The sequence below is a fragment of the Mesorhizobium sp. B2-7-2 genome, from assembly GCF_006440775.1.
In the GTDB taxonomy this organism is placed as follows: domain Bacteria; phylum Pseudomonadota; class Alphaproteobacteria; order Rhizobiales; family Rhizobiaceae; genus Mesorhizobium.
The window spans coordinates 57,324-170,733 of record NZ_VFTZ01000008.1; the positions used below are offsets into that span (position 1 = coordinate 57,324).

General features: G+C 63.9%; 106 protein-coding genes and 1 tRNA gene (1 of these 107 running past the window's edge). 45 read left to right on the forward strand and 62 right to left on the reverse strand.

All coding sequences use genetic code 11. The annotated features are described in order from the left end of the window. Positions 1–708 carry the 5' portion of a LysR substrate-binding domain-containing protein gene (locus FJ425_RS13010; RefSeq protein WP_140634096.1) on the reverse strand. It extends 195 nt beyond the left edge of the window, so only the first 708 of its 903 coding nucleotides appear in the window; it begins with the start codon at positions 706–708; its stop codon lies off the left edge, out of view. Positions 709–797: 89 nt separating this feature from the next. Between FJ425_RS13010 and FJ425_RS13015 the strand changes: the two genes are divergently transcribed. The 4 genes from FJ425_RS13015 (at position 798) to FJ425_RS13030 (ending at position 5,241) form a co-directional block, all read left to right on the forward strand. Further along, positions 798–2,348 (forward strand): trimethylamine methyltransferase family protein, encoded by a 1,551-nt coding sequence (locus tag FJ425_RS13015; protein ID WP_140634094.1) that lies wholly within the window; start codon positions 798–800, stop codon positions 2,346–2,348. A 64-nt stretch (positions 2,349–2,412) separates the two neighbouring features. Next, positions 2,413–4,062, forward strand: coding sequence for an ABC transporter substrate-binding protein (locus tag FJ425_RS13020; protein WP_140634093.1), 1,650 nt, complete (start codon positions 2,413–2,415; stop codon positions 4,060–4,062). A 92-nt stretch (positions 4,063–4,154) separates the two neighbouring features. Next, positions 4,155–4,628, forward strand: a complete 474-nt coding sequence (locus FJ425_RS13025) for a DUF3828 domain-containing protein (protein WP_140542723.1) — start codon at positions 4,155–4,157, stop codon at positions 4,626–4,628. Positions 4,629–4,632: 4 nt separating this feature from the next. Further along, positions 4,633–5,241, forward strand: coding sequence for a hypothetical protein (locus FJ425_RS13030; RefSeq protein ID WP_246673485.1), 609 nt, complete (start codon positions 4,633–4,635; stop codon positions 5,239–5,241). Between the two features lie 68 nt (positions 5,242–5,309). On the opposite strand, the gene queF is transcribed toward FJ425_RS13030, so the two are convergent. After that, positions 5,310–5,771, reverse strand: coding sequence for a preQ(1) synthase (gene queF, locus FJ425_RS13035; RefSeq protein WP_095818451.1), 462 nt, complete (start codon positions 5,769–5,771; stop codon positions 5,310–5,312). Between the two features lie 78 nt (positions 5,772–5,849). Between queF and FJ425_RS13040 the strand changes: the two genes are divergently transcribed. Further along, positions 5,850–7,895, forward strand: a complete 2,046-nt coding sequence (locus FJ425_RS13040; RefSeq protein ID WP_140634091.1) for an NADH:flavin oxidoreductase — start codon at positions 5,850–5,852, stop codon at positions 7,893–7,895. Between the two features lie 95 nt (positions 7,896–7,990). On the opposite strand, the gene FJ425_RS13045 is transcribed toward FJ425_RS13040, so the two are convergent. After that, positions 7,991–8,398, reverse strand: a complete 408-nt coding sequence (locus tag FJ425_RS13045) for a hypothetical protein (RefSeq protein WP_140634089.1) — start codon at positions 8,396–8,398, stop codon at positions 7,991–7,993. Positions 8,399–8,537: 139 nt separating this feature from the next. Between FJ425_RS13045 and FJ425_RS13050 the strand changes: the two genes are divergently transcribed. Then, complete coding sequence (locus FJ425_RS13050; protein WP_140634087.1) at positions 8,538–8,975, forward strand: MarR family winged helix-turn-helix transcriptional regulator; 438 nt, start codon at positions 8,538–8,540, stop codon at positions 8,973–8,975. On the opposite strand, the gene FJ425_RS13055 is transcribed toward FJ425_RS13050, so the two are convergent. Together FJ425_RS13055 and FJ425_RS13060 are read right to left on the reverse strand one after the other, a co-directional pair. Beyond that, positions 8,966–9,700, reverse strand: coding sequence for a polysaccharide deacetylase family protein (locus FJ425_RS13055; RefSeq protein ID WP_140634085.1), 735 nt, complete (start codon positions 9,698–9,700; stop codon positions 8,966–8,968). The genes FJ425_RS13050 and FJ425_RS13055 overlap by 10 nt on opposite strands. Before the next feature lie 75 nt (positions 9,701–9,775). Beyond that, complete coding sequence (locus tag FJ425_RS13060) at positions 9,776–11,845, reverse strand: EAL domain-containing protein (RefSeq protein ID WP_140634083.1); 2,070 nt, start codon at positions 11,843–11,845, stop codon at positions 9,776–9,778. 298 nt (positions 11,846–12,143) lie between these two features. On the opposite strand from FJ425_RS13060, the gene FJ425_RS13065 reads away from it, so the two are divergent. Both FJ425_RS13065 and tdh read left to right on the forward strand, forming a co-directional pair. Then, positions 12,144–13,331: a glycine C-acetyltransferase gene (locus tag FJ425_RS13065; RefSeq protein ID WP_140634081.1), complete on the forward strand. Its 1,188-nt coding sequence runs from the start codon at positions 12,144–12,146 to the stop codon at positions 13,329–13,331. A 104-nt stretch (positions 13,332–13,435) separates the two neighbouring features. Next, entirely contained in the window at positions 13,436–14,470 is a 1,035-nt protein-coding gene (gene tdh, locus FJ425_RS13070; protein WP_140546807.1) for an L-threonine 3-dehydrogenase, read from the forward strand. A gap of 79 nt (positions 14,471–14,549) precedes the next feature. On the opposite strand, the gene FJ425_RS13075 is transcribed toward tdh, so the two are convergent. Then, a complete protein-coding gene (locus FJ425_RS13075; protein ID WP_140546806.1) occupies positions 14,550–14,987 on the reverse strand; it encodes a MarR family transcriptional regulator in 438 nt (145 codons plus the stop codon). Between the two features lie 127 nt (positions 14,988–15,114). Here FJ425_RS13075 and hmgA point away from each other — a divergent pair, with 127 nt between their 5' ends. The 5 genes from hmgA to FJ425_RS13100 all read left to right on the forward strand — a co-directional run bounded on the left by hmgA (position 15,115) and on the right by FJ425_RS13100 (position 19,289). Continuing rightward, entirely contained in the window at positions 15,115–16,428 is a 1,314-nt protein-coding gene (gene hmgA, locus FJ425_RS13080; RefSeq protein ID WP_140634079.1) for a homogentisate 1,2-dioxygenase, read from the forward strand. A 10-nt stretch (positions 16,429–16,438) separates the two neighbouring features. Next, positions 16,439–17,326 (forward strand): MBL fold metallo-hydrolase, encoded by an 888-nt coding sequence (locus tag FJ425_RS13085; protein ID WP_140634077.1) that lies wholly within the window; start codon positions 16,439–16,441, stop codon positions 17,324–17,326. Continuing rightward, positions 17,323–18,336, forward strand: coding sequence for a fumarylacetoacetate hydrolase family protein (locus FJ425_RS13090; protein WP_140634075.1), 1,014 nt, complete (start codon positions 17,323–17,325; stop codon positions 18,334–18,336). The genes FJ425_RS13085 and FJ425_RS13090 overlap by 4 nt, the downstream gene beginning before the upstream one ends. A 16-nt stretch (positions 18,337–18,352) precedes the next feature. Next, a complete protein-coding gene (locus FJ425_RS13095; protein ID WP_140634073.1) occupies positions 18,353–18,889 on the forward strand; it encodes a DinB family protein in 537 nt (178 codons plus the stop codon). 73 nt (positions 18,890–18,962) lie between these two features. Further along, positions 18,963–19,289 carry a BrnA antitoxin family protein gene (locus tag FJ425_RS13100; RefSeq protein ID WP_140634071.1) on the forward strand — a complete coding sequence of 109 codons (327 nt, stop codon included), beginning with the start codon at positions 18,963–18,965 and terminating at the stop codon, positions 19,287–19,289. Positions 19,290–19,304: 15 nt separating this feature from the next. Here FJ425_RS13100 and FJ425_RS13105 read toward each other — a convergent pair whose 3' ends face one another. From FJ425_RS13105 to hppD, 3 genes are all read right to left on the reverse strand, one after another. Next, entirely contained in the window at positions 19,305–19,682 is a 378-nt protein-coding gene (locus FJ425_RS13105; protein ID WP_140723938.1) for a type II toxin-antitoxin system VapC family toxin, read from the reverse strand. After that, entirely contained in the window at positions 19,679–19,903 is a 225-nt protein-coding gene (locus FJ425_RS13110; RefSeq protein ID WP_140634067.1) for a type II toxin-antitoxin system prevent-host-death family antitoxin, read from the reverse strand. Before FJ425_RS13110 ends, FJ425_RS13105 begins: the two co-directional genes overlap by 4 nt. A 69-nt stretch (positions 19,904–19,972) precedes the next feature. After that, entirely contained in the window at positions 19,973–21,088 is a 1,116-nt protein-coding gene (gene hppD, locus FJ425_RS13115) for a 4-hydroxyphenylpyruvate dioxygenase (protein ID WP_140634065.1), read from the reverse strand. 138 nt (positions 21,089–21,226) lie between these two features. On the opposite strand from hppD, the gene FJ425_RS13120 reads away from it, so the two are divergent. After that, on the forward strand, positions 21,227–21,694 hold the full coding sequence (locus tag FJ425_RS13120) for an Lrp/AsnC family transcriptional regulator (RefSeq protein WP_140546798.1): 468 nt from the start codon (positions 21,227–21,229) through the stop codon (positions 21,692–21,694). Positions 21,695–21,768: 74 nt separating this feature from the next. Here FJ425_RS13120 and FJ425_RS13125 read toward each other — a convergent pair whose 3' ends face one another. The 4 genes from FJ425_RS13125 to aztA all read right to left on the reverse strand — a co-directional run bounded on the left by FJ425_RS13125 (position 21,769) and on the right by aztA (position 24,985). Beyond that, positions 21,769–22,107, reverse strand: a complete 339-nt coding sequence (locus tag FJ425_RS13125; protein ID WP_140723942.1) for a TIGR01244 family sulfur transferase — start codon at positions 22,105–22,107, stop codon at positions 21,769–21,771. Between the two features lie 219 nt (positions 22,108–22,326). Further along, entirely contained in the window at positions 22,327–23,268 is a 942-nt protein-coding gene (aztC, locus tag FJ425_RS13130) for a zinc ABC transporter substrate-binding protein AztC (RefSeq protein ID WP_140723946.1), read from the reverse strand. A 29-nt stretch (positions 23,269–23,297) separates the two neighbouring features. Then, positions 23,298–24,173 carry a zinc ABC transporter permease AztB gene (gene aztB / locus FJ425_RS13135; protein ID WP_140634059.1) on the reverse strand — a complete coding sequence of 292 codons (876 nt, stop codon included), beginning with the start codon at positions 24,171–24,173 and terminating at the stop codon, positions 23,298–23,300. Further along, positions 24,173–24,985, reverse strand: a complete 813-nt coding sequence (gene aztA / locus FJ425_RS13140) for a zinc ABC transporter ATP-binding protein AztA (protein WP_140723949.1) — start codon at positions 24,983–24,985, stop codon at positions 24,173–24,175. The genes aztB and aztA overlap by 1 nt, the downstream gene beginning before the upstream one ends. 221 nt (positions 24,986–25,206) lie before the next feature. On the opposite strand from aztA, the gene FJ425_RS13145 reads away from it, so the two are divergent. After that, a complete protein-coding gene (locus FJ425_RS13145; RefSeq protein ID WP_140723952.1) occupies positions 25,207–25,551 on the forward strand; it encodes a RidA family protein in 345 nt (114 codons plus the stop codon). 164 nt (positions 25,552–25,715) lie between these two features. On the opposite strand, the gene hutC is transcribed toward FJ425_RS13145, so the two are convergent. Together hutC and FJ425_RS13155 are read right to left on the reverse strand one after the other, a co-directional pair. After that, the gene (gene hutC, locus FJ425_RS13150; protein WP_140723955.1) at positions 25,716–26,462 is read right to left on the reverse strand and encodes a histidine utilization repressor; all 747 of its coding nucleotides are present in this window, start codon (positions 26,460–26,462) and stop codon (positions 25,716–25,718) included. Between the two features lie 13 nt (positions 26,463–26,475). Continuing rightward, a complete protein-coding gene (locus tag FJ425_RS13155) occupies positions 26,476–27,831 on the reverse strand; it encodes a formimidoylglutamate deiminase (RefSeq protein ID WP_140723959.1) in 1,356 nt (451 codons plus the stop codon). A 94-nt stretch (positions 27,832–27,925) separates the two neighbouring features. Here FJ425_RS13155 and hutI point away from each other — a divergent pair, with 94 nt between their 5' ends. The 8 genes from hutI (at position 27,926) to FJ425_RS13200 (ending at position 46,183) form a co-directional block, all read left to right on the forward strand. Beyond that, entirely contained in the window at positions 27,926–29,158 is a 1,233-nt protein-coding gene (gene hutI / locus FJ425_RS13160; RefSeq protein ID WP_140723962.1) for an imidazolonepropionase, read from the forward strand. Beyond that, entirely contained in the window at positions 29,155–30,690 is a 1,536-nt protein-coding gene (gene hutH / locus FJ425_RS13165) for a histidine ammonia-lyase (protein ID WP_140723966.1), read from the forward strand. The genes hutI and hutH overlap by 4 nt, the downstream gene beginning before the upstream one ends. A gap of 220 nt (positions 30,691–30,910) precedes the next feature. Then, the gene (gene hutG / locus FJ425_RS13175; RefSeq protein WP_140723969.1) at positions 30,911–31,726 is read left to right on the forward strand and encodes an N-formylglutamate deformylase; all 816 of its coding nucleotides are present in this window, start codon (positions 30,911–30,913) and stop codon (positions 31,724–31,726) included. 31 nt (positions 31,727–31,757) lie between these two features. Continuing rightward, positions 31,758–33,431, forward strand: coding sequence for a urocanate hydratase (gene hutU, locus FJ425_RS13180; protein WP_181164973.1), 1,674 nt, complete (start codon positions 31,758–31,760; stop codon positions 33,429–33,431). Between the two features lie 115 nt (positions 33,432–33,546). Beyond that, a complete protein-coding gene (locus tag FJ425_RS13185) occupies positions 33,547–34,134 on the forward strand; it encodes a HutD family protein (protein ID WP_140634041.1) in 588 nt (195 codons plus the stop codon). 269 nt (positions 34,135–34,403) lie between these two features. Beyond that, entirely contained in the window at positions 34,404–42,983 is an 8,580-nt protein-coding gene (locus FJ425_RS13190) for a glucoamylase family protein (RefSeq protein WP_140723972.1), read from the forward strand. A 375-nt stretch (positions 42,984–43,358) separates the two neighbouring features. Beyond that, complete coding sequence (locus tag FJ425_RS13195; RefSeq protein WP_140723975.1) at positions 43,359–45,128, forward strand: glucan ABC transporter ATP-binding protein/ permease; 1,770 nt, start codon at positions 43,359–43,361, stop codon at positions 45,126–45,128. A gap of 251 nt (positions 45,129–45,379) precedes the next feature. Further along, positions 45,380–46,183: a heme ABC transporter permease gene (locus FJ425_RS13200; RefSeq protein WP_140634037.1), complete on the forward strand. Its 804-nt coding sequence runs from the start codon at positions 45,380–45,382 to the stop codon at positions 46,181–46,183. A gap of 109 nt (positions 46,184–46,292) precedes the next feature. On the opposite strand, the gene FJ425_RS13205 is transcribed toward FJ425_RS13200, so the two are convergent. Beyond that, positions 46,293–47,351, reverse strand: coding sequence for a D-TA family PLP-dependent enzyme (locus FJ425_RS13205; RefSeq protein ID WP_140634035.1), 1,059 nt, complete (start codon positions 47,349–47,351; stop codon positions 46,293–46,295). Between the two features lie 205 nt (positions 47,352–47,556). Between FJ425_RS13205 and FJ425_RS13210 the strand changes: the two genes are divergently transcribed. After that, positions 47,557–48,243: a D-lyxose/D-mannose family sugar isomerase gene (locus FJ425_RS13210; RefSeq protein WP_095767778.1), complete on the forward strand. Its 687-nt coding sequence runs from the start codon at positions 47,557–47,559 to the stop codon at positions 48,241–48,243. A gap of 15 nt (positions 48,244–48,258) precedes the next feature. On the opposite strand, the gene FJ425_RS13215 is transcribed toward FJ425_RS13210, so the two are convergent. The 6 genes from FJ425_RS13215 to FJ425_RS13240 are packed head-to-tail and all read right to left on the reverse strand — an operon-like array spanning position 48,259 to position 54,218. Continuing rightward, the gene (locus tag FJ425_RS13215; RefSeq protein WP_140634033.1) at positions 48,259–49,137 is read right to left on the reverse strand and encodes an RDD family protein; all 879 of its coding nucleotides are present in this window, start codon (positions 49,135–49,137) and stop codon (positions 48,259–48,261) included. Continuing rightward, positions 49,124–50,140, reverse strand: coding sequence for a stage II sporulation protein M (locus FJ425_RS13220; RefSeq protein WP_140723979.1), 1,017 nt, complete (start codon positions 50,138–50,140; stop codon positions 49,124–49,126). The genes FJ425_RS13215 and FJ425_RS13220 overlap by 14 nt, the downstream gene beginning before the upstream one ends. Next, positions 50,137–51,441, reverse strand: a complete 1,305-nt coding sequence (locus FJ425_RS13225; protein WP_140723982.1) for a DUF58 domain-containing protein — start codon at positions 51,439–51,441, stop codon at positions 50,137–50,139. Before FJ425_RS13225 ends, FJ425_RS13220 begins: the two co-directional genes overlap by 4 nt. Further along, the gene (locus FJ425_RS13230; RefSeq protein ID WP_140723985.1) at positions 51,438–52,394 is read right to left on the reverse strand and encodes a MoxR family ATPase; all 957 of its coding nucleotides are present in this window, start codon (positions 52,392–52,394) and stop codon (positions 51,438–51,440) included. The genes FJ425_RS13225 and FJ425_RS13230 overlap by 4 nt, the downstream gene beginning before the upstream one ends. Then, positions 52,381–53,595 carry a DUF4350 domain-containing protein gene (locus FJ425_RS13235; protein WP_140723987.1) on the reverse strand — a complete coding sequence of 405 codons (1,215 nt, stop codon included), beginning with the start codon at positions 53,593–53,595 and terminating at the stop codon, positions 52,381–52,383. Before FJ425_RS13235 ends, FJ425_RS13230 begins: the two co-directional genes overlap by 14 nt. Beyond that, positions 53,592–54,218 (reverse strand): DUF4129 domain-containing protein, encoded by a 627-nt coding sequence (locus FJ425_RS13240; RefSeq protein ID WP_140723990.1) that lies wholly within the window; start codon positions 54,216–54,218, stop codon positions 53,592–53,594. The genes FJ425_RS13235 and FJ425_RS13240 overlap by 4 nt, the downstream gene beginning before the upstream one ends. A 149-nt stretch (positions 54,219–54,367) precedes the next feature. Here FJ425_RS13240 and FJ425_RS13245 point away from each other — a divergent pair, with 149 nt between their 5' ends. Next, positions 54,368–55,150 (forward strand): hypothetical protein, encoded by a 783-nt coding sequence (locus FJ425_RS13245; protein ID WP_140723992.1) that lies wholly within the window; start codon positions 54,368–54,370, stop codon positions 55,148–55,150. 330 nt (positions 55,151–55,480) lie between these two features. Here FJ425_RS13245 and FJ425_RS13250 read toward each other — a convergent pair whose 3' ends face one another. The 6 genes from FJ425_RS13250 to FJ425_RS13275 form a co-directional block, all read right to left on the reverse strand. Then, the gene (locus tag FJ425_RS13250; protein WP_140723995.1) at positions 55,481–57,121 is read right to left on the reverse strand and encodes an ABC transporter substrate-binding protein; all 1,641 of its coding nucleotides are present in this window, start codon (positions 57,119–57,121) and stop codon (positions 55,481–55,483) included. 304 nt (positions 57,122–57,425) lie between these two features. Continuing rightward, a complete protein-coding gene (locus tag FJ425_RS13255; protein ID WP_140723998.1) occupies positions 57,426–58,400 on the reverse strand; it encodes an alpha/beta hydrolase in 975 nt (324 codons plus the stop codon). Beyond that, a complete protein-coding gene (locus tag FJ425_RS13260; RefSeq protein ID WP_140724001.1) occupies positions 58,400–59,077 on the reverse strand; it encodes an isochorismatase family protein in 678 nt (225 codons plus the stop codon). The genes FJ425_RS13255 and FJ425_RS13260 overlap by 1 nt, the downstream gene beginning before the upstream one ends. Positions 59,078–59,396: 319 nt before the next feature. After that, positions 59,397–60,692, reverse strand: coding sequence for a Xaa-Pro peptidase family protein (locus FJ425_RS13265; RefSeq protein WP_140724004.1), 1,296 nt, complete (start codon positions 60,690–60,692; stop codon positions 59,397–59,399). Positions 60,693–60,841: 149 nt separating this feature from the next. Further along, a complete protein-coding gene (locus tag FJ425_RS13270) occupies positions 60,842–61,819 on the reverse strand; it encodes a GlxA family transcriptional regulator (RefSeq protein ID WP_140724007.1) in 978 nt (325 codons plus the stop codon). Continuing rightward, entirely contained in the window at positions 61,816–62,244 is a 429-nt protein-coding gene (locus FJ425_RS13275; RefSeq protein ID WP_140724009.1) for an NUDIX domain-containing protein, read from the reverse strand. The genes FJ425_RS13270 and FJ425_RS13275 overlap by 4 nt, the downstream gene beginning before the upstream one ends. 178 nt (positions 62,245–62,422) lie before the next feature. Here FJ425_RS13275 and FJ425_RS13280 point away from each other — a divergent pair, with 178 nt between their 5' ends. Genes FJ425_RS13280 through FJ425_RS13290 form a run of 3 tightly spaced genes read left to right on the forward strand, consistent with a single transcriptional unit; the run spans position 62,423 to position 63,761 of the window. Next, positions 62,423–62,731, forward strand: coding sequence for a DUF1778 domain-containing protein (locus tag FJ425_RS13280; RefSeq protein WP_140697869.1), 309 nt, complete (start codon positions 62,423–62,425; stop codon positions 62,729–62,731). Next, positions 62,728–63,285, forward strand: a complete 558-nt coding sequence (locus FJ425_RS13285; RefSeq protein ID WP_140724012.1) for a GNAT family N-acetyltransferase — start codon at positions 62,728–62,730, stop codon at positions 63,283–63,285. The genes FJ425_RS13280 and FJ425_RS13285 overlap by 4 nt, the downstream gene beginning before the upstream one ends. 35 nt (positions 63,286–63,320) lie before the next feature. Further along, entirely contained in the window at positions 63,321–63,761 is a 441-nt protein-coding gene (locus FJ425_RS13290; RefSeq protein ID WP_140724015.1) for a GAF domain-containing protein, read from the forward strand. Between the two features lie 93 nt (positions 63,762–63,854). Here the strand turns inward: FJ425_RS13290 and FJ425_RS13295 are convergent, their stop codons facing one another. Beyond that, positions 63,855–64,880: a YeiH family protein gene (locus FJ425_RS13295; RefSeq protein ID WP_246677933.1), complete on the reverse strand. Its 1,026-nt coding sequence runs from the start codon at positions 64,878–64,880 to the stop codon at positions 63,855–63,857. Positions 64,881–65,137: 257 nt separating this feature from the next. On the opposite strand from FJ425_RS13295, the gene FJ425_RS13300 reads away from it, so the two are divergent. Beyond that, complete coding sequence (locus tag FJ425_RS13300) at positions 65,138–66,571, forward strand: aldehyde dehydrogenase family protein (RefSeq protein ID WP_140724018.1); 1,434 nt, start codon at positions 65,138–65,140, stop codon at positions 66,569–66,571. Positions 66,572–67,538: 967 nt separating this feature from the next. Here FJ425_RS13300 and FJ425_RS32000 read toward each other — a convergent pair. Then, the gene (locus FJ425_RS32000) at positions 67,539–67,865 is read right to left on the reverse strand and encodes a hypothetical protein (protein ID WP_246677928.1); all 327 of its coding nucleotides are present in this window, start codon (positions 67,863–67,865) and stop codon (positions 67,539–67,541) included. A gap of 159 nt (positions 67,866–68,024) precedes the next feature. On the opposite strand from FJ425_RS32000, the gene FJ425_RS31530 reads away from it, so the two are divergent. Next, positions 68,025–68,198, forward strand: a complete 174-nt coding sequence (locus FJ425_RS31530) for a hypothetical protein (protein ID WP_181175901.1) — start codon at positions 68,025–68,027, stop codon at positions 68,196–68,198. 131 nt (positions 68,199–68,329) lie between these two features. Here FJ425_RS31530 and FJ425_RS13315 read toward each other — a convergent pair whose 3' ends face one another. Next, positions 68,330–68,860 carry a hypothetical protein gene (locus FJ425_RS13315; RefSeq protein WP_140724021.1) on the reverse strand — a complete coding sequence of 177 codons (531 nt, stop codon included), beginning with the start codon at positions 68,858–68,860 and terminating at the stop codon, positions 68,330–68,332. Between the two features lie 104 nt (positions 68,861–68,964). Continuing rightward, positions 68,965–69,621 (reverse strand): hypothetical protein, encoded by a 657-nt coding sequence (locus FJ425_RS13320; RefSeq protein ID WP_246677929.1) that lies wholly within the window; start codon positions 69,619–69,621, stop codon positions 68,965–68,967. A gap of 111 nt (positions 69,622–69,732) precedes the next feature. Between FJ425_RS13320 and FJ425_RS13325 the strand changes: the two genes are divergently transcribed. Next, positions 69,733–70,389: a hypothetical protein gene (locus FJ425_RS13325; protein ID WP_181175903.1), complete on the forward strand. Its 657-nt coding sequence runs from the start codon at positions 69,733–69,735 to the stop codon at positions 70,387–70,389. Positions 70,390–70,502: 113 nt separating this feature from the next. Here FJ425_RS13325 and FJ425_RS13330 read toward each other — a convergent pair whose 3' ends face one another. Continuing rightward, positions 70,503–72,455, reverse strand: a complete 1,953-nt coding sequence (locus FJ425_RS13330; protein ID WP_140724024.1) for a hypothetical protein — start codon at positions 72,453–72,455, stop codon at positions 70,503–70,505. Positions 72,456–73,455: 1,000 nt separating this feature from the next. Here FJ425_RS13330 and FJ425_RS13335 point away from each other — a divergent pair. Continuing rightward, positions 73,456–73,656 carry a hypothetical protein gene (locus FJ425_RS13335; protein WP_140724027.1) on the forward strand — a complete coding sequence of 67 codons (201 nt, stop codon included), beginning with the start codon at positions 73,456–73,458 and terminating at the stop codon, positions 73,654–73,656. A gap of 1 nt (position 73,657) precedes the next feature. Here FJ425_RS13335 and FJ425_RS13340 read toward each other — a convergent pair whose 3' ends face one another. From FJ425_RS13340 to FJ425_RS13400, 13 genes are all read right to left on the reverse strand, one after another. Further along, positions 73,658–74,674, reverse strand: a complete 1,017-nt coding sequence (locus tag FJ425_RS13340; RefSeq protein WP_140724030.1) for a hypothetical protein — start codon at positions 74,672–74,674, stop codon at positions 73,658–73,660. 19 nt (positions 74,675–74,693) lie between these two features. Further along, the gene (locus tag FJ425_RS13345; protein ID WP_140724033.1) at positions 74,694–75,755 is read right to left on the reverse strand and encodes a phage portal protein; all 1,062 of its coding nucleotides are present in this window, start codon (positions 75,753–75,755) and stop codon (positions 74,694–74,696) included. Further along, positions 75,755–76,294 (reverse strand): hypothetical protein, encoded by a 540-nt coding sequence (locus FJ425_RS13350; protein WP_140724036.1) that lies wholly within the window; start codon positions 76,292–76,294, stop codon positions 75,755–75,757. Before FJ425_RS13350 ends, FJ425_RS13345 begins: the two co-directional genes overlap by 1 nt. Then, positions 76,294–76,845 (reverse strand): HK97 family phage prohead protease, encoded by a 552-nt coding sequence (locus FJ425_RS13355; RefSeq protein ID WP_140724039.1) that lies wholly within the window; start codon positions 76,843–76,845, stop codon positions 76,294–76,296. The genes FJ425_RS13350 and FJ425_RS13355 overlap by 1 nt, the downstream gene beginning before the upstream one ends. Position 76,846: 1 nt before the next feature. Next, positions 76,847–78,112 (reverse strand): phage major capsid protein, encoded by a 1,266-nt coding sequence (locus FJ425_RS13360; protein WP_140724042.1) that lies wholly within the window; start codon positions 78,110–78,112, stop codon positions 76,847–76,849. Further along, on the reverse strand, positions 78,096–78,407 hold the full coding sequence (locus FJ425_RS13365; protein WP_140724045.1) for an HNH endonuclease signature motif containing protein: 312 nt from the start codon (positions 78,405–78,407) through the stop codon (positions 78,096–78,098). Before FJ425_RS13365 ends, FJ425_RS13360 begins: the two co-directional genes overlap by 17 nt. Beyond that, positions 78,398–79,810, reverse strand: a complete 1,413-nt coding sequence (locus tag FJ425_RS13370; protein WP_246677930.1) for a terminase large subunit — start codon at positions 79,808–79,810, stop codon at positions 78,398–78,400. The genes FJ425_RS13365 and FJ425_RS13370 overlap by 10 nt, the downstream gene beginning before the upstream one ends. A 243-nt stretch (positions 79,811–80,053) precedes the next feature. Next, complete coding sequence (locus FJ425_RS13375) at positions 80,054–80,284, reverse strand: hypothetical protein (RefSeq protein ID WP_140724051.1); 231 nt, start codon at positions 80,282–80,284, stop codon at positions 80,054–80,056. Beyond that, complete coding sequence (locus FJ425_RS13380; protein WP_140724053.1) at positions 80,284–80,472, reverse strand: hypothetical protein; 189 nt, start codon at positions 80,470–80,472, stop codon at positions 80,284–80,286. The genes FJ425_RS13375 and FJ425_RS13380 overlap by 1 nt, the downstream gene beginning before the upstream one ends. Then, a complete protein-coding gene (locus FJ425_RS31535) occupies positions 80,469–80,777 on the reverse strand; it encodes a DUF6074 family protein (protein ID WP_181175906.1) in 309 nt (102 codons plus the stop codon). The genes FJ425_RS13380 and FJ425_RS31535 overlap by 4 nt, the downstream gene beginning before the upstream one ends. A 1-nt stretch (position 80,778) precedes the next feature. Further along, entirely contained in the window at positions 80,779–81,498 is a 720-nt protein-coding gene (locus tag FJ425_RS13390) for a hypothetical protein (protein WP_140724056.1), read from the reverse strand. 17 nt (positions 81,499–81,515) lie between these two features. Continuing rightward, entirely contained in the window at positions 81,516–81,806 is a 291-nt protein-coding gene (locus tag FJ425_RS13395; RefSeq protein WP_140724059.1) for a hypothetical protein, read from the reverse strand. Next, entirely contained in the window at positions 81,803–82,003 is a 201-nt protein-coding gene (locus tag FJ425_RS13400; RefSeq protein ID WP_140724062.1) for a helix-turn-helix domain-containing protein, read from the reverse strand. The genes FJ425_RS13395 and FJ425_RS13400 overlap by 4 nt, the downstream gene beginning before the upstream one ends. Positions 82,004–82,114: 111 nt before the next feature. Here FJ425_RS13400 and FJ425_RS13405 point away from each other — a divergent pair, with 111 nt between their 5' ends. Together FJ425_RS13405 and FJ425_RS13410 are read left to right on the forward strand one after the other, a co-directional pair. Further along, entirely contained in the window at positions 82,115–82,519 is a 405-nt protein-coding gene (locus FJ425_RS13405) for a hypothetical protein (RefSeq protein ID WP_140724065.1), read from the forward strand. Positions 82,520–82,626: 107 nt separating this feature from the next. Further along, positions 82,627–83,871, forward strand: a complete 1,245-nt coding sequence (locus tag FJ425_RS13410) for a site-specific integrase (RefSeq protein WP_140724068.1) — start codon at positions 82,627–82,629, stop codon at positions 83,869–83,871. Positions 83,872–83,966: 95 nt separating this feature from the next. Here FJ425_RS13410 and FJ425_RS13415 read toward each other — a convergent pair. Then, a tRNA-Gln gene (locus FJ425_RS13415) sits at positions 83,967–84,040 on the reverse strand. 199 nt (positions 84,041–84,239) lie between these two features. Further along, positions 84,240–85,172 carry a YbhN family protein gene (locus FJ425_RS13420; RefSeq protein WP_140724072.1) on the reverse strand — a complete coding sequence of 311 codons (933 nt, stop codon included), beginning with the start codon at positions 85,170–85,172 and terminating at the stop codon, positions 84,240–84,242. Positions 85,173–85,436: 264 nt separating this feature from the next. On the opposite strand from FJ425_RS13420, the gene FJ425_RS13425 reads away from it, so the two are divergent. Both FJ425_RS13425 and FJ425_RS13430 read left to right on the forward strand, forming a co-directional pair. Next, positions 85,437–86,786, forward strand: a complete 1,350-nt coding sequence (locus FJ425_RS13425) for a Ppx/GppA phosphatase family protein (protein WP_140724076.1) — start codon at positions 85,437–85,439, stop codon at positions 86,784–86,786. After that, positions 86,786–87,481, forward strand: a complete 696-nt coding sequence (locus FJ425_RS13430; RefSeq protein ID WP_140724079.1) for an RlmE family RNA methyltransferase — start codon at positions 86,786–86,788, stop codon at positions 87,479–87,481. The genes FJ425_RS13425 and FJ425_RS13430 overlap by 1 nt, the downstream gene beginning before the upstream one ends. 164 nt (positions 87,482–87,645) lie before the next feature. On the opposite strand, the gene FJ425_RS13435 is transcribed toward FJ425_RS13430, so the two are convergent. Continuing rightward, a complete protein-coding gene (locus FJ425_RS13435) occupies positions 87,646–89,067 on the reverse strand; it encodes an MFS transporter (protein WP_140724081.1) in 1,422 nt (473 codons plus the stop codon). Positions 89,068–89,274: 207 nt separating this feature from the next. On the opposite strand from FJ425_RS13435, the gene FJ425_RS13440 reads away from it, so the two are divergent. From FJ425_RS13440 to FJ425_RS13455, 4 genes are all read left to right on the forward strand, one after another. Then, entirely contained in the window at positions 89,275–89,511 is a 237-nt protein-coding gene (locus tag FJ425_RS13440) for a type II toxin-antitoxin system prevent-host-death family antitoxin (protein ID WP_140541246.1), read from the forward strand. Between the two features lie 165 nt (positions 89,512–89,676). Continuing rightward, positions 89,677–91,179 carry an IMP dehydrogenase gene (gene guaB, locus FJ425_RS13445; protein WP_140541247.1) on the forward strand — a complete coding sequence of 501 codons (1,503 nt, stop codon included), beginning with the start codon at positions 89,677–89,679 and terminating at the stop codon, positions 91,177–91,179. Positions 91,180–91,222: 43 nt separating this feature from the next. Then, positions 91,223–91,768, forward strand: coding sequence for a hypothetical protein (locus tag FJ425_RS13450; protein ID WP_246673476.1), 546 nt, complete (start codon positions 91,223–91,225; stop codon positions 91,766–91,768). A 10-nt stretch (positions 91,769–91,778) separates the two neighbouring features. Then, on the forward strand, positions 91,779–92,198 hold the full coding sequence (locus FJ425_RS13455; protein ID WP_140724084.1) for an MAPEG family protein: 420 nt from the start codon (positions 91,779–91,781) through the stop codon (positions 92,196–92,198). A 208-nt stretch (positions 92,199–92,406) separates the two neighbouring features. Here the strand turns inward: FJ425_RS13455 and rnd are convergent, their stop codons facing one another. Together rnd and FJ425_RS13465 are read right to left on the reverse strand one after the other, a co-directional pair. Then, positions 92,407–93,558, reverse strand: coding sequence for a ribonuclease D (rnd, locus tag FJ425_RS13460; RefSeq protein ID WP_140541249.1), 1,152 nt, complete (start codon positions 93,556–93,558; stop codon positions 92,407–92,409). Between the two features lie 129 nt (positions 93,559–93,687). Next, positions 93,688–94,896, reverse strand: a complete 1,209-nt coding sequence (locus FJ425_RS13465; protein WP_140724087.1) for an MFS transporter — start codon at positions 94,894–94,896, stop codon at positions 93,688–93,690. Between the two features lie 113 nt (positions 94,897–95,009). Between FJ425_RS13465 and FJ425_RS13470 the strand changes: the two genes are divergently transcribed. Further along, positions 95,010–95,768 carry a DeoR/GlpR family DNA-binding transcription regulator gene (locus FJ425_RS13470; protein WP_140633985.1) on the forward strand — a complete coding sequence of 253 codons (759 nt, stop codon included), beginning with the start codon at positions 95,010–95,012 and terminating at the stop codon, positions 95,766–95,768. A gap of 121 nt (positions 95,769–95,889) precedes the next feature. After that, a complete protein-coding gene (aspS, locus tag FJ425_RS13475; protein ID WP_181164979.1) occupies positions 95,890–97,680 on the forward strand; it encodes an aspartate--tRNA ligase in 1,791 nt (596 codons plus the stop codon). 97 nt (positions 97,681–97,777) lie between these two features. Here the strand turns inward: aspS and FJ425_RS13480 are convergent, their stop codons facing one another. Both FJ425_RS13480 and FJ425_RS13485 read right to left on the reverse strand, forming a co-directional pair. Further along, entirely contained in the window at positions 97,778–98,968 is a 1,191-nt protein-coding gene (locus tag FJ425_RS13480; protein ID WP_140633981.1) for a hypothetical protein, read from the reverse strand. Between the two features lie 24 nt (positions 98,969–98,992). After that, positions 98,993–99,313, reverse strand: a complete 321-nt coding sequence (locus tag FJ425_RS13485; protein WP_140724090.1) for a hypothetical protein — start codon at positions 99,311–99,313, stop codon at positions 98,993–98,995. A 73-nt stretch (positions 99,314–99,386) separates the two neighbouring features. On the opposite strand from FJ425_RS13485, the gene parC reads away from it, so the two are divergent. Beyond that, positions 99,387–101,642: a DNA topoisomerase IV subunit A gene (gene parC / locus FJ425_RS13490; RefSeq protein WP_140724093.1), complete on the forward strand. Its 2,256-nt coding sequence runs from the start codon at positions 99,387–99,389 to the stop codon at positions 101,640–101,642. Between the two features lie 284 nt (positions 101,643–101,926). Continuing rightward, positions 101,927–103,126 carry an AI-2E family transporter gene (locus FJ425_RS13495; protein WP_140633977.1) on the forward strand — a complete coding sequence of 400 codons (1,200 nt, stop codon included), beginning with the start codon at positions 101,927–101,929 and terminating at the stop codon, positions 103,124–103,126. Here FJ425_RS13495 and FJ425_RS13500 read toward each other — a convergent pair. From FJ425_RS13500 to FJ425_RS13515, 4 genes are all read right to left on the reverse strand, one after another. After that, positions 103,114–104,010 (reverse strand): DMT family transporter, encoded by an 897-nt coding sequence (locus FJ425_RS13500; protein ID WP_140633975.1) that lies wholly within the window; start codon positions 104,008–104,010, stop codon positions 103,114–103,116. The two genes, FJ425_RS13495 and FJ425_RS13500, sit on opposite strands and share 13 nt — an antisense overlap. Positions 104,011–104,134: 124 nt before the next feature. Continuing rightward, on the reverse strand, positions 104,135–104,899 hold the full coding sequence (locus FJ425_RS13505) for an arginyltransferase (protein ID WP_095767708.1): 765 nt from the start codon (positions 104,897–104,899) through the stop codon (positions 104,135–104,137). A 147-nt stretch (positions 104,900–105,046) separates the two neighbouring features. Next, on the reverse strand, positions 105,047–105,517 hold the full coding sequence (locus tag FJ425_RS13510) for an RDD family protein (RefSeq protein ID WP_073989170.1): 471 nt from the start codon (positions 105,515–105,517) through the stop codon (positions 105,047–105,049). A gap of 105 nt (positions 105,518–105,622) precedes the next feature. Beyond that, positions 105,623–106,306, reverse strand: a complete 684-nt coding sequence (locus tag FJ425_RS13515) for an isoprenylcysteine carboxylmethyltransferase family protein (protein WP_246673474.1) — start codon at positions 106,304–106,306, stop codon at positions 105,623–105,625. Between the two features lie 179 nt (positions 106,307–106,485). Here FJ425_RS13515 and sthA point away from each other — a divergent pair, with 179 nt between their 5' ends. Then, the gene (sthA, locus tag FJ425_RS13520) at positions 106,486–107,874 is read left to right on the forward strand and encodes a Si-specific NAD(P)(+) transhydrogenase (RefSeq protein ID WP_140541258.1); all 1,389 of its coding nucleotides are present in this window, start codon (positions 106,486–106,488) and stop codon (positions 107,872–107,874) included. Positions 107,875–107,911: 37 nt separating this feature from the next. On the opposite strand, the gene FJ425_RS13525 is transcribed toward sthA, so the two are convergent. The 5 genes from FJ425_RS13525 to FJ425_RS13545 all read right to left on the reverse strand — a co-directional run bounded on the left by FJ425_RS13525 (position 107,912) and on the right by FJ425_RS13545 (position 113,214). Continuing rightward, entirely contained in the window at positions 107,912–109,018 is a 1,107-nt protein-coding gene (locus tag FJ425_RS13525) for a hypothetical protein (RefSeq protein ID WP_140633973.1), read from the reverse strand. After that, complete coding sequence (locus FJ425_RS13530) at positions 109,018–109,635, reverse strand: 5-bromo-4-chloroindolyl phosphate hydrolysis family protein (RefSeq protein ID WP_140541260.1); 618 nt, start codon at positions 109,633–109,635, stop codon at positions 109,018–109,020. The genes FJ425_RS13525 and FJ425_RS13530 overlap by 1 nt, the downstream gene beginning before the upstream one ends. A gap of 8 nt (positions 109,636–109,643) precedes the next feature. Next, positions 109,644–111,215 (reverse strand): VWA domain-containing protein, encoded by a 1,572-nt coding sequence (locus FJ425_RS13535; protein ID WP_140633971.1) that lies wholly within the window; start codon positions 111,213–111,215, stop codon positions 109,644–109,646. Positions 111,216–111,333: 118 nt separating this feature from the next. Beyond that, positions 111,334–112,413: a toxic anion resistance protein gene (locus FJ425_RS13540; protein WP_140724095.1), complete on the reverse strand. Its 1,080-nt coding sequence runs from the start codon at positions 112,411–112,413 to the stop codon at positions 111,334–111,336. 135 nt (positions 112,414–112,548) lie between these two features. Continuing rightward, on the reverse strand, positions 112,549–113,214 hold the full coding sequence (locus FJ425_RS13545) for an alpha/beta hydrolase (protein ID WP_140724098.1): 666 nt from the start codon (positions 113,212–113,214) through the stop codon (positions 112,549–112,551). Between the last annotated feature and the right edge of the window lie 196 nt (positions 113,215–113,410).

Here is a 113,410-nt window from a genome sequence, read left to right on the forward strand (position 1 = left end):
TTGGATCACCAACGCATAATCGTTGATGCGCAGGCCGCGTTCGGCGTTGCGCAGGCTGGTTCCGGCCGAGGCGAACCATTCGTCCCAATTCGGCGCCTCGCGATAGGGTTCCTCGAGATGGATCAGCCGGTGCGTTGCCAATTCCTCGACCGTCTTCGGCTTGCCGAATTTGGCGAGATAGCTCGGGCCGGCGACCGGGAAGATCTCTTCGTCGGAGAGCGACAGCGAGTGATAGTCCGGCCAGTCGCGCGGGACGCCGCCGCGCACGCCGAGCGGAATCCCCTCGGCGATGATATCGAGGTCGCGGTCGGCGGTCTGGATACGCAGGTCGATACCCGGCAGTTCGTCGCGGAACTGCTGCAGGCGCGGCATCATCCAGAACGAGCCGAAAGCCGTCGAGGCGGCTAACGTCACGTGCCCGCCGGTCGCCTGCAGGCGCAGATCCTCCGCCGACTTGCGGATATGCGACAGGCCGAGCGAGACGTCGGCATGGAAGCGCTCGCCGGCTTCCGTCAGAAGCACCTGGCGGTGGCGCCGCTGGAAGAGCTTGGCGCCGAGCTGCTCCTCCAGCCCGCGCACGGCATAGGAAACGGCGGCCTGCGTCATGCCGAGCTCGCGCCCAGCGGCGGTGAAGCTCGACAGCCGCCCGGCGGCTTCGAAGACGATGAGGCTGCCGGCCGAGGGCAGGAGGTGGCGCAGGCTTCGCATAAGGTGAACTTATACAGAAGATCAGGATTTTCCAGCGTCACAGCCATATTTTGCCTCGCTAACGTGAGTGGCGGGAAGAAGGAGCCTCCATGAACGCACCGGCCGTTGAATTGACCGAACAGACCCACCGCCGCGGCGGTGGCCGTCTTGGCCGCAAGGCGCTGAGAAGCGCGCCGATCGCGTCCTTCCCGACCCTTGTGCGCAAGATCCCCGTCTATGAGATCGTGCCCGACGAGGCGGTGGAGCTGATCCACGAGGAATCGCTCAAGATCCTCGAGGAGGTGGGCTGCGAATTCCGCGACGACGGGGCGATAGAGCTCTGGAAAGCGGCCGGCGCCGATGTCAGGCAAACGCGCGTCCGCATCGACCGCGCGCTCTTGATGGAACTCGTCTCGAAAGTTCCGCCTGAGTTCACGCTCAACGCGCGCAATCCGGAGCGCACCGTGCGCGTCGGCGGCAAGAACTCGATCTTCGTGCCGATGTATGGCGCTCCCTATATCCGCGACGTCGACAACAAGCGCCGCTACGGCACGCTCGCCGACCTCAACAATTTCCACAAGATGGCCTACATGGCGCCGGCGCTGCATTCGTCGAGCTCGGTCATCTGCGAGCCGATGGAAATCGCGGTGCCGAAGCGGCATCTCCACATCATCCATTCGGCGCTGAAACATTCCGACAAGCCGTTTATGGGCATCGTGACGTCGAAGGAGCGCGCCGAGGACACGATGGCGATGGCTGGCATCGTCTTCGGCGAGGACTTCGTGCGCGACAACCCGGTGCTGGTGGCGATCACCAACTGCAATTCGCCGCTGGTCTGGGACGCCACCATGATCGACGCCATGCGGGTCTATGCGAGCCACAACCAGCCGCTGATCCTGGCGCCTTTCGCGCTGTGCGGCGCCTCGACCTCGGCCTCCGCCGTCGGCGCGGTGGCGCAGGTCAACGCCGAGGCGCTCGCCGGCGTGGCGCTCACTCAGCTCATCCGGCCCGGCTCGCCGCAGCTCTACGGCCAGTTCATGGTCACAGTCGACATGAAGACCGGCGCGCCGATGGGCGGCACGCCGGAAGCGGCGCAGATGATGTATCTGATGGGCGCCCTGGCCAGGAAATACAAGCTGCCGTGGCGCACCTCCGGCTTCCATGTCGGCTCCAAGCTCAACGACGCCCAGGCCGGCTATGAAGCGAACATGCTGATGCATGCCGCGATCCTTTCCGGCGCCAATTACATCTGGCATTCCGCCGGTTGGCTGGAGGCGGGCCTCACCTGTGGCTATTCGAAATTCGCCACCGACTGCGAGCAGCTCGTCGGCTGGTATAAATATGCCGGCGGCGTTCCCTTCGACGATTTCAAGGAAGCGATGGCGGCAATCCGCGAGGTCGGCCCGCAAGGGCATTTCCTCGGCACGCAGCACACGCTCGAGCATTTCGAGAGCGCCTTCTTCATGCCCAACATCATGGACTTCAATTCGTTCGAGCAGTGGAGCGCCGAAGGCGCCAAGGACCACGATACGCGCGGCCGCGAAAAGGCGCGCGCCATGCTGGCCGACTACCAGGAGCCGAAACTCGACGAGGGCATCGCCGAGGGTCTCGCGGATTTGATCGCGCGGCGTGAGGAAAAGCTGCCGGACAGCGTTAGTTGATGCAGATCAACGACAGTTGAAACCAACCGGGCGAAGACCTGAAGAAATCAATGGGAGAACGAGAATGACACTTTTCAGAAGCAATGGCGACCGGGTCCCGGCCGCTATCGAGGCGATGGCGAAGGAGGCGCGGGCGGGCCGCGTCGACCGGCGCGAATTCCTGGCCCTGGCAAGCGCCTTCGGCGCATCGACGGCTTTCGCCTATGGCATGCTCGGCCTTGCCGCGCCGACCAAGGCCCTAGCCGACGAGCCCAAGAAGGGCGGTACGCTGCATGTCGCGATGTCGGTCAAGGCGCAGAAGGATCCGCGCACCTATGATTGGACGGAGATGGCAAACGTCACCCGCACGTGGCTGGAACCGCTGGTGCGCTACACGCACCAGTTCACTTTCGAGCCGGTGCTGCTCGAAAGCTGGGACGTCAATGACGACGCCACCGAATACACGCTGCATCTGCGCAAGGGCGTGACCTGGAACAATGGCGATGCCTTCAACGCCGATGATGTGGTTTTCAATCTGAATCGCTGGTGCGAGAAGGGGGCGTCCGGCAATTCCATGGCGGCTCGTGTCGGCGCGCTGATCGATGCCAAGACCGGCAAGGCCAAGGACGGCGCGATCACCAAGGTCGATGACCATACGGTCAAGCTGAAGCTCAACGAAGCCGACATCGCGATCATTCCCGGCCTCACCGACTATCCCGCCTTGGTCGTGCACCGCGACTTCGACAAGGACGGCGCCGATCCGATCAAGAAGCCGATCGGCACCGGAGCTTTCGAGCTGGTGTCCTATTCGGTTGGTCAGAAGGCGGTGGTCAAGCGCCGCGAGAACGGCAAGTGGTGGGGCGGCGAAGCGCCGCTCGACGGGGTGGAATTCATCGACTACGGCACCGACTTCAACGCCACGCTCAACGCCTTCGATTCCGGCGAGATCGACCTCGACTTCGAAACGCCGGCCGATTTCATCGACCCGCTCGACAAGATGGACCTGGTGAAGTCGGAGGTCGCGACGGCGACCACGCTGGTCGCCCGCACCAACATCACGCACAAGCCCTATGACGACAAGCGGGTGCGCAACGCGCTGCAGATGGCGGTCGACAACAACCAGGTGATGCAGCTCGGCTACAATGGCCGCGGCACGGTCGGTGAGAACCATCATGTCGCCCCGATCCATCCCGAATACTACCCGCTGCCCAAGAAGGAGCGCGACGCCGCCGGCGCCAAGAAGCTGATGGCCGACGCTGGCCAGGCCGATTTCGAGCATGAGCTGATCACGGTCGAGGACGAATGGCAGAAGAACACCGGCGATGCGATTGCCGGCCAGCTGCGCGACGCCGGCATCAAGGTGAAGCGCACGGTGCTGCCCGGCTCGACCTTCTGGAACGACTGGACGAAATATCCCTATTCGATGACCATCTGGTACATGCGCCCGCTCGGCGTGCAGGTGCTGGCGCTCGGCTACCGCACCGGCGAGGCCTGGAACGAGACGGCCTATTCCAACCCCGAGTTCGACGCCAAGCTCAAGGAGGCGCTGTCGCAGATCGACGTCGCCAAGCGCAAGGAGGTGATGAAGGATGTCGAGCAGATCCTGCAGGATTCCGGCGTCATCATCCAGCCTTTCTGGCAGAAGCTCTACTGCCACATGAACAAGAAGGTGAAGAACTATTCGATGCACCAGACCTACGAAATGGACTTCCAGAACGTCTGGCTGGATGCCTGAGCGCGCCTGGACTTCATGAGCCGCAAAAAAGCCGGTATGCAGGATGCGTGGTGGCTATCTCGCCGCCACGCACCGAACCTCGGAGATCCTGCATGAAGCCGATAGTGCTTGCCGCTGCCATGTCGATTGCCTTGCCCGGCGCCGTGCTTGCCGGGCCGGCTTCCAACACTGTGAAGTTCTTCTATGTGCCGGAAGTGAGGTTCGAGGCGGACGCCAAATACCGCGACCGCTTCACCGAGCCGGTGACCAAGCTGTTCGAAGCCAACGACAAGGCGCAGAAGGAGAAGCCCGACGAGGTGTCCTGCATCGACTTCGACCCCGGCCTCGACGCCCAGGACTTCGATCAGAAGACCCTGTCGAAGACGCTGAAGCTCACCGAGGCCGTCAATGGCGACACCGCCGAGGTGACGGCAAGCTTCAATCTTTTTCCGGAAGGCGATGACTCCAAACGCGAAATGGTGTGGTCGCTGAAGAAAGTGGACGGCAAGTGGAAGATCGCCGATATCACCTCAAAGACCAGCGACTGGAAGCTCAGCGCGCTGGAATGCGGCGCCTCGACGGAGTGACGCCGTGCTTCGCTGGTTCGTCCTCGTGCTGTCGAGCTTGTCGATGCTGGCCGCGGGGCTGAATGGCGGAGCCTCGGCGCAGGCGCTCTTCGGCTCGCCGCCCCCGAACGCGTCTTCAGGCGACAAAGCGCCAGCGGATAATAGTTCGCCGCCAGCGGTCGACAAGTCGCCGCCTGCCGCGGCGCCGGAAAGCAAGCCGGCCGAACCGGCGCCCGTCGCACCTGTCCTGCCCGGATCGCCGACCGCGGTGGTGAAGCCGTTCTACGAACATGTCGGGCTGGAACTCGACCCTTCTCAGCGCAAGAACTTCATCGATCCGGCGAAAACCGTGCTCGACAAGAGCGATGCGCTACGCGTCTCGGGGCAGGGCGAGTGCCTCGACCCCAACATGGCGCTCGACAATGCAGATTACGACAAGCTCGCCATCGACCGGAGCCTGCGCACCATCGAAGCCGTCAATGGCGACGAGGCCAAGGTGGTCGTCGCCTTCGTCGTCGAAGGCCATCAGCATCGCTTGGAATGGAAGCTGAAGAAGGTCGGCGGCGCCTGGAAGGTCTCCGACCTTCTGTCGGTCACCGGCGAATGGGCGCTCAGCCAATATCAGTGCGAATGATAATGGTTATTGAAGATCAGGGCTGGCGTTCCTTCGCGCGCTGTCTCGCCAGCCTTTCGCAACAAATTTCAGCCCCTTCCGCGATAAGGCGCAACGCCGGTATCCGGCAGCCATACGTCCTTCGGCGGCGCGCCGGTCTGCCAGAAGACGTCGATCGGAATGCCGCCGCGCGGGAACCAATAGCCGCCGACGCGCAGCCAGAGCGGCTTGGTCGCCTCCACGATGCGGCGGCCGATCATCACCGTGCACTCCTCATGGAAGGCGCCGTGGTTGCGGAACGAGGTCATGAACAATTTCAGCGACTTCGATTCCACCAGTGTCCGGTCGGGCGCGTAGTCGATGACGATGTGGGCGAAGTCGGGCTGGCCGGTGACCGGGCACAGCGAGGTGAATTCGGGGCAGGTGAAGCGCACGATCGCCGGCGGGCCGTCGCCGCGCTGGAACGGCACGGTCTCCAGGACCGCCTGTTCGGGGCTCTGTGGCGTCTCGACGTGCTTGCCGAGCTGGGTGAGGTTCTTGGCGTCGGTCATGGTGGCTCCTTGCTGCCGCAAGCCAATCGGGCGCGGCTGTTGGCGGCTCCTTAACACAATTGAAATGGCAGGAAGAAGATGACCAGCAACGACCCGCTTCTCCAACCCTATCAGCTCAAGCACCTGACGCTGAAGAACCGGGTGATGTCGACCAGCCATGAGCCGGCCTATTCCGAGGACGGCATGCCGAAGGAGCGCTACCGGCTTTATCATGCCGAGAAAGCCAAGGGTGGCATGGCGCTGACCATGACGGCGGGCTCGGCGATCGTCTCGCGCGACAGCCCGGCCGCCTTCGGCAACCTGCATGTCTATGACGACAGGATCGTGCCGTGGTTGGCCGAACTCGCCGATGCCTGCCATGAACATGACTGCAAGGTGATGATCCAGATCACTCATCTCGGCCGTCGCACCGGCTGGAACAAGGCCGACTGGCTGCCGGTGCTGTCGGCCTCGCCGGTGCGCGAGCCGGCGCATCGCGCCTTCCCGAAGACCATCGAGGAGTGGGACATCGAGCGCATCGTCGCCGACTATGCCGCGGCCGCGCAGCGCTGCCAGGCAGCCGGGCTCGACGGCATCGAGTTCGAATCCTACGGACATCTGATGGACGGCTTCTGGTCGCCGCTCACCAACCATCGCGACGACGAGTTCGGCGGCTCGCTCGACAACCGGCTGCGCTTCACCGACATGGTGCTCGACGCCGTGCGCGCCGCGGTCGGTAAAGAATTCATCGTCGGCATCCGCATGGTCGCCGACGAGGACGTCGAAAAGGGCATTTCGAAGGAAGTTGGCGTCGAGATCGCCAGGCGCTTGGCCTCATCCGGCAAGGTCGATTTTCTCAACATCATCCGCGGCACGATCGAGACCGACGCGTCGCTGACCAAGGTCATCCCGGTGGCCGGCATGCGGTCCTCGCCGCATCTCGATTTCGCCGGCGAGGTGAGGGCAGCGACGAAGTTCCCGACCTTCCATGCGGCGCGCATTTCCGATGTCGCCACGGCCCGCCACGCCATCGCCACCGGCAAGCTCGACATGGTCGGCATGACCCGCGCCCATATCGCCGATCCGCATATCGTCCTGAAGGTGATGGAGGGTCGCGAGCACGAGATCCGGCCTTGCGTCGGCGCCACCTATTGCCTCGACCGCATCTATGAGGGCGGCGAGGCGCTTTGCGTCCACAATGCGGCGACCGGCCGCGAGGCGACCATTCCGCATATCATCGCGAAGAGCGAAGGACCGAAGAAGATTGTTGTGGTGGTGGGCGCTGGCGCCGGCGGTCTGGAGGCCGCCCGCGTCGCGGCCGAACGCGGTCATCAGGTGACGGTGCTCGAGGCCTCCAGCCAGGCAGGCGGCCAGGTGAGGCTCGCAACCCAGAATCCACGCCGCAAGGAACTGATCGGCATTATCGACTGGCGATTGGCCGAGCTCGACCGCCTTGGTGTCGAGATCCGCTACGACACCTGGGCCGAGAAGGACGATGTGCTGGCGCTGGCGCCGGATGTGGTGATCGTGGCGACCGGTGGGATGCCGCAGAACCCGCCGCTGACGGCCGGCGACAATCTGGTGACCTCGAGCTGGGACATCATGGCTGGGAGCGTCAAGCCGGCCGAGAATGTGCTGCTTTACGACGACAATGGCGGCCATCAGGGCATGGGCGCCGCCGAGCTCATCGCCAACAGCGGCTCGAAGCTGGAACTGGTTTCGCCCGAGCGCTTCTTCGCGCCGGAAATGGGCGGCATGAACCACGTGCCCTATATGCGCGCCTTCCACGAAAAAGGCGTCACCGTCACCATCAACACCCGCCTGCGCTCGGTGCGGCGCGAGGGCAATCAGCTCGTCGCCGAGCTGGCATCGGACTTCGCCGAAGGCTGGCGCGGCGAGCGGCGCGTCGACCAGGTGGTGGTCGAGCATGGCACCGTACCGCTCGATGATCTTTATCTGTCGCTCAAACCCCTGTCGAAGAATTGCGGTGCCGTCGATTATGAGCGGCTGGTGAGCGGCGGCGACATCTTCCCCGCTCGCAATGCCGAAGGCGGCTTCGTGCTGTTTCGCATCGGCGACGCTGTCGCCTCGCGCAACATCCACGCCGCCATCTATGACGGCATCCGGTTCGGGATCAGGATCTGAGGGTTGTGACGCGCAACGGACCTTTGCAAGGAGAGCCACCTGCCGCTTTGGTCCGTTGCGCGCCGCGCCCGGTCGGTTTTGCCGGCCGTGCGATTTCAAAACAGCTTGGCAGACGCCATGCAAAACACGGTGATGACCAGCAGCCCGCCGGCAATGCGTTCGCCTCTGGTCATCTTCGCCCGCAGCTGGGTTTGCGTCGCCTGATCGGCACCGGCCAGCTGTCTGCTGGCGGAGGCGACAAGCGCGCCCTGCACGCCGGCGGCGACCAGCGCCGTCAAAATGCCCAGCGCCAGCACCTTCTCCATCGAGCCGAAAGCCCCCTCGTGGAAGAAATACCAAAGCAGTATGCCGGTCAGGAACGCCAGGCCGGAGGCGCCGAGCTGCGGTCGGATGAAGCGCTCCGCCTTGATCTCCGGATCGCGCGCAACCGCAATGGTTGTGCCGGCCCAGAACACGCCGGCCATGACGTGCAGACCGATGGTGACGATATAGACATATTGCATGACCGCATTCCTCTCTGCCGCCCGCCGCGCGTCGCAGCATGTCGACGCCATCAATAAGACAAAGTTAGATATCTAACGGTTAGATGTCAATCATGAAGCCAGGTTTCATGTTCCAATCGCTTTGCTCTACTGTCAGGTCATGACACCGTTTGACCGTCCGCCCGTCGGCATGACTCTGGCTCGCACCTCGAAAGTGGTGGCGCAGGCTTTCGACGCCGCGATGGTCGAGGCCGGCGGAACGCTGCCGGTCTGGGTGACCTTGCTATCGGTCAAGTCGAAGGAACTGGCGAACCAGCGCGAGCTTGCCGGCATGATCGGTATCCAGGGCGCGACTCTCACCCACCACCTCAACGGCATGGAGGCGCAAGGGTTGCTGACGCGCCGTCGCGATCCGGAAAACCGCAGGGTCCATCAAGTGGCGCTGACGGAAGCCGGCGAAGCGCTGTTCGAGAAACTACGGCTTGCGGCGGTCGCCTTCGACAAGCGTCTGCGGGCTGGCATCCCCGATGACAAGCTCGCCGAATTCACTGAGGTGCTTGCGGCGCTTAGGCGCAACGCCGAGCTGCCTCAGTCGTAACCCGTGATCGCGCCGAAGGCGTAGTGGCGCAGCTTGAGCGCCGCGATCAGCGCCGTCAGTTTCGTCTTGCCGTCAAAAGCGTCCTGGAACATTTCGTCATGCATGAGCAGGATCAGCTTGTTCGGCTTGGCGAAATGGCCATAGCCGAACAGATGGTCGATCTCGCTGACCAGATGGTCGATGCTCTGCACCGGCTTGCCGCTGTCTTCATGCACCCATTCGTGGTCCCAGCCGTAGAGCCAGAAGCCGGAGGCCGCGACGAATTCGTAGTCCGGATCCTCGCGACCCGCCTCCGCCAGCCCGAGCGAATTGTCGTCCTTCGAGTAATTGGGCAGCCGGAACACGTCGCGTCCCGGCAGCCGCGCATGCACGGCCGGCTTGAGGCCGAGCACGGCATTGGCCCTGAGCATATCGGCGACAACACCTTCGGTATCGCCGTAAAAATGCCGGTAGTGATTGTAGGCATGGCTGTAGCTGTGATTGCCGATCGTCACCAGCGGCACCGATTTTGCTCGTTGCAGCAACGCCCGGTTGGTTGCGTTCGCCTCGGCGTGCATGCCGACCATGAACAGCGTCGCCGGCACCTGCTCGGCCTGCAGCACGTCGAGGATGTTGCTGGTGCCGTTCAGCGGACCGTCATCGAAGGTGAGATAAATGGTGCGATCGGCGGCCACTGCCGGCGATGCGATCGACAACAGCAGCGGCAGGATAAGACGAAGCGGCATCCGCGAGATCCGGTTGCGGTCTCTCAGGCCGCCATGGCTGAACCGACGTGTCAAGCTGGTTGAAGACTGGGCTAGTTAGGCCAAGCTGCCGTGCAGCACCTTCAGCTTCGCCTTCTTCGGGCTGCGCGCCAAAAGCCATTCGCGCGCTTTGTCCTGCGGCATCGGAAAGGCGATGGAATAACCTTGCACCTGGTCGCACCCGATCGCCATCAGCGAGTCGAGCTCGGCCTCGGTTTCGGCGCCCTCGGCGACGATCGAGATGCCCAGCCCCCGCGCAAGCTCGGTGATGGCGCGTACGATCTTGGAGTTGTCGCCGTTCTCGTTGATGTTCTGGACGAAGCGGCGGTCGATCTTGAGCCGGTCGATCTCGTTGGGGTTGACGTGGCTGAGCGAGGCATAGCCGGTGCCGAAGTCGTCAAGCTCGAGATGCACGCCGGCGGCGCGGATGTGGCGCAGCTTCGCGGCGATCCCGGTCTTCTCGTCATCGAGGATGACGGATTCCACGATCTCCAGCGCCAGCTTCTGTGGGGGCAGCCCGGCCCGCTCCAGCGTGCCGAACAGGAAGGCGTCGAAATCGGGCTCGCGCAGCTCCGTGCCCGAGACGTTGACGGCGAGGCGCCCGAAATCGATGCCGGCGCGGTTCCATTCGGCGGCTTCCTCGATCGCTTTGGCGATGACGATGCGGCCGATATCCGGCATGAAGCCGCATTTCTCGGCGACGGGGATGAATTCGCCGGGCGAGATCATGCCGCGCGTCGCGTGCTTCCAGCGCACCAGCGCCTCGATGCCGCTGATCTTGCCGCTGGTCAGCGATACCTGCGGTTGGAAATAGACCTCAAAACTCTTGTTGGCGATCGCCGTGCGGATGTCCTGTTCGAGCTGTTTGCGGTAGTCGAGCTCGCGGCGCAGTTCCTCGGAGAAGAAGGAGAAGTTGCCGCCGCCGAGCTTCTTGGCGGAATAAAGCGCGAGATCGGCATGGACGAGCAGGTCCTGCGCGTTGTCGGCGTCGACCGGATAGACGGCGATGCCGGCGCTGGCGCCGGGCATGATGGTCGTGCCCTGGAACGTGATCGGCTCGTTGATCTCGCCGAGAATGCGCTTGGCCAGCGCATGAATGTCCTCGGTGCTGCCGGCGCCGTTGAGGATCATGACGAACTCGTCGCCGCCGAGCCGCGCGCACAGATCCGACGCGCGGCAGGAATCGCGCATGCGCTGCGCGGTCACCACCAGCACGTAGTCGCCGGCGGCATGGCCAAGCGTGTCATTGATCTGCTTGAAGCGATCGAGATCGAGCTGGATCACCGCTAGCCGCTCGCGGCGGCGGTGCGCGCCCTTGATCAGCGTTTCGAAATGGTCGGTGAGGAAGGTGCGATTGTGCAGCCCGGTCAGGCCGTCATGCACGGCGATGAAAGCCATCGAGTTGCGCGCGTCGACCAGCTCGCGCGTCTTGCGCAGGATAGCGTTGGACATCGGCCGGAAGATGAACAGCGCGACCAGCACGATGACGCCGAGGGTGGCGAAGAACAGCGTGCGGTGCAGGTTGAGCAATTGACCGGAGCGTTCGTCGGCAAAGGCGCTGATGCGCTGGCCGAGCGCGGCATAGCCGGACAAGGTCGCATTGGCGACGGAGGCGTCGAGGCCGGCGCGCTCGGTGCCGCCCTTGTAGCCGTCGCTTTGCATGCCGAGTTGGGATCCGAAAGACGAGGCCAGTCGCTCGCCGTTGGCCACCAGGCCGACGGAGAAATAGTCGAGATGGAACGGCTTGCTGAACAGCACATATTCGATCGACTTGGGATCGTTGCGCGCCGGCGACAGCGGGTCGGCGCCGGTCTCGGTGAGCAGCCGGTCGTAGTTGGTCTCGAACTCGCCGGTCGCCTGCTTGAGCGCGGTCACCAGCGCCGGCTGCTTGTCGCGCGAGGCAGCACCCGTGGCGCTGGCCAGGAACACGATGCGCTGCGACAGCGCCTTCTGCGTCGAGACGATGTCGAGCAGTGCGTCGTTATGTTGCTGCTGCGCCATCAACTGCTGCAGAAGAATGAAGGACGCCACCACCATGGCGGCGATGATCGTCAGCGCCAGCCAGTAGCCGGTCTTGATGAGCAGGATCAGCGTGCGTGAAACGCTCTGCACTGGCTGCTGCGACATAACTGGGTGACCCCTCCGGTCGACGGATTCCTGCCAAGGATTCGTGGCGGGTAAATGCTTGCCTTGAAAGGGTTAACAGGTCGGCAAGGGGGAGCGGCGGCTGTCATGGCGGTTCGACAATGCTTGCAAGATGGTTATCACGTCCTTTCCCGCACCCCGTTTTTTTATCGTATTGCCGCCCCGCCATCGCAGGGATTGCGACCGGGCTTTCGCAGCGCCACCGAAGCGGTCGCTTTTGCGATGGATTTTTCGTGCCCGTAGCGCGACAGTCCGGCCTCGAACCGAACAGGGCCGGACTATGAGCAAAGCATTCCTTTCCTATATCGACAGCGAGCTTCAAGGCCTGAAATCGGCCGGACTCTACAAGTCCGAGCGGGTGATCTCCTCGATGCAATCCGCCGAGATCGAGGTCGGCGGCGAAAAGGTGCTGAATTTCTGCGCCAACAACTATCTCGGCCTCGCCGACAGCCCGGATTTGCGCGATGCGGCAAAGCACGCGCTCGACCGCTACGGCTACGGCATGGCCTCGGTGCGCTTCATTTGCGGCACGCAGGAGGAACACAAGCAACTCGAAGCGACGATCTCCTCCTTTCTCGGCATGGACGACACCATCCTCTATTCTTCCTGCTTCGACGCCAATGGCGGCCTGTTCGAAACGCTGCTCGGCGAGGAGGACGCCATCATCTCGGATGCGCTGAACCACGCCTCGATCATCGACGGTGTGCGGCTCTCGAAGGCCAAGCGTTTCCGCTACGCCAACAATGACATGGCCGATCTCGAGGCCCGGCTGAAGGAGGCCAAGGACTGCCGCTTCCGGCTGATCGCCACAGACGGCGTGTTCTCGATGGACGGCATCATCGCCAATCTCAAGGGCGTCTGCGACCTCGCCGAGAAATACGACGCCATGGTCATGGTCGACGACAGCCATGCGGTCGGCTTCGTTGGCAAGAACGGCCGTGGCTCGGCCGAGCATTGCGGCGTCGAGGGCAGGGTGGATATCATCACGGGCACGCTCGGCAAGGCGCTGGGCGGTGCCTCGGGCGGTTACACGTCGGGCAAAAGCCAGGTGGTCGACTGGCTGCGCCAGCGCTCGCGCCCCTATCTGTTCTCCAACACGCTGATGCCGGCGATCGCCGGCGCCTCGATCAAAGTCTTCGACCTGATCCGCCATGGCGACGCGTTGCGCGAGCGCCTATATGCCAATGCGGACCGGTTCCGCTCCAGGATGGGCAAACTCGGCTTCACGCTGGCTGGCGCCGATCATCCGATCATCCCGGTGATGCTGGGCGACGCGGCACTGGCGCAGGAGATGGCGCAGCGCATGCTGAAGCGCGGCATCTATGTCATCGGCTTCTCCTTCCCGGTGGTGCCGAAAGGCCAGGCGCGCATCCGCACGCAGATGTCTGCCGCCCATTCCAGCGCCGACATCGACCGCGCGGTCGAAGCGTTCGGGGCGATCGGCAAGGAACTGGGCATAATTGGATAATCGCGAATGTTTACGCTCTACGGCGCCCCTTTGTGGGGGAGATGTCCGGCGGGACAGAGGGGGGCGAGAAGGAACGCAAGCCTCCGCATTGTTTGGAGAGACGCATGTCGAACATGATGAAGGCGCTGGTGAAGGCCAAGGCCGAGCCGGGCATCTGGATGGAAGAGGTGCCGGTGCCGGAGATCGGCCCCAACGACGTGCTGATCAAGGTCAAGAAGACCGCGATCTGCGGCACCGACGTCCATATCTACAATTGGGACCAGTGGGCGCAGAAGACGGTGCCTGTGCCGATGGTGACCGGCCACGAATTCGTCGGCACGGTCGCTGATTTCGGCGCAGCGGTCACCGAATACAAGGTTGGCCAGCGCGTCTCGGGCGAGGGCCACATCGTCTGCGGCCATTGCCGCAACTGCCGCGCCGGGCGAGGACATCTCTGCCGCAACACGCTCGGCGTCGGCGTCAACCGTCCCGGCGCCTTCGGCGAGTATCTGGCGATCCCACAGCACAATGTCGTGCCGATCCCCGACGACGTGCCGGACGAGATCGCCGCCATCTTCGATCCCTTGGGCAATGCGGTCCACACCGCCTTGTCCTTCGATCTGGTCGGCGAGGACGTGCTGGTCACCGGCGCAGGCCCGATCGGCATCATGGGCGCGCTGGTGGCGCAATGCGTCGGCGCCAGAAAGGTCGTCATCACCGACATCAATCCGGTCCGGCTGGATCTGGCGCGAAAACTCGGCGTGCAGCACGTCGTCGACGCCTCGAAGGAAAAGCTGCGCGACGTGATGCCGTCGATTGGCATGAGCGAAGGTTTCGACGTCGGGCTGGAGATGTCGGGCGCGGCTCCCGCTTTCCGCGACATGATCGACACCATGAACAATGGCGGCAAGATCGCCATCCTCGGCATCGCGCCGACCGGCTTCGAGATCGACTGGAACAAGGTCATTTTCAAGATGCTGCATCTCAAAGGCATCTACGGCCGCGAGATGTTCGAGACCTGGTACAAGATGATCGCCCTGGTGCAAGGCCCGCTGGATGTCTCGGGGCTGATCACCCATCGCATCGGGATCGACGATTTCCAGGTGGGGTTCGATGCGATGAGGAGCGGAAATTCCGGCAAGGTGGTGATGGACTGGTGAGGGGCTGAAGAGACGTCGAGTTCCTTCGCCCCCTCTGTCCGGCAGGACAGAGGGGGGCGCTGTCCCGCCGGCCTCTCATCTACTTTCCCTCCAAAGCCCCTTCCAGCGCAGCCACCCCTCTCGCAATCGCCACCCGCTCGTCCACACTCAGCCTCCCCAGCAACTCCCTTTCAAACGCCTTCGCCAGCGGCACCATCTCGCGATAGGCCGCGAGCCCAGCCCTGGTCAGCGCCAGGCGCTCTACGCGGCGGTCGTTCTCATCCGGCGTGCGCGTCAACCACCGCCGCCGTTCCAACTCGGCTACCGCGCGCGACACCTTGGTCTTGTGCATGGCCGACTGTTCGCCGAGTTCGGTCGCCGTCATCGTGCCCCGCTCGCCAAGTCCCGACAGCGTGCGCCATTCCGGCCGCGTCAGACCGTGGCGCTCCTTGTAGATGCGCGAAAATTCGCGGCTGACGGTATCCGCCAACCGATAGAGTCGGTAGGGCAGGAAGCTTTCCAGCTCGAGGATTTCCATGGTCGCACCGCGAAAGCGTCAGCCGTTGATAGTTACATTTTCAATGGTTACAAATGAAACCAGTTTGGTCAACATCGCCGGCAGGCCAGGTTCTTGAAGCTTGCAAGTCGGGATCAGGGAGGATCGGATGGGCTTTTCCTACATGCCGGGTTTCGGCAATGATTTCGAGACCGAGACGCTGCCCGGGTCGCTGCCGCAGGGCCGCAACTCGCCGCAGCGGCCGGCCTACGGCCTCTATGCCGAGCAGCTTTCGGGCTCGCCCTTCACCGCGCCGCGCGGCACCAACGAGCGCTCCTGGCTCTACCGCATCCGTCCGAGCGTAAAGCACACCGGCCGATTCAAGGGCGCCAGCTACCCCTTGTGGAAGACCGGGCCCAATATCGGCGACCACGAGCTGGCGCTCGGCCAATACCGCTGGAACCCGACGCCGATGCCGACCGAGCCGACCGACTTCATATCCGGCATGCGTACCTTTACCACCGCCGGCGATGCGGTTGGCCAGTCGGGCATGGCCGCGCATGTCTATGTCGCCAACCGGTCGATGGTTGACGATCATTTCTTCAACGCCGACGGCGAGTTGCTGGTCGTGCCGCAGGTGGGCGCGCTGCGCTTCGTCACCGAAATGGGCGTGATCGAGCTTCGCCCCGGCGAGATCGCGGTGCTGCCGCGCGGTCTCGTCTTCAAGGTCGAGCTCGCCGACGAGGAGGCACGCGGCTATGTCTGCGAGAATTACGGCGCCAAGTTCACCATGCCCGACCGCGGCCCGATCGGCGCCAATTGCCTGGCCAATCCGCGCGACTTCAAGACGCCCTGCGCCTGGTTCGAGGAGAAGGAGACGCCCTGCCGGCTGATCGTCAAGTGGTGCGGCGCCTTCCACGTCACCGAACTCGGCCATTCGCCGCTCGACGTCGTCGCCTGGCATGGCAACTACGCGCCCTACAAATATGATCTGGCGACGTTTTCGCCCGTCGGCGCCATCCTGTTCGACCACCCCGATCCATCGATCTTCACCGTGCTGACGGCGCCGAGCGGCGAGGAGGGCACGGCTAATGTCGACTTCGTCATCTTCCCGCCGCGCTGGCTGGTGGCCGAAAATACGTTCCGTCCGCCCTGGTACCACCGCAACATCATGAGCGAGTTCATGGGCCTGATCCACGGCCAGTACGACGCCAAGGAGGAAGGTTTCGTGCCCGGCGGCATCAGCCTGCACAACCAGATGCTGGCGCATGGCCCGGACGCTTCCGGCTTCGAGAAGGCGACGCGCGCCGACCTGAAGCCGGTCAAGCTCGACAACACCATGGCCTTCATGTTCGAGACGCGCTTTCCGCAGATGCTGACGCGCTACGCCGCCGAGCTCGGCACCTTGCAGGAGAACTATATCGACTGCTGGGCCGACCTGAAGAAGCGTTTCAACGGCACCCCGGAAGGCGACTGGTCTTGAGGCACGCCCGATGAATGACCGGCTGGTGCTTCTGGGCTCCAAGGGCGGCCCGGCGTTGCGGCCGGGCGGTCCATGGCCGACCTCCTCGCTGCTGGAACTCGGTGGACGAACCATTGTTGTCGATTGCGGGCTGGGCGTCACGCGCGGCCTGGTCGATGCCGGCCTAAACCTGAAGGCGCTCGACCTGATCTTCGTCACGCACCTGCATTCGGACCACGTTCTGGAACTCGGGCCACTGATCCACACCGCCTGGACGGCGGGGCTGGCGACGCCGGTGACCGTTTTTGGCCCACCCGGCACGGGGCATTATTGGCAATGCTTCTGCCAGGCGATGGAGTTCGACATCGAGATCCGCATCATCGACGAAGGCAGGCCGGACATCCGCGACCTGATCACGGTCGGGGAGTTCGGCGAAGGGTCGGTTCTGGACGAGCGAGGTCTGACGGTGACTGCGTTGCGCGTCGACCATCCGCCGGTCACCGACTGTTTTGCGTTGCGTTTCGAGCAGGGCGGCAAGAGCGTGGTATTTTCCGCCGACACTGCCTTCTTTCCGCCACTGGCTGAGTTTGCCAAAGGAGCCGACATCCTTGTCCATGAGGCCATGCTGGAGGAGGGCGTGGAGCGACTGGTCGCCCGCACCGGCAACGGCGCGCGGCTGCGCGAGCATCTCCTAGCCAGCCACAGTTTTGCCGACGAAGCAGGCCGCATCGCCAGCGAGGCCGGGGTGAAGCGGCTGGTGCTCAACCATCTGATACCAGCCGATGATCCGGCAATCGGCGAGGCCGACTGGACCGCCGCCGTCAGGAAAACTTGGTCCGGCGACTTGACGATTGCCCGCGACGGCCTTGTTGTGGGGCTAAGCGGTCAGAAGGCCGCATCAGGAGAGGAAACCGCATGAAGCTTGCCACATTGAAGAACGGGACGCGCGACGGAAAACTGGTCGTGGTCTCGCGCGATCTGACGCGGTTCACCGACGCTTCCTTCCTGGTGCCGACGCTGCAGGCCGCGCTCGACGATTGGCGCCGCATTGCGCCGCATCTGGCGGCCATGGCCGAATCGCTTGAGACCAACGCAGTTCCCTCGGCGCGTTTCCACGAGCACGACGCGCATTCGCCGCTGCCGCGCGCCTATCAATGGGCGGACGGCTCGGCCTATGTGAACCATGTCGAGCTGGTGCGGAAGGCGCGCGGCGCCGAGATGCCGGCAAGCTTCTGGACCGACCCGCTGATCTACCAGGGCGGTTCGGACTCCTTCATTGCGCCGCGCGATCCGATCCGCATGGCGGACGAAACCTTCGGCATCGACATGGAGGCCGAGGTCGCCGTCGTCGTCGACGATGTGCCGATGGGCGCCAGTCTGGAACAAGCGAAGCAGGCAATCCGCCTCATTATGCTGGTCAACGACGTCACGCTGCGCGCCATCACCGGGCCGGAACTGGCCAAAGGCTTCGGTTTCTTCCAGTCGAAACCCTCGTCGGCCTTCTCTCCGGTCGCGGTCACGCCCGACGAGCTGGGCGATGCCTGGGACGGCGGCAAGGTCAATCTCTCGCTGTTGGTCGACGTTAACGGCAAGCCGTTCGGCCGCGCCAATGCCGGCGTCGACATGACCTTCGATTTCCCGACGCTGATCGCGCATGCCGCGAAAACCCGGCCGCTCGCCGCCGGCAGCATCATCGGCTCGGGCACCGTCTCCAACAAGCTCGACGGCGGCCCGGGCAAGCCGGTTTCGGCGGGCGGTGCCGGCTATTCCTGCATTGCGGAACTGCGCATGATCGAGACCATCGAAGGCGGCGAGCCGAAGACGCCCTTCCTGCGTTTCGGCGACACGGTGCGCATCGAGATGAAGGACAGAACCGGCCATTCGATCTTCGGCGCCATCGAGCAGAAGGTCGAGAAATACGAGGAGTGAGGGGAGCATTGACCCGGTGACCATGCTGGAGCACCTGCGCCGCATGGCGCGCAACAATCTCTGGTCGAACGACCGGCTCTATCGTGCCGTGCTGGCGCTTCAGCCCGGCGAGTTCGAGGCCGGGCGCACCAGCTTCTTTCCGTCGATCGGGGAGACGCTTAACCACATCCTGGCAGTCGACCTTCTCTATCTCGACTTCCTGACCAACGGTGGCCTCGGAGCCTCGGCTTATGATGATTTCGTGCCCTTCAACGACGCAGTCGGGCTGTCCGAGGCACAGGCCGATTTCGACCGCAAGCTGATCGCCTTTTGCGACGGTCTGTCCGAGGCCGATCTCGATCGTCGCGTCATCACCGACCGGCGCGAGGACGGCATGATCCCCGAGCGGATCGGCGACATCCTCGCGCATGTCTTCTTGCACGACATCCACCACCGCGGGCAGGTGCATGCCATGCTTTCCGGCACCTCGGTCGCGCCCCCGCAGCTCGACGAATTCCTGCTCGACTATGACCTGAAGCTCAGAAAGGATGAAGTCGAGCGACTGGGGTTGTGAACGAGACGACCTGAAGAGGGCATTTCGATAATTTCGATGCGGCCGGCCAACCAGGCGGAAAGGAGATTGTTCGATGGCAAAGTCTAAGCTGAACATCACGAAGCCAGACAAGGAATTCCAGCCAGGCAAGGGCTTCACGAAGGAAGACTGGGACACCGTTTCCGACAATCCCGAGTGGACTGAGGAGGACTTTCGAAACGCTCGTCCCTTCACCGAGGTCTTTCCCGACCTTGCCGAAAGCATTCGCCGATCGCGTGGCCGACCGGCGCTCGACAATCCGAAGAAGCAGGTGACGCTGCGGCTCGATAGCGACGTGATTGCCCGCTTTCGCGCCGGCGGACCCGGCTGGCAGAGCCGGATCAACGATATCCTGCGCAAAGCCGCCGGCCTCCAAAAGTAGCTCGATCGCATGGCGTCAGGCCAATGCGACCTCATAACGGGCGAAATGCGGGTCCGATGTCAGGATTGCAAGCTTCTCCATTTGCGCTTGTGCAATCAGCAGCCGGTCGAATGGATCGCCGTGGTGCAGAGGTAAGTCGCCGACTGCGTGCGCGTGCTGCAAGGTAACGGCCAGGGGCTGAAACCGCATCCTCGGCAGCAACACCGGCAGATCGTCTGACGCTTGAAGCTTTCCAATTGACCGTTTGATGGCGATCTCCCAAACGCTTGCCGCGCTGGCGAAGACCACTACCTCCGATGCGAGGATAGCGCGATGGTGGCCGCTGAGGCGTCGATCGTCCGAAATAGACCAGAGGATGATATGCGTATCGGCGAGAAACGCGCCGGTCGTCATTTGACGTACTCGTCCCATTCGGGACCGAGTTCGTCAAAGTCGTCCGCAATCCAGATCTTGCCCTTCAAGGCGCCGATACGCGGCAGCGGTTCCACGACTGCCGGGGGTACAATACGCGCGGCCACCTTGCCGTGGCGCGTCAGCACGATCTCCTCACCGGCTTCCGCGCGGCTTACGAGCTCCGACAATTTGGCCTTAGCTTCGGCGATGGACACATTCATGGACGCGATCCTTTATGACCATAATTTAGGTCATAATTGATCGCGCCGCAACAATCTGAATCGAGCGGCTTAGGCCGCCTTGCCGTCCAGCTTGATCACGCCGCGCTTGATCTGGTCCTGCTCGATCGATTCGAAGAGCGCGCGGAAATTGCCTTCGCCAAAACCTTCGTCGCCCTTGCGCTGGATGAACTCGAAGAAGATCGGGCCGATCACGGTTTTGGAAAAGATCTGCAGCAGGATCTTGGTCGTGCCGCCGTCAACGACGCCTTCGCCGTCGATCAGGATGCCGTGCTTCTTCATGCGCTCGATCGGCTCGTCGTGGCCGTGCACGCGCTCATGCGACATCTCGTAATAAGTGTCGGGCGGGCCGGGCATGAATTTCAGCCCGTTGGCGGCGAGCTTGTCGGTGGCCTCGTAGATCGCATCGGTGCCGACCGCGATATGCTGGATGCCCTCGCCATTGTACTTCTTCAGATACTCGGCGATCTGGCTGGTCTCGTCCTTGGACTCGTTCAGCGGAATGCGGATCTTGCCGCAGGGCGAGGTGATGGCGCGGCTGACAAGGCCGGTGATCTTGCCGTCGATGTCGAAGAAATGGATCTGCTTGAAGCCGAACAGGTCGCGATAAAAATCCCACCATTTGTCCATGTTGCCGCGATAGACATTGTGGGTGAGGTGGTCGAGATAATAGAAGCCGACGCCTTCGGGCTTCGGGTCGCGCTCGCCCAACCACTCGAACTCGGCGTCATAGGCCGAGCCTTTCTCGCCATGGGCTTCGATGAAATAAAGCAGCGAGCCGCCGATGCCGACGATGGCCGGCACGTCGAGCGCCTTGTCGGTTCCCTCATAGGGCGTGGCACCCTTCGACACGGCATGGTCGAAGGCATGTTTGGCATCGACCACGCGCCACGCCATCGAGGCGGCGCAGGGGCCGTGCTTTTCGACGAACTTCATCGCATGCGAGCCGGGCTCGGCATTGACGACATAATTGATGTCGCCCTGGCGCCAGACTGTGATGTCCTTGCTGCGGTGCCTTGCGACCGCGACATAGCCCATGCGGGTGAACAAATCCGCGAGCTTTTCGGGCTCCGAATGCGCGAACTCGACGAATTCGAAACCGTCGGTGCCGGCCGGGTTTTGCTTGTTGATCTTGGCTGGCGGGGCGTCGTGCGGGAAGGGGCCCATGGCAGTCCTCCGAAAGCTGTTGCGGCCGTGCTTGGCCGATTTTCGCGATGATAGCGCGCAGTATCCGCACGGTGCTTGCATTCAACCGCTTGAAATGCTCATCATGTGCGCAATTTGTGCATGAATGGAGAGAAATTCATGGATGATGCGCGTCTCGATCAATTTGATCGCAAGATAATGGCGCTTCTGCAGGATGATGCGCGATTCACCAACAGCGATCTGGCGGAGCGCGTGAACCTGTCGCCCTCGCAATGCTCGCGCCGCCGTCTGCGGCTGGAAGAGGACGGCTATATCAAGGGCTACCGCGCCGTGCTCGACCGCGACCGTCTGGGTTTTTCGCTGGTCAACGTCATCTCGGTGACTTTAGCCACCCACAACCGCGATAACGCCCGCCGCTTCGGCGAGTTGGTCGCCCGCCTGCCCGAAGTGCAGGAGGCGCACGCGCTGACCGGCGAGATGGACTACATACTGAAGGTGGTGACGCCCGATCTCAAATCGTTGTCCGAATTCGTCAACGGCGTGCTCCTGCCGCACGAATCCGTGCAGCACGTGAAGACGGCGATCGTGCTGGAGACGCTTAAGGAAACCGGTGCGCTGCCGATTTAAATTTTCGCAAATTTATCGGATACGACGGCGCGAAGGATCGCCAGCCTGCGGAGTTGGCCTATCGCGCTAAGCCGTCACCCCCGCTGCTGCTGGATCAGCCCATAAAGATTGGTGCAGCGCGCGCCTGAGCGGCAATAGGCGAACACCGGGCCTTCCAGCTCGTCGAGCGCAGCCGCTTGGTCCTCGACATTGTCCATGGTGATCTGGCCGCTGATGACCGGGATGTAGCGGAAGCCGAGGCCGGCCGCCTCGGCCGCCGCCTTGACGCTATCGGCCGAAGGCTGGCCCGGCTGTTCGTCGTCCGGCCGGTTGCAGATCACGCTTTTGAAGCCGGCGTCCTTGATGGCGGCGATGTCCTGCGGCTGGATCTGGCCGGAGACCGAATAGTCGTCGCTGATCTGGCGGTATTCCATGATGTGGTCCTCGCAATCTCTTTGGCGCAGTCATGCCACCCCGGGACATGAGCGGCAATCCGTACGAGCGGATTTCTCTGCCAAATAGAGAATGTGGGCCGGAAAATCCAACCGGGCTCCCGCAGCGCCGCGTACCTCTTGGACACGCAATGGACGCTGCGGCAACCCAAAATGCCGGCCCGGTTGGATGCCTCGCCGCTCAGCTGCCGAGGATGCCGCTCAGCTGCCGAGGATAGCGCCTTTGATCTGCGTGATGTTGTTGTGCATCATGTCGATATAGGTCGATGCCGGTCCATCGGACCCCGACAGCGCATCCGAATAGAGCGTGCCGCCGACCTTGATGCCGGTCTCGCCGGCGATCTGCTCGATCAGCCGCGGATTGGTGATGTTTTCCACGAAGATCGCCGCCGCCTTGTCCTGCTTGACTTGGCCAACCAGCTTGGCGACATCGGCGGCCGACGGTTCGGAATCGGTCGAGATGCCCTGCGGCGCCAGGAAGGTCAGGCCGTAGTCGTGCTCGAAATAGCCGAAGGCGTCATGCGAGGTGATGACGACGCGCTTGGCTTGGGGGATCGACTGGATCGCCGCCTTCACTTCGCCGTCCAGCGCATCGAGCTTGGCGGTGTAGGCGGCAGCATTGGCCTTGTAGCTGTCGCAGCCTGCGCTATCGGCCGTGCAGAACGCCTCGGCGATGTTCTTCACATAGATCCTGGCGTTGGCGATCGACTGGAAGGCGTGCGGATCGGTGACGGTCTTGCCGCCGCCAGTGCCAGCACCTTCGGCGGCGTCCGCATCGGCGAATTCCGGCTTGAAGTCGATCGGCGTTACGCCCTTGGTCAGCGTCACGATCGCGGCCTTGGTGGCGCTGGCGTCGACCAGGCGCTGGAGAAAACCTTCGAAATGCAGGCCGTTGACCAGCACCACGTCGGCTTTGGCCATCGCCACCGCGTCCGCCGGGCTCGGCTCATAGACATGGGCGTCGCCGTCCGGCCCGACGATGGTGGTGATGTCCACCCGGTCGCCGCCGACATTTTTCGCAAAGTCGGCAATCACGGTGAAGCTCGCTACGACCTTGAGCGGCGCCGCGAAGGCGGACGATGTTGCGAAAGCGCTTAATGTTATAACGCTCAGCGTCAGCGCGGCACGGAAGGATTTCAGCATTGGGTGGTCTCCTTGCTTGGGAATTGCGGTCAGGCGGTTCGGTGTCGGTGATGCACGATGCGGGCACGCAGCACGCCGCGCGTGCCGAACAGGATCGAGCAGAAATAGACGACGCCGGCCGAGAGGATGATCGCCGGGCCGGAAGGCAGCGAGGCGTGATAGGACAAGAGCAGCCCGGCGATGCAGGAGGCGAAGCCGATCAGCACCGCCAGCGCGCACATCGGCTCCACACGCGCCGTCCAGAAGCGGGCCGCGGCGGCCGGCAGCATCATCAGCCCGACCGACAGCAGCGTGCCCAACGCCTGGAAACCGCCGACGAGGTTGAGCACGACAAGGCCCAAGAAAATGAAATGCACCGGGCTGCCCATGCGGCTCACCGAGCGCAGGAACAGCGGGTCGAGGCATTCGGCGACAAGCGCGCGCCAAAAGATGGCGAGGCAGGCGAGCGTCACCGCCACGATTCCGCCGATCAGGATGAGCGCCTCATCGTTGAGCGCCAGCACCGTGCCGAACAGCACATGCATCAGGTCGACGCTGGAGCCGCGGATCGACACCATCAGCACGCCGACGGCCAGCGAGATCAGATAGAAGGCCGCCATCGAGGCGTCCTCGCGCTGGATGGTGAAGCGCGACACCGCGCCCGCGCCGAGCGCGACGATGATGCCGGCGATCAGCCCGCCGATGGTCATCGGCAGGATTTCGAGCCCATAGAGCAGGAAGCCGGCGGCAGCACCGGGCAGGATGGCATGCGCCATCGCGTCGCCCGACAGGCTCATTCGCCGGAGCATCAGGAAGACGCCGACCGGGCAGGCGCCGAGCGACAGCATCAGCGAGCCGAACAGCGCCCGCTGCATGAAGGCGAAGTCGGCGAAGGGCGCGATGAACAGGCCGTAGAGGAAATCCATCACGCCGCCCTCGGTCCGGAGCCGTGCTGGTGGTCATGCGCATGATCATGGTGCGCGTGATCATGGCTGTGTTCATGATCACTCGGCTCACACCACGGCGCGTTTTCTTCCCACGCCTCGTGGAAGCGCCTTGCCTTGAGCAGATTTTCCGGACGCAGCGTTTCCTTGGTGTCGCCCCAGGCAACGGGCTGGCGGGCAAGCAGCAGCGTCTCGGGGAAATTCTGCCGCACCAAGTCGAGGTCGTGGATCACGACCATGATCGTGCGCTCCTCGCCATGCCAGCGCTTTATCAACTGGATGAGATCGCCGACCGTCTTGGCGTCGACCGCATTGAACGGCTCGTCGAGCAGGATGAGATCGGCGTCCTGCAACAGCACGCGGGCAAACAGCGTGCGCTGCAACTGGCCGCCGGAAAGCGTGTCGATCGGCCGCTTCTCGAAGCCGCCGAGCCCGACTGCCATCAGCGCCTTGCTGACGGATTCTCGGTCTTCCTTGGTGTAGCGCCCGAGCATGCCGCGCTTTGGCCACAGGCCGAGCGAGACCAGGTCGACGACCCGCGCCGGAAAGGAGCGGTCGAGCTCCGACTGCTGCGGAAGATAGGCGGTGCGGACGCCCGGCATACGGACCACCGCGCCTTCCATCGGCTTCAGCACGCCCACGATGCCCTTCATCAGCGTCGATTTGCCCGAGCCGTTGGCGCCCACCACCGCGGTCAGCGAACCTTTGCGGACGGTGCCGTTCAAATGATGGATGGCCGCGTGGCTGTTGTAGCCCAGCGTCAGGTCGCGGAAAGTCAGGCAGGCATTGGTCATCAGACAGTCGGTCCGCGAAATCGAGTGCGCTGTCGATATGTGATGTTATTACATTAGTCAACACGCCAGGCTGGCGCAATTGTGTCACGACAGGTCAACTCGCCGTGTAGGTGGGCGGCAGAGACCGGACAATTGGCTCAATTGGTTTCGTGGCCGCCGGCCTTGCCCCGCGCCGGCCCGGACTCTAAAGAGCAGCGACTCCCATAACGAAGGAACCTCCAATGAGCATTCGTCGCATCGATGTCGGCCCGCGCATGAGCCAGATCGTCATCCACGGCAACACCGTCTATCTGGCCGGCCAAGTCGGCGAGCCCGGCGGCAACGTCGCTTCGCAGACCCGCGACATCCTCAAGGCCATCGACGAATTGCTGGCCAAGGCCGGCACCGACAAGACCAAGATCGTCCAGGCGATCATCTGGCTGGCCGACATAGGCACCTTCGCCGAGATGAATTCGGAATGGGACAAGTGGGTGCCGCAGGGCCACACCCCGGCGCGCGCCACCGGTGAAGCCAAGCTCGCCGCCCCGGAGTATCTGGTCGAGATCATTGTGACGGCGGCGATTTAAGCGCCCGCTTTTCCTTCTCCCCTTGTGGGAGAAGGTGGCCGCGAAGCGGCCGGATGAGAGGTGTTCCAGGAAACGCCAACGTCTCACTCCGCTGGAACACCCCTCATCCGTCTCGGCGCTGCGCGCCGATCCTCCTTCTCCCGCAAGGGGAGAAGGAGAAGAGCTCATCCCTGCGACGGCGTGAATCTTGCCACCAGCGTGTGGCTCTCCGCCGGATAGACGAACCGAACATGCGTCACCGGATGCTCGGCGCTCCAGGTGCGGCGTTCGACCACCAGGCAGGGCGCGCCCACGTCGATATCGAGCGCATCGGCGATCGTCTCGTCGGCGGCCATGGCGCGGATGCGGTGCTCGGCCTCGCTCCACGGCACGCGGCCGATCAGCCAGGGGCCCGGCGCGATATCGAGAAATTCCTCCTCGCCGGCCTCGGCCACCGCTGAAAGATTGATCAGCCGCTGCTCGAGCGCGAACGGCCGTTCGCCGGCAAAATGCAGACCCTCGAGCGCCAGCACCGGACCGGGCGCGGAAAGTCCGAGCAGCGCACGGTCCTCGGCGCCGCTGCGCCGCTTGACGCGTTCCAGCCGCTCATAATGATAGGGCAGGCCGAGCGCCTCGACCTCGATTCGGATGTCGTGCAGCTCCAGCACCGCCGCCTGCGACTGCGGCTGGCGCACGAAACTGCCGGAGCGGCGGCGGCGCTCGATCAACCCGGCCTTGGCAAGTTGCGACAGCGCCTTGTTCACCGTCATGCGCGAGCAATTATAGTGAGCCGTCAGCTCATGCTCGAAGGGAATGCGATGGCCCGGCGCCCAGGCGCCCGACAGGATCTTTTCGCGGATATCCGACAGGATGCGTTGATGCAGCGAGAGGATCTCGCCGCCTTCGATGTCATCTATCTCGACGAGGCTCATCGGATGTTCCTGTTCAGCCCTGCGACAATGCGGTCATGACTTCGCGGAACCGCTTGGCAACCGCGTCGCGCTTGGCATGCCTGCCGCCGCTGACCTGCTTTTTGCCATGCACCCACACGCAATCGACCTTGCTGCCATTGGCAAAGATCCAGGCGTCGAGGACCGCGTCCCCAGCCTTGCCGGCCGGCGAAAGGTGGCCGGCGTCGAGCGAGACCAAATCGGCAGGGCTGCCGGCGGCAATCCGCGACTGGCCGGCGCCGAGCGCCTGGCTGCCGCCGTCGAACGACGCGTCGAACAGGGCGCGCCCCGTCGAGCCTCCGGCGCGGGCCAGCACGTTGCGGGCGCGGTGGGCGAGGCGCTGCGAATATTCGAGCTGCCGAAGCTCGTCCGGCAGGCCGATCAGCACGTTGGAATCGGAGCCGACCCCAAAGCGGCCACCATGCTCGATGAACAGTGGCGCCGCGAACGTACCATCGCCGAGATTGGCTTCGGTGATCGGACAGAGCCCGGCGATGGCGCCGGTCCGGGCCATGGCAATCGTCTCGACCTCGGTCATATGGGTGGCATGGATCAGGCACCAGCGCTTGTCGACTTTGGCGTTGGCGAGAAGGAATTCGACTGGACGCATTCCCGACCAGGCGACGCAGTCCTCGACTTCCTTCACCTGTTCGGCGACGTGGATATGGATCGGTCCGTCCGGCGCCATCGCGGCGACCGCATTGAGCTCGTCCGCCGTTGCGGCGCGCAGGCTGTGCGGCGCAACGCCGACGATGGCCCGCTCCAGCGAATGAACCGCCTCGCGGCTTTTCTCAAGCAGACGTCCGAAGCGCTCGACATCATTGATGAATCGCCGCTGGCCCTTGTTGGGAGCCGCGCCGCCGAAGGACGAATGGGCGTAAAAGACAGGCAGCAGCGTCAGGCCAATGCCGGTGTCTGAGGCGGCGGCCGAGATCCGCTCTGCCATTTCAGCGATATTGGCGTAAGGCTGTCCGTCGCGATCGTGGTGCAGGTAGTGAAACTCGCCGACGCGCGAAAAGCCGGCCTCCAGCATTTCGACATAGAGCTGCGCCGCCACAGCCTCGACCTGGTCCGGCGTCATCGACAGCGCGAAGCGATACATCACTTCGCGCCAGCTCCAGAAACTGTCGGCCGAAGGTCCGCGCAATTCGGCCAGACCCGCCATGCCGCGCTGGAAGGCGTGGCTGTGCAAATTGGGCATGCCGGGCATGACGATGGCGTGGCGCTCGTCGCCGCCTTGCACGGAAGCGCTGGCCTCGACCTTCGAGATGCGGCCGCCGTCGAAAGCGATCCTCACATTGCTATGCCAGCCCTCGGGCAGAAGCGCCTGTTCCGCAAAGATCGCCGTCACCTGCGTCTCCAAATCTCGATGCATGAGCGACGATATTGCTTGCGTCGCGTTTCAATATGTATATACATAATCGCCGTCCTTTCAAATGGAAAAGATGATGGGTGGAGCAAACAACAGGAGCGGCCATCGGGTCTGGCGCAATGCGCGCCTGGCGACCATTGTCGAGGGTGCGGCCGGCCTCGGCATCGTCGAGAAAGGCGCGGTCGCCGCGCATGACGGGCTTATCGTCTATGCCGGCCCCGAAGCCGACATGCCGGCTGCGGCCGGGCAGGGCGCCGAGACCGTCGATTGCGCTGGACGCTGGATCACCCCCGGCCTGATCGACTGTCACACGCATCTTGTCTATGCGGGAAACCGCGCCAACGAGTTCGAGATGCGGCTGGCCGGCGCCACATATGAGGAAGTGGCACGCGCCGGCGGCGGCATCGTCTCCTCGGTCAAGTCGCTGCGCGCCGCGAGCGAGGACGAGCTGGTCACCCAGACCCTGCCGCGGCTCGACGCGCTGATCGCCGAAGGCGTCACCACCGTCGAGGTCAAGTCCGGCTATGGCCTTGATGCCGACAATGAGAAGAAGTCGCTGCGCGCCGCCCGCCGGCTGGCCAGTGAGCGGCCGGTGACGATCCGCACCACTTGTCTCGCCGCCCACGCCCTGCCGCCGGAAGCCAAGGGCGACAGGGACGCGTTCATCGATCTCGTCGCCGGCACGATCCTCCCCGAGGTCGCCGCCGAAAAGCTCGCCGACGCGGTCGACGGTTTTTGCGAGGGCATCGCCTTCTCGCCGGAGCAAATGGCGCGCGTGTTCGATAAGGCAAAGGCGCTCGGCCTGCCCGTAAAACTCCACGCCGACCAACTCTCCAATCTGCATGGCGCGGCGCTTGCCGCCCGCTATGGCGCACTATCGGCCGACCATCTCGAATATACGGACGAGGAAGGCGCCGCCGCGATGGCCAAGGCCGGCACTGTGGCGACGATCCTGCCCGGCGCTTACTACTTCATCCGCGAGACGAAGAAGCCGCCGCTCGATCTCTTCCGCCGCCACGGCGTGAAAATGGCTGTCGCCACCGACTCCAATCCCGGCACCTCGCCGCTTACTTCGCTGCTGCTCACCATGAACATGGCCGCGACGCTGTTCGGCATGACCGTCGACGAATGCCTCGCCGGTGTCACTCGCGAAGCCGCGCGGGCGTTGGGCTTGCTTGAAAGCACCGGCACGCTGGAAGCCGGCAAATTGGCCGATCTCGCCATCTGGGACATCGTGCGCCCAGCCGAACTCGTCTACCGCATGGGCTTCAACCCGCTCCATGCCCGTATCTGGAGAGGACAATGACCGAACTTACCCTGACGCCCGGCAACGCGACGCTTGCCGACTGGCGCGCCATCTATCGCGGCGCCGTGCCGCGGCTTGACGCCGCCTGCCGGCCGAAGATCCGGGACAGCGCCGAGGCCGTCGCCCGCATCGTCGCCAAGGGCGAGCCGGTCTATGGCATCAACACCGGCTTCGGCAAGCTCGCCAGCGTCCGCATCCCGGCTGACGATCTCGAAACGCTCCAGCGCAACATCGTGCTCTCACATGCCGCCGGCGTCGGCGAGCCGATGCCCGTCGCCGTGGTGCGGCTGATGATGGCATTGAAGCTCGCCAGCCTGGCCCAGGGCGCATCCGGCGTGCGGCCCCGGACCATCGAATTGCTGGAAGCAATGCTCGCCAACGACGTCATCCCCGTCGTACCCGCGCAAGGCTCGGTTGGGGCTTCCGGCGATCTCGCACCGCTTTCGCATATGACAGCCGTGATGATCGGCGTCGGCGAATGCTTTACCCCGCATGGCCGGTTCCCGGCCAAGGTGGCCTTCGTCTCGCATGGGCTGGAGCCGGTGACATTGGGCGCCAAGGAGGGTCTCGCGCTGCTCAACGGCACGCAGTTCTCGACCGCCTTCGCGCTGGCCGGCCTGTTCGAGGCCGAGGTTCTCTACCAGTCGGCGCTGGTCGCCGGCGCGCTGTCGACCGATGCCGCCAAAGGGTCGGACGCCCCCTTCGACCCGCGCATCCATCTGTTGCGCAAGCATCGCGGCCAGATCGAGACGGCGGACGCGCTGCGCAATCTCATGGCCGGCAGCGCCATTCGTGAATCGCACCGTGTCGGCGACGAGCGCGTGCAGGATCCGTACTGCCTGCGCTGCCAGCCGCAGGTGATGGGCGCCGCGCTCGACGTGCTTCGCAAGGCCGCCGATACGCTCGAGACGGAGGCCAACGGCGTCACCGACAACCCGCTGATCTTCGCCGAGGACGACACCGCGCTTTCAGGCGGCAATTTCCACGCCGAGCCGGTGGCCTTCGCCGCCGACATGATTGCGCTCGCCGTCTGCGAGATCGGCTCGCTGTCGGAGCGTCGCATTGCCATGCTGGTCGACCCGGCACTGTCCGGCATGCCGGCCTTCCTCACACCGAAGCCGGGTTTGAACTCCGGTTTCATGATCCCCCAGGTGACGGCGGCAGCGCTCGTTTCCGAAAACAAGCAGAAGGCCTATCCGGCGAGCGTCGATTCCATTCCGACTTCGGCCAACCAGGAAGATCATGTCTCGATGGCCGCCCACGGCGCGCGCCGGCTGCTCGGCATGATCGAGAATGCGACCGCCGTCATCGGCATCGAATTGCTGGCCGCCGCGCAAGGCTGCGATTTTCACGCGCCGCTTGCGTCCAGCGATGCGCTGGAGGCGGTGCGCAAGCTGGTCCGGGCCGAAGTCCCGCATCTCGACAATGACCGCCATTTCCACCCCGACATGGAAAAGGCGATCGCCATAGTCCGCAGCGGCGCCGCGGTCAAAGCGGCGGGTGCCGTGAAGCTGCCGGGGATTGCGTCGTGAGAGCGCTCTCCAGGATAGGTCGCGTTCCTTCGCGCCCCCCTCTGGCCTGCCGGCCATCTCCCCCTCTAGGGGGGAGATCAGCAGCGGCTTTGGCGCCGCTCTTCCTTCAACGCAGGCGATTGGCGAAGGCCGGCGCGACAGCCAATCTCCCCCCAAGAGGGGGAGATGCCCGGCAGGGCAGAGGGGGGCGCCGTAGAACTCCAGCTTACGGAGGTCTCGCATGACCCCGTCCTGGCTCACCGTCACCCAGGGCACCGCGCCGCTGCTGGTTTCGATCCCGCACACCGGCCTCGACCTTGCCGGCCTCGACTCGCGTCTGGTCTCGACTTGGCTCGGCCGGCGCGACTGCGACTGGTGGATCGACAAGCTCTATGATTTCGCGACCGACCTCGGCGCCACGGTCGTGCACACCGCCATCTCGCGCACCGTCATCGACGTCAATCGCAATCCGTCGGGCGTCTCGCTCTATCCCGGCCAGGCGACGACAACCCTTTGCCCGACCGACACGTTTGACGGCGATCCGCTCTACCGCATGGGTGAGGAGCCGAGCCCATCCGAGATCGATCAGCGCCGCGCGGCCTATTTCGAGCCTTACCATGCCGCCCTGCAGGCCGAGATCGACCGGCTACGCGGCATGCATGACAAGATCGTGCTCTATGACTGCCATTCGATCCGCTCGGTGCTGCCGCGCCTGTTCAACGGCACGCTGCCGGTCTTCAACCTCGGTACGAATGATGGCAAGAGCGCCGATCCCGTGCTGCAGGAAAAAGTGGCCGCCATCCTGGCCGCGACCGGCGAGACCTGGGTGGCCAACGGCCGCTTCAAGGGCGGCTGGATCACCAGAAGCTTCGGCCAGCCCGGGAACGGCGTGCATGCGCTGCAGATGGAGCTCTCCAACCGCGGCTACATGCGCGAGCCTGCGGAAAAAGGTTCGCCGGAAAACTGGCCGGTACCTTACGACCCAAGCTACGCCGCGCCGATCCGCGCCACGCTGAAAACAATCCTCGAAACCGCCATTGACTGGGCCGGGCGCTGACCCGCGCCGCCCGCCTTGCTTGAAAGGGACAATGATGACCGATCCTCGTCACAACATCCGTGAAGTGCGCGCCCCCCGCGGCGACAAGCTCAATGCTCGCTACTGGACGACGGAAGCGCCGCTGCGCATGCTGATGAACAATCTCGACCCGGAGGTCGCCGAGAACCCGAACGAGCTCGTCGTCTATGGCGGCATCGGCAGGGCGGCGCGCACCTGGAACGATTTCGACCGCATCGTCGCTTCGCTGAAGACGCTGGGCGAGGACGAGACGCTGCTAGTGCAGTCGGGCAAGCCGGTCGGTGTTTTCAAGACCCACGCCAACGCGCCGCGCGTGCTCATCGCCAACTCCAACATCGTGCCGCACTGGGCAACCTGGGAGAAGTTCAACGAGCTCGATAGGAAGGGCCTGATGATGTACGGCCAGATGACGGCCGGCTCCTGGATCTATATCGGCACGCAGGGCATCGTTCAGGGCACCTACGAGACTTTCGTGGAAGCCGGCCGCCAGCACTATAATGGCGACCTCAAGGGCAAGTGGATCCTGACCGGCGGCCTTGGCGGCATGGGCGGCGCCCAACCCCTGGCAGCCGTCATGGCCGGCGCTTGCTGCCTTGCCATCGAGTGCAACCCGGACTCGATCGATTTCCGCCTGCGCACCCGCTATGTCGACGAGAAGGCCGAGACGCTCGACGAAGCGATGGAGATGATTAATCGCTGGACCAAGGCCGGCGAAGCAAGATCGGTCGGCCTGCTCGGCAACGCCGCCGAGATCGTGCCGGAGATGTTCAGGCGCGGCATCCGCCCCGACATCCTCACCGACCAGACCTCGGCGCATGACCCGATCAACGGCTATCTGCCGAAGGGCTGGTCGATGGCCGAGTGGCGCGAGAAGCGCACCTCGGATCCGAAGGCCGTCGAGAAGGCCGCCCGCGCCTCGATGCGCGAGCATGTCGAGGCGATGGTGGCGTTCTGGAACGCCGGCGTGCCGACGCTCGACTACGGCAACAACATCCGCCAGGTCGCCAAGGACGAGGGTTTCGAGAACGCCTTTGCATTCCCGGGCTTCGTGCCGGCCTATATCCGGCCGCTGTTCTGCCGTGGCATCGGCCCGTTCCGCTGGGCCGCTCTCTCGGGCGATCCGGAAGATATCTACAAGACCGACGCCAAGGTGCGCGAGCTCACCCCCGGCAACACCCATCTGCACAACTGGCTCGACATGGCGCGCGAGCGCATCTCGTTCCAGGGATTGCCGGCGCGCATCTGCTGGGTCGGCCTCGGCGACCGCCACCAGCTCGGTCTCGCCTTCAACGAAATGGTCGCCAAGGGCGAGCTCAAGGCGCCGGTCGTCATCGGCCGCGACCATCTCGATTCCGGCTCGGTCGCCTCGCCGAACCGCGAGACCGAAGCGATGAAGGACGGCTCCGACGCCGTTTCCGACTGGCCGCTGCTCAACGCGCTGCTCAACACCGCGTCCGGCGCGACCTGGGTGTCGCTGCACCATGGCGGCGGCGTCGGCATGGGCTTCTCGCAGCATGCCGGCATGGTCATCGTCGCCGACGGCACGGCTGACGCGGCTAAGCGCCTGGAACGTGTGCTGTGGAACGACCCGGCGACCGGCGTCATGCGCCATGCCGACGCCGGCTACGACATCGCCATCGAATGCGCCAAGGAGCACCAGCTTAACCTGCCGGGCATCCTGGGCTGAGCATGATGCCGAAAAGTGTGAGGCGGTTTTCGGGCAACATCATGCTCCTAACCAAAAAGACAGAGCTGGATGATTTCAGGTCGAATCGACTTGAAATCGTCCGGGTCTGAGCCGAATGCGCATCCTTCGTGCCGCCGATTACCGCGTTATGCCGTGGAAGAATGGCGGCGGCACCACCACCGAGATCGCCGTTTCGCCCGACGGCGCCGGGTTCGAGGATTTCGACTGGCGCGTCTCGATGGCCCGGGTCGAGACGAGCGGGCCGTTCTCAAGCTTCGCGGGCATAGATCGAACACTGTCGGTGCTGGAAGGCGAGGGGATCATTCTCGACATTGCCGGCCAGGCGCCGGCGCGGTTGACCACCGCCTCAGCGCCGCTCGCCTTTCCGGGCGACGTGCCGACCGGCGCGGCGCTGATCGGCGGCCCGATCACCGATCTCAACATCATGACCCGCCGTGGCCGCATGGCCCATGATGTCGAGCGCCGGTCTTTCACCGCCGAGATTCGGATCGCGCCGCGCGCCGACACCACCCTCGTTCTTGCCGTCGGTGCCGGCGCCACACTCATCACGGACGCTCGGCCGAGCCTCGGACCGCTCGACACGCTGATCCTCGACCGCGACAGCCCGGAATCGCGGCTTCAGCCCAAGGGGCGGGGCCTGCTTTTCGTGATCGGGCTCCACCGCCTCGCGGCCAACCATTAACGGCTGTTGCCAAACATGATCGCGGCTTGGGCGAATTATCGCCCGGCCCCTTGCATGTACCACGAAAAAGCCTGAATCCTTGCCCTGATCCAACCGGGGGCGGAGAGCGAGGGGCGTTCGCCCAAAAGCTGTCGAAAGGGCACGCCCCTGTTGTGGTGCGCAGAACAAACTTTCGGCCAACCAGTCATGCAACCAATTGCAATTGAACCGGTTTTAGGGGCATTGCCGTGGCGGTGACGCCGCATTGCGCCCGCCTTACGGAATTTTCAATGAACATTCAGACGAACCCGAACAAGATTGAACTGACAAGCGCCGGTTTCCCGGCGGCGACGGAAGCGCCGATACGCTCCAATTTCCTGCCTGAGGACCGGCTGCGCGCCTTGGGCGTCGGGCTCGCCAACGGTGAAGTCAAGGAATTGTTCGGCCTCGCCCCGTTCGAGTTCCACGCCCGCATCCGCGACAGCGCCAAGAAGATTCTCGAAGTCTACCGCTCGACCAATGCCGCCCAGGCCAAGGGCGAGACCATCACGCCGGCCGCGCAATGGCTGCTCGACAACAACTACCTTGTCGAGGAGACCATCTTCCAGGTCAAGCGCGACCTGCCGCGCCGCTTCTATCGGCAGTTGCCGACGCTCACGCTCGGCAACGGCACCGTCTTGCCGCGCGCCTTCGTCGTTGCCTGGAGCTATGTCGAGCATTCCGACAGCTCGGTCTCCGCCAGCATGTTCAAGGCAATCGTCGAGGGCTTCCAGTCGGTCGAGCCGATGAAGATCGGCGAACTCTGGGCGCTGCCGTCGCTGCTGCGTTTCGTGCTGATCGAGAACCTGCGCCGCATCGCCGTTCGCGTCGACCGCACCAGGCAGATGCGCCATGTCGCCAACGAGGTCGCCGACCGGGTTCTCGCGACCGACGACAATGCCGACCGCACCAGGATCCTGTCCAACTACAGCGCGCATGCGCAGGACACCACCTTCGCCACCCAGCTGCTCTACCGCCTGCGCGACGGGTCGCAGAACGCCGGCCGCGCGCTGGAATGGCTGGAAGGCGAGCTGGAAAAGACCGGTTCCGATGCCGAGGAGATCATCATCTCCGAGCATCAGACGCTCTCTAGCGGCAATGTCACCACCGGCAACATCATTCGCGGTCTGCGCCTCATCAATGACGTCGACTGGACGGTCTGGTTCGAGGGCGTCAGCCGCATCGACACGCTGCTGCGCGAAAAGACCGATTTCGCCAACCTCGATTTCTTCTCGCGCGACCAGTACCGCACCGCGATCGAACAGCTGGCGCGCCGCTCGCATCTCTCCGAATACCGCGTCGCCGAAAAGGCGATCGAGCTTGCCGGCCACACGCCCGGCCTCACCGATGCGTCCGGCGTGCCGGAAACCGCCGACCCCGCCGTGCACACCGATGTCGGCTTCTTCCTGGTCGGGCCGCGCCGGCAGGAACTGGAAAGGGCGATCGGCTACCGGCCGCCTTTCTATGTGACCTTCAAGCGAGGCTTTGCCAGCGCCGGCTGGCTGGGCATCGTCGTGCCGGTTTTCCTTTTGACGGCGCTGCTGCTGGTGCTGTCGGGCAAAGCGCTCGTCAATCTCGGCCTGTCGGTGGAATCGATCACGCTGATGCTGGCGCTGTTTGCCGTTCCGGCCAGCGAAGGCGCGCTGGCCTTCTTCAACACCGTGGTGGCGCTGTTCCTGAAGCCGACCAGGCTTGTCGGCTACGATTACAACAAGCACGGCATTCCGGCCGAATCGCGCACCTTGGTCGTGGTGCCTTCGCTGATCGGCTCGCGCGACGACGTGGAGGAAAACATCCGCAACATCGAGGTGCACCACCTCGCCAACACGGCGGACGAGATCCGTTTCGCGCTGTTGTCCGACTGGCCGGATTCCAAGACCGAGATCGACGTCGCCGACATCGAGATCCTGCAATACGCCCGCGACGAGATCGCCAGGCTCAACGCCCGCTATCCGTCCGAAGGTTCGCCGCGCTTCTACCTCCTGCATCGCCGCCGGCTCTATAACCAGGCGCAGGGCTGCTGGATGGGCTGGGAGCGCAAGCGCGGCAAGCTGCATGAGCTGAACCTTCTTTTGCGCGGCGACAGCGATACCACCTTCCTGCCGCTCGACGTGCCGCTGCCGGAAAACGTCGTCTATGTGATGACGCTCGACGCCGACACGCGCACCACGCGCGACGCGGTTTCGGACCTGGTCGGCAAGCTCGCCCATCCGCTGAACCGCCCGCATTTCGATCCGGTCAAGCGCATCGTCACCGCCGGCTACACCATCCTGCAGCCGCGCATCACCGCTTCGCTCACCAGCGGCGACGACGCCTCCTTCTTCCAGCGCGTCTTCTCGGCCAATCGCGGCCTCGACCCCTATGTCTTCGCGGTCTCCGACCTCTACCAGGACGTCTTCGGCGACGGCTCCTTCACCGGCAAGGGCCTCTACCATGTCGACGCCTTCGAAGCGGCTCTGAAGAACCGCATCGACGAAAACACCATCCTCAGCCATGACCTGCTCGAAGGCGCGCTGGCGCGCGCCGCGCTGGTCACCGACGTTGAGCTGGTCGAGGACTATCCGACCCGCTACTCGGTCGACGCCTCGCGCCACCACCGCTGGGCGCGCGGCGACTGGCAGCTGCTCGGCTACATCTTCGATCCGCGGTCCGGCGTGCCTGCGCTGTCGCGCTGGAAGATGGTCGACAATCTGCGCCGCTCGGTCACCCCGATCTTCTGGGTCATGGCCTGCGTCGCCGGCTGGACGCTGCTGCCCTTCACCCAGGCGGCGCAGTGGCAGGCTCTTATGATCCTCAGCCTGTTCATGGCGCCGACCTTCGACATCGTGAACGGCATCCTGCCGAAGAGCGGCGACCAGACGCCGCGCGGCCATTTCTCCGCCTTGGCCCGCGATACCGTGTTCGGCACAGCGCTTGTGGCGCTCAAGGTGCTTCTGATGGCGCATCTCGCCTGGATGATGGGCGATGCCATCATCCGCACCATCTATCGGCTCTTCGTCAGCCGGCAAAATCTTTTGGAATGGCGTACCGCCTCGCAAGCCGCCAAGGGCGGCAACGATCTCGGCGCCTATTACGGCATGATGTACGGCGCTGTGATCATCGGCGTCGTCGGCCTGGCGATTCCGGTGCTGGCCGATTCCACCGGCGCCTTCGTCGCCTTCTTCTTCGCCATCTTCTGGATCGCTTCGCCCGCCGTCGCCTGCTGGATCAGCCGCTCGGCCGAGACCGAGGACAGGCTGCGTATCTCGACCGCCGACATCCACGCGCTGCGCACCTTCGCGCGCCGCACCTGGCACTATTTCGAGACCTTCGTGACGGCCGAGCAGCATCACCTGCCGCCGGATAATTTCCAGGAAAGCCCGGCGCCGGTTGTGGCGCCGCGCACCTCGCCGACCAATATCGGCGTCTATCTGCTCTCGGTTGTATCGGCGCGCGATTTCGGCTGGATCAGCCTGTCGGACGCCATCACCCGCATCGACGCCACGATGACGACCATCGAGAACATGCCGCGCGATCGCGGCCATCTCTATAACTGGTATGACACCACGACACTGAAGCCGCTCTATCCGCTCTACATCTCGGCGGTCGACAGCGGCAATCTCGCTGGACATCTCGTCGCGGTGGCGGCGTCCTGCGCCGAATGGGCCGAAGCGCCTTCCGTGCATCTGCAAGGAGATTTCGAAGGCATCATCGACACCGTCACTATCCTTGACGAGAACCTGGACGAGCTGCCGGACGACCGCCGGCAACTGCGGCCGCTGCGCCAGCGCCTTGCCGACCGTCTCGACGGCATGCGCCGCGCGGTGGCGACCATCAAGGCGCAGCCTGAGATGGCGTCGATCCGCACCATCAATCTTGCGGTGCTGGCCGGCGAGATACGCAAGCTCGCCACCGCCATCCACACCGAGGCGGCATCGCCGAAGAGCGATGTCATCGCCGACTGGGCGGCCAGGCTGGAAGCGACCTGCGAGGCGCATGTGCACGATTCGCACAATGACGATAGCGCGGTCGCCGCTCTGCGCGCCAAGCTGCTCGCCTTGCGCGAGCGCTGTCGCCGCTATGCCTTCGAGATGGATTTCTCCTTCCTGATGCGGCAGGAGCGCAAGCTGCTGTCGATCGGTTACCGCGTCGAGGACCGCCAGCTCGACGAGAGCTGCTACGACCTGCTTGCTTCCGAAGCGCGGCTCACCAGCCTGTTCGCCATCGCCAAGGGCGACCTGCCGACCGAGCACTGGTTCCGTCTGGGACGGCCGATCGTCGAGATCGGCTTCCAGGGCGCGCTGATGTCCTGGTCGGGCTCGATGTTCGAGTATCTGATGCCGCCGCTGGTGATGAAGGAGCCGCAGGGCTCGATCCTCAACCAGACCAGCAAGCTCATCATCAAGCGCCAGATCCAGTATGCGCGTTCCAAGAACGTGCCCTGGGGCATTTCGGAAGCGGCCTACAACGCTCGCGACCGCGAACTCACCTACCAGTACACCAATTTCGGCGTACCCGGGCTCGGCCTCAAGCGCGGCCTTGGCCAAAACACCGTGATCGCGCCCTATGCGACGATCCTGGCCGCACAGTTCAGTCCGCGCGAGGCGGTGCAGAACCTGCAGCGGCTGCGTTCGATCGGCGCGCTCGGCCGCCACGGCTTCTACGACGCGGTCGATTTCACGCCGCAACGCGTGCCCGAAGGCACCGACCACGCCGTGGTGCAGAACTATATGGCGCACCATTCCGGCATGACGATCGCGGCGGTGGCCGACGCCATTTTCGAGGGCCGGCTGCGCGAGCGTTTCCACAGCGACCCGGTGATCGAATCGGCCGAGCTTCTGTTGCAGGAGAAGGCGCCGCGCGACATTCCGACGGCGACCGTCAGGACGGAGGCCGACGAGCGCTCCAAGGACGAGACCGAGGCCGAGAGCCCGGACAGCCGTGTCGTGCTCGATCCGATCAAGGCGCTGCGGGCGACCAACGTCATGTCCAACGGCCGCTATTCGGTCATGGTCACCGCCACCGGCTCCGGCTACAGCCGCTTCGGCGAGCTTGCCGTCACCCGCTGGCAGCCGGATCCGAGCGAGGATCGCCTCGGCTCCTATATTTTCCTGCGCGACGCGGCGACCGGCGACTGGTGGTCGGCCACCGCGGAGCCGAAGCGCGCCGAGGGCGAGCGCGTCCAGACGCTGTTTGGCGACGACAAGGCGAGCTTCACCAAGACGGTGGGTTCGCTGCGTTCGGAAGTCGAATGCATCGTCATTTCAGAAGGCAATGGCGAGGGCCGCCGCATCACGCTCTACAATGACGGCGCCACCGACCGGCACATCGAAGTGACCTCCTTCGCCGAGCTGGTGCTCGGCAACGAGACTTCGGACAACGCGCATCCGGCGTTCTCCAAGATGTTCGTCGAGACCGAGATCGCGCCGAACAACAGCGCGATCTTCGCCACAAGGCGCAAGCGCGACAACAACGATCCCGACCTCACCATGGTGCATTTCGTCACCGACCCGTCCGGCCCGTCGCGCGATGCCGAGGCCGAGACCGACCGGCGCGCCTTCATCGGCCGTGGCCGCACCATCGCCGATGCCGTCGCCTTCGACCCCGGCGTCAGGCTTTCGGGCAGCCAGGGCTTCACGCTCGACCCGGTAGCGGCGCTGCGTCGCCAGGTGCGCGTGCCGGCCAACAAGAAGATATCGCTGACCTTCTGGACCGCCGTCGGCGCCAATCGCGGCGAGCTCGACGAGGCGATAGCCCGTCTCGACCACCAGGAGAGCTTCGCCCGCCAGGCCATGCTTGCCTGGACGCGCAGCCAGGTGCAGACGCGCCATCTGGGGCTCAGCCTCACCGACGCCGCCAATGTGCAGAAGCTGGCGCGCTATTTGATCTATCCCGATCCGTTCCTGCGCCTGCCGGCGGAATCTATCGCGTCGGGCCTCGGCCGCCAGTCGAGCCTGTGGCCGACCAGCATCTCCGGCGATTTCCCGATCTTCCTCGTGCGCATCGGCGACGTCGCCGATCTCGAGATCGTCGCCCAGGCGCTCCGCTTCCAGGAATATATGCGGGCGCGGGGCATGATGATCGACTTCGTCGTCGTCAACGAGCAGGCCTCGTCCTATGTGCAGGACCTGCAGCGCGCGGTGGAGACGCTGTGCGAGAACAGCCGCCTGCGCGGCCGTGAGCTCGGGCCCCGCCAGCATATCTTCGCGGTGCGCCGCGACCTGATGGACGAGCCGACCTACAAGACTTTGCTGTCGGTGGCGCGGGTCGTGCTGCACACCCGCAACGGCACGATCTTCGATCAGCTCGAACGTGCCGAGACGGCGGCGCTCCAGGCACGCGACGCCTTGATGCAGGCCGAGGGCGGCACGCCGCGCGAGCCCGTTCCGCCGCTGCCCTTGCCGGTGCCGGCAAGCCGAAGCGGAGCCGACATTGCCGCCGACGGCAGCGGTCTCAGCCTCTGGAACGGCTTTGGCGGCTTCGACGGCGACGGCCGCCACTATGTGACGCGGCTGACCGGGCGGCGTTCGACGCCGCAGCCCTGGATCAACGTGATCTCCAACGCCTCCTTCGGCTTCCACGTCTCGGCCGAAGGCGCCGGTTTCACCTGGAGCCGCAACAGCCGCGACTATCAGCTGACGCCGTGGTCGAACGACCCGGTGTCGAACCGGCCGGGCGAAGGCTTCTATATTTTCGACCAATTGAGCGGCAAGGCCTTCTCGCCGATGGCCGCGACGGTGCGCGATCCGTCGATGACCTATGAGACCTGGCACGGCCAGGGCTTCTCGACCTTCCGCTCCAGGCGCGGTTCGCTGTCGATGGACCTGACGCAGGTGGTCGATCCCACCGATCCTGTGAAGATCACCCGGCTGCGCATCCAGAATGCCGGCCCGGCGCCGGCGCGGTTGCGCATTTATGCCTATGCCGAATGGGTGCTGGGCGGCCATCGCTCGCGCACGGCGGCGACCATCGTACCGTCGCGCGACGCCGCCACCGGCGCCATGCTGGCGCAGAATCCGTATGGCCTCGACTTCGGCGAGCGTGTCGCTTTCCTGGCGGCCAGCCATCCTGTCCATTCGGTAACCGCCGACCGCAGCGAGTTCATCGGCAGGCACGGCACGACCGAATATCCGCAGGCCGTGCTTGGCGGGCTTGCGCTTTCCGGCCGCATCGAGGCGGGCGACGATCCTTGCGCTGTCGTCGCCAGCGACATCGACATTCCCGCCGGCGGCGACGTGACACTGTCCTGGCTGCTTGGCGACGCGGCCACGCCCGCCGAGGCGAGCGCGCTGGTGCAGACCCATCGCGGCAAGGATTTCGATCAGCGCCTGGCCGATAACGAGCGCGTCTGGCGCGGCTTCCTCGACACCATCCAGGTCGAGACGCCCGACGAAGCGATGAACGCCATGGTCAACCATTGGCTGCCTTACCAGAGCCTGGCCTGCCGCATCCGCGCGCGCTCGGCCTTCTACCAGGCGAGCGGCGCGTTCGGCTTCCGCGACCAGTTGCAGGACACGCTCTCGCTTCTGGCGCATGACTCCAAGCTGGCGCGCGACCAGATCCTCAACGCGGCGCGCCGGCAATTCCCGGAAGGCGACGTGCAGCATTGGTGGCTGCCGCGCACCGATGCCGGGGTGCGCACGATGATCTCGGACGACGTAGTCTGGCTGGCGCATGCGACGGCCCGCTACATCGAGGTGACGGGCGATGCCGGTATCCTGAAGGAGCAGTTGCCCTTCATCGACGGACAGCAGCTCGGCGAAGGCGAGCATGACGCCTTCTTCACGCCGGAGATCACCAAGAACACCGCGCCGCTCTATGAACATTGCGCGCGGGCGCTCGATCTCGCGATCAAGCGCAGCAGCCCCGCCGGCCTGCCGCTCATCCTTGGCGGCGACTGGAACGACGGCATGAACCGTGTCGGCGAGGGCGGCAAGGGCGAGAGCGTGTGGCTGGGCTGGTTCCTGCTGAAGACGCTCACCGACTTCGCGCCTGTCGCCAAGGGGCAGGGCGACACCAAGCGGGCACAGGCCTGGACCAAGCACGCGGACGCGCTGAAGCGGGCCCTGGAAAGCACCGCCTGGGACGGCCAATGGTACCGGCGCGGCAGCTTCGACGACGGTACGCCGCTCGGCTCGCACAATTCGGACGAGTGCAGGATCGACTCGATCGCCCAGTCCTGGAGCGTGCTGTCGGGCGAGGGCGACCCCGCGCGCTCGACGACGGCTATGGAACAGGCGACCGAGATACTGGTCGACGACAAGCTCAAGATCGTCAAGCTGTTCACGCCGCCCTTCTCCAAGAGCGAGAAGGACCCGGGCTATATCAAGAGCTATCCGCCGGGGGTGCGTGAGAATGGCGGCCAGTACACCCATGCTGCCACCTGGTTCGTGATCGCGCTGGCTGAAATGGGCCGCACCGACGAAGCTTATCGCTGCTTCTCGATGCTGAACCCGGTCAACCACGCTTCGGACGAGGTGGCGGCCGAGCACTATCGCGTGGAACCCTATGTCGTGGCCGCCGACATCTATGCCGGCGAAGGCAAGGGCGGCCGCGGCGGCTGGACCTGGTACACGGGCTCGGCCGGCTGGCTTTACCGCGCCGCGGTGGAGGGCATTCTCGGTATCGAGCGGCGCGGCAAGGAGATCACGTTTAGGCCGAAGCTGCCCGGGCACTGGGACGGCTACGCCGCGACGCTCAAGATGTTCGACGGCGAGATCAAGCTTCGTGTTATCCGCGACAAAAAGACCAAGTCGATCTCGCTAGAAGTCGATGGTTCGAAGAAAAAATCGGCCTCTTTCGAGCCGAAATCCGGCGGCAAGACCGAAGTCGTCGTCAGGATACCTGCGTAAAATCAAAGGTTTGGTTCGTCGGCCGCGCATCCCTCGGGGTGCGCGGCCGATCGCCGTTTTTTACTTGGCGCGGCTCTCGCGTCCGATCGCGCGCCTTCCTTTAGGGCAGCCTAAGCAAGCAGCTTGTGATTAAAAATGTGGCAGCGCGAGGCAGGTGCCATTATTTTGCCGCAAGCCTGACATTTCACCTTTTATCTCAAACCGTTAGGTGATCACGTCAGATTTCGTACCGTCGTCATCTTTTGTTCGCTAAATGGGAACGGAAGCGATAGACGACGCATTGTTTCGCGACACGTTAACCGATACGTGTCAGAAAATGGTGCGGTGCACAATTCGGGCATTGAGCACAGACAAGAGTTTGGCGGAGTAGCTGAAGTGTCACTTCTGCAGATCTACTTTAGAGCGCTGGGTTATCTGGCGTCCGACAAGAAGCGCGTTGCGCTGATTTGCGGCGCCAACGTCGCGCTCGCGGCGATCGCGATCCTCGAGCCCATCCTGCTGGGCCGGGTGATCGGTGCCATCTCCGAAAAAGGCGCGGTGTTTTCGACGCTCGCCGTCTGGGCCGCTCTTGGTGCCTTCAACGTCGTCGCCTTCGTGCTGGTGGCGCGCGGCGCCGACCGCTTCGCTCATGCCCGTCGCTCCGAAGTGCTGTGCCAGTCCTTCGAGCGCGTCATCACCATGCCGCTTGCCTGGCACCATCAGCGCGGCACATCCAATTCGCTGCACACGCTGCTGCGCGCGGTCGAGACCCTGTTCAGCCTGTGGCTCGAATTCATGCGCGTGCATCTCTCGACGGCCATCGCGCTGGTGCTGCTGGTTCCGACCGCGCTGTCCATGGACATCCGCATGTCCGTCGTATTGCTGGGCCTCGGCGTGCTTTACGTTGGCATCGGCCGGCTCGTCATGCGCCGCACCACGTCGGGGCAGACTGCCGTCGAACGCCACTACCACACCGTGTTTGCCCACGTGACCGACAGCGTCAGCAACGTTGCCGTGCTGCAGAGCTACAACCGCATTGGCCACGAGACCGCGACGCTGAAGCGCTATGTGAAGGATCTGCTCGACGCGCAGAACCCGGTGCTCGACTGGTGGGCGATTGCCAATGCGCTGAACCGCCTGTCGTCGACCATCTCGATGATGATCGTGCTCTCGATCGGCGCTTATCTCGTCACCCGTGGCCAGCTCCGCGTCGGCGATGTCGTTGCCTTCACCGGCTTTGCCGGAATGCTGATCGCCCGTCTCGACCAGATGTCGGCCTTCACCACCCAGATTTCCGAGGCTCGTGCCAAGCTCGAGGAGTTCTATCGCCTCGAGGATTCGGCTGCCGAGACCGCCGAGCCGGACGGATTGCGCGAGTTGACCAACGTCACCGGCCACGTCCGCTTCGAGGATGTCAGCTTCGAGTTCGCCAATTCGGGCCACGGCATCGAGGACGTCTCCTTCGAGGTCCAGGCCGGCCAGACGGTCGCCATCGTCGGCCCGACCGGCGCTGGCAAGACGACGCTCATCAATCTCTTGCAGCGCGTCTTCACGCCCGCCAGCGGCCGCATCCTGATCGACGGCATCGACACCCGCACGGTGACCCGCAAGTCGCTGCGCCATTCGATCGCCACCGTCTTCCAGGACGCCGGCCTGCTCAACCGCTCGATCGAGGACAACATCCGTGTCGGCCGTGCCGATGCCAGCAATGACGAGGTTCACGCCGCCGCCAATGCCGCCGCCGCCCAGGACTTCATCCTGGCCAAGAGCGGCGGCTACGACACCGTCGTCGGCGAGCGCGGCGGCCAGCTCTCGGGCGGCGAGCGCCAGCGTATCGCCATCGCCCGCGCCGTGCTCAAGGATGCGCCGATCCTGGTGCTCGACGAGGCGACCAGCGCGCTCGACGTCGAAACCGAGGATCGCGTCAAGGATGCCATCGACGAGCTGCGCCGCAACCGCACGACCTTCATCATCGCCCACCGCCTGACCACGGTCCGCGACGCCGACCTCGTCGTCTTCATGGACAAGGGCAGGGTGGTCGAGATGGGCGGCTTCACCGAGCTGTCGCTGCGCAACGGCCGCTTCGCTGCCCTGCTGCGCGCCGGCGGCCTGCTCAACGACGAGGAAGTCCGCCGCCTCAGCCGTGCGGTGACGGAAGCGGCGTAAGTTCTCTCCTTCTCCCCTTGTGGGAGAAGGTGGCCGCGAAGCGGCCGATGAGGGGTGCTCCAGCTTGACACCAGCATCCGATCGACAGCCGGGCGCATTGCTGGCGCCTCACTCCGCTGGAACACCCCTCATCCGTCTCGGCGCTGCGCGCCGATCCACCTTCTCCCACAAGGGGAGAAGGGGAAGGCGCTTCTACCTGCGACGCCTTCCCCCGATTGCCCCAGACCAATCTCCGGTCTATTTAGGTCGGCATGAGTGACATCACCTCACGCCTGAGCGCCTGGGCCGATCTCGCCAATCCGACGCGCTTCGTCGGCTTGGCGGACAAGGTGATCCCGTGGCTGGCGTCGGTTGCCGCGATCCTGCTCGCCGTCGGCCTCTATATGAGCTTCACCGCGCCGGAGGATTTCCAGCAGGGCATCACCGTGCGCATCATGTATATCCACGTGCCTTTCGCCTGGCTCGCCATGATGTGTTACACGATCATGACGATTTCGGCGCTGGGCACGCTGGTCTGGCGCCATCCGCTGGCCGATGTGGCACTGAAATCGGCGGCCCCGATCGGCGCCACCTTCACCGCGCTGGCGCTGATCACCGGCTCTATCTGGGGCAAGCCGATGTGGGGCACCTGGTGGGTATGGGACGCGCGGCTGACCTCGGTCTTCGTGCTCTTCCTGATGTATCTCGGCATCATCGCGCTGACGCGCGCGCTGGATGATGCCGGCCGTGCGGCCTGGGCCGCCGCCATCATCACGCTGGTCGGCTTCATCAACATCCCGATCATCAAATTCTCGGTCGATTGGTGGAACACGCTGCACCAGCCGGCCTCTGTGTTCCGGCTCGGCGGTCCAACCATCGACCCCTCGATGCTGTGGCCGTTGGCCGTGATGGCGCTCGGCTTCACCGTGCTGTTCTTCGCCCTGCACCTGATGGCGATGCGCACGGAGATATTCCGCCGCCGCGTGACCGCGATGCGCAGGGTTGCGGCGAGGCAGGCGGAGCGGGCTCCCCCTTCTCCCCCTGTGGGAGAAGGTGGCCGCGAAGCGGCCGGATGAGGGGTGTTCCAGGGAAAGCCAGCGTCTCATTTCGCTGGAGCACCCCTCATCCGTCTCGGCGCTAACGCGCCGATCCACCTTCTCCCGCAAGGGGAGAAGGAAAGGCCGCTCACCCCATCCGTCCCCTTGCTGCCACCGGCAGCGTTTCCAGCACCTTGTCGCCGTCGATCAGATGCACCTGGTCGAACAAATTCGTCACCACGCAGCAATGATCGGGAACGACCCGCACGCGCTCGCCGATGCGCAGCTTGGCGCCGCCCGAAAGCGTGACGGTGCCGTGCTCTTCGCTGAGACCCGTGACGCGGGCGCCCGGCACGCCGAGCAACTCGCCGAAGTCAGGCAGGCCGAGTGTATCCGACGACAGCGCCTTGCTTCCGCTGTCGAGGATGACGCGCGTCGCCGTCGGATGGCTGACCACCGTGGCGAGCACCGTCAGCGCGCAGTCGTCCAGCGTGCCGACGCCTTTGGCGACCTGGTAGCGGTCGAGATAGATGTAGGTGCCGGGCCGGTATTCGGTGACCACGCTGTCCTCGCCGGAGCGCCACATATCCGGCGTGCCGCCGCTGGAGATGCGGTCACATTCAAGCCCGGCCGCTGTTAGCGCAGAGCGTGCATTGCTCAGCCATGCCTCCGCCTCGGCGGCGCGCCCCGCCGCCGGATAGGTCATCAGCCCGCCAAAGACGAGGCCCTTGGCCTGGTCGATCACTTTCGCCAGTGTCAGCGCTTCGTTGGCGCTCTGCACGCCGCAGCGGCCCATGCCGGTGTCGCACTCGACCAGAACGGACAACGGATGGCCGGCATCGGTGAATGTGGCGGCAAGCCCTTCCAGCGTGTCGTGGCTGTCCGCCGTGACCGAAAGTGTCACGCGCCCATGCAGCGCCTTCAGGCGCCCCAGCTTGGCGCGGCCAAGGATGTTGTAGGGCAGGAAAATATCCTCAAGCCCGGCATCGGCCATCACTTCGGCCTCGCCGATCTTCTGGCAGGTGATGCCGACGGCGCCCGCCGCCACCTGCTTCTTCGCCCAGTAAGGCAGCTTGTGCGTCTTGATATGCGGGCGGAGCTTCAGCCGGTGAGCGTCCGCATGGACCTGCGCTTTCTTGATGTTCGCCTCGGCGCGGGCGGCATCGATGAGGATCGCCGGTGTGTCGAGATCGTCTATGCTTGCCATGAGATCACCCGTCCGAGCATGTCTTCCGAGCGGCGATCCGCTGTGGGACAAAGACATTGCGTTAAAACAAATCAGTTGGGTTTATGGGCCCGAATGCGGCCTATGTCACGGGGCCAGACCCATCGGTTTGCGTCGACAGAGGACCGGCATTGGGCTATTCGGAAGGACGGATTTCAGCAGGCGGCGGCCGGAAGGAAGAGAACCCATGAAGCGCTCCAAGATCAACGACATCATCCGCGAAGCCGACGCCTTCATCCGCTCCTTCGGCTATATCATGCCGCCCTTCGCCTATTGGTCGCCGGAAGAGATGAAGGCGCATAAGGGCGACTCCCCGGCCATCTTCACCTCCCGTCTCGGCTGGGACATCACCGACTACGGCCAGGAGAAGTTCGACGAGCTCGGTCTGTTCCTGTTCACAGTGCGCAACGGCCGCTACGAGGACATGAAGCTCGGCATGGGCATGCTGTACGCCGAAAAAATCATGATCTCGCGCAAGGACCAGCTGTCGCCGATGCACCGCCACAACATCAAGGCCGAGGACATCATCAACCGCGGCGGCGGCAAGCTGGTGCTGGAATTGTTCATGCACGACCGCGACGGCGGCATCGACCCCAAGGCCGAAGTCTCGGTGCCGGTCGACGGCACCATGACCAGATTGCCGGCAGGCGGCCTGCTGAAGCTCGATCCGGGCCAGAGCGTGACGCTGCTGCCCGGCGTCTGGCACGCCTTCTGGGCCGAGGGCAAGGACGTGCTGATCGGCGAGGTCTCGACCGTCAATGACGACCTCACCGACAATGTCTTCCGCGATCCGATCGGCCGCTTCTCCAACATCGACGAGGACGTCGCGCCGCTGCACCTGCTGGTGTCGGATTACGAGAAGTGGGTGGGGTAGGCTAGGGACGCTCCGCTACCGCGCGTACTTATCCGCCTTGCGGTTCCCGAGCAGCAGCTTGCGCTCCAGATGCGCCCGGAGCTCGCCGTAATAGGCGGTGAGAAAAGCCTTTGAATCGATCGGCTCGACCCGGGCGCCGATCTTGCGCGCGATGGTCTCGGCCACGGCCTTCAGCGCGGAATAGTCGTCGCGGCGCAGCACTTCCTCCAGTTTCTGCAACTCGGCGATGCCATAGGCGTCGAGCTGTGCGGGGCTGAACTGGAAGCGGGCCGCGACCGGATCCTTGCGCTGCGAAAGGTCTTCGACCAGCGCCACTTTCGGCGCCTCGACCACCCAGGTGCCGGCGAGCAGGTCGCCGATCCTCAACCGGTCGCGGTTGAACAGCGGAAACAGCGAGAACAGCAACGCCCAGACCAGGCCGAAGATGGTCGACAGCGTGTCGGCGACATCGGCGCTGGCGCGCGCGGCGAGGATCGACAGCGGCAGAAAAACTTCGATCTCGCGCATCAGATTGCGCGCGATGACCTGGTCGATGGTGAGGCCGGCGCCGCTGCGCGACGCGACCCTCACGCCAACCATGCGCTTGCCCGGCGTGGCTGCCCGTCGGCCCGCCTCGAAGGCGATGAAATAGACGTTGCGCAGGAAGAAGATGAAAATGATCCAGACGATGAACAGCGGCTGCGCATCCTGGATGCCAAGCCCTGCAAGGCCGAAGATCATCACCAGCGAGACGATCACGGCCGCGACGACGATGATCACCACGTCGAGCAGGAATCCGGAAGCGCGGGTGCCGGCATCCGCCAGCTTGACCCGCAGGTCCACGCCTTCGGGCGTCACCAGCGGACGTATCAGCGCGGCAGGGTTCTTTGTCCTGGCTGTCCTAGCGGTCGCCATGCCGCACCATCCGCAACAGGTAGAAATATGAGATCCAGAGCGCCAGCATGCCGCCGCCGATCGAATAGCGGGCGAGGTCGCTGGTGATCGTCTGCCTGCCGATGCCTTCCAACAGTCCGGCAAAAAGCAGCATCACCGTGACGCCGATCATGGCGGTCGCCGCCACGCGCCCGGCTTGGGCGGCGGCGGCCATGCGGGTGAGTTCGCCGGGAAAGGCGATGCTGGTGCCGATGCGCATGCCGGCGGCACCCGCGATGGCGATGGCGAACAATTCCGTCGTGCCGTGGATCGAAAGCCAGCCGCCGAGCTCGAAGCCGAGGCCCTTGGCGGCATAAATCTGGAAAATGGCGCCGAGCATGCAGCCATTCATCAGGATGATCAGCACGCTCGGCACGGCGAAGGCGAAGCCCAGCGCGAAAGCCAGGATCGAGACCTGTGTGTTGTGCGTGAAGAGATAGGCGGCGAACCCCGACAGGAAATGGTCGCCGCCGCCGTAAAGCACGCTGCGCAGCGCCTCGGCCGACGAATCCGGGTTGCGCCCGCCCGCCAGGCTAGGCGCGATGATGGCGTCGTACCAGCGCTTGTCGGAAGCGACCAGCCAGTAGCCAGCAATGGCACCGATGAGGGTCAGCCCGACCGACGTCCATACTTCGCGCCACAGGTCGCGGATCGCCGCCGGCCAGTCGTGCAGGAAGAAGTCGCCGATGCGCGTTCTCAAGCTTCGCCGCGCACCATAGAGATAGAAATAACCGCGCAGGCACAGCGCCTCGAGATAGGCGATCAGCGCGCTGTCGAGCGAGGTCGCGCGCGCCACCGAGAGCGAGGACAGCGCCGAGCGGTAGAGCAGGGGCAGCGACAGGAGCTCGTCTTCCGAGAGCGCGCGCGGCGCGCGTTTTTCGACGCGCGCAAGCAGCGCCTCGAAGGCTTTCCAGTCGGCCTCGCGCTCCTGGCGGAAGCTTGCCAGCGACTGGCGCACGGAATCGGTGCCGGCCGACAGCGTCATAGAAGGTTCTCCTCCTTGAGCTGGATATAGCGCTCGACCAGCGCCGGGCCGAGCCGCTGGTGGTCGGCCTCGATGACATGCGCGCCGAGCAGCCTCAGCCTGCCGATCACCACCTGCCGCTGCCGCAACAGGTCGCCGGCGGTGACGGAACGGGCGACATCCTCGGGCGCCGCCGGCGCCATGTCGGCCAGCGTTTCGAGCTCCACATCCTTCATCAGCATGAATAGCACCAGATGCCGCTCGGTCAGCCGGCCGACGGTGCGCAACATCAATTCGGCGCTGATCGGATCGACGAAATCGGTGAAGATGATGACCAGCGAGCGCCGGTCGAGCTTCGCCGAAAGCGTGGTCAGCGCCAGGGTGAAGTTGGTCTCCTCGGTCGAATAGTCGATCTCGGCGGCGCGCTTCTGGATCATGGTGAAGCTCGGCGAGCCGCGCACCGCGCCGCTCGACACGCGCGGCCTGGCATCGAAGGAGAACAAGCTGACAAGGTCGCCGCCCTTGAGCGCGATGAATGCCGACAAAAGCGCCGCCGTCACCGCGCGGTCGACCTTCGGCACCCCGTCGACCGGCTCACACATCAGCCGGCCGCTGTCGATGGCCAAAACGATGTTGTTGTTCTCCTCGATCCGGAACTCGCGCGCCAGAAGCTTGCCGTGCCGGGCGCTGCGCTTCCAATCGATCATGCGGCGGCCCATGCCGGGTTGGTAATCCTTCAGCGCCTCGAACTCGCGGCCGTGGCCGGCGCGCTTCTGCGTATGGCCGTCGGCAAGGGCGGAACGCTGCAAGAGCGTGATCGCCTCGTCGCGCGCGCTGTTGACGTTGGGCAGCACCGCGACCTTGCGGTCGACCGGCAACACAACCTGGTTCCAGATCAGCCCGAACGGACCCTGCCAGCGCAGCCAGAGACGATCGAAGCCGGCGATACCGCGGCGGATGGCCTCGAATTCGAGATCGAGCGTGCCGCCATTGGCCGGCAGCGCGCCGCCGGTGCCGGCTAATGGCTGGACCCGCTGGTCATGCCCGACACGCGCCTGCAGGCGGCGCAGCCTTGCGCCGGCGCCGGCCGCGACGTGTAGGGTGAAGCGTCCGCCGACGCCGACCTGCGGCGGCGCCGTCAGCGTGGCGTTGAGCGAGGCGCGACCCCTGCCTGCGGCTGCGTCCACCGCCAGGAAGGCAAGCAGCAGGCAGATCCACAACAGGCCGAGATACCAGACATGCGGCAAGGCGAGCGCGATCAGGAAGGCGGGGATCGCCCCCGCCGCCGCTGCCCAGACCGCTCGGCCGCTCGGATAGATCAACGCGGCGCTTCCGTATGGTCGACGAGGTCGGAGACGATCTGCTCGACCAGCCGCCCGTCGATCTGCGCCGCCGGCGAGAGAACGACACGGTGACGCAGCGCCGGCACGGCCAGCGCCTTGACGTCGTCGGGGATGACATAGTTGCGGCCGTCGAGCGCCGCCCTGGCGCGCGCGGCTCTCGCCAGCATGGCGCCCGCGCGTGGGCTCGCTCCCACCTCCAGGTCAGGGCTTTCGCGCGTGCCGCGCACAAGTGCCGCGATATAGCCGACGACATCGTCGACCAGCGTGACGTCGCCGACCGTGGCGAGCGCTGCTTCCAGCGTCTTGCGGTCCGTCCGCGCCTTGATGCCGTATTGTTCGATATCGTGCGAGGCCGAGCCGCCGCCGTGATGGACGATGATGGCGCGCTCTTCCGTGAGATCCGGATAGCTCACCCGATGCTTGAACAGGAAGCGGTCGAGCTGCGCTTCGGGCAGCGGATAGACGCCCTGGTGCTCGATGGGGTTCTGCGTCGCCACCACCATGAAATTCCGGCCGAGCGAATGGGTGGTGCCGTCGAACGTGACGGCATGCTCCTGCATGGCCTCGAGCAGCGCGGCTTGCGTCTTCGGCGGCGTGCGGTTGATTTCGTCTGCGAGCAGAAGCTCGCAGAAGATCGGGCCGCGCGTCAGCGTGAACTGCCCGGTCTGGAAATTATAGATGTTGGCGCCGACGATATCGCCGGGCATCAAGTCGGGCGTGAACTGGATGCGCCCATAGGAGACGCCGAGCGCCTGCGCGAAGCAGCGCGCCGTCATCGTCTTGGCGGTGCCGGGCGGCCCTTCGAGCAGGATATGCCCGCCGGCAAACAGCGCCGTCAGCATCAGGTCGACCGTGTCGCGCTGCCCGGTGATCGCTTTTGCCACTTCTTCCCTGATCGCGTTCGCCAGGGTCTTCACTTCATCGACGTTCAATGAGCCTCCTTGCCGTCCAGTCATGCAGCTTTTCGGCTGCCTCGTGCATTGCGGCCAGATTGTTGGAATCGTGTACTGCCCTGAAGCGGGCGGTGAAGCCGTGCTGTTCTTCCTTGTCGCGGGAATCGAGCCAGCGGTCGAGCGCCTCGCCCTGCAGCCCGTGCGGCGCGCCGAGCAGGGCGGCCGCGCGCTGGCGCATCAGCGCTGCGTAACGGTCGCCAAGCTCCTGCAGCCGCCCGGCGCGCTTCAAAAGCATCGCCGTGGTGTCGACCAGCGCCTGCTTGCCGAAGGCGATGGCGCGCCCCTCCGCGCGCGGTGGGCCGAAGCGGCCGAGCCCGTGCAGGAAGGCGAGCGCGGCCGCCACAAGCACCGACAGCGTCAAAGCCAGGAAGGGCGGTTCGATCAGCAGCTTGGCGAGATCGTAGTTGCCGCCGATGCCGTGCAGCGTCAGGTCGAACATGACGGCGCCCTTGGCGGGCTCCAGCATGGCGATGATGTCGAGCGCGGCGGCCGCCCTCTGCTCGTCCTTCAGCGCGGCATTGTTGAGGAAATCGGGATCGGTGAGGATGTAGAAGGGCTCGTTGTCGAGCTCGGTCAGGATAGCCCTGCCGTCGCCCGCCGCGATCAGCGGATGGTCGTCCGCCACCCATTGCAGTTCGCCTGGCGCGGCCACCATGCGGCCGGCGATGTTGATCTGCGAGAGCGTGTTCTTGGCCTCGCCGAGCTTGGCCTTGGCGATGCGGCCGAGCCAGTCGTTGACGACGTTGTTGGGCAGCCGCTCGACCTTTTCCTCCCAGCCTTCATGGCTGAACAAGGGAAAGGTCTGCCATTTCGGCAGGACAAAGAGCGTGTCCTTACCCGCGCGCAGCTTGATGAGGCGATCGAGCGCGGCCGGGTCGCTGCCCGGCGCGATGGTGACGACCAGCAGGAAGGTCGATGCCAGTGGGGACGCCAGGTCCTTCTCGCCGCGCTCCATCGGCGGCGCCTGTCCGTTGGTGAGCTTCAGCCATTCGACAAGCCCGGCATAGCCGGTGCCGCCCTTCGAGAACGGCGTGGCACCGCCCTGGGGCTGGCGGAAATCCGGCGCATAGGTGGACAGCAGGAAAAATCCGGCCGCCGCCAGCAGGCTGGCGAAAATGCCCCAGAACAGGGTCTTGCGGCTGAACGGTTCTTGCGCTGCGCCTGTCATCTGCGCGGTCATGCCCAGGCGTCCCGGAAGGCGAAACGCTCATAGGCGCCCCGCGCCTGCCGCCAGCCCTCGGCGCCGACCGGACGCCGGGCAAACAAGGCCGCCTCGACGATGCGGGCGATCTCGCTGAAGGCGGCGCGGGGCCGGGTGGGGATGGAACCGGCGGCGGCGATGTCGCGCGCGGTGAGCGATGGACGCAGGAAATCGGGCAGCCGGGTGGCGATATCTGAGACGCTGCGGCGCAACAAAAGGTGCACCGCCTCGTCATACTCGCCGCGCGCGGCGAGCGCATCGGCCTCGGAGAGCAGGACCTGGGCAGCTCCCGCGTCAGGGCGCCACTCTTCCTTCGCTTCGGTCTCTTCGCGTTTCCGCCGCCATGGCAGGCGCCAGGCAATGCCTTTCGCCTCGAGGAAAAGCAGAAAAGCAATGATCGCGACGCCGATGATCACCGCGCCCCAGAAGAGATAGATCATATAGGGACCGAGCTTCGCCAAGCCGTCCAGAAACGGCTTCAGCCACTCCGGCGGCTCGGGCCGCACGTAGGTCGGCAAGGCGAACTGGATCGAATCGTCCCCCAGCAGTTGCTTGTGCAACTGCACCAGCCGTCCGGCCTCTTCCGTCCCTGCGGCTGTCACCCGCTCGTTCCCCCTGCAACCTGCGGTTCGGGGCCGACACTGGCAATACGCCATGACAATTGCAAGCGCACTGGACGTAGCCTTTCAATCTTGGCAAATTTACTTTGAAGTCGCCGATGAACGCAGCGGTGACTCGGGGGAAAATTATCATGACGACTGCAACATTGGGACGACCCGGCAGATTCGAGATCGGCAGGGTATTCAGCAACACCTTCGGAGTGATTGGCCGAAACCTCGGACTTTGCGTGGGGTTGGCGGCTTTGTTTTCGGGCCTGCCGGCATTGCTCGTCAGGCTGTGGACCCAGCCGCAGATCGACGCCATGATGCAGCGCGACCCCGGCACCATGGCCGACCCAGGCGCCATGTTTCGCAATTCCTACATCACCATCATCGCCGGATTGATTTCGTTCGTGTGCGCGCTGCTGCTGCAGTCGGCGCTGGTGCGGGCGACCATCGAGGACCTCAATGGCAAGCGTCCGTCTTTTGGCGACTGCATCCAGATTGCGATCCGCTTTCTGCTGCCGACGCTTGGCATCGGCCTTCTCGTCGGTCTCGGTGCGGGTATCGGCCTGATGCTGTTGATCGTGCCGGGCATTATCCTCTGGCTCGGCTGGTCGATGTCGGTGCCGGTCCTGATCCAGGAGCGGCGTGGCGTGTTCGGCTCGATGTCGCGCAGTCGGGTCCTCACCAAGGGCAGTCGCTGGGGGCTTTTCGGCCTGTTCCTCATTCTCATCATCATCGCGATGGTCATCCAATGGGGGATGCTGCTCGTTCTGGTGCTGTTCGGCGGCATCATCGCCGAGATCGGCGCCGCGCTAGTGCAGACGGTGGTGTCGATGGTGCTGTCGATCGCAACCGCGGTGAGCTATGTCGAGCTGCGCCAGGCGAAAGAAGGCGCAAGCATCGACGAACTGGCGGAGATCTTCTCGTAGGCAGCAGAGATCAACCCGATGGCTTTGGAAAGCCCAGGTGCAGCCGGTAAATTCCGGCTGGGCGGGGTAGTCGGCAATGCGCTCTCGTTCATCGGACGGAATCCGGTTCTCTCGCTGGCGGTCGCCGTGTGCTTTTTCGCCCTGCCATCGCGACGACCACTTACATAGCCTTGCGGCGGGCGAAGGAGGGCGGTGGCGTCGACGAACTGGTGGCTGTCTTTCGTAGCAATCGCCGCCGACGCAATCTGAGCCGAAAGGCAATCGCTTGACAAATGAGCGCTCGGCCGACGCGACCGGGAAGGTCGCGCCGGCCGCTCGCTCCTGGGAGGATCAGGACTCCAGCCAGACTTTCTCGAAATGCTGCTCAAGCGCCTGGTGCTGTTCGCAGCCCTGCACGCCCTTGCGATAGGTGCGATAGACCGAGCGCCAATAGGGCTGGATGATGATGCCGGCATCGCGCAAATTGGTCTCGATCTTGCCCATGATCTCCTTGCGCTGGGCGGCATCCGGCGTTGCAAGCGCCTTGTCGAGAAGCTCGTCGAACTCCCTGTTCGAATAGGCGCTTTCGTTCCAGGCGCCACCCGATTTGTAGGCCAGCGCCAGCACCTGCACGCCGAGCGGGCGGCCGAGCCATTCGGTGCAGGAATAGGGGAACTTGGCCCAGTCGTTCCAGAAGGTCGCGGCCGGCAGCACTGTGCGCTTGATCTTCAGGCCGGCCTCGCGGATTTGCGCGGCGATCGCGTCGGCGGTGCTCTTTTGCCATTCGACGTCGACCGAGATCAGCTCATATTCGTGGTCGGCCTTGCCGGATTCCGTAATCAGCTTCTTGGCCTGTTCGACATCGCGTTTGGCCGGGCCGATATCGGCGAATTCCGGATGCATCGGGCCGACATGGTGGTTGTCGGCGGGCTTGCCGCGGCCGTCCAGCCCGAGCTTCAGCACGGCCGCATTGTCGACCGCAAGCTGCGCGGCTCGGCGCACCTTGACGTCGTCATAGGGCACGTTGGAGACATTGAAGCGCGCGACGATGGTAGAGCCGGTGGCGATCTCGGAGTTCTGCAGGCCCATCTGCTCGGTCTGCGACACGGCGTCCGCCGTGGTCTCGTGGTCGGTGTCGATCTCGCCGGATTCAAAGGCCGACAGCGTGGCGTTGGGATCGGAGCCGTAGTCGACCCATTTGATGCCATCGAGATAGAACTCGCCCTTCCACCACGGCTTGTCCTTGCGCTTCACCTCCGCGCCCGTCTCGGCGTCCCAACTCACCAGCTCGCAAGGGCCGGTGGTGATGGCCAAAGCCTTCTTCGGATCGGCATCGCCCTCATAGGAGCGGTGCATGATCAGCGCCGGATAATCGGCCATGCCGGCGATCAGCGAGATGTCGGGCTTCGGCAGGTTGATCTTGACGGTGTAGTCGTCGACCTTCTGGATGCCGCCGTCTACCGGCTTCTTGGTGTCGGCATTGACCAGCGCGCCCATGCGCGCCGCGACCGAATTGCCGGCTACCGAGGCATCGCACCAGCGGTTGAGGTTGTGGATCACGTCGTCGGCGTTGAAAATGTCGCCGTTCGACCATGTGACGCCTTTGCGCACGTGCAGCGTGATCGTCTTGGCGTCGTCGCTGGTCTCCCAACTTTCCAGCAGCCAGGGCTCGAAGGAGAAGTCGGTTTTCCAGCGCACCAGATATTCGTTGCACTGGCGCGCGACATTCGACATCTCGACGCCGTCGAAGGTGCGCGGGTCTTTAAAGCCCTTGACGTTCATAGCCACGCGCAGCACGCCGCCCTTTTTCGGCTCGGCGGCGCGGGCAGGCGAGGGAGCGATCCCGCCCAGCGCCATCGCTCCGGCGGCGCTGACGCCGAAGCCGGCCATCAAGGCCAGATATTCGCGCCGACTGATCGCGCCCTTCTTGAAATCGTCGGCGATCGGCTTGGCTTGCGGATGCAGTTTTCTGTCGGTCAGCATGAATTTCATCGTCGTTCCCTCTGTTGTTGGGCGCTCCGGGCCGCCATGCGGGGCGGATGCGTCCGCCGGAGCGCCGTTGCCTGCGAGGGAATGATAGGTCCGCTTTCCGCCGCGAAATGGTTGGGTTTCCGCAGTTCTTGTGCGCTGTTCCGCAGGTTAAAGTTGGCCAGGGCGCCGCCGCCCCCTCATCCGGCCGCTTCGCGGCCACCTCTCCCCGACGGGGAGAAGAGACTGGCGCCGGCGCTGACCGATTCCTCTCCCCTCGGGGAGAGGTCGGCCGAGCGAAGCGGAGGCTGGGTGAGGGGGAGCGGCCTCAATACGGCCACTTGCCCCGCCCAAGCGCACTGATGTCCGCAACAATCCTCCGAAACGCCTCCGCCGCGCGCGGCACCGTCATCCTTGCCCGCAGAAAGCTGTGCACCAGCCTCGGCTCCTCGCGCCACCAGGCGCGGCCGCCGGCGGCAAGGATGCGCTCGCGATAGACTTCGCCGTCCGACGACAGCGGATCGCATTCGGCGGTGACGATGATCGTTGGCGGCAGGCCGGAGAAGTCGCGGTCCCTGAGCGGTGAGAAGGTCGGATCGTCCGTCGACTGCCCGGGCGCGGACCGGATGCGACGGTAGAACTCGATGTCGCTTACGCTGAGCAGCGGCGCTTCGGCATGCTCGACATAAGAGCGCCCGGTCTCGTCGCTGCTCAGCCCCGGATAGATCAACATCTGGCCAACAGCCTGCCGTTCATGGCGCCGCGTTGCCTGCGCCACCGCAGCGGCGAGATTGCCGCCGGCGCTTTCGCCGCAAAGCACGATCGGCAGTGTGCTCGTCGCGGCGACCCATTCGAACACTGCCAATGCATCGTCGTAGGAGGCGGGGTGCAGATGCTCCGGCGCCAGCCGGTAGTCGGCCGAGACCACCTCGAAACCGGTGCCGGCGCAGATTTCGGCGCAGATGTCGTCATGGCTATCGAGGTCGCCAAGGACAAAACCGCCGCCATGGTAATAGACGACGGTCGCCGCCGCCTTGCCCGCCATGCGATAGTGCCGCACCGGGATCGGATGCGTCGCCGTCGCGACGAGGCCGTCGCTGGTCGTCACGCCCTCGGGACGAGCCTGATGAAAAGCCGCGCACATCCGATTGTAGACCGCGCGCTGCTTCGCGATCGGCGCGGCGACGATTTCCGGCGGGTACCAACTGTTGACCTCGTCGATATAATCCCACAACTCCGGATCGAGCCGGTCGGCATATTTGCCACGGCTCGACGGATCGGTTGGGGCTCTGGTCACTGCCATCAGAGCTCGGCGTAAAGCCGCGCCGCGTTCTCGAATGTGAAGCGCAGCGGCACCGAGCCTTCGACCTGCCACACCTTCACGGTGTCTCCCGCCAACAGCCGGCAGGCGTCGAGCGTGTTGGTGACGGCGCCGCCATAAAGGCGGTTGGCGAGGTTGAGGATGCCAGTCTGGTGCATGGCGGCACTGGCGCTGCCGCAGGCATCCTTGACCAAAAGCACGCGAAAGCCGCGCGCTACCGCGTCCTTCACGGTCGCGTCGATGCAGGCCTCGGTCCACACGCCCGCAATCACCAGCCATTCGATGCCGGAGGCCTTGAGCTTGTCGCCAAAATCGTTCTTGCCGAAGGCGCTGGCTTCCTGCTTGACCAGCGTGGCTTCGCCATCTTGCGGCGCCACTTCATGGCAGATTGCGGTCAGCGGATCGTCCTTGTCGGAAAAGGCCGATTTCCCGCTTTCATCGACTGGGTGGAACGGCCGCGCCGCGGCGAGATCGACGATATACGCCCAGTGGTAGAGCGGCACGAAGTTGCGCCGCGCCGCCTCCTGCAGGCGCTGCACATTGGCGAGGATATCGGCAAAACCCTCGACCAGATAGCGTTTGTCCCTGCGATGCTCCTCCTGGAGATCGATGAACACCGCGGCCACCGTGCCGCGTCGGATGGAAATGGGTGCTTTCATGCGTATGCTCTCGAGGGGTGCCGTGGGGCATCGGAATGTGCCGCAGCCTATCAACTTCGTCATTCCAGGGCGAAGCAGCCGCGAAGCGGCGTCGCGAAGACCCTGGAATCCATGCCGTTAGGTTCATCGGAAGAGTGCGGACTAACAGAATTCTGCACCGTTGCAACGCTTCGTCGTAACGGCATGGATTCTAGGGTCTGCGCCGCGTCGCTCCGCTCCTTGCTCCGCCCTAGAATGACGACGGCAGGTACGCAACGGATATTCTCTAAGCTTTGCGATATCGCACCGCAGATAGCAGTGGACGCCGGCATCACTTCGCTCATTCCAGAAACTCGTCCTCATACGGGAAGCGCGAGAGCAGCTCGGTGCCGGTCTCGGTGATCAGGATCTCGTCCTCGAGCTTGACGCCCTCGCGGCCGCCTTTCTCGCCGATATAGCTTTCCACGCTCACCACCATGCCGGGCACGATGACGCCGTCGCGGCCGTAGGTTTCGTAATCCATCGAATGGGCGATGAACGGCGTCTCGCCATGCATGCCGACGCCGTGCATGACCGAGGTATAGCGCTGGTCGACGAAGCGGTCGGGGATCTTCCAGGCCTTCTCGGCGATCTCGCGGAACGCCATGCCGGGCTTCACGATCGAGATGTTGTGCTGCACCTGGTCATGCGCCATGCGGTAGAGCGATTTCTGATAGGGCGTCGGCTTGCCCGGGCCGCAGCGGAAGGTGCGCGAGAAGTCGGAATAATAGCCGTAGCAGCCGATCGTATCGGTATCGAGCGCCAGCAACTCGCCCGGCCTGATCTTGCGCCCGCTCGCCTCGTTGAACCATGGATTGGTGCGCTGTCCCGAGGTGAGCAGCCGGGTCTCGATGAACTCGCCGCCTTGGCGGATCACCTCGCCATACATGATGGCGAACAACTCGTTCTCGGAAACGCCCGGCTTGATCGCCTCGCGCACGGCCGCCACCGCGGCCTCGGCGCCCGCCATCGAGGCCAGCAGGCATTTCACTTCCTCTGGCGTCTTGACCGCGCGCACCGCCAGGATCTCGCCCTGGCAGTCCTTCACCTCGCAGCCGCGCTTTTCCAGCGCCAGCGCCTGCAGATGGCTGCAGCGGTCGAGCCCAAGCTTCATCGAGCCGCCGCCATGCTTCCTCAGAAGCTCGGCGATCTCGTCGGCGAACGGCCCCGCGGTCTCGTCGTCGCGGCCCGACACCGATGACCAAACGAGCTTGGACGGCCGCGCCTCGTCGATCGTGTCGAGCACCATCGAGACATGGTAGCTCTGCGGATATTCGAACAGCACGATCGGCCCTTCGGTGGGCACGAAGAAATAGCGGGTCGAGTTGCGCAGGAAATAGCCGAACATATTGCGCGAACCGGTGGCGTAGCGCTGGTTGTATGGATCGAACAAAACGACGCCGCCATAACCCGCCTCGCGCATCCAGGCGCGCAGCTTGGCCAGCCGCCCCTTGCGCAGCGCGTCAGCGTCGATGAAGGACGGCTCGGTGTCGGACAGCCACATGCCGCCGGCCGGATCGGCCGCGACGGGGTGGCGCATGCGATCCTTGAAGTCCACATCCTCGGTGCTGTCGGGGTCGAATACGACGATGCTCATGTGCGGCCTCCTGTTGCGGAGAACATGATCTATACGTCACACGAAGTGTGTGCGGATTCCCGCAGATGTCGTGCCGGACGCCGCAGGCTAGCGGGCAACGCCGTGATCCGTCCCGCCAGCGTTTCATCGCGTCAGCGCGCACAAACGCACTAATGCCGCCGCATCGCTTTCGGCGCGTGCCCATGCTCCTCGCGAAACGCCCTTGCAAAGCTCGACATCGAAGCAAAGCCGCAGGCTAGCGCCACATCGCGCACCATCAGCGTCGAATGCGCCAGCAGATCGGCGGCGCGCTTCAGCCGCAGCCGCCGGTAATATCCGTTCGGCGAGATATCCAGCTCGGCGCGGAAACTGCGCTCGAGCTTGTCGGGCGAGACGCCGAGCCGTTCGGCCAGTTCCGCCATGCCGAGCCTTTCCTCGACCGCATCCTCCATGATGGCGATGGCCGACAGAACCAGCTCGTTCTGGACGCCGGTGCGCAGCCTGAGCGGCATCAGCTTGCGGTCGACGCTCGACCGCAATGGCGAGTGCACGAACCATTCGGCGACACCAGCCGCAAGCTCGGCGCCATAATCGCGCGTGATGATCTCCAGCATCATGTCGAGGCTGCCGACGCCGCCGGCCGAGGTGAAACGCTTGCGGTCGATGACGAAGAGATCGCGCCGAAGCTCGATATCCGGAAAAGCCTCGGTGAAGGCTGCCTGGCTGGTCCAGTGCAAGGTGCAGGCATGGCCGTCGAGCAGGCCGGCGCGGGCGAGGAAGAATGCGGCGTCGGCGACAGCGCCGATATGCGCGCCGCCGCGCAGGCTTTTGCGGATCCAGCTCATCGCCTCATCGGCCACGACATGATCGGCGTCGCCACCGGAACACACCACGATGCGGTCGACCTTCGGCGCGTCGGCGGCCGAGAAGCCGGGCTGAATGACGACGCCGTTCGATGCCTCGACGCTACCCGCATCGGCGCCGACGATCACCCATCGATAGCAGTCGCGCTTGGCAAGAATGTTGACGGCGCGCAGCGGCTCGATGACGGATGAAAATGCCATCATCGGAAAGCCGAGAAAAACCAGCACCGCGAAGGTAAGGGGCGCTTCGCCCGCCGCCTGTTTTGCCTGGCTGCGCCCGCTCATGGCTGGCGGCCGTAGCGCGGCAGCACGATATCGGCTGTGAGCGGCGCGAGATCCATGCCGCTTGCCAGTTCCGGGTTCAGCCAGATCATCTCCTCGATCTCGGCGGCCGGAACCGGCTCGCCGATGATGGAGAGTTCGAACAGCTCGGCCTCGACGCAGGTGTCCGGCTCATTGGCGGCGGGCGCCGAGAAGGAACCGAGATGGAAGGCCGCGGCCGGATCGACGGCAACGCCCAGCTCCTCGCGCAATTCGCGCGCAAGGGCGGCGGTGGGCAATTCACCCGGCTCGATCTTGCCGCCGGCCTGCATGAAGACGGTCGTGCCGCGCTTGCGCACCAGAAGGAGCCTGCCGCCGTCGTCGCGGATGACAGCGGCGGCGATGCGGATCGTACTGGCCCTCGCTGTCTTGGAATGGCTGGAGGTCACGATGGGCTGTTTCCCGGCGGCTGGTGGCAGAGGGGAGGGACTTTATCGGGCACGTCAGCGCTCTTGCAACGGAGAAACGACCAAGAATGCCTGCGGCAACCGCCGCAACTCGCCCTTATGCAGCTTTCTTGACCTGTACGCCGATGCGACGTACATAGATGTGCGAAGGAGCAAGAACATGGAAAATTTCCATGATGAAATTCGAGAGATCGAGGAGCGCAGCAGCGAGCGGATGAACTTCCGCACAAAACCGCGCATCAAGAAGGCCATTCAGCAAGCCGCGGCTCTTGCCGGTGTCGATGACTCGGTTTTCACAATGAACGCCGCCTATAAGGCCGCCATGGAAACGATAGAGGCTCATGAGCGCACCGCTCTGCGGCCTGTCGATCATGCTGCCTTCTTTGCGGCTATCGACAATCCCCCACCGCCAACGGACCGACTGCGGGCGTCGTTTGCCCGCTATGCCAAAACCGTCATTTCCAAGTGACGCGGCAGCCCGAAGTCGCCAATGTCATAGAGCCGTTCGATCCTGAAAAGCATGATCGAACGGCTTTTTTCTGTGGCGTGGATCAGGTCGACAATTTCTTCAAAAGGACAGCCAACAAACTGTCCAAAGCCGACAATCTTCGTGTCTTCGTCATGCTCAGTCCAGCCGAAGACCTGATCGGCTTTTACGCCATCAATTCACACTCGGTGGATTACAGCGAGTTGCCACACAAATATGCGAGAACCCGGCCAGGAAATGGGAGCATCCCCGCGGCCTATCTGTCCATGATGGGTGTTGACCTGCGATTTGCAGGCAATGGATATGGCGGCGATCTTCTGCTTGACGCGCTGGCGCGCATAGCGAGGGTTGCCGAGCAGATCGGAATTGCCGTTGTCATGCTGGATGTACTGGATTGCGGCGATCCGGCCAAGATAGCGCGCAGGATGAAGCTCTATGTCGATCATGGCTTCACCGCATTGCCGTCCAACGAATTGCGACTGTTCCTGCCGATCAAAACCGTTCAGGAACTGATGATGATGCATAGCAACCAGTAGGCCAAATCACTCGGCTTGCAACGGAGACGACTCGAATGTTTGCGGCAACCGCCATCGACACCAAGGACAAGCCGGCCTTCTACAAGGAGTTGGCCACGCAATTGAAAGCGCTGCTCGAAGGCGAGGGCGATTCCGTTGCCAACGCCGCCAACACCGCGGCGCTGATCTATCAGATGGTGCCCGACCTCAACTGGGCCGGCTTCTATTTCCTCGCCTCCGACGACGAGCTGGTGCTTGGGCCCTTCCAGGGCAAGCCCGCCTGCGTTCGCATCGCCGTCGGCAAGGGTGTCTGCGGCAAGGCCATCGAGCTCGACATGTCGATGCTGGTCAAGGACGTCAACGAATTTCCCGGCCACATCGCCTGCGATGCCGATTCGCGCTCGGAGCTGGTCGTGCTTCTGCGCGATGCCGAAGGCGCGTTCGGCGTGCTCGACCTCGACAGCCCGATGCCTGGGCGCTTCGACAAGGAAGACTAGGCAGGCATCGAGAAGCTCGCCGCGATCTATGTCGCGGCGTGCGAGTTCGAGGATGACAACGAAGACTGAGAGGTGAGGCGGTCTCGGCCTGCCTCAGACGAGCTTCACCAGCGTCAGGCTGAAGACAGCGATGAACAGGAAGGCCGAGAAGGCCAGCATCAGCGGTCGAAGACCGCGCGAGCGCAGCTGGGAAATATCGGCCTGAAGGCCCATGGCGGCGAGCCCCATGGTCAGCATCACCTGGGCGGCCAGGGCGATCGCGGCATGAACCTGAACCGGGATCGCGATCAGGCTGTTCAGCGCCACCACCGCGAGGAAGGCGACGACGAACCAGGGTAGCGGCGGCCTGGCGCCGGAAGTGTCTGAGCTGCCGCGGCGCGCCATCAGGCCGAGCGCGATCACCATCGGCGCCAGCATGGCGACACGCGTCAGCTTGGCGACGGTCGCCGTCTCGCCGGCAAGCGTGCCGTTCTGGAAGCCGGCGCCGATCACCTGCGCCACCTCATGGATCGAGGCCCCGGCCCACAGACCGAAGGCGTGCTGGTCGAGCCCGAAGACCGGCGCCAGCAGCGGAAAGCCGAGCATGGCGACGGTGCCGAACAGCGTGATCGCGGCAACCGCGTAGGTCACGTCCTCGTCGCGCGCGTCGGTGACGATGTTGGTGGCGACGATCGCCGAAGCCCCGCAAATCGAGGTGCCGGCGGCGATCAGCTGCGCCAGCTTGGCCTCGACGCCGATCAGCTTGCCGAGCGCGACGGTGAAGAGGAAGGTGGCACCGAGCGTGGCCGCGACAATGCCGACCCCACCGAGGCCGATGCCCGCGACCTGGCCGAACGTGAGCTGGAAGCCGAGCAGCACGATGGCGAAGCGCAGCAGGCGCTTTTGCGAAAAGGCGATGCCGGCCTTGGCGTGGGCGGGCAGGCCGAGCACGTTGGAATAGATCATGCCGGCCACCACGGCCAGGATCATCGGGCTGAACAAGGTGAGGCCGGACAAACCGCGCGCCGAATAGGCGACGCTGGCGATCATCGCCACCAGGACCAGTCCCGGTACCACACCGGCTGAGATCGAGGTCAGGGCAGGGCGCTTGCGCTCGGCGTTGACCGGGTTCAGATCGATTGGAAGATCGTTCGCGGTGACGGGTAGGAATGACAATTCAATTCTCCAGGCGCGCTCGCCGCCGAAATGCCATTCCAGAACCAATCTTTCCAACGAATTATTTGAGTTATAATGATCGCCTTTTGCGAACGATCATCGCCGACCAGTGGGCTCAACAGGCGCTTGCGTTTGACAGGGCGTATGCCGCCCCGTTATCTCTGGCGGTATACGACGACAATCCACACAATCGAGCACCCACGGCTGGCCGAGGAAAAACCATGTCACACAATCTGCAGTTCTATATCGACGGCGCCTGGGTCGATCCTGTTGTGCCGAACACACTCGACGTCATCGACCCATCCAACGAGGACGCGTTCGCGCAAATTTCGCTCGGCTCCAAGGCCGATGTCGACAAGGCGGTGGCGGCGGCCAAGTGCGCCTTCGCCACTTTCGGCTTCACTTCGGTCGAGGAACGGCTCGACATCCTCAACCGCGTCATCGAAGTCTATAAAAAGCGCAGCAAGGACCTTGCGCTCGCCGTCTCGCGCGAGATGGGCGCGCCGCGCCAGATGGCGCTGGACAGCCAGGTCGGCGTCGGCCAGGCGCATCTGGAGAAGATGGCCGAGGTGCTGAGGACCTTCCAGTTCCGCCACATCAAGGGCTCCTCGCTCATCGTCAAGGAGCCGATCGGCGTCGTCGGCCTGATCACGCCGTGGAATTGGCCGCTGAACCAGATCACCTGCAAGGTCGGTCCGGCGCTTGCCGCCGGCTGCACCATGGTGCTGAAGCCGTCCGAGATCGCGCCGCTCGACGCTATCATCTTCGCCGAGATCATCGACGAGGCCGACGTGCCGAAAGGCGTCTTCAACCTCGTCAACGGCGACGGCCCCGGCGTCGGCCAGTCGCTGGCCAGCCATCCGGATGTCGACATGATGTCCTTCACCGGCTCGACCCGCGCCGGCATCCTGGTCGCCAAGGCAGCGGCCGACACGGTCAAGCGCGTGCATCAGGAGCTCGGCGGCAAGTCGGCCAACATCCTGTTCCCCGATGTCGATCTGGAGCGGGCCGTCACCAAGGGCGTCGCCGGCTGCTTCTCCAACAGCGGCCAGTCCTGCAACGCGCCGACCCGCATGTTCGTACCGCGCGACTGCCATGACGACGCCGCCGGCTATGCGAAGAAGGCGGCAGAGAAATTCACCGTCGGCCCGGCCGACGCGCCCGCGTCGAAGCTCGGTCCGGTGGTGAGCCAACTGCAGTTCGACAAGATCCAGGACCTGATCCAAAGCGGCATCGAGGAAGGCGCCACGCTGGTCGCCGGCGGTCCCGGCCGCCCGGCCGAGCTCAACCGCGGCTACTATGTCCGCCCGACGGTCTTCGCCAACGTGACGCACGACATGCGCATCGCCAGGGAAGAAATCTTTGGGCCGGTGCTGTCGATCATGCCCTACGACACAGTCGAGCAGGCGATCGAGCAGGCCAACGACACCGTCTTCGGCCTTGCCTCCTATATCCAGGCCAAGGACATCGAGAAGGCGCGCCAGGCGGCCGCCCGCATGCGCTCGGGCACTGTCTACATCAACTACCCTGCCTGGGACGCGGGCCTGCCCTTCGGCGGCTACAAGCAGTCCGGCAACGGCCGCGAATATGCCGAATACGGTCTTGAGGATTTCCTCGAGACCAAGGGCATCGCGGGGTATGCGGCGGCGAAGTAGGGCACTGTAGCCAGTGATCGTCGGCGCTAAAAAGGCGCGGTTCAACCGCGTTATTAATGTTTGAAAACAAGTCGGCCAGGGACGGCCACTATACTCAAAGATTGATCCACCGGAGACATCGCCTGGTCGGGATGAGATGACACGTATTAGGCTTGGCTGATGCGATTAGGGCTGGCTGACTGCCTGTGTTTTTCGAACAATCGGAGCTTTGCCGGATATCCAAGCCGTATCGACGTTTGGCAGCCCCCGCATTTGAATGTAGCCACGGACTTGAACCAGGAGCCTTTCCGGATAATCGGATGCCGGCATCTTGGACATTCGAATCTGAGATCTGTCTCATTCAGGTTTTGAGGAATCGACATTTTGCCACACGCTCCCTATGCACCTACCGATAGCACGTTAAAGTAGCAATGTTTCAGGCCTGCGACCGCCAGACTACCGCGTTGTAACGAGAGTGATTCCTGGCAACGGAACTGCGCTCAGGGCCAAGCGTCGTGCTCGACCGACCGAGCATTTGGTTGCAAGGTGACCTTTCCGCGAAACACACCAGAAAGGATATTTGGTAAGAATTAATTCAACCGGGCCGAGTATGGTGAGGGTGGCGGCTCCAGCTGGGTGGGGGGTGCGTTTGGCCAGAGCCGCCTGCACGGTCATTGTGTGGCAGTAGACCGCGCTGTGTCAGAATAGAACAGCGCGATCTATAATTAGTTAATGCTAATTAAATGCGGCGGCTACCCTAACGGCCGCCGACTCGCCGTGGTTCATTGTGGGATGGCCTGCCGGCGTACAAGCTGGGCGTGGTTGCCAGCGTGGTTCACCAACGTCGCAATTTGAAAATGCCGCTCTTTCCGAATTTCGAGCAATTGACCTGGCAACCCGAGGGCATAGGTCTTCCGGTAGGGTGTGGTGAAGCGCGAAAAGCCCCGCCGGCGAGATGCCTGCGGGGCCTTTCTCAGCGGATAGTCGATTAACGACGATCGCTTCCGCGGCTATCATGGTGGCCGCCGTTGTTCGCGCCCAGGCACATGGCATAGTAATCGTCATGGTTGCTGCACGAATTGAGGGTCGCCTGCTGAGCATAAGCCGAACCAGCAAAGCCGGCGACAGCAACAATGGCGAGAATTGCATTGCGAACAATCTTGGACATTTCGATTTTTCCTTTGTTTAAATTCCGGTCTGGCCGGTCGATGGCGGTTTTCCTGCAGTTTGGTTTCGGTTTGATGGCGCTTGAACGTAAATCTGTTTCGAAACAGCAACGGCAGTAGCCGAGCCGGCCAGACGCCTCGCTAGCCATGGCGGCTCGTTTGCATACAAATGTTTCAAATGCTGTCCTTCTCGTTACGAGCCTTGCGCTTGCGTGCAACGCGGCGGAAACGATCGTCGGTCATCCAAGGCGCCATCATGAAGGCGGCGGGACCCCCGTTACAGCCATGGCGAATTGAGGATAAACTTTATGTCGATCCTGAAGACATTGAACCGCATGGGCGCGGCCTTGAAATATGCGCAGGATGCCCGCAACCCAACGCGGATGCGGAACGGCATGCCGTCCGACAATCAGCTGGATACTTGCTGGCCGGTGATGCCGACAACCAAGCATCTGTCCTCGAACATCTGGGGCGGGATCTGAGATAGCGATCGCTCGGAAGCCCGATCGTCGACCTGCGCATGGCAATCGTCACCTCGCGAGCCGCAGGCAACGCGCCGTAGCCGCGCTTCTCGGCACCTGCCGAGCTCGTCGCGAGCGTGTCGACGTGCGATTTATCCGCGCCCCGCCTCGATGATGCCGACCATCGCCCGGGTAAATTCGACCATGCTGTTTGCGGTGATGGCGGCATTGTCGGGGGATTGACCGATGTGCTCGGCCGCTCCGCAACAGGACCGGCGGATGCTGTCGTAGTATGGATCTCTCTCATCGTCCCGTAGTGCAGCCAAATTCAGGGCGCGATGGTGGATCATGCGCAGTAGCTGCGCCAATGCTGTTTCGACACTCATGCGTTTTGCTCCGCATCGGTCGAGCGTCTCGGCACACCGAGTGCCGGATCGTCGATCGGGAGATTTCCCGAGTCGAACAGGCTGCACAGTAGCCATTAATATATCGTTGATTGCTAATGTAAGAAGCGCATCGAGCATCACTACGTTCAGATGCGAAGGGTGCCGATCCGAGGTGCGGATGACATATGGGCACAAACTGGCGATGTTCGAGCGACACCGGCACTTGGCGGTGAAAGGCTCAAGTAAGCGGTTGAAGGCCGCCTGTGCGCCGGGATGCGGATAGGCGTCGGCACGCATTCCCAATCAGCATCGTCAAGGCCGTATGATCGTGGTTCGTTAAGGCGAGCGCGCGCGGAAGGAGGAGCGATCCTGGAAATCTGCGATCGGCCACAGACAGAGCGTCAGGAACCTGCCCGCCGCGCAAAATGCTCATAAGTCATCCGCCAGGGATCGCTCTCGGCAGCTCTTTCCTCGCCGATCCAATGGAAGCTGTCGGCCGTGATCTCGGTGAATCGCCAACGCGCTTGCAGGCCGCGCGAGTCATGGCCGATCTGGACGATGTCGTTGCCCTCGGCCCGCCCGATCTGGCGTGAGTAATTCTGGTTGAGCGGATCGCTCCAGAGGATGTGCCAGCCGTCGATGCCGGGATCGAAGACGCGCAAGGTGGTGCCGTACATGGTCGACGGGGCAGGGCGCCTCGGCCTGATCCAGAGGTCCTGGATGGCGCGGCCTTCGAGCACCCAGCCGAAATGGCATTCGCCATCCGATTTGCGGATAGCGCCATCGTCGAGATGCTGGACCGTGTCCATGTCCCAGCTGCCGATCAGCCAAGCGTACAGGTCCATGTCTTTCGCCCAATCGGCGGAAGGGCCATCGGAGGTGAGGGCGGTGAGAAACGGGGACATTGTGGTCGTCATCACTTTCTCCAAGGCGAGCAGGGAGCTGGAACATCGCCGCAGTAACTTGCGGCGTTGTGGTTTCTGGGTCTTGGGAAAAATTGCTGTGTTGCCGCTATCGATCGTCCCCCACAGCATCCTTGATGCAGCGGATTCATCCACTAGTTAACTCCGTGGGCACCGTATTCGCCAGTTTTTGCCTTGGGGCAGCGGCGGTTTAGACGTTCTGACCGCATGCCGCGCAAGGACGGCTGGGCACATTTGGAGACTACCGTGCGTCAATCCCTTGGATTCAGCTTGGCTTGTTTTGCATTCGCTTGCTCGATCGCGGTAGCTTGCGCTGGAACTGCAGCCGCCGGCCCGCACGGCGGAGGGCATCATGGTGGCGGCCATCAGGGTGATGATGGAGGTCAGGGCAGCCATGACAACGGCGGCAAAGGCAAGGGCAAAGGACCTGCCGGCGATCCCGGCGATCCCGCTGATCCCGGCGATCCCGTCGGCAACAGCGGCAGTCCGCCGTCGAACGATGACGGGATCAGCACCACTCCAACGGCCTCAATACCGTCAACTCCAGCTGCCATTGTCGACCTGTCCACAGACGGCGGACATTCGCTCGGCCTCCCGCCCGCCCTGCAGCCTCTTGAAGACAACACTGTTCTATCAGCGGTCCACCCGATCGAAGCGCTGCCCGGTGTCCCGGATAAGGTCGTTCGCGCCTGTCAGGACGCAATCGAGCAGGCCGCCGCCAAGTTTGGTGCGGCCAGTGTGCGCGTCAGCAGCGCAGGTTCCATACGTCGGTTGAGCAAACGCAAGATCTCGGCCCCCATTCAGGTCAGCATCGACTATATGCATCAGGGACGGGTGGAGACGCGTCAGGCGCCGGTCGGGTGCGAATTGAACGCGAAAGGCAGCGTGATCGGTCTGACATAGCGCAGAGCGCGGAACTCCTTGCGAAAATTCACCCTCTTTTCCGAGCCTCCGTGTGTTGCGAATGGTGCAGGCCAATGACTGGAGCCTTCACCGTCGTCGCTATCGTTTTGAATTCAATCCGACGTCGGGTGTATTGGTCGGAGGGCAAAGGGAAGCGCGATAGTACGCACGCGGATCACCCGCGAGGAGTTGCGAAGCTTGCTGCGCGTAGTCGTCTTCTGGCTGACAGCATTCATCTGACCGGTGCCGGCCGATGCGCGGCCAGAGCGAGGCTGCAGCGGCGGCTCAATTTGCGCGCTGCGGCGCTCAGCCCTGAGCTTGTCATTGTCCGCGCGTTTGGCAGCCAGGTCGCGGGCCAGAGCAACGGTGGCTTCACGTTGCTCGTCCAGAGCCTCTTTCAATCTGAGGGCGGCCTGTCCCAAAAGTGTTCGAGACGCGTCGCGCTCGAGGCGGGCTTTGTCGAGGTCCTCACGGGCGGAGACTGCTGAAGCGCGTTCTCGTGTCAGAGCCTGCGTCGCTTCGGCTGCAGTCTGCTCCGCACGCTCTCTTGCTGAGACAGCCCTGGCTCGTTCCTGTTCAGCCGCGTCGCGCTCGAGGCGGGCTTTATCGAGGTCCCCACGGGTCGATGCTGCGGAAGCGCGCACCAGGGCGAGAGCCTGCGTCGCTTCGGCTGCAGTCTGCTCCGCACGCTCTCTTGCCGAGACAGCCTTGGCTCGTTCCTGTTCAGCCGCGTCACGCTCGAGGCGGGCTTTGTCGAGGTCCTCACGGGTCGATGCTGCGGAAACGCGTTCTCGTGTCAGAGCCTGCGCCGTCTCGGCTGCGGTCTGCTCCACCCGTCCTCTCGCTGTGGCTGCACCGGTTCGATCCCGCTCAGCCTTATCCGCGATCGCGGCCTTGGACAGTTCCATTGCGGCGAGGTCGCCACGAAGGTCCTTCGACTTCCGGCGCTCGTCGTCAAGCACTCCGTTCACTTGCGCAAGCGAGGCCTTGGCGCTGGCGCGGTCCTCGGCGGCCGTGGCCTGAAGCTGTGAAATTTGCGCCCGCGCTTGGGATAGGTCGCGCGCCATCAATTCAGTTCGCTGACGCTCCAGATGAGCAGCCGGCATCTGCGTAACGACATAGTTGATGCTCTCGCCCAGCAGCCTGCGAGCGTCTCCCGCAAGGCGCTGCAATGCGTCATATGTGCGGGCTGCCGCGAGTTCGTTGCGCAAACGCTCCCCGTATGCGTTGTCGGCTGCTGCCATGCTTGTCCTCAGCGCGTCGACCTGCTTGCGCGATTCCAAGAGCGCACTCTGCAGAGAGGCGCTTCTGGCGCGCTCTTCTTCCACAGTTCGGCGCTCCTGGCCGGCCAGATCCTTCGCAGCGGATGCCTGAGCACGAGCAGCCTCGACTTCAGCCTTGGCAGCCGCGAGATCCGGGCCAGGCGATTCGGCATTCGTACGTCCGTCGCCCTGGGCTGGTCCCTCCATATCCAATGCAGCACTCGCCGGAACCGTGAAGGATCGCGAAAGATCGGGCTGGGAGGGATTCTGGGCCCGCGAAATGGCGGGGGCGCTTTCGACCCAATTCTGTCTCGTCATCGTATAGCCAAGCGGCACGGCCAGGCAGATCGTGGCGATGCCCAGGCCTGATACAAGACCGATAGGCCAGCGAACACGGGGGGCCGTAGCGCTGTTTGTCGGCGAAGCGAAGGGCAGGTCGCCTGGCGAACTCTCATAAGCTTCGGAGATCATCTCGAAATGCTCGATTCGCACCCCGAACTGACGGTAGTTTGCATCCTGAGGCCGGGCATCCGCATCCGAGGACACGACAGCCTGAGAAGAACCAGGTCCGGTTGCAAGGTCGACCGGGCGTTCCCAGACCCAAGGAACCTCCTCGAGAGGAACAGGCTTGCATTCTTTCAGGTAGGCATTTGGTTTCGGGCGACTCCGCAGCACTGCGACAAGGGCATGCCGGAGCACAAGAAAGACGCCCGCCAGTACGAGTATCGCAATCCCCCCCTGAATGGCGAGATCTGTGTTATTTGTGTAAATTTCGGCAAGATGATTTGGCATCGTCGTGCCCATGCGGTCTTGGGTGCAACTTAAGTTCGCGAAGCGGTGTTTTGGTCTTCTCCCAGATGCTGGCTAAAGCTGCTGCTGCTCTCGAAAGCTGTCGCTGCTTCGGGCCTGCAGTGCCGTGCGAATGTATTTGTTGCGTTGCGGAGCGCGGTCGTGCGCCGGCAGAAGATGCCGGCGCAGAAGATGTGCGCTCGAACCGAAGCTCGAAGATTCCGTGGCCGCCGGTTGTCGCCCGCCGTCAACGTCCCGAAAAGCCGACTCGCACCTTTCCATCGTCAATATCCCAAAAATTCTCCCACGGTGCGTTCCAATCCGCATTTTTGGGGAGTCCGGACGGTCCATTCTGAATTCTAAGCTAGGTCACAGACCCCCACGGTCAACCACCTCGGCAGGACTTCCGGCCATGCAGAACGGCCATTGTGATGCCCGCTCTTCGCGCGTGTCTGAGTCTCCGTTCAAACTCGATAGGCGCCTCGACAACGCCTTCTATGATCGAATGTCTGCGCATTGGTCGAACAGACGCGTCTCCTGCGTGAAATCGCGGCACGGCGAAGCCGGAGAATCGTAGATGGGGAACGGCGAAAGAAGCTTGTGGAACCAAGTCGTCCACAGGACATCCAGTTTGGCTGGGGAACCTGGATTCGAACCAGGACTAACGGAGTCAGAGTCCGACGTCAATTTCGGCCGAAGGACTCGCGTAAGCTATTGATTTTATTGGCCAGCAAAGAACTCATAGGATCCGAGAAGCAGGATTCCGGCTGTTTCAGGGGTTCCGCGCTGTACGATTGATTCCTAACAGTTTTTCCGGAGTTCCGGCGCGTCCGTGCGACATGGTTGCGACATGGACGCTACTCTATCAAGGGGCTCACGAATCCTTGTGCGACCAATCGTTTGGTGGCAAATGCCGGCCGGGCGCGCCAACGCCCGGCCGATGCGCAGCCAGCCGCCGAGCTGGTGTGAACCCCACCAGGTTCGCAGGTTCGGCACAAAACGCAAGGGGGGAGATATGGCGACCGAATACGCTGACATCGAAGACATCAACGGCAATGTGATCGGCCAGCTCGATCTATCCACCATGCGGGTGCTGGCGCCAAATCCTCGGGTCGACGAAGCCGTCACCAAGGGCGAGCCGATCTACATGAGGAAGAAAGGCGCCGGGATCGCAACGATCCTGACGCCGGACAAGCCGAAGAAGCGCCGGCGGTAGATCACACCTTGTCGCAGCGATAGGTGCTGGATGCGCGAATTACCCGGCTTCGGGCAATAGCCGAGCAGCTCGGCCCACAGAATCGGGCGGAGGAGCGGTCGGACTGAAAATAGGTCTGGCAGTTCTCGCACTGCCTCGGCGCGCTCTTGGCGGCCTTTCGCGCGCGATCGTACCGAGCCTGGCAGCGCTTGGAGCAGTAGACCGCGTGGGGCGACGCCGGCTGAAACAGCTCTTCACAAGAAACGCAGGCCCGCGCCTCATACTTCTTCCGGGACTTCGACTTCGCGTAGCAGACGTGCGAGCAATAGGCCTGCTCGCTGTTCTTTTTCGGTGAGAACGTATCGCCGCACTGGGCGCAGACCGTCGTGACCGGGCGAACGCGAATCGATGCGTAGGCGCATTCGGAGGAACAGAAGCGCCGCTCGTCAGATGTCGGCTTAAAGATGTTGCCGCACTGCTCGCACGGTTTAGGCGCCGGCCTGGCAGCGGCGCGCGCCAGCCGAAGCTCGGCCATTGTCATGGCCTCTCCAGACCGCCGGTGCTTTTCCTTCACCGCCGCATGTCTGCAGAGATCATCGCAGTATTTTCCTGCGACTGCCTCTCCGGCTGGGATCGGCGCAGAGCATCTTACGCAATGCGCACGCTCGAGCTTTGTAGCGCCTTGTTCCAACACCAATCCTTGGGCCTCATCCCAGGTCGGGCGAACGGCGCCAATCTGCTTCAACGCGGCGGAAACGACATCGGCGGCCGCGTTCTCGGCGTCGTTCCATGACCAGCCCTGAAGGCAGAGCGACGACCGCAGGCCATGGCGGCAGGAAGCTTCGAACTCAAAGTAGGTTGGATCCCCGGCCTTGAGGATTTTGACCGCTGTATCGACAAGATGTCGGCGGCGGTCCTGGTTGAGCAGCCGTGGCTTCCTCGATTTCGATCTCGCCGCGGCTAACTGGCGCAACCGATAGTTGGCCTGTTCTTGCCCTATGCGAATGAGTGTGAGGGTCTGTTCCGTGATGGCGAGCACGTGTCGGCGTCCTCTCTGTTTACGACTCCCAGTCGAGCCGCTGGAATGCCGCGGCAATCGCGGCCTGGTCGAGCCCCGCCTCTTTTGCCGCCGCCATGCCTGCGATCAGCGCCGTGAACGCCCGAGCGGCACCGCCGGCGTCGAAGGCCTGCGTCGGCCGAAGCAAATCGATCATGATGCTGGCACCCAGCTTTTCGCTGGCTTCCTCGGCGAGGAGCTCGCCGATCGGCTGCAGCGTCCACTGCGCGAGATGGCGCTGCGCTTCCCGCACAAGCGGGCCAGTCGTGGCGGGGTTGAACAGGCCGGGCAGCACGCCGAAGGCGCCGGCGATGGCCTCACGCGCCGCCGAGAGGCTTTCCGCGGTCATTGAGCGCTCCAGGTCTGGCGACACGCTTTGCGGCCGCCAGTCCGCCGCTGGCGCCGGTCCTCCGGCCGCCGTAACGGCGACACTCTCCCGGAGCATGATGCGACCACGCTTGCCGCGGAAACCGCGCCCCAGCGTTTCCATGTCGACTTCTGGCGATTCCGGAAACGGCACGATCGCGCTGCCGATCGGCGCGTTCTCGAAGACTTCGGCGAGGGCCGATTCGACTGCATTCAGCAGGCCGGCCGTGAGGCTGGCGCGCTTCAACGGCGCGGTGCCATAGTAGGGTGCCGCGGGGTCACAGCCGATGCGAAGGTGAAGCACCTCGCCGGCAAGGGCTGTCTGGCTGGTACCGCCGCCGGCCTCGGGAATGGAGACACGGTAAGCGGTCGGCCGGCCGTAGCGGGTCCGCAAATCCCAATCGGAGCACGGCACAAGGCCGTCCCGGATCAGGAAGACGCTTTCGCCCCGCAGCGCGAGCGATCGGCCAATCAGCGCCAGCGTGCGGCGGTCGAGCAACGCCGTCCCGGTCACTGCCGCGAGCGCGAAACCGTTCTCCCACAACGAAACGCAACTTTGCGACGTCGCAGTCAGCTCCGCGATGCCGCGCCTGCCGGAGATATATGCTTCCCGGGCCGCGATGATCTCTGCGGTGAAGCCGGAAGCCGCGGCGCGGGTTTCCGTCTTGTTGCGGTTGAACGGCCAGAAATTCAGCATCACGCCCTCCGGTAAGGCCGGAGAAGATCGCCGGCGCCGCTGTTCTGCATCGCCCGCGCCATCCAGGAGGGCGCTCGGCTGACTTCCTCGGTCATCACATCGGGGATCTCGGTGCGCTCCGATGACGCGCCGGGCCGACCGGGATTTGATGCCATGTATTCGGCGAGCAGCTGGAATGCCCGAATGACGGCGGGCGGGAGCGCCGAGTTGTTGTCGCCGACGGTGCCAGCGAAGCGGTAGGGACCGCAGCCAGGCAGCGTGTAGCCGCCCGTTGGAGAGGGATCGAGCGTGACGGCCGTCCAGGCGTCGCCCTGCCATAGCTCGACGGTGGTGATGGTCGCAGGTGCCAGCGGCGGGCGCCATTCGCCAGGACCTTCCACGATCCATGTCACGGCGCGCGTAGACCAGCGATATGAGGTGTACCCTTCGATCCGCGCCCAGATCATGTCGCAATTGAGAGCCCGAGCCTGTGCCGAAAGGCCCGTCGTGATGGCCCGGCCGTAAGCGGCGGCCTCTGTCTGCTTGATCGTTATCGCCATCACGCCCTCCAGCGTCGCAGCGCGCGCTGCAGGCCAGCGTCGGGCGATTCCGCCGCCGCGACCGTCCACGACCGCGCCGCGATCTGTGCCTGGTCGTATGCCGCTCGGGTGACCATGCTGATTTCGAAGAGATCGGCGCGGGTCACGGTGCGGAGGAGACCGCCATCGGCGCGTGTCACCAGGTCGCCGCCGGCGGGCACCCTGAAGCCCGGCGACAGGCCCTTCGTGAGACCGGCCGCCAGCGCGGCGAGGGCATCGTTCGCCCAGCTGGTCGACGGCACGACGCGCGCCTCGATGTGGAGGGCGTCGTCGCCATCGCGAAGGGTAAGACTGCCCGCCTCAGTCGAGGCGAGCGGTTTCTCGGCGTCATGACCGGCGAGGAGAAAGATGTTCTCGCCGGTCTGGACGCGTGCGCGGAACGCGCCGGCGGCGAAGCGTTCCCGCCTGCCGTCGCCCAGCGTCGTTTCCGCGCCATAAGGGAAGCGCCCCGAAAGTCGGGTCGCGCCACCCTCGGCGCGAATCTCGAATGCGATCGGAGCGCCGAAGAGCATCTTATGCGCCCGCCTCGATTTCGACACCCGTCAGGATTTCGAGCTGCGCCGGGCGCGATACCGTGACATCCATTGTCGCCAGCGCGGTCAGGCGCAGCCCGCCCGAAGCCGCATCGCTGTACGGATCCCGGATGAGGTCGATGGCACCACCCCAGGTGCCGACGAAGATCGGCGGGACGCCGCCCGTGGTCACCGTCAGCAGCGCCTTGGTCGCCAGCGGCGAGCCAGTCGGCGCGGCGAGCGCGTTGCTGCTCATGATCGGGTTCGGGATGTTCTTGATGAGCCGGTCCCATTCGCTGACTGCAGTGTTCGTGATCAGGCTGTCGTCCATGAAGTCGAAAACCTCCGGACGGATCAGCAACCGGACCGAACCCGGGCCGCCCGCAGCGTTTGCGGTGATGAAGCGCGTCACCGCGGCACGGAAAGCCGCCCAGGAGGCGACGTCGCTGACGGCCGTCGATGTGATGCTGTAGCTGCCGACAAGCACGCCGGCGGGCTCGCCGGAAGCGCCTGCACCCAGGAATACGGCCTTGTCCATGGCGACCGCCATGCAGCCGTTCATGTCACGCCGGACCGCCTGCTCGAGCGCGTCACCGCTCTGCTTCAGCGTCTTGCGGGTGATCTTCATGGTGATGCCGAGCGTGCTATTCGGTGCCAGCGGTCGGTCGGTGGTCGCATAGGCGGTCGGACCGCCGACACTGCCGGTCTCGGAGGTCTGCCAGGCCGCCGCAACGCTGGAGGTCGTAACCGGGTATTCCTGGAGGCCATGGTCGATGTTCACCATGCTGGCGCCCATGCGCACTGCCACCGAATCCGCGAAGATGCGGTCGATGATCGGTGCCGTCACCTTCGGATCGGGAGTGCCGCTCGCGATGGTCTCGCCGGCGCGCTTTTCGAGCGCCTGCCACGGAATCGGCATGCCGCGATAGCCGCCGCGGTTGCGCAGTTCCTGCACGACTTCGGCCGTCGCGCCGTCGAGCTGGCGGCCCTCGTCCAGCGCCAAAGCAATCTGGCGCATTTCGAACTTGCCGATCAGATCGGCGTAGTCCTTGTCGCTGCGCGTTTCGAGGTCGGCGCCGGCTTCCTTGCGCTCGGCGTCCTCGGCGATGAGGCTTGCGCGAAAGCGGGTTTCGTTCGAGCGATACTCGACGTCGAGCTCGCCCATTTTGCGGGTCTCGTCTTCGGTCGGCTTTTCTTTGCCGACCAGCTCGGACAGCGACTGGCGAATCTCGGATTGCCGGCGCTGGATTTCAGCACTTTTCAACATTTGCGGTTCCTTTCAGGAGGTTGCGCCACGCGATTGACGCGGCGGTTGGTTTGGTGAGGCCTCGTTCGAGGCGGATGTGGCAGGGAGGGCAAAGGCAGGTCAGGTTGCCCAGGTCGAAGGCAAGCTCCGGCGCCTGCCGCACCGGGATCTTGTGGTGCACCTCGAGCCGGCCGCGCTCGCCGCATTCCGTGCATCTGAAGTCATCGCGGCGCCGGGCGGCCTGCCGGAGAGCCACCCAGCGCCTTGAACGGTACACGTGATAGCCGGCGCGCCCGTTCTTGCCCGTCACACCCATGCGGCGGTCCTTCCCGGTCGGAAAGGACGCGCGACTCGGCGCGCGCCTTCGGCGACGGCCAGGACGGTTGCGGCCGCGGCATCGATGCGGCCCAGGGAGCGCGATTTCGCCAACTTGTGGTTCCCGGCCGGGTCGATGAGCGTGATGGCATCAGCGAAGGCGGAGCGCAGCAGCAGGGACGGCAGCGTCTTCACATGGCCGTCGAACAATGCCCGCCGGAAACGCTCGATATCCTCGGAACCGTCTTTCCAGCCGAAGCCGCGCCAGATGAAGGGGACGCGGAGATTGGCCTTTGCCATAGCCTCCACGAACTCGGCATGACGGAAGCGGTCGCCCACGATGCAGGATATCGCGGCGCCGTCGACCAGCTTCACGACTTCGGCAAGCCAGAGGCCAGGCGGGACGGTATTATCGCCGAGCGTCGTCAGCTCGCCGCGCCCCTGCATCTCGACATAGCGGCCGCCGACACCATCGGCGGCGCCGCGATCGGCGAGGCCGGGTTTGCTCGGGAACGTGCCGACGGCTTCAAGCCGGCCGGTCTCCGGCCAGTAGAGCGCTGCGGCCGACATCGAGCGGGACCCGCCGAGGTCGACGCCAAGGATGCACTGGCCTTCCCGCGCCGGCAGATCGTCTGGCTTCACTTCGGCGCCGAGCCATTCGTCGACGGTCACCAAGACCGATCTATCTTCTGTCGAGACGCGCTCGTTGCGGTTGAGATTGCGGAAGCTGGAAAGCGCGGTGCCGCCGCGCGCGATGGCACGCCTGGCTTGTGCCTGCAGCCATTCGAGGCTCGCCCCGATGCCTTCCGTGGCACCGGGATTGGCTATCAGGAGCGACTCAGCGTCGTCGGCCGGGAGCCCGAAGGGCGGCCGATGCTCCTGCACATACGTGCCTGGCGGCGGTTCATCGAGCCACCGCGAGAAGGTGTTGCTGGCGTCGGGCGCGCTCGTCGAGATGATCAGCGCCTTGCCACCACGCTTGCCAAGACCGGATAGAATGGCGTTTTCAAGCGCGTCACCTTTTTCCCGGTCCCAGGCGGCGCGCTCGTCAAGAATGGCGAGCGTCGGGGCGCCGCCCAGGATGGACCTGCCATCGGCCGCGATGCAGCGGGCGAGCCCGCCGCCATTGCCCGTGAATTCTACCTCGAGGCGGGATCCTCGCCGGATGATGAATTTCGAGCGCTTCGACCTCGGCAGGCTGTTGACGAAGCCCGCCAGGAAGTTGAATGCGGTTTTCGCCTGGTCGCGATTGCGAGCTGCCAACAGGACTTCGCGGCGCGGCTGCTCATCCCATTCGCCTGTGACGGCACCGAGCGCCAGGCCGGCGGCAAGCGCCGTCTTCGCATTGCCGCGGCCGATCGAGAGACAGGCCACCATGTTCTCGGGGTCGAGGGCACCGCGCACGAATTTTTTCTGGAAATTTGCCAGCCGGAGCTTCTGGCCGGCCTTCGGTCCTTCCGGAATTTTCAGCCGTTCGAGGAAGGCGACGGCGATTTCAGCTGGGGATTTTTGGGCGATCGGGAGAGAGAAAGGAACAGCCCCATGCGGTCTGTGCCCCGCAGGAGCTTTTCGAGCATTGGGACCAGTTCGCCGCATCGCCATTGTATCGACGATGCGAGGCCATCCGCGCGACCGGTTTCAGCGGGTTTACGTGGGCTGCGATGGGTTTCTGTGTCGCATCCAGTCGATGAGATCGCGCTCGACGGCATACATCCGACTGCCAAGCGTCTTGATCGGGTTGCCTGGCTCGTTGGCGATCACGCTGCGAACAAAGTCCGGGGAACAGCCAAGACGGCGCGCGATGCCGCCAGCGGTCCACAGAATGCGGTCGAGGTCAGGCGCCAGCGGCGGCGGCTTCACCTGCTTGCGGTCGCTCATCAGTGACCCAGGACATGACGCTTTTGCAGCTCTATAGCGAGATAGCGCAGGTCGAGCGGGCGCCGATCGCCGGCGATGACGCGCCCATCGCGCAGCAGTTGATAGCCTTCATCGACGCGGCGGACGTCGAAGCCGCTGTCGCGGGCCAGGCGGCGCAGCCGGCGATAGATCGCGTCGGCATCCATCATGCGGCGCCACCATATTGCGGATCGTCTCCACGACGTGGGTAGGCTTCTCGCTCGACAGCATCGCGAAACGCGATCAACTGCCGAGTGATTGCATCCTCTTTCATGCCGATGGCGCGAAGCTCTGTCCTCATCCTGGCGATCGTCTCTTGCCAGAACGTTTGCCGCTTTTTCCCGCGTTTCGATTTGAACTGCAGCGCTACATCCTGAATCGTAGAGCGCTGCCTCGAAAGAGGGAACGCCGTGATCTTGGCGCCAACCGATTCGACAGGCGGTAGGGGAGCATTGAAGTCGAGTTCAAGCTGCATGCTACACCTCCGGCTTCGCAGACGGTGAAGTCGATACGTGCGAGGCGCGCCTTTCAGGGCGCGCCGCCTCGCCGCGCTTGTCATCGGGAAGTTGGCTCGCTGCCTCAAACTCCGCGGAGCCTCGCGTTGGTGTGCCCCTATTACCTCTGATAGGTAAGCTCCCTTCATCAGATATTTGGCCACGTGCACCATCAGCCGACACACGTGGCCAAGTTGTTTTCACTGATTCAACTTGGCCACGTGCACCAAGTTGATTTGGGTTTAGCTGGCGGTACGGAAGCTCGATCGACACCCATTCCGGGAAGGGCTCCGGCATCGCCAAGCGGATAGTTCGCGCCTTTCGCAGCTTGCCGCTTCGGTCCGCCGCAAACCCCATCTCGATGACCAAGAGGCCTGCCTTCGCAAGAAATGAAATCGCCTTGCTGGTGTTGGTGATGCTCATGCCGCCAGCCCAGCGCGCCAGGACCTCGTTGCCATCCGGCGTCGTGCCGGTGTCGCGCCGGATCGCTTTATCGATCGCCAAGAGAACGCGAAAATGGTCCTTGGTTTCAGCCATCTGGGCGGCGACGAAGACCCAAAGATCCACCATCGCGTGCTGACCCTTTTTCGGCCACAAGATAGGGGTCGGCTTGGCGGCATGCGTCGGCTCCGATCTGCGCCGGCCGGACGGCTGCCAGGCCGATCTTGGCGGGGAAACCTCATCGTCATTGTCCTGCACCAAGCGCCTCTCCGCGGTCGTCACGATCGCGCCTCCAGCTCGTTGGCTTGGCGGATTGCCTCACAGGCCTGCTTGGCGGTGAGGCCGAACTCTCGCCGCAGCTCCGGTACCGGGTGCCGCTGCTCTTGGCGAAGACCCTCCCGGTTCTCAGCAAGCCAGCGTGCTGCAGCCTCGATGTTGCCATAGCCCGATCGCAGCCGCGGCGTCGTCCCAAGAAGGCCGAAGGGCACGTCGCCGCCGTGGGCGGATTCGGTGCCCTGGCGGTGAAGGATGCGTTGCTGGTGGGCCTTGTCGAAACGACGGCCACTCATGCGACGGCACCACTATTCATGAAGAAGGCGTGCAACTCGTCGCGCCGAACAACCCACTTTCCGCCGACCTTCTTTGCGGGGATTTCGCCCTTCTCCAGCAGGTAGAAAGCACGGCGCCGATCGCAGCCCAACTCGGCTGCTATCGCGTCGGCGCCCCAGATGAGCTGGAGTTCGGATGGCTTGGAATTCGCTTCCATAGGTGACTCCTGATTTGCGGAGTCAATGTCAATCATCGTTACCATACAAATGTCAATTGAAATTGAAATGCAGATGTGCTTTTGATTGGTAATTGGCATGGAGTACGATTGATGACGAATGAAAACGAACCTGCGCCCTCCCAGCAGCGGCGCGTCTACGTGCTCCCGACCGAGTTGGTGGAGCGGATCGTGGCCTTTCAGAACGAAATGGGGATGCCATCCGAGGTCGAGGCTGCTCGCCGACTCCTCGACGACGCGCTGAAGTTCCGCGACGACTGGCGGTCAATCGTCGACCGCATCCTCGCCAAGACCGGAAAAGGCGGGGTCAACCAAGTCGGCCGCCTTCATGAGGCGGCAAAAGAGATCATCGTCGGCCATCCGCTCGTTACCGCAGTCACATTCGAGAAGCGCAGCGTGTCGTTCCGGCTTCTGACGGGTGAGGACGTCCATGTCTTCCCGGATGGGACCGTATTGGGTGATGACGCGAGCGGCGACAAGCTCCGGTATGGATTCTAGGCGCCGATTAACCATCGGAGCAACGAAAGCCGTCACTGGCGGGAACTCCGGGCAGACACGTGACCTACTGACTATGCAAGACAACGACAACGAACTGGAGGGGGACAATGGTCTCTATTCGCAAACGCACCTGGCAACCCGCGAGGGGCAGGGAGAAGGAAGCCTGGATCGTCGACTACAAGGATCTGAATGGGGTCCGGCGACTGAAGACTTTCGAGAAGAAAAAGGAAGCCGATCGCTTCGAGGAGCAGGTCAAGCAGGAGCTCCGGACTGGCATCCACGTCGCCGAAGCCGATACCATCACCGTCAAGCAGGCCGGCGCGAACTGGCTCGCTGATTGCGAGCAGCTCGGCCTGGAACGCTCGACCCGCGAGAGCTACCGAGCTCACCTCGATCTCCACATCACGCCGTTTATCGGCGAGCTGCTTCTGACGAAGCTGAACATTCCGACGATCCGTAATTGGCAGAAGCGGCTGCATGATGAGGGACGTTCAGCAGACCTGATCAAGCGGGTGACCGTCGATCTGGGCGCCATTCTCGCTGTTGCTCAGGACAGCGGCTTCGTCGCGCGTAATGTTGTCTACGAGTCGAACAGCCGGGTGCGGGCGAAGAAGAAGAAGATCGAGAAGCGCCGGACACGGAAGCTCGGCTATGGGATCGATATCCCCATGCACGACGAGATCCGCGCGATCATCGACCAAACGGCGCCGCTCCATAAGCCGATGATGCTCACGCTTGTCTTCACAGGCATGCGTTCATCGGAATTCCGTGGTCTGCCATGGTCGGCCGTCGACTTCGAAGGCCAGTGCATCAGGGTTTCATCTCGCGTGGACCGCTATGGCGTCATGGGCTTCACGAAGAGCCAGGAAGGGCAGCGGAAGATCCCGGTCCCGCCGATCGTCATAAACACCCTGCGGGAGTGGAAGCTCCAGTGCCCGAAAGGGCTACACGACCTCGTATTTCCGAACGGCGACGGCAACCTTGAGAACCACAGCAACGTCATCAAGCGAATCCTTCACCCGGCGCAGATCGCCGCCGGCGTCACCGTGCTGAGGCCGAAGGTCGACAAGGAGGGCAATCCTGTCCTTGACGAGCAGGGCGAACAGATCATCGAAACGTTGGCAAAATACCCTGGCCTTCACGCTTTCCGGCACTTCTTCGCGTCATGGTGCATCAATCGGAAGAGCGCCGGCGGTCTCGAGCTTTCCGCCAAGGAGGTCCAACACCGGATGGGCCATTCAAGCATTCAGCAGACCATGGACACCTATGGGCATCTGTTCCCCGCGGCCGATGAAGCCGAGTCCTTGGCGGAAGCCTCGCGCCACCTTCTCCCCGCGCTGCGTGCGACATAGATGCGACATGGTCAAGATTTCGGGGCTGTTTGGCCCCGAAATGTTCCACCCGCTGACGACGCTGGAAGCCTTGGAAATGCTGGGTTTTGAAGGTTTGGCTGGGGAACCTGGATTCGAACCAGGACTAACGGAGTCAGAGTCCGTGGGTCTACCGTTAACCTATTCCCCAGCAGGCGCGTCTGGTATCGCGCGGTGCGGGCGGCTCATGTGCCGCGAGCGCTGCCTTGTAGCCGCCATCCGAAAATAGTCAAGCCCGCAGCTGAGATCAACGCAGGCTTTTTGAGCCTTGACCGATGCCTATCGTTCTCCCAAAGCCGTTCCGCACTTATGGGCGACATGCATTGGTTCTGCCGCCGGGCGCCGAAGGCTCAGCTCTCGCCTTTGCTGTATTGAGAATGCTCGAAATAGAGCACCACGCCAAGGCCGATCAGCAGCGGAATGATGAGATAGAACAGGCGGAACACCAGAAGCGCGGCGAGCACGCCGACCGGATCCATGTCTGAAAGCCCGGTGAGGAAGACGAACTCGAACACGCCGAGCGCGCCAGGCGCGTGCGACAGGAGCCCGATCGAGAACGACACCATGAACACGCCGAGCACCACGAAATAGCCGGGATTGCCGATCTCGGGCAGGGCAAAATAGATGATCGCGGCGGCCCCCAGCAGTTCGACCGGCCCGATCAGCAATTGCCGCGCCACGATCGGCAGCGCCGGATAGTGCAGCTGGAAGCTGCCTATCTTCAGCGGTCTCAGCCGCAGCCAACTGCCGAAGGCGTAGGCGCCGGCTAGGATGAGCATGGCGAGCCCCGCGGCGAATGCGGCGCCGTGATGCGGCGCGCCCGTGAAACGATCGATGATCTGCGGTTCCAGCGACAGCACGAGGCCGCCGAGAAAAACGCTGGACAGGATGAAGGTGAACCAGCAGATCGCCACCAGCACGCCGACCTCCTGGCCGGTCAGCCCTCGCGTGCCGTAGGCGCGGTAACGGATGAGCGCGCCGGAAAACACCGAGCCGCCGATATTGTGCGACACCGCGTAAGTGGTGAAGGAGCATAGCGTGACGAACAGCCACGATACTTTCTTGCCGATATGCAGCAGCGCGATGTGGTCGTAGCCGGCGAGCGAGGCATAGGCGACGACCGCGCTCAGTGCCGCGAGCACCCAGCCGCGCGGCGGGATGGCGGCGATGCCGGCCCAGACGTCGTCGAGCGAAACGCCACGCAGTTCGTGGATGAGCAGCCATAGCGAGAACGCCACGGCCGCGATGCCGATGACCGGCCAGAAATAGCGCCTCCAATTCATGGCGTCGTCATCATGCGTTGCAACTCATTGATTTTGATGTTGCCCAACCCTTCGAACCTTCATTTCAGACATGCCTGATTGAAGCCGGCTATTCAACCGGCAAGACATTGCCCCAACGTGACCTGGCAAAATGTGACGTTAGCGAAATTCGGCCTCGCGCTCTTGGTGATTGTGAACTGCGCTGCTACTCTGTTGCCAACTTGAAACAAATCGAGGTGCCTGCTGCGTCCGCTAACGGTTCGCGCGGCGCCGGAAGGAACTAAAGTGGAAGACCACGATACCGGCGCGGGCGCGTCGGCAGTGGGCATGTCCGGGGCATCGCCGACGCAATCGGCGGGCCCGCACACGGCGCGATTCAGCCGCCACGCGGGTGCGCGCCAAAGACATGCCGGCCAGCGACAGATTGGCCTAAGCCAGGCCGACCAGCATGGCGATCAACCGAAAGGCAAGACGCGCAAGCGACGCAAGCGCAAGCGCGGCCGCAAGGTGTTCGCGCGCGACGAGAATGTCGCCGTGCCGCATGCCGCGCCTGCCGCCGCGGCGGCAAGGCAGCCTCCAAGCGGGCTTTCGCCGGTTGAGCCAAGGCTGGCGACCCCGCAGCGTCCGCCGCAACAGGAATTGCCTGTCTTCGCCGCGCTCGACCTCGGCACCAACAATTGCCGGCTGCTGGTCGCTGTGCCCGGCCGTCACGGCCAGTTCCGCGTCATCGACGCTTTCTCGCGCATCGTCAGGCTGGGCGAGGGGCTGACCGCCAGCGGCCGGCTCAGCCAGGCCGCGATGGACCGCGCGGTCGAGGCGCTGAAGATCTGCGGCGAGAAGCTGCGCAACCGCAAGATCAGGAAAGCCAGGCTGATCGCCACCGAAGCCTGCCGTTCGGCCGCGAACGGCGTCGAGTTCCTGGATCGGGTGGAGCGCGAGGCCGGACTGAAGCTCGAGATCATCGACCGCCAGACCGAGGCCCGCCTTGCCGTTTCCGGTTGCGGCTCGCTCGTCGAGCGCGACACGCAAGGCGTGGTGCTGTTCGACATCGGCGGCGGCTCGTCGGAAATCGCGCTGATCGACCTGACCGGACGGCGCTCTCCGCGGCTCGCCAACCACATTGTCTCCTGGACGTCGCTGCCCGTCGGCGTGGTGTCGCTCGCCGAGCGCTTCGGCGGCCGCACGGTCACGCGCGAGACCTTTGCCGCCATGGTCGACGACGTGGCCGCGCGGCTGAAGGTCTTCGACGGCCGCGACCGGCTGGCACATGTGCTGGCAAGTCCCAACTTCCACCTGCTCGGAACCTCCGGCACGGTGACGACGTTGGCCGGCGTGCATCTCGATCTCGATCGCTACGACCGCCGCCGCGTCGACGGCCTGTGGATGGACCGCGACAGCGTCGACCGCATGATCGAGCGGCTGATCGGCTGGGATTTTCAGCAGCGCTGCGCCAATCCCTGCATCGGCGCCGACCGCGCCGACCTCGTGCTCGCCGGCTGCGCCATCCTGGAAGCGATCCGCGGTGTCTGGCCGTCCGAACGCTTGCGCGTCGCCGACCGCGGCCTGCGCGAAGGGATTTTGAGCGAGCTGATGGCTGATGACGGTGTCTGGCGCGATGGCGGGCGAGGCCGTTGATGGCTAGAAAACCGGATAAGCCGGGTTCCGCCGGCATTCGAGTCCTCAAGACCAGGATCAAGAAAAAGAGCGGCTTGAAGGAATCCTCGCGCCGCTGGCTCGAGCGCCACATGAACGATCCCTATGTGCAGCGCTCCAAGGCCGACGGCTACCGCTCGCGCGCCGCCTATAAGCTGATCGAGATCGACGACAAGCATCATCTGCTGAAGCCCGGCATGAAGGTCATCGACCTCGGCGCTGCGCCCGGCGGCTGGTGCCAGGTGGCGGCCGCGCGGACGAAGTCGACGGCGGAAAACCCACATGTCGTCGGCATCGACTATCTCGAAATGGCCGCGGTTCCGGGCGCCGTCATCCTGCAGATGGATTTCCTCGATCCCGACGCGCCGCAAAAACTTGCCGAGGCGCTCGGCGGCCAGCCGGATGTGGTGCTGTCCGATATGGCCGCACCCACGACCGGGCATCGCCGCACCGACCATCTGCGCACCATGCATCTGTGCGAGGTCGCGGCCGATTTCGCGTTGCACGTCCTGAAGCCCGGCGGACATTTTCTCGCCAAGACCTTTCAGGGCGGCGCCGAGAACGAGCTTTTGTCATTGCTGAAGCAGAATTTCCGCTCCGTCCATCACGTGAAGCCGCCGGCCTCGCGCGATGAATCGGTGGAGCTGTATTTGCTGGCGAAGGAGTTCAAGGGATAGCGCCTTTTCCTTCTCCCCTTGTGGGAGAAGGTGGATCGGCGCGCTAGCGCCGAGACGGATGAGGGGTGTTCCAGCGGAGTGAGACGCTGGCTTTCCCTGGAGCACCCCTCATCCGGCCGCTTCGCGGCCACCTTCTCCCACAGGGGGAGAAGGAAACGCCGCGCTCACTTCCCGGCGGTCCCGACCGTTTCCAGCGTCTTCGGCTTGGTCAGCCGGCCGTGGCCCGAGACCGCGTTGCCGGCCTCCGGCGCAAGCCGCATGAAGGAGATCGATGCCGCCGCCGAGACGGCTGCCACAATGAAGAAGGCGATGTGGAAATCCCGTAGGGTTAGCGGCCCGCCATGGATCGAGGTCGATACTTCGAGGATGCCGCCGGCCAGAGCCACGCCGAGCGCGATCGACAATTGCTGGAAAACCGCCGTGATCGGCGTCGCCTTGCTGGTGTCGGCGGGCGTGATCTCGGCATAGGAGAGCGCATTGACGCCGGTGAAGAACATCGACCGGATGAAGCCGCCGACCAAAAGGATCGCCAGCATCAGCGCATAAGGCGTCTGCGGCGTGAACAGGCCGTAGATGGCGATCGATGCGGCCGCGACAAGCGAGCCCCAGATCAGCACGCGGCGGAAGCCGGCGAGCCTGAAGATCAGCGCGGTGACGAACTTCATGCCGATGGCGCCGATCGCCGAGACGAAGGTGATCATGCCGGACTGGAAGGGCGTCAGCCCGAAGCCGATCTGGAACATCAGCGGCAAAAGGAACGGCACCGCGCCGATGCCGATGCGAAACAGCGAGCCGCCGAGCACCGAGGACCGGAAAACCTGGTTGCGGAACAGCTCCAGCGCCAGCAGCGGGTTCCCGGCGCGGCGGGCATGGAGGAGATAGAGCGCGCCCGAGACCGCGCCGACGACAATGGTGATGAAGCCGGCCATCGGCGGCAGCGCTGGCAGGCTGACGACCGAAAGGCCGAAGACGACGCCGGAAGCGGCAAGGCCGGAGAGCACGAAGCCCGGGAAATCGAGCGGCGGCGTCTCGGCGGGCTCCGTCCTGGGCAAATAGCGGGTGGCGAGCCATATGCCGATGAAGCCGATCGGCACGTTGATCAGAAAAATCCAGTGCCAGGTGAAGTATGTGGTGATGAAGCCGCCGATCGGCGGGCCGACGAGCGGGCCGACCAGCGCCGGCACGGTCAGCCAGGACATCGCCGCGACCAGCTCGCTCTTGGGCGTGGCGCGCACCAGCACCAGGCGGCCGACCGGCGTCATCATCGCCCCGCCCATGCCCTGCAGGAAGCGCGACACCACGAAAGCCGGCAGTGAATTGGAAAACGCGCAGGCAACCGAGCCGGCGATGAAGACGCCGATCGCAGCGCGAAAGACGTTTTTGGCGCCGAACCGGTCGGCCATCCAGCCGCTGATCGGAATGAAGATCGCCAACGACACCAGATAAGCCGTCAGCGCCAGCTTCAGCGCGATCGGGCTGGTGTGGATGTCGACAGCGATCGCCGGCAGCGACGTCGCGATCACGGTCGAATCCATGTTCTCCATGAACAATGCGACCGCCAGGATAAGCGGGATGATGCGGTTCAAGGGAAACGCCCTGATCTGTCTTCGCGATTCTAGGCCCGGCTTGGGGGCGAACCGGTGCGACCGGGCGGTTATCACGCCTCGGCCCGGATGTCGCATTAAATTGCTGTCACTTTTGCGGGAGCGCAACCAGTGGTAGGGCAATTTCTCGGCGGAATGTCGTTGTACCGGGCGTACCGTCATACTACCGATGCTGCATGGAGTGCTGACATGGACAACACCGTTTCCATAGCTGACGTCGAACGCAAACTCTCCTTCATCCTGCGCGGAGCCAGTGAAGGACGGAGCTATGTCGTCGTAAGCAATGGGCGGCCTATGGCGCGGATCGTCCCTGCCGACGCGCATGACTTATTTCCCCGCTCGCGCGCAGCGTTGTTGTCTCGGCTCAAACAACAGCCGGTTGTCGCTGTCGGAAACTGGACACGCGACGACACTTACGACGACTAACGATAAGGTTCTTGGCGCGAAACAGGAACGCGTCCCATCCCGCAACGATCGGCTTTTCAACCGCCCCAGGACGTGGTACCAGCCAGCGCCAATCCTGAAAGGGAAGATGAGAGTCGGCGCTGGCCAATCGGCCTGGCGCCTTTTCCGCATTCAAAAGGACTGGCCATGGCAAAAATCATCGAAACGTCCACCGGCGCGCTGGCGCTGACCTTCGACGACGTGCTTTTGCAGCCCGGCCATTCCGAAGTCATGCCTGGCGAAACCGACATCCGCACCCGCATTGCCGGCGACATAGATCTCAACGTGCCGATCCTGTCGGCGGCCATGGACACCGTCACCGAGGCGCGGCTGGCGATCGCCATGGCGCAGGCCGGCGGCATCGGCGTCATCCACCGCAATTTCTCGCCGTCCGAACAGGCCGAGCAGGTCAGGCAGGTGAAGAAATTCGAATCCGGCATGGTGGTGAACCCGGTCACCATCGGCCCCGACGCAACGCTGGCCGATGCGCTGGCGCTGATGCGCGCCTATTCGATTTCCGGCATTCCGGTGGTCGAAAATGGCGGCACCGGCGGCCATACGGTCGGCCGTCTGGTCGGCATCCTCACCAACCGCGACGTGCGCTTCGCCTCCGACCCGGCGCAGAAGGTCTACGAGCTGATGACGCGTGAGAACCTGATCACGGTCAAGGAGAATGTCGACCAGGACGAAGCCAAACGTCTCCTTCACAAGCACCGCATCGAGAAGCTGGTGGTGGTCGACAGGAATGGCAATTGCGTCGGCCTGATCACCGTCAAGGACATCGAGAAGTCGCAGCTCAACCCGCACGCCACCAAGGACGCGCAAGGTCGCCTGCGTGCCGCCGCCGCCACCAGCGTCGGCGATGACGGCTTCGAGCGCGCCGAGCGCCTGATCGACGCCGGCGTCGACCTTTTGGTCATCGACACCGCGCATGGCCATTCGCAGCGCGTGCTGGATGCGGTGACGCGGGCGAAGAAACTGTCGAACTCCGTGCGCATCCTGGCCGGCAATGTCGCCACGGCCGACGGCACGCAGGCGCTGATCGATGCCGGCGCCGACGCCGTCAAGGTCGGCATCGGCCCGGGTTCGATCTGCACAACCAGAATCGTGGCCGGTGTCGGCGTCCCGCAGCTGTCGGCGATCATGTCGGCGGTCGAGACGGCCAGCAGGGCCGGAGTCAGTGTCATTGCCGATGGCGGCATCAAATATTCTGGCGATCTCGCCAAGGCGCTTGCCGCGGGAGCAAGTGCGGCCATGATCGGCTCGCTGCTTGCCGGCACCGACGAGAGCCCAGGCGAGGTCTATCTGCACCAGGGCCGCTCCTTCAAGGCCTATCGCGGCATGGGTTCGGTCGGCGCGATGGCGCGCGGCTCGGCCGACCGCTACTTCCAGGCGGAGGTCCGCGACACTCTGAAGCTGGTTCCGGAGGGCATTGAAGGGCAGGTTCCCTACAAAGGACCTGTGGCTGGCGTGCTGCACCAGCTTGCAGGCGGCCTGAAAGCCGCTATGGGTTATGTGGGTGGACGTGACCTTGCAGATTTCCGCGAGCGCGCCACTTTTGTGCGCATATCCAACGCCGGACTTCGTGAAAGCCATGCCCATGACGTCACGATCACCCGCGAAAGCCCCAATTACCCGGGCGGAATTTGATCGGGAGGCCGATCGGCCCGACCGCCGGGGACTGTGGCGTGACTTGAGCGTGGCGGTGCTGCGGCTGTCGCGTCACGCGGCGGCGCTCTCCATTGCCTCGATTGCGCTTTTCCTCGTCATGACGGCGCTGGAGTTTCTCTATTTCCAGCGCTTGAGCGGCGGCCTGGCCTCGCTCGACATGCGCATCGCCGGCTTCACGCCTGACGAAGGCATGGCGTGGCTCACCGCGCTCGGCCGGCGCGGCGGCGAGATCATCATCGTCTGGCACTATTTGACCTTCGATCTTTTGTTCCCGGCGCTGCTGTCGCTGACGCTGGTGAGCCTCGTCCTTGCTTTCGGGCGCCGGCTCAGCACCTTCCGCGCCATGCCGGCGCAGCTGCAGGCCTTGTTCTCGCTGGTGCTGGTGGCGCCCTATGCGGTCGCAGACTACGCCCAGAATTTTGCCATGGCGCGGCTGCTCTCCGATTTCCAGCTGGCCAATCCCGATTCGCTGGCCTTCGCCTCTTCGCTGACGGTCACCAAATTCGCGCTGCTGGCGATTCCGGTCTTCGTCATCGCGGTCTTCGCGCTGGCCGGGCGGCGACGCTGAGGACACGCAGATGCGCCAGACAGCCATCTTCTGGCCGATGCTGGCGCATGTTCTTCTGGTCTATGTCGTCTATCTGGTGATGTTCAAGCGGCGCTATCTCGCCGTGAAGTCCGGCGAGGCCAGGACCGGTCAGTACAAGGTCCGCTCAACCGAGCCGGCTTCGAGCGTCACCGTCGCCAACGACCTGATCAACCAGTTCGAGCTGCCGGTTCTCTTCCACGTGCTGTGCCTGGCGCTGTTCGTCACCAACGGCGTGAACTACCTGACGCTGGTGTTGATGTGGCTGTTCATAGTCACGCGCTATGTCCACGCCTGGGTGCATCTCGACAGAAACCATGTGCTGCACCGCAGCCGCGCCTTCTTCCTTGGCGCCGGCATACTTCTCATCGCCTGGATATGGTTCGCGCTCCACCTGCTGGGCGTGGTGTGAGGCTGGCTGGCCTTTCCCTTCTCCCCTTGTGGGAGAAGGTGGCCGCGCAGCGGCCGGATGAGGGGTGTTCCAGCTTGACACGGACGTAAGCCAGCGTTGGATGCCGCGATAGGAAGACGCCAGCGTCTCACTCCGCTGGAACACCCCTCATCCGTCTCGGCGCTGCGCGCCGATCCACCTTCTCCCGCAAGGGGAGAAGGGGGAGGCGCTACAACTCGAACAACGCGATCCGGCGCTTGTCGAACTTGATGCCGATCTCGCCGCGTACCAGCCTTAGCGCCTGCTCGCCGAAAACGGCGCGCCGCCAGCCCTGCAACGCCGCCACGTCAGCTTCGTCGCCCTCGGCGGCGATGCGGTCAATATCGTCGCTGGAGGCAAGCACCTTGGTGGCCACGCCTTCCTTCTCCGCGACGATCCTGAGCAGCACCTTGAGCAGTTCCGCCGCCGCGCTCGACCCCTCCGGCGGCTGCACGCTTTTCGGCAGTTTCGGCATCGCGTCCTTGGGCAGCGCCAGCGCCGCGTTGACCGCGCCGAGCAGCGCGGTTGCCGTCGCGGAGCGTTCCCAACCTTTCGGCGTGGTGCGCAGCTTGCCGAGCGCGGCCGCATCGCGCGGCGCCTGCTGGGCGATCTCGTAGATCGCGTCGTCCTTGAGCACGCGGCCGCGCGGCACGTCGCGCTCGCGCGCCTCGCGCTCGCGCCAGGCCGCCACCGTCTGCACGATCGCCAGCTCCTGCGGTTTGCGCAGCCGCATCTTCAGCCGTTTCCAGGCATCCTCGGGATGCGGATCGTAGGTGTCGCGCGAGGTGAGGACATCCATCTCCTCGTTCAGCCAGTGGCCGCGATTCTCGCGCTTCAGCTCGGCGCTGAGATGCTGGTAGACCTCGATCAGGTGGGTGACGTCGGCAAGCGCGTATTCGAGCTGCTTGTCGGAGAGCGGCCGGTGCCGCCAGTCGGTGAAGCGCGAGGACTTGTCCAGCCGGGCTCCGGTGACCTTCTGCACGAGCTGGTCGTAGGAAACGCTGTCGCCGAAGCCGCAGACCATCGCCGCCACCTGCGTGTCGAACACCGGATGCGGCACCAGATCGCCGAGATGGACGATGATTTCGATGTCCTGGCGCGCCGCGTGAAAGACCTTCAGCACCGCTTCGTTGGCCATGAGCCGGAAAAACGGTTTCAGGTCGATGCCGGGCGACAACGGATCGATAAGCGCCTCAATCCCAGGCGCGGCGATCTGGATCAGGCAAAGGATCGGCCAGAAGGTCGTCTCGCGGATGAATTCGGTATCGACGGTAACGAATTCCGATTTTTCGAACGCCGCGACAACGCTCTCGAGTTCTTCTTGTGTGGTGATGACCTGCATCAAATCGCTTTTGGCACAATATTAGGCCTCTTTCAATTTCAGCCGCGCGCGCATTCGTCAAGCGCCGCGACGTCGTCACGCACCGCTAGTTTCGCGCGATGGCGATATGCGATGGCCCGGCGGGGCGGTTCAGGCCTCGCCGGCCTGCGCCTCCACGCTTTGCCTTGCGGTGTCCGCGGCTTCGGCCGATGGCCGTCGGCCAAGCGCGCCGGCTGTGGCCAGGCTGAGCAGGATGAACGGGATACCGAAGCCATAGGCCGAGCGGATACCCCAGTGGTCCGACACGAAGCCGAGCAGCGGCGGGCCAAGCAGAAAGGCGACGAAGGAGATCTGCGACAGAGCCGCGACATTGATCGCCGCCGGACGGTCTGTGCGCTGCGCGGCAGCCGAGATCGCCAGCGGAAAGATGGCGCTGCTGCCGATGCCCAGAAGCGCGAAGCCCAGCATCGAGATGAGGGGCAGCGGCGAGAAGAAGACGATGAACACGCCGACCGCCATTGTTGCCAGCAGCACGCGCGCTACGCCGCTCGGCGAGTGGCGGTCGACAAAGCTGTCGGCGAAGAAGCGTGTCGTCGCCTGCGAGAAGGCGAACAGCGCCACGGTGAAGCCGGCAACGAAGGGGCCTGAGTCGAACACTGTGCGCATATAGATGGCGGACCAGTCCATACTGGCGCCTTCCATAAGCATTGCCGACAGTGTCACCGCGACGAGGATGAGGATCGGCAGCGTCGGGCGGGCGAATATCGGCGGCTTGTCGCCGGTCGCGGCGAAACGGGCAGGTGCGGGTTCGAAGCCGCCCAGGAACAGCGCCATCGCAACCGCCACGGTCGGCACCACCAGCGCCAGATGCAGTTGCGGCGACAGGCCGAGATGCGCCAGCGCGCCGCCGAACAGGCCGGCGCCGAAGAAGCCGATGCTCCAGAACGAATGCGCCCGGTTCATGATGCGGCGCTTGAGCAGGAACTCGGTCCTGTCCGCCTCGACATTCAAAATGATCTCGATGCTGCCGATCATCAATCCGACCGGGAGCAGCATCAGGAACAGGGCCGCGGGGCCCGACGCATGCACCGCGACGGCATAGGCGAAGCCAAGCAGCGGCACCAGCCACAGCAGTGCGCGGCGGAAGCCGACGCGCTCCAGGATCGGCGTCGCCAGCGTCAGCGCGATCAGAGTGCCGATCGGCGTCCCGATCAGGGCGAGGCCGAGCGTGCCGTCCTCGATCTGCATGGCCCGCTTGATATCGGGCAGCCGCGGAAAGATATTGCCCATGGCAAAGGAATAGATCGCGAAGCCGGCATAGACGCGGTGCTGGGGGGCGAGTTTCAGGCCAAGGGTCATCAGGCAAATCCGATAAGGAGTTTTTGGCGGCGGCTCTCAGGCTGCCGGTGACGTTGTTTCTTGCATGAACAGGCAAAACATGCAATAACGTGCACAAATAAATAGGATCGTGCATGCTTACCGAAGAACGCCACCAACTCATTCGCGACCGGCTTGCGGCCGACGGAAAGGTGCTGGCGGGCGAGCTCGCCAGCCGTTTCGGCGTGTCGGAGGACACTGTGCGCCGCGATCTGAGGGAACTGGCGAAGGCCGGGCAGCTGCGTCGCGTTTATGGCGGCGCTGTCCCATCGGGGCCCTTTGCAGCCGCGCCGCTCAGCCAGCGCAGCCGTCATGCGGTCGAGGAGAAAACTCGGCTCGCCAAGGCGGCTGTTGCGCTGCTCGGCGCGGGGCAGTCGCTGTTCATCGACGGCGGCACGACCAACGAGGCGATCGCCCGGGCGATCCCGCGCGACATGGAGCTGACCGTCGCCACCAATTCGCTGGGCGTCGCCTCGGCTCTGACGGACCTTCCGCTGGTCGAGCTGATCGTGCTCGGCGGCCGCTATATGCCCGATCTCGGAACCTGCGTCGGGACCGATACGCTCGCCGCTGTGGCGCAGCTCGGCGCCGATCTGTTCTTTCTGGGCTCCTGCGGGCTGGATATCACGCGGGGCGTCACCGCTTTCGATTCGGCCGAAGCCGAGGTGAAACGCGCCATGGCGAGAAACAGCGCCGGCATCGTCATTGCCGTCACCAACGACAAGCTCGCCACCGCCGCGCCCTATCGCGTGGCGGAAGCGGACGCGATCCGCCATCTCGTGGTGGAAAGGAGCGCGCCTCCTGCAACGCTCGCCGATTTCCAAAGCCGGGGTGTGCAAGTCCACTTTGCCTGAACGGTCGCAGCGGCGCGTCTATGTGACCGCTTGCCTTGACAAAGCCGGCCTCTCATGCGCTTTTCGCGCCAATTTTCGAGCCGGGCCGGCGCCCGCAATTTCCGGACTTTACCCCATGACCATGCATCGTTACCGCAGCCACACCTGTGCCCAGTTGAGAAAGAGCGACGTCGGCAATTCCGTCCGCCTGTCGGGCTGGGTGCATCGCGTGCGCGACCATGGCGGGCTGCTCTTCATCGATCTTCGCGACCATTACGGCCTGACCCAGATCGTCGCCGATCCGGATTCGCCGGCCTTCAAGGTCGCCGAGACCTTGCGCGGCGAATGGGTGATCCGCGTCGACGGCGAGGTCAAGGCGCGGCTGCCGGAAACCGTCAATCCGAACCTGCCGACCGGCGAAATCGAGATTTTCGCGCGCGAGATCGAAGTGCTGTCGGCCGCCAAGGAACTGCCGCTGCCGGTGTTCGGCGAGCCGGACTACCCGGAAGACATCCGTCTGAAATACCGCTTCCTCGATCTGCGTCGCGAGACGCTGCACAAGAACATCGTCGCGCGCACCAAGATCATCGCCGAGATGCGCAAGCGCATGGGGGAGGTCGGCTTCACCGAGTTTTCGACGCCGATCCTCACCGCGTCGTCGCCCGAAGGCGCGCGCGACTTCCTGGTGCCGTCGCGCATCCATCCCGGCACCTTCTACGCGCTGCCGCAGGCGCCGCAGCAGTACAAGCAACTGATCATGGTCTCCGGCTTCGACCGCTATTTCCAGATCGCACCCTGCTTCCGCGACGAGGATCCGCGGGCCGACCGCCTGCCGGGCGAATTCTACCAGCTCGACCTCGAGATGAGCTTCGTCGAGCAGGATGATGTGCTCTCCACCCTAGCGCCGGTGATGACGTCCGTCTTCGAGGCTTTCGCCAATGGCAAGCCCGTCACCAAGGAATGGCCGCGCATCCCCTATGATGTTGCCATGCGCAAATACGGCACCGACAAGCCGGACCTGCGCAACCCGATCGTGATGCAGGCGGTTTCCGATCATTTCCGCGATTCCGGCTTCAAGGTCTTCGCCAACATCCTGGCCAACGATCCGAAAGCCGAGGTGTGGGCGATCCCGGCCAAGACCGGTGGCAGCCGCGCCTTCTGCGACCGCATGAATTCCTGGGCGCAGGGCGAGGGGCAGCCTGGCCTCGGCTACATCTTCTGGCGCAAGGAAGGCGAAAAACTCGAAGGCGCCGGTCCGCTCGCCAAGAACATCGGTGAGGAGCGCACCGAGGCGATCCGCCTCCAGCTCGGCCTTGCCGACGGAGACGCTGCCTTCTTCGTCGCCGGCGACCCGAAGAAGTTCGTCTCCTTTGCCGGTGCGGCGCGCACCCGAGCCGGCGAGGAATTGAACCTCGTCGACCGCGACCGCTTCGAGCTCTGCTGGATCGTCGACTTCCCGTTCTTCGAATGGAACGAGGACGAGAAGAAGATCGACTTCGCCCACAATCCGTTCTCGATGCCGCAGGGCGGCATTGACGCCCTGACCAACCAGGAGCCGCTCGGCATCAAGGCCTTCCAGTACGATGCGGTCTGCAACGGCTTCGAGATCGCCTCGGGCGGCATCCGCAACCATCTGCCGGAAACCATGGTCAAGGCCTTCGAGATGGTCGGTCTGGATCGGCAGACGGTCGAGGATCGCTTTGGCGGCCTCTACCGTGCCTTCCAGTATGGCGCGCCGCCGCATGGCGGAGCGGCATTCGGCATCGACCGCGTCGTCATGCTTTTGGTCGGCGCCAAGAACCTGCGCGAAATCACCATGTTCCCGATGAACCAGCAGGCCTACGACCTGCTGATGAGCGCGCCGTCCGAAGCGACCCCGCAGCAGCTGCGCGAGCTGTCGCTGCGCGTGGCGGTGCCGAAGAAGGAAGGCTAAAAGCCGTAGCCAGGATATTCTTTTCGCTACAAGAATCGCCTTCAACAATAAAAGCCCGGCATCGCTGCCGGGCTTTTCTTTGGAGCTGACCGTCCGATCAGTCCTGGTTCGCCTTGACCTTGACGCCAAGCGTCTTCGGCAGGTCGAGCGGGTTGGACATGGCGCCGGCCATGATCAGCGCGAACGGTACCGACGACGGCGGCTCGGCCGAGATTTCCAGGCTCTTTGGATTGTCGAGGAAGGTGTTGACCGCCGCCGAGACTTCCGCCGTCAGCTCGGGATTGTTGAGCTGCGCCATGCCGAACGGCACGATCGCCTTGGCCTGGTTGGCGACATCCTTGGCCGACATGCCCTGCTGCTTGCCGACATAGTCGAGCACCTTGCCGGTGAGCGAATCGTCCTCGAAGCGCACCGATGCGCCGTTGAACGAAAGCTGCTGCATCAGGCCGAGCATGGCCATGCCTTGCGCGGAATTGTCGGCGCCTTCCGGCTGGGCGGCGAGCTTCTTCTGCATCTCCTGCATCGACTTGATGAAGTCGAGCGTGTAGCCGCCGAGGTTGAAGGTCATGCCGAGCGTGCCGGCATTTTCGACCGATACGTCATATTTCGACAGCTCCATCTTGCCGTCGCTCGGCTGCCAGGTGCCGGCCATCGCAATGTTGCCCGAGATGTTCTGGTAGCCGAGTGCGTCGATCGCTTCCTTGGACTTCGGATCGTCGACCAGCGACAGGTCGGCGGTGAATTTTTCGGTGTTGGCGATGAAGTCCATCGCCTTGCCGTCGGCCGGCGGGGTGATCTGCACGGCAAGCCCGTCCATCGCGAAAGCCGTCTTGTCGCCGACCTTGACCGTCATGTTGGAGAGTTCCGCCGACTTGTACATCATCAGCGAGCCGAGCGGATCGGTGCTGCCTTCGGCCGGGACCTTCATGTCGTGGACGACCACCGGGCTGAGATTGAGCGTCACGCCGTCCTTGCTGTGCTCGAAAGGCGAGGTCGAGAGGGTTGCGATCTCATAGCCGCCATTGGCTTCGCTGACCCCTTCCAGTTTCACGTCGCCTATCGGCAGCGCTTCCTTCTCGGCCGCCGGCTTGATGGAAACACCTTGCAGGACGGCGTTCGAATCGTCGCCGGAGACGCCTGTCCAGGAAATCTCGACGCCCTGGGCGGCAAGGGCCGCCTTGATGCGCTCGGCCACCGCCGGATCGGCGGCGAAGGCCGAATTGAGCGGCAGCGTCAGCAGAAAGGTCGAAAAGGCCAGCTTCTTGAGTGTTGAGCGTTGGATTGTCATGGCGAGTTCCCTGTCCTGGATTGGCTATTGTGAAATTATTTTTGACATCTGCTCCATCACCATTCCGTGACGAACGGGACGGGAAAAAGGCATTTCGGGGCCCATTTGTCGAAAACGGCGATGAAAAGCAAACGCCGGTCGGCAGCTATTGCCCGATGGGGTGAATTTGTCATGAAGACCGCGGCTTTCCTCCGCCAGCGCGTTGCATTGCCAGATAGCGGCCGCATGTAACGGATTGATGTTGGCCGGCGTTGTATTGCCGACTAAGCCTGTTGCAGATCGGCGGCAAATTGCAGCCGCCGCGGCGCCGCTTCCGTGAAATTCTTCACACCGCCGGTTGCGCATCTATGGCCGCGGCGAATGCGCCGACGTTCACGCGGCGCTTGCCGCGAATCACCCGCTCGGCTAGTCCAAATCCATGGGAAAAAGGCTTTTGCCGCCTGATGACAATGGCGGCGGCGATAAAATCGAACCGGTCGATCTGAAGGAAGCGCTCGAGCGGCGCTATCTCGCTTACGCGCTGTCGACCATCATGCACCGGGCGCTGCCGGATGTGCGCGACGGACTGAAGCCGGTCCATCGCCGCATCATGCATGCCATGCGGCTGCTCAGGCTCAACCCCGATCAGGGCTTCGCCAAATGCGCCCGCATCGTCGGCGACGTGATGGGCAAGTTCCATCCGCATGGCGACCAATCGATCTACGACGCCTTGGTGCGCCTCGCGCAGGATTTCTCGATGCGCTACCCGCTGGTCGACGGGCAGGGCAATTTCGGCAACATCGACGGCGATAACGCCGCGGCGATGCGCTACACCGAAGCCCGCATGACCGAGGTGGCGAGCGAGCTGCTTGCCGGTATCACCGAGGACGCGGTCGATTTTCGGCCGACCTACAATGAAGAGGACGAGGAGCCGTCCGTCCTGCCGGGCGCTTTCCCCAACCTGCTCGCCAACGGCTCGTCGGGCATTGCCGTCGGCATGGCGACCTCGATCCCGCCGCACAACGCCGCCGAGCTTTGCGACGCAGCACTCCATCTGATCGAGCATCCCGAAGCGCCGGTGGTGAAGTTGATGGATTTCGTCCAGGGGCCGGATTTTCCGACCGGCGGCATCATCGTCGACAGCCGCGCCTCGATCCTCGAAGCCTATGAGACGGGCCGCGGCGGTTTCCGGGTGCGCTCCAAATGGGGCCAGGAGGACCAGGGCAGGGGCACCTGGAGCATCGTCGTCACCGAGATCCCCTATGGCGTGCAGAAGGCCAGGCTGATCGAGAAGATCGCCGAGCTTTTGATGGCGCGTAAGCTGCCGCTGCTCGAAGACATCCGCGACGAGAGCGCGGAAGACATCCGCATCGTCCTGGTGCCGAAGAGCCGCACGGTCGATCCCGGCATCCTGATGGAATCGCTGTTCAAGCTCACCGAGCTTGAAAGCCGCTTCCCGCTCAACATGAACGTGCTGTCGCGCGGCAAGGTGCCGAACGTCCTGTCGTTGAAGGGCGTGCTGAAGGAGTGGCTCGACCACCGCCGCGAGGTTTTGATCCGCCGTTCGAAATACCGGCTCAACGAGATCGAGAAGCGGCTGGAAATCCTCGCCGGCTATCTGATCGCCTATCTCAATATCGACGAGGTCATCAGGATCATCCGCGAGGAGGATGAGCCCAAGCAGGTGATGATGGCCCGCTGGTCGCTCACCGACAACCAGGCCGAAGCCATCCTCAACATGCGCCTGCGCGCCTTGCGCAAGCTCGAAGAGATCGAGATCCGCAAGGAATTCGACGGCCTCACCGCCGAGAAGAAGCAGATCGAGGCCCTGCTGGCGTCCGACGCCAAGCAATGGTCGACGATCAAGTGGGAAGTCGCCAAGGTCCGCGACACATTCGGTCCGCAGACCGAGCTCGGCAAGCGTCGCACCCAGTTTGCCGATGCGCCCGAGCACGACCTGACCGACATCGCGCATGCGATGATCGAGCGCGAGCCGGTCACCGTCGTTGTGTCGGAAAAGGGCTGGCTGCGCGCCATGAAGGGCCACCTGGCCGACCATTCGCAGCTCACCTTCAAGGAAGGCGACAGCCTGAAGCTTGCCTTCCATGCCCAGACCACGGACAAGATCCTGGTCTTCACCACCGGCGGCAAGTTCTATACCATCGGCGCCGATCGGCTGCCGGGCGGGCGCGGCCATGGCGAGCCGATCCGCATCATCGTCGACATGGAGAACGACCAGGACATCGTCACTGCCTTTGTCCATGATCCGAAGCGCAAGCTGCTGCTCGTCTCATACGACGCCAACGGCTTCGTCGTTTCGGAGGAGGAGGTCGTCGCCAACACCCGCAAGGGCAAGCAGGTGATGAACGTCAAGGCGCCGGACGAGGCCAAGCGCTGCATTCCGGTTTCGGGCGACCATCTCGCCATCGTCGGCGAGAACCGCAAGTTGCTGGTCTTCCCGCTGGCCGAAATCCCGGAGATGGCGCGCGGCAAGGGCGTGCGGCTGCAGAAGTACAAGGACGGCGGCGTGCTGGACCTGAAGACCTTCACCCTGCAGACGGGGCTCTCCTGGCAGGATTCGGCCGATCGCACTTTCACCAAGTCGCGCGAGGAGCTGGCCGAGTGGATCGGAGCCCGCGCCGCCGCCGGCCGCATGGTGCCGAAGGGTTTCCCCAGGACGGGGAAATTCGGGTAGCGAGGCTCCCCCTTCTCCCCTTGTGGGAGAAGGTGTCGCCGAAGGCGACGGATGAGGGGTGTTCCAGCTTGGCACGGACTTAAGCCAGCATTGGGTGCGGCGGTAGAGGTCGCCAACGCCTCACTCCGCTGGAACACCCCTCATCCGTCTCGGCGCTGCGCGCCGATCCACCTTCTCCCACAAGGGGAGAAGGCAAGGGCATCTATTTGGACTATCGTCACGATTGCTGCACTATGATGGTGCATAAGCATCCATCGAACCATCAGGCAGGGAGCAACGCCGGATTGAAGCGCGCCGAGATCCAGAAGCCGGGGCAGCGACTGTTCGGCTTGTCGACGCCGCTCAGGGCGGCCGTCATCCCGCCGCTGTCGGCGGCGCGTTGGCTCCTGGTGCTGATCGTCGCCGCCGGCGTCTATTTCTTCCACGGTTTCCTGTTCCCGGTGCTGGCGGCGCTTGTCATCGCCTTCGCCAGTTGGCCGCTCTACCGCCGGTTGCTCGTTGGCGTTGGTGGCAACCGCACGGTCGGCGCGACCTTGGCGATCCTTTTCATCCTCACCTTCCTGGTGGTGCCGATCGCGCTTGCCGGCACCTATGCCATCAATGAGCTGCGCGAGTGGGTTACCTGGGCTATCGAGACCAATCGCCACGGCGCGGTGACACCGGGTTGGATCGCCACCATGCCGGTGGTCGGCGAATGGCTGAACGAGCAGTGGACGGCCTATCTCGGCCACCCCGGCGGTATCGGCGAGTTGATCCAGCTGATCAGCGGCTCTAATATCGGCAGCATCTATCGCGGTGCCCTGGCCGCCGGCGGCAGCGCCTTCAGCCTGATGCTGACGCTTCTGTTCATGATGATCGCGCTGTTCTTCGCCTATCGCGACGGCGAGGCTTTCGCGGCCCAGATCGATCGTCTCGGCGAACGCATCCTGCCGACGCGCTGGGAGCGGATCTCGCGCGTCGTGCCGGCAACCATTTCCTCGACCGTGACGGGCATGACCATCATCGCCATCGGCGAGGGCCTGGTGCTCGGCATCGCCTATTGGCTTGCCGGCGTGCCGTCGCCGGTGACACTCGGCGCGCTCACCGGCATCATGGCGCTGATCCCGGGCGGGGCGCCGCTCTCCTTCACCCTGGTGTCGATCTACCTCGCCGCCAGCGGCAAGCTTTTTGCCGGCGCGGCCCTGTTCATCTGGGGCGCGGTCGAGCTCTTCATCGTCGACAAGACCCTGCGGCCCAAGCTGGTCGGAGGCCCGATCAAGCTGCCTTTCCTGCCGACCTTTTTCGGCCTGATCGGCGGCGTCAAGACGATGGGTTTTCTTGGCCTGTTCATCGGCCCGGTGTTGATGGCGCTGCTCGTCGCCATCTGGCGCGAATGGCTACGCGAGGTCGAGATCATGGACGAGCTTGCGCCTGACGCCGACGAGGCCGGCGCGCCGCCGCAGATCGAAGCGGCGGCCGAGCCGAGGAAAGTTCAGGCCGGGTGAACCACGGCAAGCGCGGCACGGCGCTTGCGGCCCTCATGCAATTGCCACAGCGAATGCGCCACCAAAGTCACGGTCAGGATCGTGCCGCCGATCAGGCTGTTGCGCGTGGGCGCCTCGGCGAAGATCAGCCAGACCCAGACCGGTGCCAGCACCGTCTCCAGCAGATAGAACATCGCCACCTCCGGGCCTGAAATGTATTTCGGTCCGTTGGCAAGGCAGAAGAACGAGATCGGCATGATCACGGCGCCGTTGAAGACGATCCACCACGGCGCGTTCACGTGAATGCCTTCGCCTGAAACCATGAACACGGCGAGCGCCAGCGGCAGGATGACGCCGACCAGCGCGGTGAAGCCCATGTCCTTGCCGCTAGCGCGCGAAATGGTGATCGCCAGGGCGACGAAGAAGGTCGAGCAAAGCGCCATGAAATCGCCGAACAGATGCCCGGTGCCGACGGAGCCGCCGACGATGATCAGCACGCCGAAGATCATTGCCAGCATGGCGATGACGGTTGCAGGCTGCGGTTTTTCCTTGAGGAAGAGCCATGACAGCAGCGCCGCGAACACGGTGTTGAAGGCCAGGATGAAGACAAGGTCGGCTGTCGAGGTGTGATAGACCGCCGTGACGAAGCATATCCCGGTCATGCCGTAGCAAAAGGCCACGGCAAGTCCCGACCAGCCCGGAATGAGCCGGGGTGCGTTCCGGTCGAACGATCGCCAGACGGCCCACACCACCAGCCCGGCCAGCAAGGTGGTGGCGGTGCGCAACATCATGATCGTCCAGGGCGTGCCGTCGGCGAGCCGGATCAGCGGTATGTCGACGGTCAATGTGAGGCCGCCTACGGCGGTGATCAGGAGGCCTTTTTGGTGGTCGGTATGGGTGGACACTTGGGCATCTCGCAAAGCAGTCTTGAGGAGGCGCACAGCGGCCACGCCGCACTCGTTCCAGCCTGAGGGCCGAAAGACCGGCGTCCTCCTCCTTGAAACATTTATGGATGAAGCGTGGGGCGGTTCAGCGACTAACCGCTTCGTGGTCGTAGCGTTCCCAGCCTTTAGGGCCGAGATGCTCCTGCGGCATGAAGCGCATCTTATAATTCATCTTGCGCGAGCCGTTGACCCAGTAGCCGAGATAGACGTGGGGCAGTCCCATCGCCTTGGCGCGGGCGATGTGATCGAGGATCATGAAGGTGCCGAGCGAGCGGTCCTCGAAGTCGGGATTGAAGTAGGAATAGACCATCGACAGGCCATCGGCCATCTTGTCGGTGAGCGCGACGGCTATCAGCTCGCCATGGCCCTTGCCGGTGATAAACGTGTCGGGGCCGCGACGCCGGTATTCGATGATCTTGGTGTCGACATGCGTGTCTTCCACCATCATCGCATAGTCGAGCACGGTCATGTCCGACATGCCGCCGCGGCGATGCCGGGCGTCGAGATAGCTGCGGAAGAGGGAGTATTGCTCCGTCGAAGGCTGCGCGTCATGCATGGCGCCGACGAGGTCGGCATTGTGCTGGATGACGCGACGCATGTTGCGGCTGGGGCTGAATTCCTGTGCCAGGATGCGGACCGACACGCAGGCGCGGCACGACTCGCAGGCCGGACGGTAGGCGATGTTCTGCGAGCGCCGAAAGCCGCCTTGCGTCAAGAGGTCGTTCATCTCTGGCGCTTTGTCGCCGACAAGGTGCGTGAACACCTTGCGCTCGAACTGTCCCTCTAAGTAGGGGCACGGCGACGGCGCGGTCAGGAAGAACTGCGGCGACTGGGTCGGATGCTGCGTCATCTAATCTTGGAAACGCTCCTGCGAATCGCCCTACCTTTGGCCCGGTCGCCGAAAAATTCAACAGGATTATGCTGCCGCGATGGCCTTGGCCTGTTCATTTTTAAGCACAGGCGACGCGGCGGTTTGATGCGCGCGGCCGTGAATCCGTCAGATATCGGTGCGGGTTACCACGGTGCCGAGCAGCAGGTCGTGCAGCGTGCGCTTGCGGTCGGAGAACAGCGTGACCAGAAGCACCAGCGGCGTCAGGATAACGTTGCCGGCCCAAAACAGCACAGAGTGCACCACGGCCGTCATGCCGTCGATGCGGCTGCCGTCGAGCTTCTCCAGGCGGATGCCCATGATCTTCATGCCGGTCGTCGCCTGGTCGCGGCTGCCCAGCGTGTTCCAGATGTAGAGGATGGCGACCATCGGCACCAGCACCGAAAACAGCGCCCAGCCGAGGCCGAAGGTCAACAGGCCGAGAATGGCGACCAGGATGGCGAAGGGAATGGTCAGCAGCGCGACGAAGAAATAGTCGAGCAGGAAGGCGAAAATGCGCCTTGTCCGCACCCCGCGATAGGCGCGGGTGTCCTCGAACCTGGTCGTGATGATCTCGCCGTCCAATACGCGTGCGTTCATATCCGTTCCTCGATCGCAGCACCCCCATGGGAATGCCTGCCGCCTTTCAAATGGTGAGGGCGGCCTGGAATTCAAGGAATGTGCCCGCCACCGCCGGGCGCGACGTCAGAAGATGCCGGGACAGAGCCTGTAGCGAACCTGCCCAAGATAGTCGCGATACTCCTCGGTCAGCGCCAGGATGCGCTCCTCGCGCAGGATGCGATGGACCTGGAACAGGGTGATGATCGCGTAGACGGCGAAATTGTAGAGCGAGAAGCTCGACAGCAGGAACAGGATGTGCCCTGCCAGATAACCGGCATAGATTGGGTGTCGCACGAACCGGTAAGCGCCGCCGGTGACGACGCCGCGGTTGGCCGGCAGGATGGCAAAGGAGCGGCCGAGCGACATCTTCCCCCAGATCACCAGCCACAGCGCCAGGAATTGCAGCGGCGCCGCGATATAGAGCGGGATGACGGCGATGCCGTCCTGGAGCGATACGAAACCCGAACCGAAAGCGGCCGTCACCGAGATGAATACCGTGAAAGGGCTCCAGTCGCGGACAATCGGTCGGCGCGCCAGCAGCAGCCAGGTAAAAGTCAGAACGTCGGAGATCATGAGCAGCAGGATGTTCAGCCGGCCCGGATCGATGACGAGGTGACGCGCACCGCGATAGACGAAGACCGCGGCGACCACCAGCGCGATGAAACGGAACAGGCCCTCGCGCAGGTCGGTGAGAACCGCGCTGCTCTGAAGGCCGGACCAGAAACCGGTCTCTGCGCCAGGCAGCGCATCGCTTTTGGAAATCGCCAACTCTGTTGCCCCGGTGGTCCCCTCGACATGGACCATTGCACGCAAGCCTTGCCGTCCGGTTAAGGTTTCGCATGCTTTTGGTTGCGTCGGCGGATTCGCCAGCCGAGGGAATGGTGTTGCCTGTTGAACATGACATTCTTCCCGGTCTAGCTTGCTGCGGCGCACAAAGGGGACGGGACATGGACTACGACATGCTGGTCATCGGCAGCGGCCCTTCGGGGCGCCGCGCCGCAGTGCAATCGGCCAAGCTCGGCAAGTCGGTGCTGGTGGTCGACAGGGGCCGGCGCCTGGGCGGCGTCTCGGTGCACACCGGCACCATCCCGTCGAAGACGCTGCGCGAGACGGTGCTCAACCTCTCGGGCTGGCGCGAACGCGGTTTCTACGGACGCGGCTACCGGGTCAAGCAGGACATTTCGATCTCGGACCTGGTCGACCGGCTGCACAAGACGCTGGACCATGAGGTCGAGGTGCTGCAGCACCAGTTCATGCGCAACACGGTGAAGAGCGCGCGCGCCGCGGTGAAGTTCCTCACGCCGAACAAGGTCAGCCTGACCGCCGACAATGGCGACTACAGCGAAGTCGGATTCGCCAACGCGCTGATCGCCGTCGGCACCAGGCCGCACCGCCCGGCCGACGTGCCCTTCGACAAGAAGCGCGTCTTCGACAGCGACGAGATGCTGGAGCTCCATCATCTGCCGCGCACGCTGACGGTGATCGGCGCCGGCGTCATCGGCGTCGAATACGCCACCATCTTTTCCGCCCTCGACGTGCCGGTGACACTGGTCGAACCGCGCAACACCATCCTCGACTTCATCGATCGCGAAATCGTCGACGACTTCATCCACCAGATGCGCGACCGCGGCATGACCATTCGGCTGGGCAGCACGGTGAAGGAGATCGCCTCGAAACCCGACCACGCCGAAGTGACGCTGGCCGACGGCCGCACCATCCGCTCGGAGATGGTGCTCTACGCCGCCGGCCGCACCGGCAATGTCGCCAGCCTCGGCCTCGACACGGTCGGCATCGAGGCCGACGCCCGCGGCCGCATCAAGGTCGATCCGCATACCTTCCAGACCACGGTTTCAAACATCTATGCTTCCGGCGATGTCATCGGCTTCCCGAGCCTGGCTTCGACGTCGATGGAGCAGGGCCGGGTGGCGGCTTGCCACGCCTTCGGGGTTCACCTGCCGCCGCCGCCGGAAAGCTTTCCCTATGGCATCTACGCCGTGCCCGAGATTTCGACGGTCGGCCTGTCGGAAGAGCAGGTGCGCGACAGCGGCGCCGCCTATGAGGTCGGCCTGGCGCGTTTTCGCGAGACCTCGCGCGGCCACATCATGGGCGTCTCTAGCGGGTTCCTGAAGCTGTTGTTCTCGGTCGAGACGCGCCGTCTGCTCGGCGCCCACATCGTCGGCGAAGGCGCCACCGAGCTCATCCATATCGGCCAGGCGGTGATCAATCTCGGCGGCACGGTCGACTTCTTCGTCAACAACACCTTCAACTACCCGACGCTGGCCGAGGCCTACAAGATCGCCGGTCTGGATGCCTGGAACAGGATGGGGCAGGGGTGAGGGGATTGGCGCTGCGGAATCCGGCCAGGCCGGCCGGCTAACCTTCCATCTGCGACAGCAGCGAAAGCATCACGTCGGCCGAAGGCATCGGCAGCACCGCCTCGATCTCGGCTGGACGCACGCCGGCGATGGCGTCTGCATCGCCCGCCACGGTGCCGAGCGGCCCGCGGAACCCATGCTTCGACCAGGCAAGCTGCTGCAGCTTCGGGCTGCTCAGCGCTTCGAGCAGCGGATCGACCGCCGGATCGATGACGATCAGCGGATGCGCCGAATAGACGGTAGGACGCGGGTAGAGGATTTCCGGCTTGGCGCCGGCGCCGGCCTGCACGCGCTGCCAGCGCGCCGGGTCGGCGAGCGCCCATTCCACCAACTGGTTCTCGTAGCCCACCGCCATCGGCTCGGCGCCGAGGCCGCCGGCTATATACTGGTCGAACAGCTTGCCCGACGAGGATGATTTCAGGCCCATGCTGCGGAAGATCGACTTTGCCTCCTCGCCATGCTGGGCAAACAGCTCCTGCGTCGCCACGTCGCCGCTCAGCAGGCTGAGCACCAGCCCTGCGAACATGAAGCCGGAATTGGAGCGGTTGGGATCGGTGGACACGACACGGGCGCGGCCGTAGAGCTCGGAGATGCCCAGATCCGACCAGTTCTTGCCGGCAAGAATGGCATCGAGCAACGCCTTGAGGTCGAGCTGGTTGTAGCCGCCCTTGGCCGCGACGGTGACCAGGCCGCTCTTCTTCAGACCTTCGACCACCGGTCCCCAAGTGTAGACGACGATCGGCGAATTGAGAACGACCTGGTCGTTGCGGATCGAGACGCCGCTCTTACGTGCGAGATCGACCATGATCGACGAGGAGGGCCATAGGAATTGCGGCTTCTGCGTCAAGAGCGCCGGCTCGCGCACCATCTCGACCGAACCAGCGACACGCGCGTCGAGCTCCAGCCCATAGCCAGCCAGCGCGCTGACGACATCGGGGTCGGAAAGGAAAGCCTGCTTCTCGCCGCCGACGAAGCCGAACAGATGCGCGCGGTTGCCGAGATAACCGCGGAATTCCGGCCGGTCCTTGAGCGTCAGATAGCCGCCCGTTCCGGCCGCGGCGGCGGCAAGCAGTCCCAGTCCGAAAGCGCGACGAGAAAGGGCCATCAGCGACCGATATCCTCTTTCAGCGACTCCTGGATGAGCCGAAGGTCAACGTCGAGCGTGCCAAGCTCGGAATCGGCCTGGCTGTCGGCATAATGCACGAAAGCATCCTGCAGCTTGGTGATCACCGCGCCGATAGTGGCAAGGCGCTGCTGACTTGGCGCGCGGCGATCGGCAAGCGCGGCATAGCCTTCCGCGACTTCCGCCGCCTGCGGCACGTAATAGGTCAGGAAGCGCCGGACGGAAGCAGCGCTCGCCGGCTTCGCCTCGACCTTGGATATGACGTCGGTGGCAATGTCGGACAGGTTTCTCACCTTGGCCTTCATATCCTTGTCGGCGATCGAGCCGGCTGCCGCCGCCAGGCGGTCGGCCGCCGGTTGCGCCTGCGCCAGCAATTCGCGCGCGAACGCCACCTGGCCGCCGCCGATCGAGCCGAGGTCGAGCCCTTCGAAAAGCTGGCGCGGCGCCAGCACGAAGATCAATCCGGCAAAGACCAGAACCGAGATCACGGCCGAGACCAGGAAGGGGAAGTGGGTGAGCGTGCTGAGACCAATCAGCAGCGCGGCCGACACCAGCCCCGCCACGATCCAGTTCCAGTCATTGCCAAACAAACCGCGCATCGTTGGCCTTAGTTGTAGCCGCGCGCGGCGCGGAAGGCACCGGCAAGGTCGCCGCCGCCGTCGAAGACGCGCGCCGAGGTCGCTTTGGCCAAGCTGTCGAGCTGGCTCTTGTCGGCGTCGCCGAAAGTGATGCCGAACACCGGCACCCGTACCGGCGCCTGGCGCCACTCAGCCAAAAACGGCTCGGCGCTGCCGTCGGTGCGGCCGTCGGTCATGATGACGATGGCCGGCAGGTATTTCGGCAGATCCGGGGTGGCCAGGATCTTCTGCAGCGCTTGCGAGGCGCAGGCGTACATGTCCGTGCCGCCGCCGGCGCGCTGCTGCGCCACGTCACCGAGCAGCTGGTTCTGGCCCGCCGGATCGCCCGTCGCGTCGAAAATGTCGCGCACGGTGCTGTCGAAAGGCAGCACGAAGATGTGATCGGACCGCGTCCATTGCACCAGCACTTCGCTCGACTTTTCCGGCGTGAACAGGAACTGCGCGGCCGTCTGCAGCTGCTTTTCGCCCTGGTCCTCCATCGAGCCGGAGAAATCGAAGCACAGCGCCGTCAGCGACGGCTTGCGCAGCGCCTCCTGATAGAGGTTTAGCGCCGTCCGGATTACCGCCGGCTCCGGCATGCGGATCGAGGTCACTAGCTTGGCGGGGTCGAAATTCCAGTCGGGTTCGGCCGTCGCCTGGGCCGCGGCGCCGCCCAGCGGCAGCCGCCGGCCGGTGTCGGCGATGCGCTTGCGCACCGCATCCGACTGCAGATAGGCGAGCAGGTTGGTGAAGAATTTTTCGACGTCGGCGCCGCGCCCGTGATCGATGAAGCCGAGTGGGGAATCGCCGACCGCCACACCGTCGGCCGGATAGACCGCATAGAGCGGCTCGTCGCCCATCTGCTTCAGTTTGTCGTTGGTTTCTTTCAGCGTCGCCTCGTAATTCCACATCGCGTCATAGAGCGTCCCCTTGCGCGCGGAATCGACATAGAGGTCGGCCAGCCAGCCCGAAGAACCCGAAGAGCGCTCGACGCCTTGCAACAGCGCGCCGACGGTGTCTTGGACAGCGGGACTGTCGAGGTCGCCGGGCTGGATCACTTCCTTGCCGCCAAGCGCGCTGGAGAGCATCGCCAGATAGGCGCTGGCGCCGGAATTGGACTGCGTGGCCGAGGTCATCAGAAATTTGAGCTTGCCGTCCTTCACCGCGGCAAGAATGTCCTTCATGAACACGTCCTTGCCGATCCAGCCGAGTTCGGCGGCCTTGGATTTGCGCACGCCGAGGATGACCGGCATCTGCGCGATCGAAGTGAGGTTGCGGACCTTGCGGCCGGAATCGAACAGGTCGACCCAGACGCTCGATGCCGGCCAGACCGCGTCCTGATCGAGCCCGCTGGCCTTCTGCAGGCCGAGGCCGATGTCGAGCGAGCCCTGGTAGGAGATGGTACAGGTCGCGCCCTGCTTGGCGCAGAATTCCTGCACGATCGGCTCCAGCACCGTGTTTTCGGAACCGGAGACGATCGAGAATTTGACGTTGCTCGAATTGCAGGCCGCCAGCAGCAGTGCGGCCGCCAGCGCAAGAACGGACGAAAGCTTCATTGGCATCGAGGCTCCGTCAGCCCTCGAGCCGGACGATTCAGGTCCACTCGACCTGAAATCGTCCGGCTCCAAATCAAAGAGATTGAGCATGATGTCGTCCGAAACCGCTTCACACTTTTCGGCATCATGCTCCGGTGAGCGCTTTCTTGAGGTCGGCCGTCATCTGGTCCATCTGCTTTTCGGCATCGGCCCGCCTCTGCCGGCCTTGCTCCTGCACCTTGAGCACGCCTTGCACCGTGTCGATCAGGTCGCGGTTGGCCTGGGCCAGCGTCTCGACATCGACGATGCCGCGCTGCGCCTGCTCCTCGATGGAGATGGCCTGATCCTTCATCATCTTCGATGTTTGGCGGATCATCTCGTTGGTGGCATCGGTCACGGTCTTTTGCAGTTCCAGCGCCGACTTCTGGTTGGTCAGCCCAAGCAGGATGACCATTTTTTGCTTCCAGGCCGGCACGGTCAGCGCCGAGGTCGCCTGCAGGTTCTCGATCAGCGTCTCGTCGCCCGACTGCACGATGCGGATCTGCGGCAATTGCTGGATGCCGAGCTGGCGCGCCTGCACCAGATAGAAGATGCGCTTTTCCAGCCGGTCGAGTGCCTGCACGGCGTCCTGATAGGTCTGCGCCTCCAGCGCTCCGGCAGAATCGCTGGCCTTAGCGTCGGCCGCGGCTTTCAGCTTCGGCAACTCGTTGGTGCGGTATTCATCGACGAATTTCTTGCCGGCCTGCACATAGGCGTCGAGATTGAGGATGGAATCCTTGGTCTGCTCATGCAGGTCGTCGAGCACGGCGATGTCGCGGCGCAGCGTGTCCTTGTGGCGGTCGAGCTCGAGGCCGATGCGGTCGATCTGCCCGGCGACATCCTCATACTTTTCCTTGAAGCGCCCGAGCCGTGCCTTGAACGAGGAGAACAGGTTGCTCAAAAACCCTGCTTCCTTCAGCGAAGCCGGATCGAGGTTCTTGGCCTTCATGATGATGTCTGTCAGCAGCGTGCCGGTGTCGCCGAGATCGCGGTTGCGAATCTGCGACAGGATCTTGTCGGCATAGTCGCTGACCGCCTGCTGGGCGCGGTCGCCGAAGACCGAAATCGCCGCGCGGTCGCGAATATCGATGCCGCCTTCAATCCTGGCGACCTCGCCTGGGCTGGCGGCAATGGCGGGCAACTTCGAAGTGTCGTCGAGCAGAGTGATGCTGTTCTCGTCGGCCATTGAGACCTCCCCCTCGGTGAACAGTATCTCGATAGACAGTGTGTGACAGACATATGACAGTAGGGCGGTATGCCGCCTTGGAGTGTGAAGTGCCTCACATTTTCAGCTCTTACCTGCGAGAGGCTGGCGCACGATTCAGGCAGCCGGCGCGGGCGCTGCCAGCCATTGCCGCAGGATCGCGGCGTCCGCATCGCCAAACTCATGGCCCGAGGCGACGATGCGCGCGTCGACCTCGGCGCGGCGCTCGCTGAACAGTGTCACCAGGGCAGGGGCGAAAGGGCCATAGGTCTGGTCGGCCGCCCCGGCAATGATCAACACACGGCTGCCGCCGAGGTCGGCCATTGGAGGGATGTCGAGCACCGGCATCGCCCTCAACAGCGCTGCCTGTCTGACAATGCCGGGATGGAGCAGCATCAGGCTGGAGACGACATTGGCGCCGTTCGAATAGCCAAGGAAGGTCGCGCGTTGCAGATCGAGCCCATGTTGGCGCGACACTTCCGTTGCGAACTGGGCATAGGCGGCCGTCTCGGCACGGATGGAGGTTTGCTCGAAACTGGTCGGCGTGATTCGCTCGAACCAGCGAAATCCGTCCTCCTGTGGAATGCGGCCGCGCGCCGCGACGATCACCGAACGCGGCGCGATCCGGCTTGCCAGCGGCAGCATCGTCGTCTCGTCGACACCCGACCCGTGCAGCACGAACAGGCACTCGCCGCTTGCGTTTGCCGGCCTCAGCAGACGGTAAGGGAAGGTGAGGTCCTGGCGCAGGATACTGTTTTTCTCGCTATATTCGGGAGCGCTCATATCCATTTGATTCCATGAGAGATTCGTTGATTTGCCGGCTTCAAAACGGAATATTTTCGCGCTCCGCGAAAGTTGATTGAACCAGGCGCAATTCAGTCCGTTTTTCCGCCGATACACTCCCGTGGGAGGAATCGAAGCGGTGCGCCCCGGGGGTCGCATTTGCTGGCTATGAACAACCAGCTTTGAGGCCTTTTGT

What these genes read in the sequence shown, in the direction of transcription:
- aspS (WP_181164979.1), top strand. Translation starts at nt 95,890, where the DNA reads ATGCATCGTTACCGCAGCCACACCTGTGCCCAGTTGAGAAAGAGCGAC.
- FJ425_RS13330 (WP_140724024.1), bottom strand. Translation starts at nt 72,455, where the DNA reads ATGGGCACGACGATGCCAAATCATCTTGCCGAAATTTACACAAATAAC.
- FJ425_RS13200 (WP_140634037.1), top strand. Translation starts at nt 45,380, where the DNA reads ATGAGTGACATCACCTCACGCCTGAGCGCCTGGGCCGATCTCGCCAAT.
- FJ425_RS13535 (WP_140633971.1), bottom strand. Translation starts at nt 111,215, where the DNA reads ATGCCAATGAAGCTTTCGTCCGTTCTTGCGCTGGCGGCCGCACTGCTG.
- hppD (WP_140634065.1), bottom strand. Translation starts at nt 21,088, where the DNA reads ATGGGCCCCTTCCCGCACGACGCCCCGCCAGCCAAGATCAACAAGCAA.
- FJ425_RS13360 (WP_140724042.1), bottom strand. Translation starts at nt 78,112, where the DNA reads ATGTTGAAAAGTGCTGAAATCCAGCGCCGGCAATCCGAGATTCGCCAG.
- FJ425_RS32000 (WP_246677928.1), bottom strand. Translation starts at nt 67,865, where the DNA reads ATGGCTAGCGAGGCGTCTGGCCGGCTCGGCTACTGCCGTTGCTGTTTC.
- hutC (WP_140723955.1), bottom strand. Translation starts at nt 26,462, where the DNA reads ATGAGCCTCGTCGAGATAGATGACATCGAAGGCGGCGAGATCCTCTCG.
- FJ425_RS13430 (WP_140724079.1), top strand. Translation starts at nt 86,786, where the DNA reads ATGGCTAGAAAACCGGATAAGCCGGGTTCCGCCGGCATTCGAGTCCTC.
- FJ425_RS13075 (WP_140546806.1), bottom strand. Translation starts at nt 14,987, where the DNA reads ATGGAAATCCTCGAGCTGGAAAGCTTCCTGCCCTACCGACTCTATCGG.
- aztB (WP_140634059.1), bottom strand. Translation starts at nt 24,173, where the DNA reads ATGGATTTCCTCTACGGCCTGTTCATCGCGCCCTTCGCCGACTTCGCC.
- parC (WP_140724093.1), top strand. Translation starts at nt 99,387, where the DNA reads ATGGGAAAAAGGCTTTTGCCGCCTGATGACAATGGCGGCGGCGATAAA.
- FJ425_RS13125 (WP_140723942.1), bottom strand. Translation starts at nt 22,107, where the DNA reads ATGGAATACCGCCAGATCAGCGACGACTATTCGGTCTCCGGCCAGATC.
- FJ425_RS13380 (WP_140724053.1), bottom strand. Translation starts at nt 80,472, where the DNA reads ATGATGGATGCCGACGCGATCTATCGCCGGCTGCGCCGCCTGGCCCGC.
- FJ425_RS13505 (WP_095767708.1), bottom strand. Translation starts at nt 104,899, where the DNA reads ATGACGCAGCATCCGACCCAGTCGCCGCAGTTCTTCCTGACCGCGCCG.
- FJ425_RS13025 (WP_140542723.1), top strand. Translation starts at nt 4,155, where the DNA reads ATGAAGCCGATAGTGCTTGCCGCTGCCATGTCGATTGCCTTGCCCGGC.
- FJ425_RS13215 (WP_140634033.1), bottom strand. Translation starts at nt 49,137, where the DNA reads ATGGCGACCGCTAGGACAGCCAGGACAAAGAACCCTGCCGCGCTGATA.
- FJ425_RS13375 (WP_140724051.1), bottom strand. Translation starts at nt 80,284, where the DNA reads ATGAGCGACCGCAAGCAGGTGAAGCCGCCGCCGCTGGCGCCTGACCTC.
- FJ425_RS13250 (WP_140723995.1), bottom strand. Translation starts at nt 57,121, where the DNA reads ATGAAATTCATGCTGACCGACAGAAAACTGCATCCGCAAGCCAAGCCG.
- FJ425_RS13480 (WP_140633981.1), bottom strand. Translation starts at nt 98,968, where the DNA reads ATGACAATCCAACGCTCAACACTCAAGAAGCTGGCCTTTTCGACCTTT.
- FJ425_RS13265 (WP_140724004.1), bottom strand. Translation starts at nt 60,692, where the DNA reads ATGAGCATCGTCGTATTCGACCCCGACAGCACCGAGGATGTGGACTTC.
- FJ425_RS13290 (WP_140724015.1), top strand. Translation starts at nt 63,321, where the DNA reads ATGTTTGCGGCAACCGCCATCGACACCAAGGACAAGCCGGCCTTCTAC.
- FJ425_RS13185 (WP_140634041.1), top strand. Translation starts at nt 33,547, where the DNA reads ATGCGCATCCTTCGTGCCGCCGATTACCGCGTTATGCCGTGGAAGAAT.
- sthA (WP_140541258.1), top strand. Translation starts at nt 106,486, where the DNA reads ATGGACTACGACATGCTGGTCATCGGCAGCGGCCCTTCGGGGCGCCGC.
- hutG (WP_140723969.1), top strand. Translation starts at nt 30,911, where the DNA reads ATGACCCCGTCCTGGCTCACCGTCACCCAGGGCACCGCGCCGCTGCTG.
- FJ425_RS13015 (WP_140634094.1), top strand. Translation starts at nt 798, where the DNA reads ATGAACGCACCGGCCGTTGAATTGACCGAACAGACCCACCGCCGCGGC.
- FJ425_RS31530 (WP_181175901.1), top strand. Translation starts at nt 68,025, where the DNA reads ATGTCGATCCTGAAGACATTGAACCGCATGGGCGCGGCCTTGAAATAT.
- FJ425_RS13105 (WP_140723938.1), bottom strand. Translation starts at nt 19,682, where the DNA reads ATGACGACCGGCGCGTTTCTCGCCGATACGCATATCATCCTCTGGTCT.
- FJ425_RS13270 (WP_140724007.1), bottom strand. Translation starts at nt 61,819, where the DNA reads ATGAGCGGGCGCAGCCAGGCAAAACAGGCGGCGGGCGAAGCGCCCCTT.
- hutH (WP_140723966.1), top strand. Translation starts at nt 29,155, where the DNA reads ATGACCGAACTTACCCTGACGCCCGGCAACGCGACGCTTGCCGACTGG.
- queF (WP_095818451.1), bottom strand. Translation starts at nt 5,771, where the DNA reads ATGACCGACGCCAAGAACCTCACCCAGCTCGGCAAGCACGTCGAGACG.
- FJ425_RS13485 (WP_140724090.1), bottom strand. Translation starts at nt 99,313, where the DNA reads ATGCGCAACCGGCGGTGTGAAGAATTTCACGGAAGCGGCGCCGCGGCG.
- hmgA (WP_140634079.1), top strand. Translation starts at nt 15,115, where the DNA reads ATGGGCTTTTCCTACATGCCGGGTTTCGGCAATGATTTCGAGACCGAG.
- FJ425_RS13355 (WP_140724039.1), bottom strand. Translation starts at nt 76,845, where the DNA reads ATGCTCTTCGGCGCTCCGATCGCATTCGAGATTCGCGCCGAGGGTGGC.
- FJ425_RS13470 (WP_140633985.1), top strand. Translation starts at nt 95,010, where the DNA reads ATGCTTACCGAAGAACGCCACCAACTCATTCGCGACCGGCTTGCGGCC.
- FJ425_RS13350 (WP_140724036.1), bottom strand. Translation starts at nt 76,294, where the DNA reads ATGGCGATAACGATCAAGCAGACAGAGGCCGCCGCTTACGGCCGGGCC.
- FJ425_RS13255 (WP_140723998.1), bottom strand. Translation starts at nt 58,400, where the DNA reads ATGGCAGTGACCAGAGCCCCAACCGATCCGTCGAGCCGTGGCAAATAT.
- FJ425_RS13345 (WP_140724033.1), bottom strand. Translation starts at nt 75,755, where the DNA reads ATGCTGAATTTCTGGCCGTTCAACCGCAACAAGACGGAAACCCGCGCC.
- FJ425_RS13060 (WP_140634083.1), bottom strand. Translation starts at nt 11,845, where the DNA reads ATGTCGCAGCAGCCAGTGCAGAGCGTTTCACGCACGCTGATCCTGCTC.
- FJ425_RS13055 (WP_140634085.1), bottom strand. Translation starts at nt 9,700, where the DNA reads ATGCCGCTTCGTCTTATCCTGCCGCTGCTGTTGTCGATCGCATCGCCG.
- FJ425_RS13315 (WP_140724021.1), bottom strand. Translation starts at nt 68,860, where the DNA reads ATGCGTGCCGACGCCTATCCGCATCCCGGCGCACAGGCGGCCTTCAAC.
- FJ425_RS13050 (WP_140634087.1), top strand. Translation starts at nt 8,538, where the DNA reads ATGACACCGTTTGACCGTCCGCCCGTCGGCATGACTCTGGCTCGCACC.
- FJ425_RS13065 (WP_140634081.1), top strand. Translation starts at nt 12,144, where the DNA reads ATGAGCAAAGCATTCCTTTCCTATATCGACAGCGAGCTTCAAGGCCTG.
- FJ425_RS13395 (WP_140724059.1), bottom strand. Translation starts at nt 81,806, where the DNA reads ATGAGTGGCCGTCGTTTCGACAAGGCCCACCAGCAACGCATCCTTCAC.
- FJ425_RS13530 (WP_140541260.1), bottom strand. Translation starts at nt 109,635, where the DNA reads ATGCGCGGTTTGTTTGGCAATGACTGGAACTGGATCGTGGCGGGGCTG.
- hutI (WP_140723962.1), top strand. Translation starts at nt 27,926, where the DNA reads ATGATGGGTGGAGCAAACAACAGGAGCGGCCATCGGGTCTGGCGCAAT.
- aztA (WP_140723949.1), bottom strand. Translation starts at nt 24,985, where the DNA reads ATGACCAATGCCTGCCTGACTTTCCGCGACCTGACGCTGGGCTACAAC.
- FJ425_RS13040 (WP_140634091.1), top strand. Translation starts at nt 5,850, where the DNA reads ATGACCAGCAACGACCCGCTTCTCCAACCCTATCAGCTCAAGCACCTG.
- FJ425_RS13280 (WP_140697869.1), top strand. Translation starts at nt 62,423, where the DNA reads ATGGAAAATTTCCATGATGAAATTCGAGAGATCGAGGAGCGCAGCAGC.
- FJ425_RS13365 (WP_140724045.1), bottom strand. Translation starts at nt 78,407, where the DNA reads ATGGGTGTGACGGGCAAGAACGGGCGCGCCGGCTATCACGTGTACCGT.
- FJ425_RS13405 (WP_140724065.1), top strand. Translation starts at nt 82,115, where the DNA reads ATGACGAATGAAAACGAACCTGCGCCCTCCCAGCAGCGGCGCGTCTAC.
- tdh (WP_140546807.1), top strand. Translation starts at nt 13,436, where the DNA reads ATGTCGAACATGATGAAGGCGCTGGTGAAGGCCAAGGCCGAGCCGGGC.
- hutU (WP_181164973.1), top strand. Translation starts at nt 31,758, where the DNA reads ATGATGACCGATCCTCGTCACAACATCCGTGAAGTGCGCGCCCCCCGC.
- FJ425_RS13190 (WP_140723972.1), top strand. Translation starts at nt 34,404, where the DNA reads ATGAACATTCAGACGAACCCGAACAAGATTGAACTGACAAGCGCCGGT.
- FJ425_RS13465 (WP_140724087.1), bottom strand. Translation starts at nt 94,896, where the DNA reads ATGACCCTTGGCCTGAAACTCGCCCCCCAGCACCGCGTCTATGCCGGC.
- FJ425_RS13300 (WP_140724018.1), top strand. Translation starts at nt 65,138, where the DNA reads ATGTCACACAATCTGCAGTTCTATATCGACGGCGCCTGGGTCGATCCT.
- FJ425_RS13455 (WP_140724084.1), top strand. Translation starts at nt 91,779, where the DNA reads ATGCGCCAGACAGCCATCTTCTGGCCGATGCTGGCGCATGTTCTTCTG.
- FJ425_RS13335 (WP_140724027.1), top strand. Translation starts at nt 73,456, where the DNA reads ATGGCGACCGAATACGCTGACATCGAAGACATCAACGGCAATGTGATC.
- guaB (WP_140541247.1), top strand. Translation starts at nt 89,677, where the DNA reads ATGGCAAAAATCATCGAAACGTCCACCGGCGCGCTGGCGCTGACCTTC.
- FJ425_RS13045 (WP_140634089.1), bottom strand. Translation starts at nt 8,398, where the DNA reads ATGCAATATGTCTATATCGTCACCATCGGTCTGCACGTCATGGCCGGC.
- FJ425_RS13100 (WP_140634071.1), top strand. Translation starts at nt 18,963, where the DNA reads ATGGCAAAGTCTAAGCTGAACATCACGAAGCCAGACAAGGAATTCCAG.
- FJ425_RS13420 (WP_140724072.1), bottom strand. Translation starts at nt 85,172, where the DNA reads ATGAATTGGAGGCGCTATTTCTGGCCGGTCATCGGCATCGCGGCCGTG.
- FJ425_RS13110 (WP_140634067.1), bottom strand. Translation starts at nt 19,903, where the DNA reads ATGAATGTGTCCATCGCCGAAGCTAAGGCCAAATTGTCGGAGCTCGTA.
- FJ425_RS13260 (WP_140724001.1), bottom strand. Translation starts at nt 59,077, where the DNA reads ATGAAAGCACCCATTTCCATCCGACGCGGCACGGTGGCCGCGGTGTTC.
- FJ425_RS13090 (WP_140634075.1), top strand. Translation starts at nt 17,323, where the DNA reads ATGAAGCTTGCCACATTGAAGAACGGGACGCGCGACGGAAAACTGGTC.
- FJ425_RS13545 (WP_140724098.1), bottom strand. Translation starts at nt 113,214, where the DNA reads ATGAGCGCTCCCGAATATAGCGAGAAAAACAGTATCCTGCGCCAGGAC.
- FJ425_RS13540 (WP_140724095.1), bottom strand. Translation starts at nt 112,413, where the DNA reads ATGGCCGACGAGAACAGCATCACTCTGCTCGACGACACTTCGAAGTTG.
- FJ425_RS13525 (WP_140633973.1), bottom strand. Translation starts at nt 109,018, where the DNA reads ATGGCCCTTTCTCGTCGCGCTTTCGGACTGGGACTGCTTGCCGCCGCC.
- FJ425_RS13145 (WP_140723952.1), top strand. Translation starts at nt 25,207, where the DNA reads ATGAGCATTCGTCGCATCGATGTCGGCCCGCGCATGAGCCAGATCGTC.
- FJ425_RS13020 (WP_140634093.1), top strand. Translation starts at nt 2,413, where the DNA reads ATGACACTTTTCAGAAGCAATGGCGACCGGGTCCCGGCCGCTATCGAG.
- FJ425_RS13120 (WP_140546798.1), top strand. Translation starts at nt 21,227, where the DNA reads ATGGATGATGCGCGTCTCGATCAATTTGATCGCAAGATAATGGCGCTT.
- FJ425_RS13210 (WP_095767778.1), top strand. Translation starts at nt 47,557, where the DNA reads ATGAAGCGCTCCAAGATCAACGACATCATCCGCGAAGCCGACGCCTTC.
- FJ425_RS13245 (WP_140723992.1), top strand. Translation starts at nt 54,368, where the DNA reads ATGACGACTGCAACATTGGGACGACCCGGCAGATTCGAGATCGGCAGG.
- rnd (WP_140541249.1), bottom strand. Translation starts at nt 93,558, where the DNA reads ATGCAGGTCATCACCACACAAGAAGAACTCGAGAGCGTTGTCGCGGCG.
- FJ425_RS13440 (WP_140541246.1), top strand. Translation starts at nt 89,275, where the DNA reads ATGGACAACACCGTTTCCATAGCTGACGTCGAACGCAAACTCTCCTTC.
- FJ425_RS13085 (WP_140634077.1), top strand. Translation starts at nt 16,439, where the DNA reads ATGAATGACCGGCTGGTGCTTCTGGGCTCCAAGGGCGGCCCGGCGTTG.
- FJ425_RS13400 (WP_140724062.1), bottom strand. Translation starts at nt 82,003, where the DNA reads ATGGAAGCGAATTCCAAGCCATCCGAACTCCAGCTCATCTGGGGCGCC.
- FJ425_RS13205 (WP_140634035.1), bottom strand. Translation starts at nt 47,351, where the DNA reads ATGGCAAGCATAGACGATCTCGACACACCGGCGATCCTCATCGATGCC.
- aztC (WP_140723946.1), bottom strand. Translation starts at nt 23,268, where the DNA reads ATGCTGAAATCCTTCCGTGCCGCGCTGACGCTGAGCGTTATAACATTA.
- FJ425_RS31535 (WP_181175906.1), bottom strand. Translation starts at nt 80,777, where the DNA reads ATGCAGCTTGAACTCGACTTCAATGCTCCCCTACCGCCTGTCGAATCG.
- FJ425_RS13220 (WP_140723979.1), bottom strand. Translation starts at nt 50,140, where the DNA reads ATGACGCTGTCGGCCGGCACCGATTCCGTGCGCCAGTCGCTGGCAAGC.
- FJ425_RS13510 (WP_073989170.1), bottom strand. Translation starts at nt 105,517, where the DNA reads ATGAACGCACGCGTATTGGACGGCGAGATCATCACGACCAGGTTCGAG.
- FJ425_RS13235 (WP_140723987.1), bottom strand. Translation starts at nt 53,595, where the DNA reads ATGACCGCGCAGATGACAGGCGCAGCGCAAGAACCGTTCAGCCGCAAG.
- FJ425_RS13410 (WP_140724068.1), top strand. Translation starts at nt 82,627, where the DNA reads ATGGTCTCTATTCGCAAACGCACCTGGCAACCCGCGAGGGGCAGGGAG.